The organism is Sinomonas humi (assembly GCF_000802235.1).
GTDB lineage: Bacteria > Actinomycetota > Actinomycetes > Actinomycetales > Micrococcaceae > Sinomonas > Sinomonas humi.
This window is the reverse complement of the sequence record NZ_JTDL01000033.1, coordinates 1-110,558: the sequence shown is the minus strand read 5'-3', so window position 1 is coordinate 110,558 and position 110,558 is coordinate 1. Positions and strand designations below refer to the sequence as shown.

101 protein-coding genes, 1 tRNA gene, 1 pseudogene and 1 riboswitch are annotated in these 110,558 nt (G+C 67.7%); of the genes and pseudogenes, 28 read left to right on the top strand and 75 right to left on the bottom strand.

The features are described 5' to 3' along the window. The 7 genes and pseudogenes from LK10_RS02165 to LK10_RS02140 all read right to left on the bottom strand — a co-directional run. On the bottom strand, positions 1-1,252 hold a 1,252-nt coding region (locus tag LK10_RS02165; protein ID WP_043119782.1), incomplete at its 3' end, for a cbb3-type cytochrome c oxidase subunit I. A 382-nt stretch (positions 1,253-1,634) separates the two neighbouring features. After that, a complete protein-coding gene (locus LK10_RS02160) occupies positions 1,635-2,357 on the bottom strand; it encodes a mycothiol-dependent nitroreductase Rv2466c family protein (protein ID WP_043119781.1) in 723 nt (240 codons plus the stop codon). Between the two features lie 810 nt (positions 2,358-3,167). After that, positions 3,168-3,362, bottom strand: a complete 195-nt coding sequence (locus tag LK10_RS02155; RefSeq protein ID WP_156143993.1) for a hypothetical protein — start codon at positions 3,360-3,362, stop codon at positions 3,168-3,170. A gap of 106 nt (positions 3,363-3,468) precedes the next feature. Beyond that, a pseudogene (locus LK10_RS02150) lies at positions 3,469-4,169 on the bottom strand (MIP/aquaporin family protein). A 491-nt stretch (positions 4,170-4,660) separates the two neighbouring features. After that, positions 4,661-4,828: a hypothetical protein gene (locus tag LK10_RS21650; RefSeq protein WP_156143992.1), complete on the bottom strand. Its 168-nt coding sequence runs from the start codon at positions 4,826-4,828 to the stop codon at positions 4,661-4,663. 53 nt (positions 4,829-4,881) lie between these two features. Further along, positions 4,882-6,447: a signal peptidase I gene (locus LK10_RS02145; protein ID WP_043119779.1), complete on the bottom strand. Its 1,566-nt coding sequence runs from the start codon at positions 6,445-6,447 to the stop codon at positions 4,882-4,884. A gap of 101 nt (positions 6,448-6,548) precedes the next feature. Then, positions 6,549-6,941: a hypothetical protein gene (locus LK10_RS02140; protein WP_043119778.1), complete on the bottom strand. Its 393-nt coding sequence runs from the start codon at positions 6,939-6,941 to the stop codon at positions 6,549-6,551. A gap of 532 nt (positions 6,942-7,473) precedes the next feature. Here LK10_RS02140 and LK10_RS02135 point away from each other — a divergent pair. Next, entirely contained in the window at positions 7,474-7,722 is a 249-nt protein-coding gene (locus LK10_RS02135; RefSeq protein ID WP_156143991.1) for a hypothetical protein, read from the top strand. A 322-nt stretch (positions 7,723-8,044) separates the two neighbouring features. Here the strand turns inward: LK10_RS02135 and LK10_RS02130 are convergent, their stop codons facing one another. From LK10_RS02130 to LK10_RS02120, 3 genes are read right to left on the bottom strand one after another with little or no spacing between them, the layout of a single operon-like run. Then, positions 8,045-8,938, bottom strand: coding sequence for a TrmH family RNA methyltransferase (locus LK10_RS02130; protein ID WP_043119776.1), 894 nt, complete (start codon positions 8,936-8,938; stop codon positions 8,045-8,047). Then, complete coding sequence (locus LK10_RS02125) at positions 8,935-9,729, bottom strand: sulfite exporter TauE/SafE family protein (RefSeq protein ID WP_043119775.1); 795 nt, start codon at positions 9,727-9,729, stop codon at positions 8,935-8,937. The genes LK10_RS02130 and LK10_RS02125 overlap by 4 nt, the downstream gene beginning before the upstream one ends. Before the next feature lie 2 nt (positions 9,730-9,731). After that, complete coding sequence (locus LK10_RS02120; RefSeq protein ID WP_043119774.1) at positions 9,732-10,535, bottom strand: ABC transporter ATP-binding protein; 804 nt, start codon at positions 10,533-10,535, stop codon at positions 9,732-9,734. A 67-nt stretch (positions 10,536-10,602) separates the two neighbouring features. Here LK10_RS02120 and serB point away from each other — a divergent pair, with 67 nt between their 5' ends. Beyond that, positions 10,603-11,481, top strand: coding sequence for a phosphoserine phosphatase SerB (gene serB / locus LK10_RS02115; protein ID WP_043119773.1), 879 nt, complete (start codon positions 10,603-10,605; stop codon positions 11,479-11,481). A 144-nt stretch (positions 11,482-11,625) separates the two neighbouring features. Here serB and LK10_RS02110 read toward each other — a convergent pair whose 3' ends face one another. Both LK10_RS02110 and fabG read right to left on the bottom strand, forming a co-directional pair. Next, positions 11,626-12,393, bottom strand: coding sequence for an SDR family oxidoreductase (locus tag LK10_RS02110; RefSeq protein ID WP_043119772.1), 768 nt, complete (start codon positions 12,391-12,393; stop codon positions 11,626-11,628). 37 nt (positions 12,394-12,430) lie between these two features. Next, positions 12,431-13,156, bottom strand: a complete 726-nt coding sequence (gene fabG / locus LK10_RS02105) for a 3-oxoacyl-ACP reductase FabG (protein WP_043119771.1) — start codon at positions 13,154-13,156, stop codon at positions 12,431-12,433. 203 nt (positions 13,157-13,359) lie between these two features. On the opposite strand from fabG, the gene LK10_RS02100 reads away from it, so the two are divergent. The 4 genes from LK10_RS02100 to LK10_RS02085 are packed head-to-tail and all read left to right on the top strand — an operon-like array spanning position 13,360 to position 15,485. After that, on the top strand, positions 13,360-13,836 hold the full coding sequence (locus tag LK10_RS02100) for a DUF3099 domain-containing protein (RefSeq protein ID WP_052206837.1): 477 nt from the start codon (positions 13,360-13,362) through the stop codon (positions 13,834-13,836). An 11-nt stretch (positions 13,837-13,847) separates the two neighbouring features. After that, the gene (locus tag LK10_RS02095) at positions 13,848-14,087 is read left to right on the top strand and encodes a hypothetical protein (RefSeq protein ID WP_052206844.1); all 240 of its coding nucleotides are present in this window, start codon (positions 13,848-13,850) and stop codon (positions 14,085-14,087) included. A 1-nt stretch (position 14,088) separates the two neighbouring features. After that, positions 14,089-15,003, top strand: a complete 915-nt coding sequence (locus LK10_RS02090; protein ID WP_043119770.1) for an SURF1 family cytochrome oxidase biogenesis protein — start codon at positions 14,089-14,091, stop codon at positions 15,001-15,003. Further along, entirely contained in the window at positions 15,000-15,485 is a 486-nt protein-coding gene (locus LK10_RS02085) for a YbaK/EbsC family protein (protein ID WP_043119769.1), read from the top strand. Before LK10_RS02090 ends, LK10_RS02085 begins: the two co-directional genes overlap by 4 nt. On the opposite strand, the gene LK10_RS02080 is transcribed toward LK10_RS02085, so the two are convergent. Next, positions 15,454-16,155 carry a pyridoxamine 5'-phosphate oxidase family protein gene (locus LK10_RS02080; RefSeq protein WP_043119768.1) on the bottom strand — a complete coding sequence of 234 codons (702 nt, stop codon included), beginning with the start codon at positions 16,153-16,155 and terminating at the stop codon, positions 15,454-15,456. The two genes, LK10_RS02085 and LK10_RS02080, sit on opposite strands and share 32 nt — an antisense overlap. 82 nt (positions 16,156-16,237) lie before the next feature. Here LK10_RS02080 and pdxR point away from each other — a divergent pair, with 82 nt between their 5' ends. After that, positions 16,238-17,575 (top strand): MocR-like pyridoxine biosynthesis transcription factor PdxR, encoded by a 1,338-nt coding sequence (pdxR, locus tag LK10_RS02075; RefSeq protein WP_043119766.1) that lies wholly within the window; start codon positions 16,238-16,240, stop codon positions 17,573-17,575. Here pdxR and LK10_RS02070 read toward each other — a convergent pair. The 6 genes from LK10_RS02070 to LK10_RS02045 form a co-directional block, all read right to left on the bottom strand. Then, positions 17,562-19,163, bottom strand: coding sequence for an ABC-F family ATP-binding cassette domain-containing protein (locus tag LK10_RS02070; RefSeq protein ID WP_043119763.1), 1,602 nt, complete (start codon positions 19,161-19,163; stop codon positions 17,562-17,564). The two genes, pdxR and LK10_RS02070, sit on opposite strands and share 14 nt — an antisense overlap. Before the next feature lie 109 nt (positions 19,164-19,272). After that, positions 19,273-20,301 carry an NrfD/PsrC family molybdoenzyme membrane anchor subunit gene (nrfD, locus tag LK10_RS02065; protein WP_081998209.1) on the bottom strand — a complete coding sequence of 343 codons (1,029 nt, stop codon included), beginning with the start codon at positions 20,299-20,301 and terminating at the stop codon, positions 19,273-19,275. Next, on the bottom strand, positions 20,298-21,116 hold the full coding sequence (locus tag LK10_RS02060; RefSeq protein WP_043119761.1) for a 4Fe-4S dicluster domain-containing protein: 819 nt from the start codon (positions 21,114-21,116) through the stop codon (positions 20,298-20,300). Before LK10_RS02060 ends, nrfD begins: the two co-directional genes overlap by 4 nt. Beyond that, the gene (gene fdh / locus LK10_RS02055; RefSeq protein WP_043119759.1) at positions 21,113-24,358 is read right to left on the bottom strand and encodes a formate dehydrogenase; all 3,246 of its coding nucleotides are present in this window, start codon (positions 24,356-24,358) and stop codon (positions 21,113-21,115) included. The genes LK10_RS02060 and fdh overlap by 4 nt, the downstream gene beginning before the upstream one ends. 132 nt (positions 24,359-24,490) lie before the next feature. Then, the gene (locus LK10_RS02050; RefSeq protein ID WP_043119758.1) at positions 24,491-26,170 is read right to left on the bottom strand and encodes a RecQ family ATP-dependent DNA helicase; all 1,680 of its coding nucleotides are present in this window, start codon (positions 26,168-26,170) and stop codon (positions 24,491-24,493) included. Positions 26,171-26,185: 15 nt separating this feature from the next. Beyond that, a complete protein-coding gene (locus LK10_RS02045) occupies positions 26,186-26,599 on the bottom strand; it encodes a CBS domain-containing protein (RefSeq protein ID WP_043119756.1) in 414 nt (137 codons plus the stop codon). 314 nt (positions 26,600-26,913) lie between these two features. Here LK10_RS02045 and LK10_RS02040 point away from each other — a divergent pair, with 314 nt between their 5' ends. Genes LK10_RS02040 through LK10_RS02030 form a run of 3 tightly spaced genes read left to right on the top strand, consistent with a single transcriptional unit; the run spans position 26,914 to position 28,900 of the window. Further along, positions 26,914-27,540, top strand: coding sequence for a biotin transporter BioY (locus LK10_RS02040; protein ID WP_043119753.1), 627 nt, complete (start codon positions 26,914-26,916; stop codon positions 27,538-27,540). Then, a complete protein-coding gene (locus tag LK10_RS02035) occupies positions 27,537-28,259 on the top strand; it encodes an energy-coupling factor ABC transporter ATP-binding protein (protein WP_052206836.1) in 723 nt (240 codons plus the stop codon). The genes LK10_RS02040 and LK10_RS02035 overlap by 4 nt, the downstream gene beginning before the upstream one ends. Further along, positions 28,259-28,900, top strand: coding sequence for an energy-coupling factor transporter transmembrane component T family protein (locus tag LK10_RS02030; RefSeq protein WP_043119751.1), 642 nt, complete (start codon positions 28,259-28,261; stop codon positions 28,898-28,900). The genes LK10_RS02035 and LK10_RS02030 overlap by 1 nt, the downstream gene beginning before the upstream one ends. Positions 28,901-28,984: 84 nt before the next feature. Here LK10_RS02030 and LK10_RS02025 read toward each other — a convergent pair whose 3' ends face one another. The 7 genes from LK10_RS02025 to LK10_RS01995 form a co-directional block, all read right to left on the bottom strand. Next, positions 28,985-30,190, bottom strand: a complete 1,206-nt coding sequence (locus tag LK10_RS02025) for a thiolase family protein (RefSeq protein ID WP_043119750.1) — start codon at positions 30,188-30,190, stop codon at positions 28,985-28,987. Then, entirely contained in the window at positions 30,171-31,571 is a 1,401-nt protein-coding gene (locus LK10_RS02020) for a class I adenylate-forming enzyme family protein (RefSeq protein ID WP_043119749.1), read from the bottom strand. Before LK10_RS02020 ends, LK10_RS02025 begins: the two co-directional genes overlap by 20 nt. 176 nt (positions 31,572-31,747) lie before the next feature. Continuing rightward, positions 31,748-32,092 carry a metal-sulfur cluster assembly factor gene (locus LK10_RS02015; protein WP_043119747.1) on the bottom strand — a complete coding sequence of 115 codons (345 nt, stop codon included), beginning with the start codon at positions 32,090-32,092 and terminating at the stop codon, positions 31,748-31,750. An 18-nt stretch (positions 32,093-32,110) separates the two neighbouring features. Beyond that, positions 32,111-32,884 carry a Fe-S cluster assembly ATPase SufC gene (gene sufC / locus LK10_RS02010; protein ID WP_043119746.1) on the bottom strand — a complete coding sequence of 258 codons (774 nt, stop codon included), beginning with the start codon at positions 32,882-32,884 and terminating at the stop codon, positions 32,111-32,113. 76 nt (positions 32,885-32,960) lie between these two features. Next, complete coding sequence (sufD, locus tag LK10_RS02005; protein ID WP_043119745.1) at positions 32,961-34,226, bottom strand: Fe-S cluster assembly protein SufD; 1,266 nt, start codon at positions 34,224-34,226, stop codon at positions 32,961-32,963. Further along, positions 34,226-35,695 carry a Fe-S cluster assembly protein SufB gene (gene sufB, locus LK10_RS02000; RefSeq protein WP_043119744.1) on the bottom strand — a complete coding sequence of 490 codons (1,470 nt, stop codon included), beginning with the start codon at positions 35,693-35,695 and terminating at the stop codon, positions 34,226-34,228. Before sufB ends, sufD begins: the two co-directional genes overlap by 1 nt. Next, positions 35,695-36,483 carry a helix-turn-helix transcriptional regulator gene (locus LK10_RS01995; RefSeq protein ID WP_231567554.1) on the bottom strand — a complete coding sequence of 263 codons (789 nt, stop codon included), beginning with the start codon at positions 36,481-36,483 and terminating at the stop codon, positions 35,695-35,697. The genes sufB and LK10_RS01995 overlap by 1 nt, the downstream gene beginning before the upstream one ends. Positions 36,484-36,689: 206 nt before the next feature. Between LK10_RS01995 and LK10_RS01990 the strand changes: the two genes are divergently transcribed. The 3 genes from LK10_RS01990 to LK10_RS01980 are packed head-to-tail and all read left to right on the top strand — an operon-like array spanning position 36,690 to position 39,426. Further along, positions 36,690-37,712, top strand: coding sequence for an ABC transporter ATP-binding protein (locus LK10_RS01990; protein WP_052206835.1), 1,023 nt, complete (start codon positions 36,690-36,692; stop codon positions 37,710-37,712). Then, positions 37,709-38,452: an ABC transporter permease gene (locus LK10_RS01985; RefSeq protein ID WP_043119741.1), complete on the top strand. Its 744-nt coding sequence runs from the start codon at positions 37,709-37,711 to the stop codon at positions 38,450-38,452. Before LK10_RS01990 ends, LK10_RS01985 begins: the two co-directional genes overlap by 4 nt. Positions 38,453-38,496: 44 nt before the next feature. Continuing rightward, a complete protein-coding gene (locus LK10_RS01980; RefSeq protein WP_043119739.1) occupies positions 38,497-39,426 on the top strand; it encodes a COX15/CtaA family protein in 930 nt (309 codons plus the stop codon). Between the two features lie 159 nt (positions 39,427-39,585). On the opposite strand, the gene LK10_RS01975 is transcribed toward LK10_RS01980, so the two are convergent. Then, positions 39,586-40,563, bottom strand: coding sequence for a heme o synthase (locus LK10_RS01975; RefSeq protein WP_043119801.1), 978 nt, complete (start codon positions 40,561-40,563; stop codon positions 39,586-39,588). Positions 40,564-40,842: 279 nt separating this feature from the next. Here LK10_RS01975 and tkt point away from each other — a divergent pair, with 279 nt between their 5' ends. From tkt to pgl, 6 genes are all read left to right on the top strand, one after another. Next, positions 40,843-42,954: a transketolase gene (gene tkt / locus LK10_RS01970; RefSeq protein WP_408021430.1), complete on the top strand. Its 2,112-nt coding sequence runs from the start codon at positions 40,843-40,845 to the stop codon at positions 42,952-42,954. 67 nt (positions 42,955-43,021) lie between these two features. Beyond that, positions 43,022-44,143, top strand: a complete 1,122-nt coding sequence (gene tal / locus LK10_RS01965) for a transaldolase (protein WP_043119737.1) — start codon at positions 43,022-43,024, stop codon at positions 44,141-44,143. Then, on the top strand, positions 44,140-45,750 hold the full coding sequence (locus LK10_RS01960; protein ID WP_043119735.1) for a glucose-6-phosphate isomerase: 1,611 nt from the start codon (positions 44,140-44,142) through the stop codon (positions 45,748-45,750). The genes tal and LK10_RS01960 overlap by 4 nt, the downstream gene beginning before the upstream one ends. A 94-nt stretch (positions 45,751-45,844) precedes the next feature. Beyond that, on the top strand, positions 45,845-47,404 hold the full coding sequence (gene zwf / locus LK10_RS01955) for a glucose-6-phosphate dehydrogenase (RefSeq protein ID WP_043119733.1): 1,560 nt from the start codon (positions 45,845-45,847) through the stop codon (positions 47,402-47,404). Further along, entirely contained in the window at positions 47,401-48,342 is a 942-nt protein-coding gene (locus LK10_RS01950) for a glucose-6-phosphate dehydrogenase assembly protein OpcA (protein ID WP_043119731.1), read from the top strand. Before zwf ends, LK10_RS01950 begins: the two co-directional genes overlap by 4 nt. After that, on the top strand, positions 48,332-49,150 hold the full coding sequence (gene pgl, locus LK10_RS01945) for a 6-phosphogluconolactonase (protein ID WP_043119729.1): 819 nt from the start codon (positions 48,332-48,334) through the stop codon (positions 49,148-49,150). Before LK10_RS01950 ends, pgl begins: the two co-directional genes overlap by 11 nt. Before the next feature lie 149 nt (positions 49,151-49,299). Here the strand turns inward: pgl and secG are convergent, their stop codons facing one another. The 13 genes from secG to LK10_RS01880 form a co-directional block, all read right to left on the bottom strand. Further along, on the bottom strand, positions 49,300-49,557 hold the full coding sequence (secG, locus tag LK10_RS01940; RefSeq protein WP_043119726.1) for a preprotein translocase subunit SecG: 258 nt from the start codon (positions 49,555-49,557) through the stop codon (positions 49,300-49,302). A 75-nt stretch (positions 49,558-49,632) separates the two neighbouring features. Next, positions 49,633-50,445 carry a triose-phosphate isomerase gene (gene tpiA / locus LK10_RS01935; protein ID WP_043119724.1) on the bottom strand — a complete coding sequence of 271 codons (813 nt, stop codon included), beginning with the start codon at positions 50,443-50,445 and terminating at the stop codon, positions 49,633-49,635. An 87-nt stretch (positions 50,446-50,532) separates the two neighbouring features. Beyond that, positions 50,533-51,768 (bottom strand): phosphoglycerate kinase, encoded by a 1,236-nt coding sequence (locus LK10_RS01930; RefSeq protein WP_043119723.1) that lies wholly within the window; start codon positions 51,766-51,768, stop codon positions 50,533-50,535. A 40-nt stretch (positions 51,769-51,808) separates the two neighbouring features. Further along, positions 51,809-52,816: a type I glyceraldehyde-3-phosphate dehydrogenase gene (gene gap / locus LK10_RS01925; protein WP_043119721.1), complete on the bottom strand. Its 1,008-nt coding sequence runs from the start codon at positions 52,814-52,816 to the stop codon at positions 51,809-51,811. Positions 52,817-53,106: 290 nt separating this feature from the next. Continuing rightward, positions 53,107-53,742: a superoxide dismutase gene (locus LK10_RS01920; protein ID WP_043119720.1), complete on the bottom strand. Its 636-nt coding sequence runs from the start codon at positions 53,740-53,742 to the stop codon at positions 53,107-53,109. Between the two features lie 117 nt (positions 53,743-53,859). Beyond that, positions 53,860-54,840: a DNA-binding protein WhiA gene (gene whiA / locus LK10_RS01915; RefSeq protein WP_043119719.1), complete on the bottom strand. Its 981-nt coding sequence runs from the start codon at positions 54,838-54,840 to the stop codon at positions 53,860-53,862. A gap of 73 nt (positions 54,841-54,913) precedes the next feature. Continuing rightward, on the bottom strand, positions 54,914-55,924 hold the full coding sequence (locus LK10_RS01910; protein ID WP_043119718.1) for a gluconeogenesis factor YvcK family protein: 1,011 nt from the start codon (positions 55,922-55,924) through the stop codon (positions 54,914-54,916). Beyond that, the gene (gene rapZ / locus LK10_RS01905; RefSeq protein WP_043119717.1) at positions 55,924-56,847 is read right to left on the bottom strand and encodes an RNase adapter RapZ; all 924 of its coding nucleotides are present in this window, start codon (positions 56,845-56,847) and stop codon (positions 55,924-55,926) included. The genes LK10_RS01910 and rapZ overlap by 1 nt, the downstream gene beginning before the upstream one ends. A gap of 14 nt (positions 56,848-56,861) precedes the next feature. Next, on the bottom strand, positions 56,862-58,802 hold the full coding sequence (gene uvrC, locus LK10_RS01900) for an excinuclease ABC subunit UvrC (RefSeq protein WP_043119716.1): 1,941 nt from the start codon (positions 58,800-58,802) through the stop codon (positions 56,862-56,864). A gap of 51 nt (positions 58,803-58,853) precedes the next feature. Continuing rightward, complete coding sequence (locus LK10_RS01895; protein WP_043119799.1) at positions 58,854-59,516, bottom strand: lysophospholipid acyltransferase family protein; 663 nt, start codon at positions 59,514-59,516, stop codon at positions 58,854-58,856. Then, entirely contained in the window at positions 59,516-60,256 is a 741-nt protein-coding gene (locus LK10_RS01890; protein WP_052206834.1) for an HAD hydrolase-like protein, read from the bottom strand. The genes LK10_RS01895 and LK10_RS01890 overlap by 1 nt, the downstream gene beginning before the upstream one ends. A gap of 121 nt (positions 60,257-60,377) precedes the next feature. After that, complete coding sequence (gene uvrA, locus LK10_RS01885) at positions 60,378-63,266, bottom strand: excinuclease ABC subunit UvrA (RefSeq protein WP_197061826.1); 2,889 nt, start codon at positions 63,264-63,266, stop codon at positions 60,378-60,380. A gap of 174 nt (positions 63,267-63,440) precedes the next feature. After that, positions 63,441-63,818: a GntR family transcriptional regulator gene (locus tag LK10_RS01880; protein ID WP_043119714.1), complete on the bottom strand. Its 378-nt coding sequence runs from the start codon at positions 63,816-63,818 to the stop codon at positions 63,441-63,443. Between the two features lie 64 nt (positions 63,819-63,882). On the opposite strand from LK10_RS01880, the gene LK10_RS01875 reads away from it, so the two are divergent. Further along, positions 63,883-64,533 (top strand): MBL fold metallo-hydrolase, encoded by a 651-nt coding sequence (locus LK10_RS01875; RefSeq protein WP_043119713.1) that lies wholly within the window; start codon positions 63,883-63,885, stop codon positions 64,531-64,533. Between the two features lie 17 nt (positions 64,534-64,550). Here LK10_RS01875 and LK10_RS01870 read toward each other — a convergent pair whose 3' ends face one another. Beyond that, positions 64,551-65,366: a trans-aconitate 2-methyltransferase gene (locus LK10_RS01870; RefSeq protein WP_043119711.1), complete on the bottom strand. Its 816-nt coding sequence runs from the start codon at positions 65,364-65,366 to the stop codon at positions 64,551-64,553. Positions 65,367-65,400: 34 nt separating this feature from the next. Here LK10_RS01870 and LK10_RS01865 point away from each other — a divergent pair, with 34 nt between their 5' ends. The 3 genes from LK10_RS01865 to LK10_RS01855 are packed head-to-tail and all read left to right on the top strand — an operon-like array spanning position 65,401 to position 69,807. Continuing rightward, on the top strand, positions 65,401-67,989 hold the full coding sequence (locus LK10_RS01865; RefSeq protein WP_043119709.1) for a DEAD/DEAH box helicase: 2,589 nt from the start codon (positions 65,401-65,403) through the stop codon (positions 67,987-67,989). Between the two features lie 10 nt (positions 67,990-67,999). Continuing rightward, positions 68,000-68,494 (top strand): GNAT family N-acetyltransferase, encoded by a 495-nt coding sequence (locus LK10_RS01860; RefSeq protein ID WP_408021429.1) that lies wholly within the window; start codon positions 68,000-68,002, stop codon positions 68,492-68,494. Beyond that, entirely contained in the window at positions 68,485-69,807 is a 1,323-nt protein-coding gene (locus tag LK10_RS01855) for an alpha/beta fold hydrolase (protein WP_043119796.1), read from the top strand. Before LK10_RS01860 ends, LK10_RS01855 begins: the two co-directional genes overlap by 10 nt. A 26-nt stretch (positions 69,808-69,833) precedes the next feature. Here the strand turns inward: LK10_RS01855 and uvrB are convergent, their stop codons facing one another. After that, entirely contained in the window at positions 69,834-71,942 is a 2,109-nt protein-coding gene (gene uvrB / locus LK10_RS01850; RefSeq protein ID WP_043119707.1) for an excinuclease ABC subunit UvrB, read from the bottom strand. 115 nt (positions 71,943-72,057) lie between these two features. Further along, a complete protein-coding gene (gene coaE, locus LK10_RS01845) occupies positions 72,058-72,678 on the bottom strand; it encodes a dephospho-CoA kinase (RefSeq protein ID WP_043119705.1) in 621 nt (206 codons plus the stop codon). Positions 72,679-72,706: 28 nt separating this feature from the next. Here coaE and LK10_RS01840 point away from each other — a divergent pair, with 28 nt between their 5' ends. Continuing rightward, entirely contained in the window at positions 72,707-73,402 is a 696-nt protein-coding gene (locus tag LK10_RS01840) for a YigZ family protein (RefSeq protein WP_231567549.1), read from the top strand. Between the two features lie 94 nt (positions 73,403-73,496). Here LK10_RS01840 and rpsA read toward each other — a convergent pair whose 3' ends face one another. The 4 genes from rpsA to polA all read right to left on the bottom strand — a co-directional run bounded on the left by rpsA (position 73,497) and on the right by polA (position 80,057). Further along, positions 73,497-74,960, bottom strand: coding sequence for a 30S ribosomal protein S1 (gene rpsA, locus LK10_RS01835; protein ID WP_043119703.1), 1,464 nt, complete (start codon positions 74,958-74,960; stop codon positions 73,497-73,499). A 199-nt stretch (positions 74,961-75,159) separates the two neighbouring features. Next, the gene (locus tag LK10_RS01830) at positions 75,160-76,086 is read right to left on the bottom strand and encodes a polysaccharide deacetylase family protein (protein ID WP_043119794.1); all 927 of its coding nucleotides are present in this window, start codon (positions 76,084-76,086) and stop codon (positions 75,160-75,162) included. A 42-nt stretch (positions 76,087-76,128) separates the two neighbouring features. Further along, positions 76,129-77,424 carry a GNAT family N-acetyltransferase gene (locus LK10_RS01825; RefSeq protein WP_156143990.1) on the bottom strand — a complete coding sequence of 432 codons (1,296 nt, stop codon included), beginning with the start codon at positions 77,422-77,424 and terminating at the stop codon, positions 76,129-76,131. Then, positions 77,424-80,057, bottom strand: a complete 2,634-nt coding sequence (gene polA / locus LK10_RS01820; RefSeq protein WP_043119792.1) for a DNA polymerase I — start codon at positions 80,055-80,057, stop codon at positions 77,424-77,426. The genes LK10_RS01825 and polA overlap by 1 nt, the downstream gene beginning before the upstream one ends. A gap of 103 nt (positions 80,058-80,160) precedes the next feature. Here polA and LK10_RS01815 point away from each other — a divergent pair, with 103 nt between their 5' ends. Further along, a complete protein-coding gene (locus LK10_RS01815; RefSeq protein WP_081998204.1) occupies positions 80,161-80,688 on the top strand; it encodes a hotdog fold thioesterase in 528 nt (175 codons plus the stop codon). On the opposite strand, the gene LK10_RS01810 is transcribed toward LK10_RS01815, so the two are convergent. The 4 genes from LK10_RS01810 to LK10_RS01795 all read right to left on the bottom strand — a co-directional run bounded on the left by LK10_RS01810 (position 80,673) and on the right by LK10_RS01795 (position 82,888). After that, positions 80,673-81,212: a dihydrofolate reductase family protein gene (locus LK10_RS01810; RefSeq protein ID WP_043119701.1), complete on the bottom strand. Its 540-nt coding sequence runs from the start codon at positions 81,210-81,212 to the stop codon at positions 80,673-80,675. The genes LK10_RS01815 and LK10_RS01810 overlap by 16 nt on opposite strands. Before the next feature lie 46 nt (positions 81,213-81,258). Further along, positions 81,259-81,480, bottom strand: coding sequence for a hypothetical protein (locus LK10_RS01805; RefSeq protein WP_043119699.1), 222 nt, complete (start codon positions 81,478-81,480; stop codon positions 81,259-81,261). After that, positions 81,477-82,667, bottom strand: a complete 1,191-nt coding sequence (locus LK10_RS01800; RefSeq protein WP_043119696.1) for an inorganic phosphate transporter — start codon at positions 82,665-82,667, stop codon at positions 81,477-81,479. Before LK10_RS01800 ends, LK10_RS01805 begins: the two co-directional genes overlap by 4 nt. Before the next feature lie 139 nt (positions 82,668-82,806). Next, a tRNA-Leu gene (locus tag LK10_RS01795) sits at positions 82,807-82,888 on the bottom strand. A gap of 202 nt (positions 82,889-83,090) precedes the next feature. Here LK10_RS01795 and LK10_RS01790 point away from each other — a divergent pair. After that, positions 83,091-83,738, top strand: coding sequence for an ANTAR domain-containing response regulator (locus tag LK10_RS01790; RefSeq protein WP_408021428.1), 648 nt, complete (start codon positions 83,091-83,093; stop codon positions 83,736-83,738). A gap of 123 nt (positions 83,739-83,861) precedes the next feature. On the opposite strand, the gene pyk is transcribed toward LK10_RS01790, so the two are convergent. The 11 genes from pyk to hisI form a co-directional block, all read right to left on the bottom strand. After that, entirely contained in the window at positions 83,862-85,346 is a 1,485-nt protein-coding gene (pyk, locus tag LK10_RS01785; RefSeq protein WP_043119694.1) for a pyruvate kinase, read from the bottom strand. An 83-nt stretch (positions 85,347-85,429) separates the two neighbouring features. Then, entirely contained in the window at positions 85,430-86,887 is a 1,458-nt protein-coding gene (locus tag LK10_RS01780) for a glutamate synthase subunit beta (RefSeq protein ID WP_043119693.1), read from the bottom strand. Continuing rightward, positions 86,880-91,490, bottom strand: a complete 4,611-nt coding sequence (gene gltB / locus LK10_RS01775) for a glutamate synthase large subunit (RefSeq protein ID WP_043119691.1) — start codon at positions 91,488-91,490, stop codon at positions 86,880-86,882. Before gltB ends, LK10_RS01780 begins: the two co-directional genes overlap by 8 nt. 132 nt (positions 91,491-91,622) lie before the next feature. Continuing rightward, on the bottom strand, positions 91,623-91,790 hold the full coding sequence (locus LK10_RS21645) for a hypothetical protein (RefSeq protein ID WP_156143989.1): 168 nt from the start codon (positions 91,788-91,790) through the stop codon (positions 91,623-91,625). 157 nt (positions 91,791-91,947) lie between these two features. Beyond that, the gene (gene trpA / locus LK10_RS01770) at positions 91,948-92,802 is read right to left on the bottom strand and encodes a tryptophan synthase subunit alpha (protein ID WP_081998203.1); all 855 of its coding nucleotides are present in this window, start codon (positions 92,800-92,802) and stop codon (positions 91,948-91,950) included. Continuing rightward, a complete protein-coding gene (trpB, locus tag LK10_RS01765; RefSeq protein ID WP_043119789.1) occupies positions 92,799-94,148 on the bottom strand; it encodes a tryptophan synthase subunit beta in 1,350 nt (449 codons plus the stop codon). The genes trpA and trpB overlap by 4 nt, the downstream gene beginning before the upstream one ends. 100 nt (positions 94,149-94,248) lie before the next feature. Next, a complete protein-coding gene (trpC, locus tag LK10_RS01760; RefSeq protein WP_043119689.1) occupies positions 94,249-95,079 on the bottom strand; it encodes an indole-3-glycerol phosphate synthase TrpC in 831 nt (276 codons plus the stop codon). Beyond that, positions 95,079-95,342, bottom strand: a complete 264-nt coding sequence (locus LK10_RS01755; protein WP_043119687.1) for an HGxxPAAW family protein — start codon at positions 95,340-95,342, stop codon at positions 95,079-95,081. Before LK10_RS01755 ends, trpC begins: the two co-directional genes overlap by 1 nt. Positions 95,343-95,427: 85 nt before the next feature. Next, positions 95,428-96,096, bottom strand: coding sequence for a Trp biosynthesis-associated membrane protein (locus tag LK10_RS01750; RefSeq protein WP_231567547.1), 669 nt, complete (start codon positions 96,094-96,096; stop codon positions 95,428-95,430). Between the two features lies 1 nt (position 96,097). Next, entirely contained in the window at positions 96,098-97,654 is a 1,557-nt protein-coding gene (locus tag LK10_RS01745; RefSeq protein WP_043119685.1) for an anthranilate synthase component I, read from the bottom strand. A 60-nt stretch (positions 97,655-97,714) separates the two neighbouring features. Then, entirely contained in the window at positions 97,715-98,143 is a 429-nt protein-coding gene (gene hisI / locus LK10_RS01740; RefSeq protein ID WP_043119683.1) for a phosphoribosyl-AMP cyclohydrolase, read from the bottom strand. A 78-nt stretch (positions 98,144-98,221) separates the two neighbouring features. Between hisI and LK10_RS01735 the strand changes: the two genes are divergently transcribed. Both LK10_RS01735 and LK10_RS01730 read left to right on the top strand, forming a co-directional pair. After that, entirely contained in the window at positions 98,222-98,866 is a 645-nt protein-coding gene (locus LK10_RS01735; RefSeq protein ID WP_043119787.1) for a TIGR03085 family metal-binding protein, read from the top strand. Positions 98,867-98,959: 93 nt separating this feature from the next. Further along, entirely contained in the window at positions 98,960-99,421 is a 462-nt protein-coding gene (locus LK10_RS01730) for a hypothetical protein (RefSeq protein ID WP_156143988.1), read from the top strand. Between the two features lie 28 nt (positions 99,422-99,449). Here LK10_RS01730 and hisF read toward each other — a convergent pair whose 3' ends face one another. The 13 genes from hisF to LK10_RS01665 all read right to left on the bottom strand — a co-directional run bounded on the left by hisF (position 99,450) and on the right by LK10_RS01665 (position 110,402). Further along, positions 99,450-100,223 (bottom strand): imidazole glycerol phosphate synthase subunit HisF, encoded by a 774-nt coding sequence (gene hisF, locus LK10_RS01725; RefSeq protein ID WP_043119679.1) that lies wholly within the window; start codon positions 100,221-100,223, stop codon positions 99,450-99,452. Positions 100,224-100,236: 13 nt separating this feature from the next. Next, positions 100,237-101,082, bottom strand: a complete 846-nt coding sequence (gene hisG, locus LK10_RS01720; RefSeq protein ID WP_043119677.1) for an ATP phosphoribosyltransferase — start codon at positions 101,080-101,082, stop codon at positions 100,237-100,239. A gap of 88 nt (positions 101,083-101,170) precedes the next feature. Then, positions 101,171-101,434, bottom strand: a complete 264-nt coding sequence (locus LK10_RS01715) for a phosphoribosyl-ATP diphosphatase (protein ID WP_043119786.1) — start codon at positions 101,432-101,434, stop codon at positions 101,171-101,173. A gap of 104 nt (positions 101,435-101,538) precedes the next feature. Beyond that, complete coding sequence (gene ribH, locus LK10_RS01710; protein WP_043119675.1) at positions 101,539-102,012, bottom strand: 6,7-dimethyl-8-ribityllumazine synthase; 474 nt, start codon at positions 102,010-102,012, stop codon at positions 101,539-101,541. A 57-nt stretch (positions 102,013-102,069) separates the two neighbouring features. Continuing rightward, positions 102,070-102,750, bottom strand: a complete 681-nt coding sequence (gene ribA, locus LK10_RS01705) for a GTP cyclohydrolase II (protein ID WP_043119674.1) — start codon at positions 102,748-102,750, stop codon at positions 102,070-102,072. A 1-nt stretch (position 102,751) separates the two neighbouring features. Further along, complete coding sequence (ribB, locus tag LK10_RS01700; protein ID WP_052206833.1) at positions 102,752-103,399, bottom strand: 3,4-dihydroxy-2-butanone-4-phosphate synthase; 648 nt, start codon at positions 103,397-103,399, stop codon at positions 102,752-102,754. Beyond that, the gene (locus LK10_RS01695) at positions 103,396-104,058 is read right to left on the bottom strand and encodes a riboflavin synthase (protein WP_043119672.1); all 663 of its coding nucleotides are present in this window, start codon (positions 104,056-104,058) and stop codon (positions 103,396-103,398) included. Before LK10_RS01695 ends, ribB begins: the two co-directional genes overlap by 4 nt. Beyond that, the gene (gene ribD / locus LK10_RS01690; RefSeq protein WP_043119670.1) at positions 104,058-105,173 is read right to left on the bottom strand and encodes a bifunctional diaminohydroxyphosphoribosylaminopyrimidine deaminase/5-amino-6-(5-phosphoribosylamino)uracil reductase RibD; all 1,116 of its coding nucleotides are present in this window, start codon (positions 105,171-105,173) and stop codon (positions 104,058-104,060) included. The genes LK10_RS01695 and ribD overlap by 1 nt, the downstream gene beginning before the upstream one ends. A gap of 149 nt (positions 105,174-105,322) precedes the next feature. Further along, a riboswitch (FMN riboswitch) is annotated at positions 105,323-105,463 on the bottom strand. A 134-nt stretch (positions 105,464-105,597) separates the two neighbouring features. Then, complete coding sequence (gene rpe / locus LK10_RS01685; protein WP_043119668.1) at positions 105,598-106,266, bottom strand: ribulose-phosphate 3-epimerase; 669 nt, start codon at positions 106,264-106,266, stop codon at positions 105,598-105,600. Further along, on the bottom strand, positions 106,267-107,859 hold the full coding sequence (locus tag LK10_RS01680; RefSeq protein WP_231567545.1) for an RsmB/NOP family class I SAM-dependent RNA methyltransferase: 1,593 nt from the start codon (positions 107,857-107,859) through the stop codon (positions 106,267-106,269). Positions 107,860-107,879: 20 nt separating this feature from the next. Next, complete coding sequence (fmt, locus tag LK10_RS01675; protein ID WP_043119667.1) at positions 107,880-108,818, bottom strand: methionyl-tRNA formyltransferase; 939 nt, start codon at positions 108,816-108,818, stop codon at positions 107,880-107,882. Beyond that, positions 108,815-109,429: a peptide deformylase gene (gene def / locus LK10_RS01670; protein WP_043119665.1), complete on the bottom strand. Its 615-nt coding sequence runs from the start codon at positions 109,427-109,429 to the stop codon at positions 108,815-108,817. Before def ends, fmt begins: the two co-directional genes overlap by 4 nt. Before the next feature lie 43 nt (positions 109,430-109,472). Beyond that, positions 109,473-110,402 (bottom strand): PD-(D/E)XK nuclease family protein, encoded by a 930-nt coding sequence (locus tag LK10_RS01665; protein ID WP_052206831.1) that lies wholly within the window; start codon positions 110,400-110,402, stop codon positions 109,473-109,475. Positions 110,403-110,558 lie beyond the last annotated feature (156 nt).

Here is a 110,558-nt window from a genome sequence, read left to right as displayed (position 1 = left end):
GCCACCAGAAGTAGAACCCGGCGAACATCGCGAACACGACGGTGCCGAAGACGACGTAGTGGAAGTGGGCGACCACGAAGTACGTGTCGGAGACGTGGAAGTCCAGCGGCGGCGAGGACAGGATGATGCCGGTGAGCCCACCGAAGAGGAACGTGATGAGGAAGCCCAGGCTCCACAGCATCGGCGTCTCGAACGTGAGCGAGCCTCGCCACATCGTGCCGATCCAGTTGAAGTACTTCACCCCTGTCGGGACCGCGATGAGCATCGTCATGAAGGAGAAGAACGGCAGCAGGACCGCCCCGGTGACATACATGTGGTGAGCCCACACGGTCACTGACAGCGCCGCAATGCTGATGGTCGCGAACACGAGGCCCTTGTAGCCGAAGACCGGCTTGCGGCTGAAGACCGGGAAGATCTCCGAGACGATGCCGAAGAACGGCAGGGCGATGATGTACACCTCTGGGTGGCCGAAGAACCAGAACAGGTGCTGCCACAGGATGGCTCCCCCGTTCTGTGGGTCGAAGATGTGGGCGCCGAAGCGGCGGTCGGCGCCGAGGCCGAAGAGCGCTGCGGCGAGCGGCGGGAACGCCATGAGCACCAGGATCGAGGTGATGAGGGCGTTCCACGTGAAGATCGGCATGCGCCACATGGTCATGCCCGGGGCACGCATGCAGATGATCGTCGTGATGAAGTTGACTCCGCCGAGGATCGTGCCAAAGCCGGCCAGTGCCAGCCCGAACACCCACATGTCCCCGCCCACCCCCGGGGTGAAGGTCGTGTTGTTCAGCGGGGCATAGGCGAACCAGCCGAAGGGGGCCGCGCCTTGGGGAGTCAGGAATCCGGCGACGACGATGACCGCTCCGAAGAGATAGAACCAGTAGGAGAGCGCATTGAGCCTGGGGAAGGCGACATCAGGGGCCCCGATCTGCAGTGGCATGACAACGTTCGTGAACCCCGCGAAGAGCGGAGTGGCGAACAGCAGGAGCATGACGGTTCCGTGGGCTGTGAAGAGCTGGTTGTACTGGTCCTTCGACTGGAGGATCTGCATACCCGGCTCGAAGAGCTCCGCCCGCATCAGGAGGGCCATCACCCCACCGAGGCAGAAGAAGATGAACGAGGTGATCAGGTACAGGTAGCCGATCGTCTTATGGTCTGTGGTGGTGAGCCACGAGACGACCACCCGGCCCATCGAGCGGGGCGCTTCCCCCACGCCCTGCGTTGCGGCCCCTGCTGTCGCTCGATCGATGGCCATGCAGCCCCCTTGAGAAGCAGAAGAGCCTTCCAGACAGCGTGCTGGAACGGCCTCCTTGAGGTTTTTGAGCCCGGCCCCCCGACCGTAACCCTCGAAAGCCGAAGCAACAACCCCTCGAGAGACAACCGATGAGCGCCGGAGGTTCTGGGAAGGAGCGGCCTCCCCTCGTCGAAGACCCCGCCCGCAGTCCGAATCTGGCCATGAGCATCAGGAGGAATCGCGATGAGCGATCAAGATCAGGACAAGCAGGACGAGAAGGAAGACCAGAACAATGACCCTCGAAGCCCGGTCGTCACGGCGGCGGGCAGGGCTACACCCCGGCGCCCGTGGGCGTGAAGCCTGAGGACTAGAAGAACGTAGTCAGCGACCCCGCCCACTGCTCTCACCCCTTGAGCCGCCGGCTACCGCCGTGCCAGTCCTCCTCCTGGCCCGCTTCCCCCGGCGCGACCCCGAAGCTGCGCAGCTGGGGCCGCTCCCGCAGGCTCCGCTTGAGCTCGGCGAAGCCCGGGAACGACGCGAGCCCGACGACGTGGTCCCACAGGGGCACCGCGTCCTCCTCCGTGGGTATGCGGCTGATCACGGGTCCGAAAAACGCGGTGCCCTCAGGCGGCCGGAAATGGACGATCGGGGTGCCGACATCCCTGCCCGTCAGGGAGAGCGCCCGATCGGTCTCGTCGCGCAGCTCCGCGTCCCAACCGGTGTCCTCCAGGGCCTCGGCCAGATGAGTCGGAAGGCCGGCTTCAGCCAGCAGCGGCTCAACGAAATCCCGGCTCCCACGTACCGCCGGGTCCAGATCGCCCGAGGAGTCGGCATCGAACACCTGGGCCCCGATGGCCTCGTACAGGGGCCCGACGACGGCGGGTCCGTGCTCGGCACGGGCCCGGGCGGCTACCCGCAGCAGGCGCAGGCCCGAGGTGTGGCCGGCCTCGTAGCCGGGCGGAAAATGCCGGTCGTAGTCGATGTGGGCATTGAGCATCCGCAGCGAGATGAACCGCCAGTTCACCCGGTAGCCGCGCTGCCGCGCTACGCTGCGCACCCATTTGCTCGTCAGCCAAGCGAATGGGCACACCGGGTCGAAGTAGTAGTCGATGTCCGATTCGATCATGCAGATTCCCCTCTGGTCTCCCGCCGCCATCCCCTGCCACTCGGCCCAAGGGCCCGCTGCTGGCCGCCGTCCGGCTGACGGTGCTCGCGCCCCTTGCGCCCTCGCACTAGAAATGCCCGCGAAGGCGGGAACGGAAACGACAGCTGCCGAGGGCGGCGAGGCACCACGCTCGAAGGCATAAATGGGGCATCGCAGCGTCCGCTCTGCCTTCGGCCGCTTCTTGGCCTGTGAAGGTGACCTACTCGGGGCTTGGAAGCCGGTGCATGCACCCGCCGCCCTCTCGCGTAGCGGGCATCGGAAGAGGGTAAGACCGGCATGTCGGGATGCACAGCAGACGCTGCGTGAGAACGGCTGAATCCACCAACACTGAAGGAGGACAAATGGCACTGCAGACGGGCGAGACATATCGCTGCCCTGATCAAGACTGCGGATGCGAGATCCAAGTCACCAAAGGAGCGAAGGACGGAGACGGGGGCGATCAGGCCCCCAAGTGCTGCTGCGGCCACAGTATGGAGAAGGTTTCCTGAGGGAAGCGACTCGGGCCGGCGCGCATTGGATCGCCGGCCCGGGTTCCTTCGGCGCCGCGTTCCAGCTGAAGGCTCCTGACGCCGCGCCTGGCCTGGGGACGGGGAGGTATGGGGCCGAGCTACTTGTTTCTCCCGTTTCCGGTCGCGTTCCTCTGTTGCCGCTCCCCGCTCCACGGACTTGCGCTCCGCTTCCTGGGCCAAGCTGGAGCTCGCTCTGCCCATGAGCCGGGCGTCCTGGAACTACACGATTCACCGACGTGGGAATTGGCTTCCCGAACCCCATTCAGGCCCTTTGCCGGGGACCGTCCACCCAGCCATGTCCGCGGATCCATCGGGATCGCACCACCCATGGCTCCGAGGGATCCGAGAGGACCACTTCCGGCGCAAGGCTGAACGGGCCGCCGAAGCGCTCGATGCTGCGCTCGGCCATGACTTTGGCGGCATCGAGGTTCTGCGCCACGAGGCTGACCTCCGGCATCCTGCACGGCTTGCCAGAAGATGAAAGGCACATCAGGCGATATTCCATGAGGGCTTCCCTCCGCCATCTTCGCTGCCCACGCTTGAGTCCCCGTCACGGGCCCCGGTCACGTGATGATCCCTTGGGCTGCCTTGGACGCAACTTTGCCGCCGCCGCGGCCCCGAAGCACGTAGGCGGCAAGGACTGCCGCAACAGCGCCGAGGCCAGGCCCTGCGAGGTAGATCCAGAAGTCGGCGAAGTTTCCCGCTACCAGCGCCGGTCCGAAGGAACGGGTCGGTTCATCGACGCGCCCGAGACGGGAGATCCCCACAGTCCGGCCAGGACTATGTAGCTTCCTGCTGCCAGCGCTGCCAGTGGACCGATGTTCTGCGCACCTGATGCCGCCCCCAGGACGACGCTGATGAGCCCGAACGTCAGCAGCGCTTCGACTGCGAACCCCTGCACTGGGGAGAAGTGGGGCCCGACGACGGTCAGCCCCAGGTCCGCCGAAGGACCGAAGACCATGCGGAGGACCGCAGGGGCGGCCACAGCACCGAGGACCTGGGCGACGACATATCCGGGCACCCTCTTCCAGTGGAAATCTCCCCTGAGCGAGAACGCGAGGGTGACCACCGGATTGAGGTGGGCCCCGGAGTTGGTCCCCATGAAGAGGATGATGGCGGCGACCATCAGACCGGGAGCGGTGACCTCTGCGGCGCGGCTGACCGAACCGCCGAAGCCCGCCACCGCTGGCGCCCCGCACGCTGTAAGGACCAGGAAGAAAGTCCCGAGGAACTCGCTGAACAGGCGCCTGAACTCGTGCGACATGTCCTCGAATTCATTTACCTGCTTCCGCTGGTACTCGGAGAGAACCAGATGGGAGGTGCCCTGCCGGGCTTGTTTCACTTGCTTCTTCTGTTCCGTCTGGTACTGCATCTTCTCGTCCTTCCGAACGGGACCGGGAGCGCTGGGGTGAGCCGGAGCAACGGGGACGGGCTGCCCCGCGTGCCGCTCCCAATCCGTGCCCCAATGCAAATGTTGCTATCAACCATGAATTGCCCCGGGCCGCTCCAGCCAAACCCCTTGGGTTCGACGTCCTGCGGCGGAGGAACCAACTCCGGTGCGAGGGCCTGCGGTCCGTGCTGCCAGCGTCTCGACCGCGCGCCCACAAGAGGCAGCGAGGAGGATCCGTCCTTCAATCGCCCTGGTTGGCCGCCTTTCCTGTGCGGAACGCTTGGGACCAACAGCCCTGCTCAATGGCGCAATCCATGGGCCGCCGTCTCCGCTGCCCTGAACCAGACGGGCCATCCTGATCTCTACTAGCTGGCCAAGAGCTCCGCTCCGTCGTCGCCGCGCAGAGAACCCAGGTGCTCGATGAGGGCACGCTCCGGCTGCTCCCGATGCTCCGAGATGAGGGCACGGAGGCGGTCCTTGCTCTCCTCGGGCAGTCCGTGGCCCTCAAGGGCTTCGCGAAGGATTCCGCACACCTGGTCCCGCAGCGTCTTCTCCTCAGGGTGCGGCGGAGGCGGCCACGGTCCATTCAGGCTCCCCCTAATGACCTGACCGACTCTTCCGCCTCGGTGGCTTCGGCCACGTCGGACGCCTGTGCCGTGGTGTTCCCGGTGCGGTAGCGGTAGGCGGTGCTCTCGTCGTTGACGAGGAAGGTCTCCACCCCGCTGCGGGACCAGTGCAGGACCAGCAGGCCGTAGCGTTCGGCGAGCCGGGCCAGGGTGGCGAAGTCGGCGACGTCGACCACGGCACGCCCAAGCGGGGTGGGCATGGGGTGCACGGGCACCAGCAGGCTCCCCCACCGGCCCCGGATCTCCTCCGCCTCGCCCACGGGTCCGCGGCGTCGGCCGGCGACGGCGAGGGCTGCCAAGGCCAGGAGCGCGGCGGCGAAGACCCCGCCCGAGAGCGGCCGGGCGGCAACCGCAGTCAGGGACCAGGCCCCGAGGGTCAGCTTCCGTTGGGACGCAGGCGAGGCAGCGGCAGCTGGCGCCTGGGACGTGAGCGATGCGGCGTCCGCGAGGCTGAGCTGGAGCGGGGTGAGGGTGAGCCTGAGCGCCGGGCTGTAGTCCGTGCCGGCTGCGTGCACGGTGGGGACGACTGCGACAGTCACCGGGGAAGCCTGGGTCCCGCTGGCCACGGCCGCCGCCTCGGCCCTTGCCTCAAGGACGGACAGGTCCAGCTGGACCGTGCCGGAGTGGGCGGTGCCGGCGAAGGGGGCAGGTGCGGTCAAGGGGATGGTGGTGTGCCAGCCTCCGGCGTTGGAGAGCTGGGCGTCGACTCCGATCGTGCCGGAGGGGCCGTGGTAGGTGTAGGCGACCGTGATGGCCCCGGCGAGGACGCGACGGAACACGGGGTCCGGCGAGGAGACTGTCGTGCCGTCGTAGGCGGGGCTCTGGTGGACGGGGGCGGTGTAGGAGAAGCTCATGCTCTGCCCCTGGGCCGTGGTGCCGGGCGCTGCGGGTCCTGCTGGGCCCGTCCAGGCCCAGGCGCCCAGCGCCGCGGAGAGCACGGCGGCTGCGGCTGCCGCCCCGGCCCATGGCCGGAAGGGCTGGCGCAGGAGGCCCGCGAGGGCGCGGGGGCGTTCAGGGGCGGCGGTGTCGAGGTGCCGGGACATGGCGGTCTTCCTTCGGGCGCGTCGGCGCCGGCGTCGGGTCAGGGCTCTGGTGCTCCCGCCGAGGAGGGCGAAGGCTGCCAGAGACAGCACGGGCGGGCTGGCGAGGGCCTTCAGGGCGGTCCCGGCCTGGGGGACGTGCAGGATGGCCTTGCCGATGATCTGAGCGGAGGTGGGGTGGTCGATGTCGGTGGACTGGTTGTTGTCGCCTTTGATGGTGAAACCGTCGGCGTTCCCGCCGATGATCCTGTGCAGGGCGACTACCGAGCCGCCGTGGACGTGGTAGGCGACGATGTCCCCCACCTTGTAGGTCTCGGCGCGGGCGACGACGACGAGGTCGCCTTGGTAGTAGACGGGGTTCATGCTCACGCCGTGCGTCACCACGACGCGGGCCTGTCCTGAGACCAGAAGCAGGCACAGGACGGCACCCACCACTGCCGCGACGGTGGCGCAGACTGGCAGGATGCGCATCAGCAGGTGCTTCACGTGCGCCTTTCAGGAGTTCGGCGAGGACAGGTGTGGCGTGGTGCGGCGCCTCGGTCGGCCGGCCCCCTAGCTGCTGGGGCAGGCCGACCGTGAGGTCAGGGTCAGCTGACGGTGACGGCGACGCTCTCGAGGCCCGTCTGGTAGGTGCCGGACGTGGCGGGCGTGCAGGTGGACTTGAAGTACGTGCCGTCGATGGCGGTGCAGGTGAACGCCGTGCCGGAGCCGTTGTTCAGCGAGATCGTCGGGGTCTTCGCGCCCGTGGCGTCGCCGAAGGTCAGGGTGATGGAGTTGACCTCGGTGTTCGCGGGTGCATCGGCGAAGCCGTAGGCCACCGAGGCGAGGGTTGCGCCGGTGACGGACTGGGAGACGGTACCGCCGAGGAACTGGGTGGCGCCGGCGTTGTCGGTCACACCCGTGCCGGTGAAAGCGGTGCCGCCGGCGAGGGCGGCCACGCCGAGGCCGGCGGCGAGCATGATCTTGTGGGACTTGCGCATGATGCTGGTTCTCTTTCGTCGTCCGGGCACAGGTATGCCCGGGATGGCAGCCAGGAATTCCTGGCTCGCGTCGGATTTCGAAGGTGGGCCTGCGGCTGCTGAGAGAGAAGAGGAGGTTCCCCGAACCTCGCGGCCGAGCCCGGCCGCCCTGCTGCTGGAGCGGATAGTGCGGCGGGAAGCGCCGACAACTTCACGCTAGGGGTCCACCGCGCCCGGCTTGGCCCTTCTTGGGCACTCTTGCGGCAACCCAATGCGAACCTTGCGATGCCCGTAGTTCCTTGAGATTCGGCTTCCCCTGGCCTTGCATTCGGCTTCTGAGCGGTGCGGGCCGGGGGTGAAGGCCCTTGCGGGGAGTACCGCGCCTAAGGGAATCACGAGATCAGTGAGCGCCGGCTCGGGCGTGCCACGCCAGTGCCAGCCGCTGAGCGCCTTGGCCATCCTCTTCCGCCTCTGCGCCCTCAAGCGCCGCTCCGCTGGCTCATGCTATATCCCATATATGGGCCGTTTGAGTGATCGATGGGTAGGGGTGTGCATGGAACGTGAACCTTCGAGGCCGGTGTATCGCCGGATCGTGGAGCAGGTCCAGCGCACAATGGACCAAGGCTCCCCGCCCCAGAAGATCGGAGCCGAGACGTGGGGGCCCGCGGTCGAGAAGCACCGCCCATCCGGAGAGGCCGTCGGGGACACCTGCGTACAGTGCGGTGAGCAGTGGCCGTGCCGGTTCCTCCGGGGGCTCCTTCGAAGCGGCATGCTCATGCCGCATGAGGGGCTGCCCTCCTAAGTGGCCAAGGGCTCCGCTTTGTATGCCTCGCGCAGGACCGGCAGGTGCTCGAGGAGAGCACGCTCCGGCTGCTCCGGGTCTCTGAGATGAGGCCGCGGCGACGGTGCTTGCGCTGCGCGTCCTGAGCCTCGTCCTCGGGTTTGGCCCTTGCGGCCGAACTTCACCCCGCGGACCCTGACGGCCGCAATGCCGACTTAGTGCCAGTCCTCCCCCGTTCGGCACGGAGCGATGCCACCAGTTCCATGAACTGCCGGTCCTCGGCAAGCCGTCGGAGCGCGAGCCGCACCGGTGGCAGCATCCGCTTGCTGTCGTCCGTCACCAGCTACCTCGCCGCGTAGAAGGCAACAGCAGACGCGGCAGCGACGTTGAGCGAGTCCACGCCGTTCATCATCGGAATGGTCACCCTCGCGTCGAGCAGCCGATCGGTCTCGGGCTTGAGCCCGTCTCCCTCGGTCCCGAAGACCAGCACCAGGTTCTGATGATCCTGGGCCACCAGCTCATCAAGAGTGATGGCCCCCGCCCCCAGGGACATGCCTGCCACGAAATAGCCCGCTTCCTTCAGCTGCTGGATCCCCTGCGGCCACGGGTCGATCCGCGTCCACGGCACTTGGAAGACTGTGCCCATCGAGACCCGGATGGAGCGGCGGTACAGCGGGTCGGCACACTGCGGCGTCACCAGCATGGCATCGACTCCGATCGCCGCAGCTGATCTGAAGACGGCCCCGACGTTTGTATGATCGGTCAAGTCCTCGAGCACTCCGATCCTCGAACGCCCCGGCCGGCGACGGCGATCAGGCTCTTGTACTTTGTGACCACCGACGTTCGTGTGGTCCACGGTGTCTTCGAGAACGGCGACGCTGTGGGCTTCGGCAAGCAGATCCTCGACCGGAACCGGCGGGGGACGGTGCATCGCTGCCATCGCACCCCGGTGGAGATGGAAGCCGGTGATCTCCTCCAGCAGTTCTGGCGGCCCCACGAAGGCCGGCACTTCCGGAAATGCATCCAGAACATCTGCGAGGCCGTCAAGCCACTTCGCAGCGAGAAAGAACGAACGCGGCTGGTGGCCAGCCGCCAATGCTCGCCGCAGCACGCGCGACGATTCAGCGATGTACAGGCCCTCGGCTGGCTCACGGACCTTCCGGAGGTGCACGTCGGTCAGGCTCGTGTAGTCGGCTACCCGCGGATCATCCGCGCCCTCAATGCGGACGACGCTCACGCCACAAGCTTCCCGAGGAGGTTGATGAGCGCGACAATGCCGAGGACCACGATGACAACACGGAGGACGTTCGGAGACATCCGACGCCCGATGCCGGCCCCAAGGAACCCGCCGAGAAGCGAGCCGACCGCAATCAGCAGCACGACAAGCCAGTTGATCCTGTCGAATGCCAGCAGCAGGTACGAAACCGCTGCGATGAGGTTCACGACGAGGCTCAGGATCACCTTCACTGCGTTCGCCTGCTGGAGAGTTCCGTGGAAGAAGATCCCGAGCACCGCCATCAGCAGGACTCCCTGGGCGGCCGTGAAGTACCCTCCGTACACGCCGATGATGAACACCAGCACGTACAGAATCAGCGGCAGCTTCTGGTGGTCGGCCTCTTCGGGCGTGACATTGGTGAGCGCCTGACGCCGCTTCGCCCACGCAGCAAGTCGCGGCTGGAAAATGACGAGCAGGATCGCAACGACAACCAGCACGGGCGCTACGAAGCCGAAGACGCTCTCCGGCAGATGGAGCAGGAGGATCGCGCCAAGAAGGCCGCCGACGAAGGAGACCGGCAGGAGCCGCAGCAGAGTCCGCCACGAGCTCGCGGCCTCGCGCCGGTAGCCCCAGGCGCCGGAGAAGCCGCCAGCCACGAGGCCCATCGCATTCGAGATGATCGCGTTGACGGGTGGGTAGCCCAGCGCGACAAGGACGGGGAACGTCACGAGTGAACCTGAGCCGACAATCGTGTTGATCGTTCCAGCCCAGAGACCAGCTACGAAGACGAGCAGGTCGCCCCAGATGTTCACGATCAGACGGCCGCGCCGGCGGTCGCCCGGCGGACAGCGGTGTAACGACCGGCGTTCGCCGCGACGTCAAGCGGCAACCCGAATGTCTCGCTCAGGTTCTTCTCGGTCAAGACGCCGTCGATCTCCCCTTCGGCAACTACGTGCCCGTCGCGGAGAAGCAAGGCGTGGGTGAACCCGGGCGGGACCTCTTCGAGGTGGTGGGTTACGAGCACTAGCGCGGGAGCGAACTCGTCCTGCGCAAGCTCACTGAGCTTGTACACAAGCTCCTCACGACCGCCGAGATCCAAACCCGCGCCGGGCTCGTCCAGTAAGAGCAGTTCGGGATCTGTCATGAGGGCCCGGGCGATCTGGACGCGCTTGCGCTCGCCCTCGCTCAAGGTGGAGAAGACTCTGCCCAGAAGGGGGCCCATGCCCCACTCGTTGAGGAGCCCGAAGGCCCGGCGCTCGTCGTCCTTCTCATACGCCTCCCGCCACCGGCCCGTCACGCCGTAGGCAGCAGTTACGACGACGTTGAGCACCTTCTCATGCTCGGGGATCTGGTTCGCAAGGGCGGCGGAGGCGAGGCCGATCCGCGGGCGCAGATCGAACACGTCCACCCTGCCGAGCGTCTCGTCGAGGATCTGGACCGTGCCCCGCGTGGGGTGCATACGTGCGGCAGCGAGCTGGAGAAGGGTCGTCTTGCCAGCACCGTTCGGCCCCAGAACTACCCAGCGCTCCCCCTCGCGGACCTTCCAGTCGACGCCGTCGAGAAGCGTTTTGGCGCCGCGGACCACGCTCACGCCGGATAGCCGGAGTACATCGTTCATGGAAGTAGACACTATTGCAGACTTCCGCCGTGGGCGAACCGCCGGGTCGGTCGATAGAATCTGGCCTATGCCATCCCGCTTCGCCTTGGTCCTGTCTGCCCGCACGCTGTTGCCGAAGGCGGGAGCCACGGCCGCCGAGCTCCTTGCCCCATTCGGGGCGTCAGTGGGGGAATTCGTGCCCTCGGGCGATAGCCGCTACGAGGTCCTGACCGCCGCCGTCGAGCTCGACGACGCCCGCCTCACCGAGGCGCGCGGCGCACTCGCCGCACTCGGCGAGGCGGAGGCTGCGCTCGTCCCGGCCCGAGTCCAGGAAGCCGCGAGCAAATTTCTCATCATGGACGTCGACTCCACCCTCATCCAGCAGGAAGTCATCGAGCTCCTCGCCGAACATGCGGGCAAGCGCGCCGAGGTGGCAGCCGTGACGGAGGCCGCGATGCGCGGCGAACTCGACTTCGCGCAGAGCCTGCACGCGCGGGTGCGAACGCTTGAGGGTCTTCCGGTCGAGGTCATCGATAGGGTCCGGGAGGCGGTCCTGCTGACGCCCGGCGCGGCCGAACTTGTTTCAGCCTTCCATTCCGCGGGGCATGCGGTGGCGGTCGTCTCCGGCGGCTTCAACCAGATCCTCGCTCCGCTCGCCGACCGGCTTTCACTCGACTTCTGGCGAGCGAACGAACTCGAGATCGTAGACGGCCGCCTCACGGGAAGGGTTGTCGGCGAGGTCGTGGACCGGGCCGTGAAGGAGCACAGCCTCCGTGCCTGGGCTGCCGAGCGCGGCGTGCCGCTCGAGGCGTGCATTGCCGTGGGCGACGGCGCGAACGACCTCGACATGCTCGGGGCTGCGGGCTTGGGGGTGGCATTCCACGCCAAGCCAGCTGTCCGCGCGGCGGCCGATGCCGCCGTCGACCTCCCCTACCTCGATGTGGTGAGGCACTTCGCCGGAGTGTGACGAGAAGTGGCCATGGATCGCGCGAGAAGTGGCCACGCGTCGGGAAAGAAGTGGCCACTCGTCGAGGAGGATTTGACTCCCTGACGAGTGGCCAGATCTCGGGCGACGAGTGGCCACTTCCGCACGCCGCCCAAGGGGCCGAAGTCAGCCGGTGAAGTGCTCCGCGCCGCCGACCAACTCCGTGTGACCGCTCGGGACCTCCGCTGTAACCATCTTGGCAACCTCGGCGGCAAACTCGTCGACGGAGTACAGCTTGCCCGCCGCCTCACGTCGGGACTCAATGGCACCGGGCGCCGCGCGCTCGAGGAGCGTGGCCGTGATGGTGCCCTCGATCATGTCGCCCGAGACCACGACGAACGTGATGCCCTTCTCCTCGAGCCACGGGAGAAGCTCCCGCAGCGCAAGTTCCCCTGCATGCTTTGAGCGTGCGACCGGCTCATAGGCGTCCATCGTGGGGACAGAGTCGATGAAGTGGGCCTGATGGCTCGTGACGAAGACCACGCGCGAACCGGGCTTCATGCGCTGCACGGCCGCTTTGAGCATCGCGACCTGCGCGTCGCGGTTGAGCCGCAGGGCGTAGTCCTCGCCAAGTCCGCTCTCCATGCCCCCGGACGCGTTCAGAACGAGGATGTCGAGCGATCCGAACCCGTCGATCGCAGCTTGGGCGAGCTTCTCGACGTCGTCCGCGTTGGTGAGATCCCCGCCCACGGCAACCGCGCGCCCCCCGGCGGCCTCGATCTCTGCGACGATCTTGTTCGCCCGGGGCGCCTTCTGCCGGTAGTTGATGACGACGGCGGCTCCCTCGCCGGCGAGGATCTTCGCCGTCGACGCGCCGATGCCCCGCGACGATCCGGTGACGATCGCCGTCTTGCCCGCGAGCGGCGCTGCCTGCGCCGTGCCCTGCTCTGTCATGTCGTTCCTTCCTTGGGTCAAGTTCTCAATCAGCTGATCAATGGCCCATGCCCAGGCCGCCGTCGACCGGGATCACGGCCCCCGAAATGTAGGCAGCCTCGCTGCTCGCGATCCAACGGACCACGTTTGCGACCTCGTCCGCGTCCGCGAACCTACCTGCGGGGACGCGCGAAAGGTATTCCTTCTGCGTCTCGTCTGGGAGCTCAGCCGTCATGTCGGTGTTGATGAAGCCGGGCGCCACGACGTTCGCCGTGATGCCCCGCGAGCCGAGCTCGCGCGTGAACGAGCGCGCTAGGCCCACAAGGCCAGCCTTCGAAGCCGAGTAGTTGATCTGTCCCGGGGCGCCGTACAGGCCGGAGACGGATGAGATGAGGATCACCCGACCGCGGCGCAGCCGGATCATGCCCTTCGAAGCCCGCTTGACGACCCGGAACGCGCCCGTGAGGTTGGTGTCGAGGACCGAGGTGAAATCGTCCTCGCTCATCCGCAGGAGAAGGGTGTCCTTCGTGATCCCGGCGTTCGCCACAAGCACCTCGACGGGTCCGTGCGCAGCCTCGACTTCGGTGAACGCCCTGTCTATCGATGCCTCATCCGTCACGTCGGCTTGGACGCCGAGGATGCCCTCGGGGAGTTCGGTCGGCGTACGGTAGGTGACCGCGACCTTGTCGCCGATTGCGGCGAACGCCTTCGCGATGGCGAGTCCGATGCCGCGGTTTCCTCCGGTGACGAGGACGCTGCGCGGGGTGTGGGCTTCCGTGCTCACAGTGCTCCTTCGAGGGGTCGGTGATCCGGCAGCGTGTGGGACGGGAGCGGCGGGCGCGCCGGCGTCCGACTGCCGTTGTCTGTCTAGGATCCTAGCCGCCACACGGCCGCCGCGCCGCTCGGCGAGCGCCAAACGGTGCGGCAGGCACGCGCGGATTAGCCCGCTCGGTTGCCCAGTGGGAGAATAGATCGACTGGGAGAGTGATGAAGCGATTGACTGACGGGACCGGTGACGGCCCCGAGGACGAGCGGTCCTCGGAGGATCCAGAGGTCCACAGCATCACGACGGCGGCCGAGGCCCACAGCGTTGACATGCATAAACGCATGGTCCGCTACGCCACCGCCATGGCTATCCGTGTGGTCTGCATCGTGGCGCTCTTCTTCCTCGACGGGTGGCTCAAGCTCATCGCGATTGCAGGCGCGGTCTTCCTCCCATGGGTCGCGGTCGTCATCGCGAACGCGCAGGACAAGGCGGAAACAACGAGCGATGGCCTCCTCGACGCCCCTCCCCCGGCCCAACTCGAAGGTGGCTACGGCAGGGTGGCCGAGGACGACGTCGTCCTCTCGGGCGAAGTGGTGAACGGAACGGACGACGACGCCCGAACGGACGGTGGCGGAAGGGCCGACGAGGCGCCGGGTGATCAGAACGAGAGCGTTCGCAAGGAGGAGAAGAACGGGTGAACCTGCTGGGAATGCTGCCAGACGGTGAGCAGGAATTCGCGGTCTGCTCGCGCAAGGGCTGCCGCGCGCCCGCCGGGTGGGAGCTGCTCTGGAACAATCCCCGCATCCACACCCCGGATCGGCGGAAGGTGTGGCTCGCGTGCGGCGAGCATCGGGACTGGCTCGAGGACTACCTGCAGACTCGATCGCTCTGGATTGAGACGGTGCCGCACTCGGAACCCACCGTGACGAGCCAGGACGGGGACCGCTGACGTGTACCGATTCCTCTTCTCCCGCCAGTGGCTCACCTATCTCGGCCTTGCAATCCTGTTCGCCGTCGCGTGCGTCTTCCTGAGCCGCTGGCAGATGTCGCGGCTCGCCGAGACGCAGGCCGTCATCGACCTCGTCAACCGGAACTACAACGCGTCACCGGTTCCGTTCGATCAGGTGGCGGACCAGTTCAAGCAGCTCTCCTCGGACCACGAATGGCAGCAGGTCAGCCTGCACGGCACATATGACGTCGCAGATACGCGAGTGGTCCGGAACAGGCCGCTCAACGGACAGCCAGGGTACGAGGTCGTCGTCCCGCTGCGCCTCGATTCAGGCCAGGCCGTCATCGTGGACCGGGGCTGGCTGCCGATCGGCAACAAGGAGCAGGGCAAGCCGGATTCAGTGCCTGCGCCGGCGTCAGGCGAGGTGACCGTCGTCGTACGCCTTCTGCCGAGCGAGGCGAGCCTCAACCGGGGAGCGCCCGCCGGCCAGCTCGCAGAGATCAACCTCCCGAACTACGCGGCGCAGCTCCACTACCCGATCCTGACGGGGGCGTACGGCCTCATGGCGAGTGAGTCGCCGGCGGCTGCTGTTACCCCGACCGCGCTCCCCATGCCCCAGCCCGACGACGGAACGCACCTCTCCTACGCACTCCAGTGGCTCGCTTTCGGCGTACTGATGTTCATCGGGTTTGGCTACGCCGCACGCCAGCACGCACGGAACAAGGCGATCGATGCTGCTGCCGAAGCCGCCGAGGCGGCTGCGACGGCGCGCGAGGAAGGCTTGGACCACGTCGAAGCCCAGCGCGCCGCGGACGCGGCCGCGGCGCGAGCAGCGCGCTTCACCCCGAGGAAGCGCAGGCGTCCCACCGCCGAGGAGGAAGAGGACGCGATCCTCGACGCCCAAGGCTACCGGTGACGCACGGGGATCAAGGCGACCCGGCCGCCGTCGAGCGCGTGCGCCGCGCTCTGCTGGCGGCGGGGCTCCCGGACAGCGTCCGGACGTTCGACGACGACGTCCCGACCGCCGCCGCGGCCGCCCAGGCCTTGGGATGCACCCTCGGAGCGATCGCCAACAGCCTTGTCTTCGAAGCCGATGGGCATCCCCTGCTCATCCTTGCGAGCGGAGCGGCGCGGGTCGACACGAAGCTCGTCGCACGGCGCCTCGGCGTCGGGAAGATCCGCCGAGCTTCGCCGCCCTTCGTGCTCGCCCACACGGGCCAGCGCGTGGGCGGCGTCGCGCCGATCGGGCATCCCCAGCACCTTCGGACGCTGATCGACGTGCATCTCAGCGGATATCCCGTCCTCTGGGCTGGTGCCGGCGACCACCGTTCGATGCTGTCGATCGCCTACGCCGACCTCTCAAGGATCACGGACGCTGAACCTCTAGAAGTCCGCTAGCCGAGCCTAGCGTTGCGGCCCGGTCCGCCACGTCCGCCGGCGCCTGGCCCACACAGTCGCCATCGGGCACGGGAGCGGCCGCTCGTCGGCTGAGCGGGATGTGCCCGCCCCACACACCGGCAGCGATGTCCTCGGGTTCGTCTACCGGCCCGCCAGACCGCTGCTTCATGGATGCTTCGGCCAGCGGAACTGCCAGCACAGCTGTCGCCGCGAGCTCCTTGCGCGTGCTCGGCCGCAGCGTGGCCCACCGGCCAGGGATCATGTGATCGACGATCGCGGCGAGGGCGCGCTCTCGTTCAACTGGATCATCAACGAGGCGGGCGGCCCCGATGACGACGGCGCTTCGGTAGTTCATGGAGTGGTGGAACGAGCTCCGGCCGGCGACGAGGCCGTCCAGTTCAGTGATCGTGACGCAGACATCACGGCCAAGGGCCTTGGCAAGCCAGCCGGCAGCGACCGATCCATGCAGATAGAGCGTTCCTCCGCTGTCGGGGCCATCGAAGTCAACACCGAAGGCCGTCGGAAGAACCACCGGGTGGTCGCCGGCGATGACGCCGAGATGGGCTAGCAGAGCCTCCTCGAGGAACGCGTGGAGGAGGGCCCTGTCCCCGACGGCTCGGTTGCGTCCCCGGCTGATGGCGGTTCGCGGGGTCGGTGAAAGTGAATCCATGGCTCTATCCTCGAACAACAGTGGCCTGAGAACACGGGCCACTTTCCCGGGATTCCGGCAGGCCATTTCGAGAGGATGCTTCATGCGGGCCCTACCCATCAGCCTCGACCGGGCAGCCCAGAGCCCTCTTCCCTCACAGATCGCCGGGCAGGTCCGCGCCCTCATCCTTGCCGGAACGCTCCAGCGGGGAGACCGGCTCCCCTCCACCCGATCGCTGGCCTCCGAGCTCGGCCTCTCCCGATCGGTGGCAGACAGAGCTTATGAGCAGCTCATGGCCGAAGGCTGGACCGAGACACGCCACGGAGCGGGCACCTTCGTTGCGGCTGCACGGCAGCAACCGTCGGAAGGCGGCAGGACGCGGCGACCGAGGCAGCCAGACGCCCCGCTCGTCCGGCTCGACGCCGGGACGCCGTGGGGCTTCCGACGACAGGACGCAGGGTGGCGCCGCGCGTGGCGTGAAGTATCCGCGACCGAGCCGCCGCGCGGCTATGACGATCCGCGAGGCCTCCTCGAATTGCGGGAAGCCCTCGCCGAGCGCCTTGGCCGCACGCGCGGACTGAGCGTAGGTCCCGACGAGATCATCGTGACCGCGGGCACGACGGACGCGCTACGCCAACTCCTTCCGGAACTCCCGCCCGGTTCGGTGGGGATCGAGGACCCCGGCTACCGCGCAGCCGTCGAGACCGTGCGTTCCTCGGGTCGAGACGTCCTGGACCTGCCCGCGTCGCGCCCGATCACGTCCCTGAACGGGGCTGTCGCCGCCTACGTGACGCCAGCCCACCAGCACCCGCTCGGCCACGTCATGCCCGCGACCGATCGGCTGATACTGCTCGGCACCGCGCGCCGAGAGGACGCCGTGATCGTCGAGGACGACTACGACTCCGAGTTCCGCTACGACGTCGCCCCCGTGCCGGCCCTTGCGAGTCTCGACAGGGAGCGCGTTGCCTACATCGGGACAGCAGCGAAATCAGTTGTCCCTACCCTGCGCATCGGATGGCTCGTTCCCCCGCCCGGCCTGATCGACGCCGTCGTACGACGGCGGGAGGTCACCCACAGCGGCGCGGCCTGGCCGTCCCAGCGGGCGCTGCTCACGCTCCTGCGGGACGGCTGGATCGACCGCACAGTCAGGGCTGCGCGGCGCGTCTACGCAGAGCGCGCGGCCCGAGTCGTCGCCGCGCTCTCACCCCACGCCGAACTCGCTGCCCCCATCGCCGGCATGTATTCGGCGTGGCTCCTGCCCGAGGCCCGGGCTGTGCAGGCCCGAGACGCGGCGCGAGCTGCCGCTTTCGAGATCAACCTGCTGAGCGCCTATGCAAGGACAAGCCAAGTGTCAGGACTCGTCATTGGGTTCGGCGGACCCACCGATTCCGAACTCGAGCGCGCACTCAATGTCCTTGGCGAATCGCTCAGGCGAGCGTGATGAGGTCGAGATAGTCCGCGTTCCAGAGGTCCTCCACGCCGTCGGGAAGGAGCACCACCCGCTCGGGATTGAGGGCCTCGACTGCCCCCTCATCGTGGCTGACCATCACGACGGCGCCCTTGTAGGTCTTGAGGGCACCGAGGATCTCGCGCCGGCTGGCCGGGTCGAGGTTGTTGGTGGGCTCGTCGAGGAGCAGGACGTTGGCACTCGAGGCGACGATCGTCGCGAGGGCGAGGCGGGTCTTCTCGCCGCCGGAGAGCACGCCAGCTGGCTTGTCGACGTCGTCGCCCGTGAAGAGGAATGAGCCGAGGATGCTGCGGACGTCGGCATCGCCGAGGTGGTCGGGGGCGGCGCGGCGCATGTTCTCGAGCACTGTGCGGTCCGGGTCCAGCGTCTCGTGCTCCTGGGCGTAGTACCCGACCTTGAGTCCGTGGCCCTCGCGGATTTCCCCCGTGTCCGGGGAGTCGACCCCCGCGAGCATCCGCAGGAGTGTGGTCTTTCCTGCCCCGTTCAGGCCGAGGATGACAACGCGCGAGCCGCGGTCCACCGCGAGGTCGACGTCTGTGAAGATCTCGAGGGAACCGTAGGACTTCGAGAGCCCCTCCGCCTGCAGCGGAGTCTTGCCGCACGGTGCCGGCTCGGGGAAGCGGAGCGCGGCCACGCGATCCGCGACGCGCTCCTCAGCGACCCCCGCGAGCAGGCGCTCGGCGCGCTTGGCCATGTTCTGGGCGGCGACGGCCTTCGTCGCCTTCGCGCGCATCTTGTTCGCCTGGTCGAGGAGCACCTGAGCCTTCTTTTCGGCGTTGGCCCGCTCGCGCCGTCGTGCGCGCTCATCGGTCTCGCGCTGGGTGAGGTACCGCTTCCAGCCCATGTTGTAGATGTCGATCGCGGCCCGGTTCGCGTCGAGGTGGAAGACCTTGTTGACCGTTGCCTCGAGCAGATCGACGTCGTGCGAGATTACGATGAGACCGCCCTGATGCGCCTTGAGGAAGTCCCGGAGCCATGCGATGGAGTCAGCGTCGAGGTGGTTGGTGGGCTCGTCGAGGAGCAGCGTGTCGGCCGCCGAGTACAGGATCCGCGCGAGTTCAACGCGCCGTCGCTGTCCACCCGAGAGCGTGCGGAGCGGCTGGTTCAGGATGCGGTCCGGCAGCGCCAGATTCGCCGAGATCGCTGCCGCCTCCGCCTCGGCCGCGTACCCGCCCCCGGCCAGGAACTCCGCCTCGAGCCTGTCATAGCGCGCCATCGCCTTCCGTTGGACCTCGGCGTCTCCGCTCGCCATCGCCGTCTGCGTCTCGCGGAGCTTGCGGACGACGACGTCGAGACCGCGCGCTGAGAGGATACGGTCGCGCGCGAGCTGCTCCATATCCGGGGTCCGTGGGTCCTGCGGGAGGTAGCCGATCTCACCGCTGCGCGTGACCGTGCCGGCCGCGGGGAGTCCATCGCCCGCAAGGACGCGCGTGAGCGTGGTCTTGCCCGCTCCGTTCCGCCCGACGAGGCCGATCTTGTCTCCCTTGTCGATCCGGAACGTCACTCCGTCCATGAGCAGGCGCGCGCCGGCGCGGAGTTCGAGGTCTTGGACAGTGATCACGTGGGAGAGGCCTTTCGCATGGTAGGCCCGAATTGAGCCACGTCCCATGCTAGTGATCCCGGGCGGCTGAGACACATCCGCCCGGGATCGTCGCTGTCATCGCCCCCGCTCAAGCTGGCTGGGAGTCACCCGCCGGGCTCGTCGCCGTCGTCGTTCCCGCCGTCCTGGCGTTTGCTGCCTCGACTGCGGCAGCCTCCTTGCCGGTTCCCGTCCCTGTCCGGTCACCCGCCGGCCGACCGGCGTCGAGCCGCTCGCGCTGCGGCACGACGACGTACTTCGGGTCCCTCGTCGATGCGCGCCCGGCCTCGAATACCCCGAAGCGAAGGAGCGCGGAGCCTGTCGCGACGGAGAGGCCGCTGAGCGTGCTCACGAGGCGGGAAGATCGGCCGCCCAGCGCGAGCCCAACCGCTCCCCCGACTGTGCACGCCTTCGAGAGCCGCAGGAGCTTCCCGGCCCGTCCTTGATGGAACGTCTCGGCCGAGAGGTGGCCGCTGCGCTCCATGGCCAGGCTCATGGCCGTCTCGACGGCGGCGCCGGCGACCGCCATGCGCCGTGCCGGCCCGCTCTCGGCGAGCGGAGCCAGGGCCGCCGCGACACCGCCTGCGGATGCGGCGGCCGAGCTCGCGAAGACGAACGGGAGCCGGCCGTGAGCGTCATGCCATGTCGGGACAGCTGTGTCCGCGATCAGGACTGCGGTGTACGTCGCGACCGCCGAACCGGTGATCCCTGCGCCGATTCCAGCGGCCTTGCCCGCGCGGGGGAAGATGCCGAGCACGTTGGCGGCCGCACTCGCCCCCGCGAGCGGACCGTATGCGGAAAGGATCCACGAACCCACGCTCATGGGGGACGTCGGCTTCGCGACGCGAAGCATGTTCACGAACCTCTCGGGGCGGCCCAAGTCATGGACGAGGGCGACGACCGAAGCAGAGATTGCGGCCAGCGACGTCAGCTTGGCAGTCCGCTCGAGTCCGGGACGCCCGCTGTGCTGGGCGCCGACCGCAAGGATCGACGAGGCGCCCGCGAGGCCGCCCGCGAAGATGTAGCCGGCGATGTCGAGCGCCTCCCACGTCGGCTCCTTGAGAATGGGCCTTCCGTAGTAGGAGGTGAACTCTTCCCGGCGTTCGCGCCGCGGGCTCACTTCTTGGCCCCCCAGAAGACGAGAGCCGCCCCGGCGAGGAGGCCCGCCGCGGCGCCAGCCGCACGCTTCCACATCGCAGGGAGGTCACGCGTGGTCACGACGGGGTCCGGCGGAAGCCCGTACGTCTCGGGCTCGTCCAGCAGGAGGAAGAAGGCGCCGTCGCCACCGACGCCGTTCTCGGGATCGCGCCCGTAGAGCTGCGCACCCTCCTCGCCGCGCTCATGGAGCTCCGCGAGCCGAGCATCAGCGCGCTCGCGGAGCTCGTCGAGCTCGCCGTACTGGATCGACTTCGTCGGGCAGGCTTTGGCGCAAGCGGGCTCCTCGCCGGCTTCGAGCCGGTCGTAGCACATTGTGCACTTGAAGGCCCGGCCATCGTCCTTGCGCTGGTCGATGACGCCGTAGGGGCAGGCCGAGACGCAGTAGCCACAGCCGTTGCAGATGTCCTGCTGGACCACAACCGTCCCATGCTCCGTGCGGAACAGGGCTCCCGTGGGGCAAACGTCGAGGCACGCCGCATTGGTGCAGTGCTTGCAGACATCCGAGGACATGAGCCACTTGACCCCGTCGTGGGCCGAGGGATCCTCCGCTGGAACCTTCTTCTCGATGAACGCCACGTGGCGCCACGTGCTGGCACCAAGGGCCGAGGTGTTGTCGAACGATTCGCCCGTCAGCTCGAGCGCAGTGTCGGCAGGAACCGAGTTCCACTCCTTGCACGCCACTTCGCAGGCTTTGCAGCCGATGCAGAGACTCGTGTCCGTGAAGAATCCCTTGCGCGGGACGCCCAGGCTGGGCATACCGAGTTGGGTGACGCTCATGCCTTGATTCCCTCCATGCCGGTGTGCTCGTCGATGCCGGCGCGCCGGCGGTACTCGTCAACGAAGGAGACGAGGTCTGCGCCCCTCGGCCGCCGCCCCGGGCGGATGTCGACCGTCAGCGCCTTGACCTCCTGGATGTGGACGTTCGGATCCATGGAAATCGATGAAAGCTCGTTCATCGCGTCTCCACGGCTGAGCCCGTTGGGACCCCAGTGGTAGGGCATGCCTATCTGGTGCACCGTGCGGCCGTGCGCGCTGAGCGGCTTCATCCGGTCCGTCACGATGACGCGCGCCTCAATGGCGCCGCGGGCTGAAACGAGCGTGGCCCATCCACGGTGCGTGAGGCCGCGTTCGGCAGCGAGCTGGGGTGAGATCTCGCAGAATGACTCCGGCTGGAGCTCCGCGAGGTACGGGAGCCAGCGGGTCATCGCTCCCGCGGTGAAGTGCTCAGTGAGGCGGTACGTCGTGAGGACGTAGGGGTAGACCTCGGCGCCGCGTTGCTTCCCGCTCGGGTGGTACCGGTTGCCCTTGCGCGGCAAGAGCTTCCGCATCGGATTCCGGTCCTGGCCATAGAGCGCATTCTCGAAAGGCGACTCCTGCGGCTCGTAGTGAGTGGGCATCGGGCCGTCGACGAGGCCCGCAGGAGCGTAGAGCCAGCCCTTCCCGTCGGCCTGCATGATGAAGGGATCGGTTCCGGAGATGGCGTCGGGACCCCTCGCGTCGTCGCCAGGGCGATACGACGGCGGCTTGGTCGGCTCGAAGTCCGGGACGTCGTCGCCCGTCCATTTGCCCTCCGCCTCGTCCCACCACACGAGCTTCTTGCGCTCGCTCCACGGCCGTCCTTCCGGGTCCGCCGACGCGCGGTTGTAGAGCGCGCGCCGATTGGCCGGCCATGCCCAGCCCCATTCGCGGCTGGAGACCGTCTGTTCCGTGTGGGGCTTGCGGCGAGCCGCCTGGTTTACGCCGTCAGCCCAGCATCCGCAGTAGATCCAGCATCCGCACGACGTCGACCCGTCATCCTTGAGTTGGGTGTACGCGGAGAGCGGAGAGCCATCGGCAGCCCTGCCGTTGATCTCTGCGAAGACCGACTCCGCGTCGGGTTCGTCCTGCCCCCCGATCGTGGGGTAATCCCAGGTCAGGTCGAGGACGGGCCTGTCGGCGAGATTCTGTGACTCGGCGAGCAGCTCGCGGATCCGGTTGCCAAGGTGCCAGATGAACCAGAGGTCGCTCCGGCGGTCGGCTTCTGGCTCCACCGCCTGATCGCGCCATTGGAGCAGTCGGTTGGTGTTGGTGAAGCTGCCGGCCTTCTCCGTGTGAGCGGCAGCCGGGAAGAAGAAGACCTCGGTGGCGATGTCCTCGGTGCGCATCTGGCCCGTCGCGATCTCGGGCCCGTCCTTCCACCACGTGGCACTCTCGATGAGTGAGAAGTCTCGGACGACGAGCCAGTCAAGGTTCGCCATCCCTGCACGCTGAAGGTGGGCGTTCGCAGAGCCGACGGCAGGGTTCTCCCCCATGAGGAAGTAGCCCTTGCACGTTCCCTCCAACTGCGCGTTCACCGTGTCGTAGGTACTGTGGCTGCCCGTGATGCGGGGAAGGTAGTCGAAGCAGAAGTCATTTTCCGCGGTCGCAGCGTCACCCCACCAGGCCTTGAGCAGGCTCACGGTGTAGGCCCGCATGTTGGCCCAGAATCCGCCCTGCGCAGAGTCGGCCTCGATGTAACCGTCAAGGTCCAGATGATGCTCGGCATGGGGGCTGGGAAGGTAGCCGGGGAGCAAATCGTAGAGCGTGGGGATGTCGCTCGAGCCTTGGATGCTTGCGTGCCCGCGTAGGGCCATGATCCCGCCGCCCGGCCGCCCGATATTGCCGAGCAGAAGCTGGAGCACCGAGGCCGCCCGGATGTACTGGGTGCCCGTGGTGTGCTGCGTCCAGCCGACCGCATAGGCGAACGCCGTGGTGCGCTCGCGGCCCGAGTTGGATGTGAGGGCGTCGGCGACCTCGGCGAACAGCTCCTGCGGGACTCCGCAGATCTGCTCGACCATCTCGGGCGTGTACCGGGCGTAATGGCGCTTCAGGACCTGGAACACGCAGCGAGGATTCTGCAGCGTCTCGTCTCGCTCCCACTGCCCATGGACGCCGGGGCCCCCAGAGCCGTGCGACTGAGCGTGGGACGAGCCGCCGAGCGTGCTTCCAGATTCTTGCAGGTGGGAGTCCCGCTCCCCCGACGAGGCCGCCGCGTACCCGCCTTCGTACTGCCATGTCTCGCTGTCGTACGCCTGCTGCTCCGGATCGAATCCCGAGAAGAGTCCGTCAAGGTCCTCGGTGTCCTGGAAGTCTTCTCGCAGGATGGTCGCTGCATTCGTGTACTTGACCACGTACTCCCGGAAGTACGCGTCGTGATTGATGACCCAGTTGATGAGGCCCCCGAGGAACGCGATGTCCGTCCCAGCGCGAATCGGCACGAAGGTGTCGGCGAGCGCGCTTGTGCGGGAGAAGCGGGGGTCGACGTGGATGATCTTCGCTCCGCGTTCCTTGGCCTCCATCACCCATTGGAAGCCAACCGGGTGGGCTTCGGCGAAGTTCGAGCCCTGGATGAGGATGCAGTCGGCGCGCTGGAGGTCCTGAAGATAGGTCGTGGAGCCGCCGCGGCCGAAGCTCGTGCCGAGGCCCGAGACGGTCGAACTGTGGCAAACGCGGGCCTGGTTCTCGACTTGGACTACGCCGAGTGCGGTGAAGAGCTTCTTGATGAGGTAGTTCTCTTCGTTGTCCAGAGTTGCACCGCCGAGGCTCGCGATGCCCAGCGTGCGGCGGGTGCGGATTCCCTCGACGTCCCATTCCCACGTGTCGCGGCGGGTGTCAACGACGCGACGGGCGACCATGTCCATCGCGGTTTCGAGGTCGAGTCGCTCCCACTCGGTGCCGTGCGGGCGGCGATAGAGGACGTACTTCTCGCGCGAGTCCCCCGTTGTGAGCTGGAGCGACGCCGATCCCTTGGGGCAGAGCCTTCCCCTGCTGATCGGCGAATCGGGATTGCCTTCGATCTGGACGACCTTCTCGTCCTTCACGTAGACCTTCTGCGCGCATCCCACCGCACAGAAGGGGCAGACCGAGTCAACTACTCGGTCTGCCGTTTCAGTGCGCGCTTTGTGTTCCTCCGTCGCGCGCGATTTCGCCGCGTGGTGTCGGCCTGACGGATCATGCTCGAGAAACTGCCGCAGAACCGGCCACTGCAGCGGACTTGCCATGGGACACTCCTTCCCGCCTCGGACCGCGACCGCGTGACATTCATCACACAGCGCACGGGAGCCATACTAGCCCTGCCGTCTTGGTGCCCCGCCAGCCCTGAAGTCAATCAGGCGGGCGCAACCCGGTCCCGTTCATTCAGACCCACTCTCCCTTACTAACAGTCCCTTGCTCTCGTCGATCACCGCGAGCGCGAGCTCCTTGTAGCCGACGGATTCGAAGAGGACCGTGATCCGGTCCGGCTCCACGGACATCACAAGTCCGGGCCCCCACTCCCTGTGGCGGACTGGCGTCTGTAGGGGCCATTCGTCCGTCGTCGCTGCCTCGCGCTCCTCGGCCTCCTCGGCGCTTCCCTCTTTGAGGCAGTTGTCGCAGTTGCCGCACCAGGCATCCGCCTCCTCGCCGAAGTAGTTCAGGAGCCAATGGCGCCGGCACGCATCTGTCTCTGCATAGCCTCGGGCCATTTCCACGCGGGACTCGTCGATTCGCTGGCGGGACTCGTCTTCGGCTTGGGCGAGTTCCACTGCATGCTCTGAAGACATGCCTGGCGCAGCGCGGTAGCCCCGGCTTCCCCCCAGAACTGCGCCGCTGTGTTCGAGGAGGTTGAGGGCACGGGATAGTGCCCGCGGACCCACCTCGGTCTCGCGTCTGAGCGCAGCAGCGCGAATCGGCCCCCTGTCGCGCACTGCCTCGAACACCGTTTCCGCATCCTCCTCGTTGAAGGAACGCCCTGCGAAGAAGCGCTGCAGCCCGAGGTCCTCGGACCGGTAGTGGAGGACGGCGAGCGCCTGTTCGCCGTCGCGGCCGGCCCGGCCAATCTCCTGATAGTAGCTGTCGAGCGAGTCGGGGATGTCTGCGTGGACGACGAAACGGACATCTGGCTTGTCGATGCCCATCCCGAACGCGGTCGTCGCGACGACGACGTCGAGTTGGTTGTCGAGAAAGCGTTCGTGCGTTGCCCTCCGGTCAGCCGTCCGGAGGCCTGCGTGATAGGCCTCGGCGCGCAGGCCCCGCTGGGAGAGTTCGTCCGCGTACTCCTCTGCGACTCGGCGCGTCGCGACATACAGGAGGCCTGGGCCCGGCAGCTCGGCAACTTCGTCGAGGACCGCCTTTCGCTTGTCGAGGTCGCCCGAATGCCGGGTCACCCGCAGTTCGATGTTGGGCCGATCGAAGCTCTGGACGAGCTCAAGGGGATCCCTCAGCCGGAGTCGTTCGACGATCTCGGTGCGTGTGTGCGGCGAGGCTGTTGCGGTGAGCGCGATCACGGGCGGGGCACCGAGGCGCTGGGCGACGTCCCCGAGGAGGAGGTAGTCGGGGCGGAAATCGTGGCCCCACGAGGAAATGCAGTGTGCCTCGTCCACGACGAAGAGCGCGATGTCGAGCGCCGCGAGGCGCTCGATGGTCTCCTCACGCGCCAGCTGCTCGGGGGCCAAGAACACGAAGCGCGCGTGGCCGTCGTCGAGCGCGGCCCATGCCTGCCGGACCGCACGTGCGCCGACGACGGAATTGAGGACGACGGCGCGGCCCTCGCCAAGGCGCTCGTTGATCGCCTCGGCCTGGTCTCGTTGGAGAGCGATGAGGGGGCTCACGACCAAGGTCACACCAGAGAGCGCTGCGCCCGGGATCTGGTAGATCAGGGACTTCCCGTGACCGGTGGGCATGACGGCGAGAACGTCGCGTCCCTCCGCAGCTGCGACCAACGCCTCGAACTGGCCTTCACGCCACGCGTCGATCCCGAACTGCTCAGTGGCTATGCGTCCAAGTGTCTCTGCCCACCGAGAATTGACCTGCTTATGCTGCCGAGTAGTTGTCATCCAGGAAAGCCGGTCTCAGAAGGAGATCAGCTTGACGAGTTCGCCGACCTGGTCCTCGGGCAGACTTCTGGCGATGTCGGCCTGAGCGACCATACCCACGAGGTCATGGCCGTCGACCACGGGGAGGCGGCGGACCTTGTGTGCCTGCATGGTCTGAATCGCTTCCTCCACGCTGTCGTCGGCGCCGATCGTCACAGGCTTGCCCTCAGCGAGGCTTCCGGCCTTCGTGTTCCGCGGGTCGCCTCCTTCTGCGAGGCATTTGACCACGATGTCGCGGTCGGTGATGACACCCTTGAGCCGGTTGTCGTCCCCGCAGATGGGGAGCACGCCCACGTCAAGGTCCCGCATCTTCTGGGCTGCGACCTCGAGGGTTTCGTTCTCGCCGACGCATTCGGCTCCTGGAGTCATAATTTCGCGCGCGGTAGTCATCCGATTCCTCCTATGGATTGATGGGCCGCCATACCGCGGCCCGGGCCGTTTCAACTGCGGTGGCGCACTCCAATGTCGGCGCAGTTCAATGGCGGTGGTGAAGTCCCGATCCTTTTGGTCAGGGCCAACCTCGGATTACCCGCGCCGCGCGGCAGAAAACGCAGCGACAGGAGCGAAGAGCGCCTCCCTTGTAGCCCACCGCCAAGGGTGGGCCGGAGGGCATAGTGGGCTTCTCACAAAATGGGGCCTGACTGCGGTGCGTAGCCTTCTGAATCAGAGTTCCGGCGAGGTGCCGGCCCGCCCAAGGAGGATCCATGAGCCAGAAGACCGAGCCCACGGCGCCGGGAACACGCCGGGAACGTCGGACTTGGGACGCACAGTCCCTCGCTCTCGTCGCGGTATTCGCGGCTCTGGTCGCGGCATCGGCGCTGGCCCCCGCGATCCCGGTGGGGAGCTTCGGCGTCCCGATCACGGTCCAGACGCTCGCGGTGGCGCTCACCGCGCTCGTCCTCGGGGCGTCCAGGGCCGCGGCCGCCGTCGGACTCTACCTACTGCTCGGTTTCGCCGGGCTGCCGATCTTCTCAGGCGGCCGCGCGGGCCTGCAGATTCTCGCCGGAGGTTCGGCCGGGTACATCGTCGCGTTCTTCGTCGGGGCTTTCGTTCTGGGGGCGCTCGCGCAGCTCATCGTGCAGCGGGCCAGTGCACGTCGGCGCACCCTCTGGTTCTTCTTGGCCGCAACGGGCGTGTCGATCGTCGTCGTCCATGGGCTGGGCGTGCTCGGCATGATGGTCAACCTCAAACTCTCGTGGCCGGCCGCCTTCGCCGCTGACCTCGTCTACTACCCAGGCGACATCCTCAAGAACGTGATCGCCGCGGTCGCTGCGGCAGCCGTCCACCGAGCCTTCCCCGACGTGCTGGTCCGCAGGGTCCGGCGCTCGTGAGCCGTATCGAGCTCGCGGGAGCCCGCGTCACGGTCCCCGTGGAGGCGGACTCCGGCCCACGCGAGAAAGTGGTGCTCGACGGCGTCGACGTGGTGCTCACTGAGAGCCGTGTCGCCGTCATCGGCGCCAATGGTTCGGGGAAGTCGACGCTCCTCCGGCTCCTCAACGGCCTGGTCGAACCAAGCTCGGGGACCGTACGCATCGACGGCCTGGACACCTCGCGGGAGACGCGTGCAGTCCGCCAGCGCGTCGGATTCGTCTTCACGGACCCCTTATCCCAACTCGTCATGCCGACCGGGCGAGAGGACGTCGAGCTCTCCCTGCGGCGACGCCATCCGAATCGAGGGGAAAGAGCGGCAGCCGCGCAGGAGGTCCTGGGTCGCTTCGGGCTTCAACGGCTCGCCGACCAGAGCGTCTACGAGCTCTCGGGCGGTGAACGGCAGCTCATGGCGCTCGCAGCTGTGCTCGCGGTCGACCCCTCGATCCTTGTCCTCGACGAGCCGTCAACCCTGCTCGACCTCCGCAACCGAGAGCTCCTGCGACGGACCCTCGCGACCCTCCCCCAACAGGTGATCTTCTCGACGCACGATCTCGAACTCGCCCTCGACGCCGAACGCGTGCTCGTCGTCGAGGCTGGCCGCATTGCGTTCGACGGCGACCCCACGGAGGCAGTTCGGTTCTATCGCGACCTGTGCGGCGCAGGGTTGGGGCCGCTCTGATGTCCGGAGGGAGGCCCGGGGGGATTCTCGGCGGCTACGTGCCGGGCAATTCGTGGCTGCATCGGACACCTCTGTGGGTGAAGTTCCTCGCCGTCCTGATCGCGGGCGCGGCGAGCTTCCTCCTGCTTGACTGGCGAGTCTCCGCCGTCTCCCTCGCGGCCGTGCTCCTTGCATGGCTCTCGGCCGGGCTTGGCCTTCGGCGGCTCGCAGGCTCCACACGCGTCGTCGTGCCGCTCCTGGCTGTCCTCTTCGCTTTCCAGTGGTGGCAGCAGGGGCCAGCCACAGCAGCGCGAATCGTCCTGAACCTGCTGCTGTGCTTCGTCGCCGCAGGCGTGCTCACCGCGACAGTCCCTTTGCAGGACCTGCTCGACGCCGTGGCGCGCCTCGCCTCGCCGTTCCGGCGATTCGGCGCCGATCCCGAGCGCTTCGCACTCGCGATCGCGATCATGGTCCGCAGCGTCCCCGTCCTTGCGGGTGCCTTCTATGAGGTCGGAGACGCAGCGCGAGCGCGAGGCCTTGAGCGCAGTGTCCGGGCGCGCACGCTGCCAGTGGTGCTCTCGACAGTCGCCTACGCCCGGCGGACCGGCGATGCCCTAGCAGCCCGAGGCCTCGGCGACCCCGACGAGGACTCCTCCCTCTGACCCCGACCCGCGGCCACCTCCCACCCGAGCCGTGGGCACTTATTCGCATCTTCCCGCTCCCTTGGCGAGAAGTGCCCACACGTCTCAGGGGAGGCGACGGCTTTCGAACAGCGCGGCTGTGCCGAGGCCGCCAGCCGAGCTGATCATCGCGAGGCACATGGAGCCCTCGGGCAACGACTGTGCCCGGGCAAGGAGGCGCACCACCGAGACGGCTCCGGAAGCCGCGTAGGCGTGGCCGAGGGCAAGCGAGCCGCCCTCGGTGTTCAGGATCCGATCGAGGTGTCCGTCATCGAGACCAAGCCTGTCCATGCACGCGAGCACCTGGCCCGCGAAGGCCTCGTTGAACTCGATGGCCGCGATCTCGGTCGGAGCTAGGCCGTGGCGCTCGAGCAGGATTTCGACGGCGGCGGCCCCGCCGAGTCCCAGCCTTCGAGGATCGACGCCGGCCGTTGCTGCATCGACGAACGCGAGCGCTGTTGCCCTCGACTGATCGAGCGCGCCAGCGTGTCCGGGGGCGACGACGAGGACCGCCGCCGCGCCGTCGGCGTCGCCGCAGGAGTTCCCGGCCGTCACCGCTCCCCCGGGCACGAACGCCGCGGGGAAGCGCGCAAGCAGCGGCGCGTCAAGGCGCGGCCGCGGCCCATTGTCGGCAATCACGGACGTTGCGCCTGCCCGCACTGGTACCAGCTCAGCGTCGTACGAGCCTGCCGAGGCCGCGGCGAGTGCACGGCGGTGGCTCCGAAGGGCGAACCAGTCCTGCCGATCCCGCGAGACGCCGGCTTCGCGGGCCACCGCCTCGGCCGCGACTCCCATCTCCGGGTCCCCATCGCCGCCCTCCCCGCGCGGAGCATGCTGGGCCCGCGAGAAGAACTCGATCGCGCCGTCGGCCTTGCGGCGCCCCCGCACAGGAGCGGTGCTGATCGACTCGGCGCCGCCAGCCAGAAGCACTTGACCCGCGCCGGCCTGGGCGAGCCGGCACGCGAGGACGATCGCATCGAGACCCGAACCGCACTGGCGATCGACCGTGAGCCCCGGTACCGACTCGGGCAGGCCCGCCTCTAGCGCGGCGAGGCGCGCGAGGTTTCCCCCGCCGCCGGCGGCGTTGCCGACGACGACCTCATCGATAGCCCCTGCCGAAACCCCCGTCCGCTCGACGAGCCCCCGCAGGACCGGTGCAAGCAGGTGCTGGACCTCGACCTCCGCGAGCGAGGTGCCGGCGCGGGCAAGCGGAGTCCGCAAGCCCGCGACGACGAGGGGCGCGTTGCCTCGCTCAGACGAGTTGGCGGGCACGGCTATCGCCTTCGAGGATCCACCGCTGGAACTCCGCGCGGCTGAGCTTTCCACGCTCGGTAACGGGGAGCTCGTCGAGTTCGAGGTACTGGAGCGGCCTCTTGGCCGGGGGAAGCCGCCCCTCGAGCCCCGCCCTCAGTTGCAGCTGGCAGAGTCCGGCGTGGGCCGGGACGATCCCGGCCACCACGCGCTGCCCGCGGATGTCGTCGGCCACGCCGGCGACGACGACCTCCGCGACGCCGGGAAGCATCGCCAGCGCGGCCTCCACCTCGTGCGGGTACACGTTGTGCCCGCCGGTGTTGATCATGTCCTGTGTGCGTCCCAGCACGTGCAGCTCGCCGTCGCGCAGGAACCCCTGATCGCGCACCGTGCACCACTCGCCCAATCGAGTGAAGGCGCGCCCGTCGTCGCCCCAGACATATCCGTCGCTCACCATGGCGCTTCGAACTGCGATATTTCCAGTCTCCTCGGGCGCGACAGGCACTCCCTCGTCATCGAGGATCCCGAGTTCGACGCCGGGGAACGCACGCCCGACGGCGGTCCCCACCTCCGCGGGCGCCTCCCCTGGGCGATGAGCCGTGGCGGCCACGAAGCTCAGTTCCGAGGCACCGTAGTACTCCCAGACGACCGCCTGTGGCGCCCATCGCCGGGTCGCCTCCAGCGTGCGCCGGTCAAGCTTCTGGCCTGAGCACACCACGCCGGTGATCCCGCTTGCGTCGACGTCTCCCGCGAGCCCGCGCTCGGCGATCACGCGCAGCATCGTCGGTACCAGGACCAACCTCGTGATCCCACGGGCCAGGATTTCCGCGTGCGAGTCCGCAACATCGAAGTGCGGGAGGGTGTGGAAGGTCGCGCCCGCGTAGAGGCACTCGGAGAGCGTGTAGAGGTTGAGGCTGGCCGATAGGGGGCCTGGGGCGAGAACGTGATCTTCAGGAGTCAGCCCGAACAGACGAACCGACGCGTCGAACGACTGCCGCCACGAGGACCTGGTCCGTGAGAAGGCCTTCGGCACCGACGTCGTGCCGGAGGTCAGTCCCACGAGGAAGCTCGCGCCGTCGTCGCCGTCCTCGAGTGGTGCCGGTTCGACGGCCTGGCTGCCCCAGCGCGTGTCGAGCAGCCCGCCGACTCGCTCTGTGAGGGCGGCGGGCCACGCAGGGTCGAGCACGGCGCACTCTCGCTCCGCGGCCACCCCCGCCGCCCACCGGACTGCGAAGCCCACGCCGTTAGGTGCCTGGAGAACCCGTGCGTCCTCACCGGAGCCGGCCAGGCGGCCCGCTTGAGCCGCGAGCTCGGCCCACGAAAGGTGCTCGCGCCCGCAGACGACGGCGGGCTCGTCCGGCTTCTCGGCCGCCCACGCGGCGAGACGGTCGAGGAAGGGCATCTCACGATTTTATCCGGGCCCGCGCCCGACGGGCCGCTCGATGACGGCGGTTGACGACGGCGGACACTCCGCCGCCCCCGCCGAGCCAAGCACGACGACGGCCGGCGGCCTCTGGGAAGAGGGACCGCCGGCCGGCGTACTAGGACCCGCGCGAGGACGGACAGCAGATGCTGTTCTCAGATGTTGAAGCCGAGGGCTCTCATCTGGTCGCGACCGTCCTCGGTGATGCGTTCGGGACCCCACGGAGGCATCCACACCCAGTTGAGGCGCCACTCGTCGACGACGCCGTCGAGGACCTGGCCCACCTGCTCCTCGAGCATGTCGGTGAGCGGGCAGGCTGCGGTGGTCAGGGTCATGCTGATGAGCAGGGTCCCGTCCTCACCGTATTCGAGCCCGTAGACCAGTCCCAGATCCACGACGTTGACCCCCAGTTCGGGGTCGATCACGTCCTTAAGCCGCTCCTCGACGTCCTCGAGGGCGGTCTGTGCTGGCTGGAGCCCAGCAGCTTGGGGATCAGACATGGCTCTCCTTTGTTCGGACTAGGCCTGCACCGCGGTGCCAGCGCCGGCGAGGTAGCGGTCGTAGCCCTCTTCCTCGAGGCGGTCGGCGAGCTCGGGGCCGCCTTGCTCCGCGATCTTGCCGTCCACGAAGACGTGGACGAACTCGGGCTTGATGTAGCGCAGGATCCGCGTGTAGTGCGTGATGAGCAGCGTGCCCATGTTGCCGGCCGCGTGGGCGCGGTTCACGCCCTCGGAGACAACCTTGAGCGCATCGACGTCGAGGCCCGAGTCCGTCTCGTCGAGGATGGCGAACTTCGGCTTGAAAAGCTCGAGCTGGAGGATCTCCACGCGCTTCTTCTCGCCGCCTGAGAAGCCTTCGTTGACGTTGCGCTGGGCGAAGTCGGCATCGATCCGCAGCTGGGCCATCGCCTCCTTGACTTCCTTGGTCCACGAACGGATCGCCGGGGCGTTGCCGTCGATCGCGGTCTTGGCAGTGCGGAGGAAGTTCGTCATCGTGACGCCCGGCACCTCGACGGGGTACTGCATTGCGAGGAACAGGCCAGCGCGGGCGCGCTCGTCCACGCTCATCGCGAGGACGTCCTCGCCGTCGAGCGTGATGGAGCCCGAGGTGACGGTGTAACGCGGGTGGCCCGCGATCGTCGAGGCGAGCGTGGACTTGCCCGAGCCGTTGGGGCCCATGATGGCGTGCGTCTCGCCCGTCTTGACGGTGAGCGTGACGCCCTTGAGGATCTCCTTGACACCCTGCTCGGTCTCGATCGAGACGTGCAGGTCCTTGATCTCCAGAGTCGACATGTAGTTTCTCCTTGCACCCGGGAACACCGGGCTGTGCTCTAACGGTCCCCGGCGCCGCCGGGACCAATCCTGTGGGTCAGTTGTCTCCGGCTTCGAGCTCGCGCTCGACGGCCTCGGTGAGGTGCTCTTCGATGGAAGGCACGCCGATCTTCTGGATGATCTCGTGCAGGAAGCCGCGCACTACGAGACGCCGCGCGACATCCTCGGGAATCCCCCGGGCCATGAGGTAGAACAGGTGCTCGTCGTCGAAGCGCCCGGTTGCGCTCGCGTGCCCGGCGCCCTTGATCAGGCCAGTCTCGATCTCGAGGTTCGGCACCGAGTCAGCGCGACCACCGTCGGTGAGCACAAGGTTCTGGTTCTTCTCATAGCTGTCCGTGCCCTCGGCCTGCTTCTGGATCAGCACATCGCCGACCCACACAGTGTGCGCGTCCTTGCCCTGGAGCGCCCCCTTGTAGAGGACGTTGGAGACGCAGTTGGGCTGGGCATGGTCTACGAACGTCCGGTGCTCGAGGTGCTGGCCCGCGTCAGCGAAGTACAGACCGAAGAGCTCTGCCTCGCCGCCCGGCTGCGCGAAGCGCACCGTCGGGGTGAGGCGCACAAGCGAACCGCCGAGCGAGACCGCCACGTGCTTCACCTTGGCGTCCTGGCCCACCTTGACCTGCTGCGACGACGCGTGGACCGAGTCGTCCTGCCATTCCTGGAGCGAGACCAGGGTGAGCTCGGCGCGGTCGCCGACGACGACCTCCACGTTCTCGGCGACGATCGCCTGGCCGTTGTGGTTCAGCACGACGACGGCGCGCGCGCCTTCCTCTGCGACGATCACTATGTGCTGGGCGGCTGCCGCCAAGCCAGCACCGGTGAGCGTGACGAGGACGCGGTCCTCGAGCTGGACGCCGGAGGGGACGGTGATGATGGTGGCCTCGGAGAAGTGCTCCCAGGCGTTCGCGGACACGCGGTCCTCGGGGACGCCGGCGGAGCCGATACGCGGATCCTCGCGGCCAACGGTCTCGACGCGCACCTGCTCGGGTGCCTCAACCGCAACGGCCGGCGCAGCGCCGTCGAGCGCGTCCTTGTGAAGTCCGCCGAGGCGACGCAGCGGGGTGAACCGCCACTCCTCTTCGGTTCCCTTGAGCTCAGGGAAGTCCGCGAGGCGATAGGAAGTGAGCCGGCCGGCGCGCGAGCTGTCCGGGATGCCGTAGCCGCCTCCGTGGGAGTGGCTCTTGGCTGCGTCTCCACCGAGGGGACCGGTGGCCACTGGAGTCGGCGAGAGGCTCTCGCCCTCCTCTGTGAAACCGGCGATCGAAGGCGCCCCGATGCGCGCTTTCTCAGTTGTTTCAGTCATTAACCGACGGACCCTTCCATCTGCAGTTCAATGAGGCGGTTCAGCTCGAGGGCGTACTCCATGGGAAGTTCGCGCGCAATCGGCTCGATGAAGCCGCGCACAATCATCGCCATGGCCTCGTCCTCGGGGAGGCCGCGGGACATGAGGTAGAAAAGCTGCTCCTCGCTCACGCGCGACACGGTGGCCTCGTGGCCGAGCACCACGTCGTCTTCACGGATGTCGATGTACGGATACGTGTCGGAGCGGGAGATCGTGTCCACGAGGAGGGCGTCGCAGCGAACGGTGTTTGCCGAGTGCTTTGCGCCTTCACGCACCTGGACGAGGCCTCGGTAGGCAGCGCGACCGCCGCCCCGCGCGACCGACTTCGAGACGATCGAAGACTTCGTGTTCGGCGCGATGTGGACCATCTTCGAGCCCGTGTCCTGATGCTGGCCCTCGCCCGCGAACGCGATCGAGAGGGTCTCGCCCTTGGCGTGCTCGCCCACGAGGTACACCGCTGGATACTTCATGGTGACCTTCGAGCCGATGTTGCCGTCGATCCACTCCATCGTGCCGCCCTCGTGGCAGATCGCACGCTTGGTCACGAGGTTGTACACGTTGTTCGACCAGTTCTGGATGGTCGTGTAGCGGACGCGCGCGCCCTTCTTCACGACGATCTCGACAACTGCCGAGTGCAGCGAGTCCGAGGTGTAGATCGGGGCCGTGCAGCCCTCGATGTAGTGGACGTAGGAATCCTCGTCCGCGATGATGAGCGTCCGCTCGAACTGGCCCATGTTCTCCGTGTTGATACGGAAGTAGGCCTGAAGCGGGATCTCGACGTGGACGCCCTTGGGGACATAGACGAACGAGCCGCCGGACCACACTGCGGTGTTGAGGGACGCGAACTTGTTGTCGCCGACCGGGATGACCGTGCCGAAGTACTCCTTGAAGAACTCCGGGTGCTCCTTGAGCGCCGTATCCGTGTCGAGGAAGACCACGCCCTGCTTCTCGAGGTCCTCGCGGATCTGGTGGTAGACCACCTCGGACTCGTACTGGGCGGCGACACCGGCGACGAGTCGGCTGCGCTCGGCCTCCGGGATGCCGAGCTTCTCGTACGTGTTCCGGATGTCCTCGGGGAGGTCCTCCCAGGACGCCGCCTGCTTCTCGGTCGAGCGCACGAAGTACTTGATGTTGTCGAAGTCGATGCCGGAGAGGTCTGCGCCCCACAGCGGCATGGGCTTGCGGTCGAAGTACTTGAGGCCCTTGAGCCGCAGGTCGAGCATCCACTCGGGCTCGCCCTTCTTCGCGGAGATGTCGCGGACGACGTCCTCGTTGAGTCCGCGGCGAGCGTTGGCGCCTGCAACGTCCGTGTCGGCCCAGCCGTACTCGTACGTGCCGATCCCGTGGAGCTCAGGGTTCTTCTCCAGAATCTCCGAGATCACGGTGGGCTCGACGTCCACGTTGTGCTTCTCGGCCAATTGATCCGTCATCACGGCCTCTCGTTGGTAGGGACGGGGATTACGTCAGCGTGGGGGCTCCGGGAACCAGAGTCGGTCAGTCTGGCTCCCCGCCCTGTAGGGATGTGCGTCGTGCAGACGTGGCCGCCGGAGGCGAGCGTCGAGAGACGGCGTACATCGACTCCGAGCAGCCGCGAGAACACGGCGGTCTCCGTGTCGCAGAAGACCGGGAACTCGGCGGCAAGCTCCTGCACTGGGCAGTGGCCCTGGCAGAGCTGGACACTCGCGAGGTGATCGGGGATCCGCTTTCCTGCGCGGCTCGCTACTTCCGCGGCCGAAGCCACGAATCCGTCGTCCGTAAGGGCTTCGGCGAGGGCACGCGAACGCGCAGCAACATCATCGCCGGCCGCGTCGACGAGCGGCTGATACCGCTGTTCCATCGCTGCGAAGCGCTCCTCGGCGAAGTCTTCGACGGCGCCGGGACCGGCAACGTCGGAGAGCCTGTGGAGAGCTGTTCGGGCGATGTCGAGGTAGTCGTCCCCTATGGACGACTGGCCCCGTGAGGTCAGGACGTAGCGGCGGGCGGGACGACCGGCGCCGGTGCCGGAGGTAGCGACTCGCTTGACCTCCACAACGCCTGACTTGGTGAGGGCGTCAAGGTGGCGGCGGACCGCTGCCGGCGTGACATTGAGCAGCTCGCCGAGCTCGGCGGCGCTCACGGGGCCATGCTCGAGCACGGCGCTGAGGACGCGATCACGGGTGCGGTCCTCGACGTCGCGGGGCACTCCCCGGCCGCGCGGCTGTGCCGGCGCAGGTGTCATCGTCATGGAATACACAACACAATCTTCACCTAATCTCTTCCCCACCTCCAGTAAGGAGGGGCTTAGTTAGGCGATAGGTGCGTCACATCCACCGTTCCTCCGGCTCGCGCGGGTACCGTCGAGACCCAGTTCGGGCACGTCGCGACCACTGTTGCCCCGGCCGCCCAGCACTCGTCCGGCGCCGCTACTACGTTGCGTAGAATGGAATGGTGCTCAGAACCGGTTCCCCCTGCCTCGAGATCGAGGGGCTGATCCACGACGTCGGGCCCATCGCCGCCGAGGGCGGTCGTATGAAGCGGGTGCTCGCCGGCGTCGACCTCACAGCCTATGCCGGGCAGGTCACCGTACTTCTCGGCGTCAACGGCGCGGGCAAGACGACGACGCTCGAATGCGCTCAGGGCCTCCGGCGCCGCACAGGCGGCGTCATACGCCTCCTCGGCGACGACCCCCAGACCGCGGGCGCCGACCTGCGGGCGCGCGTCGGCGTCATGCTTCAGGACGGCGGCCTCCCGCCGTCCGCGCGGCCCATCGCGCTGCTCAAGCACGTGGCGGGCATGTACCGGAACCCGCTCCCGGTGGACGAACTCGCCGAGCGCCTCGGGCTCAATCAGTTCGCCGGCACGAATATCCGCCGACTCTCCGGTGGACAGAAGCAGCGCGTTGCCCTCGCCGCGGCCCTCGTCGGGCGCCCTGAAGTCGTCTTCCTCGACGAGCCGAGCGCCGGCCTCGATCCGCAGTCCCGGCAGGTCGTCTTCGACCTCATCCATGAGCTGCGGACCCAAGGGCTCGGCATCATCCTCACGACCCACCTCCTCGACGACGCGGAACGGCTCGCAGATTGGGTCGCGATCCTTGACCGAGGGCACATCGTCGCGGAGGGCACCGTCGCTGAACTCCTCGGAGGCGCCGCCCAAGCCGCCCGCCGCATGACAGTCCGAGCGCCCTCGGGCCTCGACCTCGCGGCGGCCTTCGCCGCGACCGCCCCCGGGATCGACGTCCGCGAATCCCCCGCCGGGCACTACACGATCGAGGGCGAGTTGGCCACGACGCACCTCGCCGCCCTGGCCCAATGGCTCGATGCCAGAGGAATCATGCCAAGTTCCCTCGAGCTGGGAAGCCGGAGTCTCGAGGACGTGTTCCTTGGCATCGCCGAGGCCTCGGCCGCGCAGGACTCCCTGGCAGCCACCAGAGCGCATGAGGCCGAAGGCCGGAAAGTCGAGACAGCATGAGCACCGCCACCTCCCTGTCGGGACGCGTCTGGCAGCAGGGCCGCTACGAGACGCTCACTATGCTGCGCAACGGCGAACAGCTCGTCCTGATGGTCGTCCTGCCCCTCATGGCCCTCATCGGCCTCACAGTCACGCCGTTCCTCGACGGGCTCGGCCCGAACCGGGTCGACGTAGCCGCCCCCGGGGTCCTGGCTCTCTGCACGATGTCGACCGGGTTTACCGGCCAAGGGATCGCGACAGGCTTCGACCGACGCTACGGCGTGCTTCGCTTCCTCTCGACGACCCCGCTCGGCCGGGCCGGACTCATCGCCGGGAAGACTGTCGCCGTGCTCGTCGTCCTCGCGATCCAGGTCGTCGTGATCGGCGGCGTCGCATGGCTCCTCGGATGGCGCCCAGCGTTCCCGGGGGTCATCCTGGGTCTCGTGCTGCTCGCCGTCGGCGCTGCCGTCTTCACCGCGCTCGGGCTCCTCGTCGCAGGAACCGCGCGGCCCGAGGCGACGCTCGCCGTGACGAACCTCGTCTGGATCCTGTTCGGAGTCTTCGGCGGAATCGTGATGCCAAGCAGCAAGCTGCCGTCCCAGATTTCGGGCATTGTCGGCTTCCTGCCTTCAGGCGCCCTCGGTGACGCCTCGCGCGCGGCGTTCCTGCACGGCGCGCTCGACATTCAAGCGGCAATCGTTCTGATCGTCTGGGGCGCCGCGGCTGGCCTCGCCGCCATCCGCTGGTTCAAGTGGAACTAACGGCCGTCCCTCAGCCCACCCCCGATCCCGGAGAGAAAAAGACCATGTCCCAGACCGCCGTCCGCCGCTTCGTCGGCTGGCTGCCCACCGCCGTCGACGTGCGCGTTCGCGTGCTCGCCGTCGCTTCGCTCGTCGGGCAGATTGTTCTCATCGTGACAGGCGGCGCCGTACGCCTCTCATCCTCCGGGCTCGGCTGCCCGACGTGGCCCCGCTGTACCGCGAGCTCACTCACCACGACGCCGGAAATGGGTTACCACGGGGTCATCGAATTCGGGAACCGGCTGCTCACGTTTGCGCTCAGCGCCGTCGCGGTCGCGATGCTCGTCGCGGTGTGGAACCTCCGCAAGGAGCGGAAGGACCTCTTCTGGCTCTCCGTCGCCCTTCTGGCCAGCATCCCAGCACAGGCCGTCATCGGCGGCATCTCCGTGCTGACCGAGCTGAACCCGTGGGTCGTCGCCCTGCACTTCCTGGTGTCGATGGCGCTCGTCGTCTTCGCGACGCTCCTCGTGAACCGTGCGTACGGGCGTTCCGGCAGGTTCATGTCCCGTTCGCTGCCTGCACTCCCCAGCTCGATGCGCCCGGTTACGGCCGCAACAGCGGGCGCGGTAGCCCTCGCCGTCCTCCTCGGCGTCGTCGTGACGGGCGCAGGGCCCCACGCGGGCGATGCCAACGCTCCCCGCAATGGCCTCGACTGGGACTTCGTCGCGCATCTCCACGCCGTCCCGGCCTATCTCGTCACGTTCGGCGCCCTGTTCGCCGTCGTCATCGTGCTGGCCCGACGCGTTGGGGGCCCGTTCCGCCCGGCCGTCCTCGGCCTCCTCGGCCTCACGGTGCTGCAGGCCGCTATCGGCATCACCCAGTACTACACGGGTATCCCCGCCCTGCTCGTCGGGCTCCACATGCTTGTGGGAGCACTGCTCATGGCGGAGGCAACCAATGCTGCGGACCTCGCCCGCTGGAGCCCGCGCGCGTGACTGGCCCCGTAACTCAGTCGGGAACCTAGTCGGGCGAGGCAGAACCTAGCCGGGCAAAGAGGAGCCCGTTAACGAGAAGGGCGGCGGCGTCGTGAATCACCACGACACCGCCGCCCTCTTTTCAGTTCGCTTCCGGAAGCGCTATTCCTGGCAGCGCATTCAGCGCACGAGCGGCAACCCGACGAACGGATCTACCGCGAGGGCGAGGAAGAGGATCGTCAGGTAGCTGATGGACCCGTGGAAGACCTTCATGGCCTTCTTGTCCTCGATCTCTTCGCGCTGGGCTCGGGAGTACAGGGCGTGTGATTCCCAGAGGAACCAGCCCCCCGCGGCGACGGCTGCGAGGGTGTAGACCCAACCGGCGTGGCCGAGCGGGACGAGCAGCAGCGAGCAGATCACCATGGCCCACGCGTAGAGGACGACCTGCACCGACACGACCTTCGCCCCCGCGACCGCGCCGAGCATCGGCACGTGCGCGTTGCGGTAGTCCTCGCCGTAGCGCATGGAGAGCGGCCAATAGTGGGGCGGCGTCCAGAGGAAGATCACCATGAAGAGGACGACGGCGGGCCAGCTCACCGTGCCGGTCACGGCCGCCCAAGCGATGAGGACGGGGAAGCAGCCAGCGGCGCCGCCCCACACGATGTTCTGCGCGGTGCGCCGCTTGAGAACGAGCGTGTAGACGACGACATAGAAGAAGATGGCGCCGGCGCCCAGCACGGAAGAGAGCGGGTTCGCACCGAACCACAGGATCGCGAGCGAAGCGATGCCGAGGATCCACGCAAATGCGAGCGCTTCGCGCGGCGTCACCTCGCCGGTGACGAGGGGGCGGTTGACCGTGCGCCGCATGAGACGGTCGATGTCCCTGTCTATGTAGCAGTTGAAGGCACCCGCGCTGCCCGCAGCAAACGCACCGCCGATGAGGGTCGCGGCGATGAGGCCGATCGACGGGAATCCGCGCTGGGCGTACATCATCGTCGGGAGCGTGCTGACCAGGAGCAGTTCGATGACGCGAGGCTTCGTGAGGGCAACGTAGGCCTTGAGCTTGCGGGCTACCCTCGAGCCTTGGGGGCGTGCGGGTGCATGGGCATCGGTACTCACGGGTGCGCGACTCTTTTCTTCTTCTCTCGGAACCTCCATCATACCCGCGCGCGTATCACCGGCATTTCGGTCGGATCACCGCCGGGACGTCACCTGCGTGATTCACAATCCGCGCAATTTGGGGCAAACCGCTGACCACCGAGGAGCCGCGTGCGTAGTATGTGAGCTGGTTGTCCCGATACCGCAATGTGCGGAATGCATGCCGGGATAGACGAAAAGACGTTTCAATGGTGAACGGCCGGCTGGCTGCCGAGGGCCCACCATGACGGGTTTCTGAGGCAGCGGTCCGCCGTCAGCGATCGAGAGGGGCTCGTTTACGTGCCTGCTGTGGATGTTGAAGAACTGACGTGGACTGACGTTGACCGCAAAGCGGTGGACACGATCCGTGTGCTGGCGGCCGATGCGGTGCAGAAGGTCGGCAACGGACACCCGGGCACGGCGATGAGCCTGGCTCCCGCAGCGTACCTGCTGTTCCAGAAGCTCATGCGCCACGATCCGGCTGACCCGCAGTGGATCGGCCGCGACCGGTTCATCCTTTCGCCGGGCCACTCCTCCCTCACCCTCTACATCCAGCTGTTCCTGGCCGGGTACGGGCTCGAGCTGAAGGATCTCGAGGCGCTGCGCACGTGGGGCTCGCTGACCCCGGGGCACCCGGAGTACGGGCACACGAAGGGTGTCGAAATCACGACGGGGCCGCTCGGCCAGGGCCTGGCCTCCTCGGTCGGCTTCGCCTACTCCCAGCGCCGGGAGCGGGGCCTGTACGATCCCAAGGCACCCGAGGGCGAGTCGCCGTTCGACCACACCGTGTGGGTCATCGCCTCCGACGGCGACATGCAGGAGGGCGTGACCTCGGAGGCGTCCTCGCTCGCGGGCCACCAGGAACTGGGCAACCTCGTGGTGATCTACGACGAGAACCACATCTCGATCGAGGACGACACGGACGTCGCCTTCACCGAGGACGTCCTCAAGCGCTACGAGGCGTACGGCTGGCACACCCAGCGCGTGGACTGGACCGCCGGCGGCGAGTACGCCGAGGACGTCCAGGGCCTCTACCGGGCACTGCTGGCCGCGAAGGCCGAGACTGGGCGCCCGTCGATCATCTCGCTGCGGACCATCATCGGCTGGCCCGCCCCGACCAAGCAGAACACGGGCAAGATCCACGGCTCGGCCCTCGGCGCCGACGAGGTCGCGGCCCTCAAGCAGGTCCTGGGCTTCGACCCGGAGAAGTCGTTCGACGTCGACCCGGAGGTCCTCGAGCACACCCGGGGCGCGCTCGAGCGCGGCCGCGAGGAGCATGCCGCGTGGCAGGAGTCCTTCGACGCATGGGCCGCGGCGAACCCCGAGGCCGCGAAGCTGCACGAGCGCATCGAGGCCCGCCGCCTGCCTGAAGGCTGGGAGGAATCCCTCCCCGAGTTCCCCGCGGGCAAGGACGTCTCGACCCGGGCCGCCTCGGGCAAGGTCCTCAACGCGATCGGCCCGGTCCTGCCGGAGCTGTGGGGCGGTTCGGCGGACCTCGCGGAGTCGAACAACACCACGATCGAGGGCTCGCCGTCGTTCATCCCTGCCTCGCGCTCGACCGCCGCCTGGAAGGGCAATCCCTACGGCCGGGTGCTGCACTTCGGCATCCGCGAGCACGCCGCAGCCTCGATCGTCAACGGCATCACCCTGGGCGGGAAGACCCGCGCGTTCTCGGGCACGTTCCTGATCTTCTCCGACTACCAGCGCCCGGCCATCCGTCTCTCCGCGCTCATGGGGATCCCCTCGACGTACGTCTGGACGCACGACTCGATCGGCCTCGGGGAGGACGGCCCGACCCACCAGCCCGTCGAGCAGCTCGCCTCTCTGCGCGCGATCCCGAACCTCGACGTCGTCCGCCCGGCCGACGCGAACGAGGTCGCCGTGGCCTGGAAGACCATCCTCGAGCGGACCTCGAACCCCGCGGGCATCGTGCTGACCCGGCAGAACCTGCCGACCTGGGATCGCGGCGAGGGCGGCTTCGGCTCCGCCTCTGGCGTGGCGAAGGGCGGCTACATCCTCGCCGAGGCCCAGCGCGACGGCCAGGACGTGACCCCGGACGTGATCCTCATCGGCACCGGCTCCGAGGTCCAGCTCGCCGTCGCCGCACGGGAGGCCCTTGCCGCCGAGGGAATCGCGGCACGCGTCGTCTCGATGCCCTGCGTGGAGTGGTTCAGGGCCCAGGACCCCGAGTACCGCGACTCCGTCCTGCCCGCGTCGGTGAAGGCGCGAGTCTCAGTCGAGGCCGGCCTCGCGCTCGGCTGGGCCGAGTTCGTCGGGGACGCCGGCCGCAGCATCAGCCTCGAGCACTACGGCGCCTCGGCCGACTACAAGACCCTCTTCACCGAGTTCGGCATCACCTCCGAGGCAGTGACCCTCGCCGCCAAGGATTCAATCGCAGCCGCTCAGCGTTAACAAAAGAGAGAGTGCGGCTACCCCGCCATTCGGGGCACTGACCATCCCCTCAAGAGGAGGAACCGAAATGACTACCCCCACTCAAGCCCTCTCCGACGCAGGCGTGTCGATCTGGCTCGACGACCTCTCCCGCCAGCGCCTCCAGGACGGCTCCCTCAAGGCGCTGATCGACGAGAAGAACGTCGTCGGCGTGACCACGAACCCGACGATCTTCCAGGGCGCGATCACGAAGGGCCACGGCTACGACGCGCAGCTGCGCGAGCTCGTCGCGGACGGCGCGGACGTCGAGCGCACGGTGTTCGAGCTCACGACGCGCGATGTCGCCGACGCGTGCGACCTCTTCGCCCCGGTCGCCGAGGCGACCAAGGGCGTGGACGGTCGCGTCTCGATCGAGGTCGACCCGCGCCTCGCATGGGACACCGCGGGCACGATCGCCGAGGCCAAGAAACTGCGGGACAAGGTCAACAAGGGCAACGTCTACATCAAGATTCCTGCCACGCTCGAAGGTCTCGAGGCGATCGCCGAGACCCTCGCGAACGGGATCAGCGTCAACGTGACCCTGATCTTCTCCCTCGAGCGCTACCGCGCAGTGATCAACGCGTTCCTGACCGGGCTCGAGAAGGCCAAGGAGAACGGCCACGACCTCTCGAAGATCCACTCGGTCGCCTCGTTCTTCGTCTCCCGCGTGGACAGCGAGGTCGACAAGCGCCTCGAGGCCATCGGCACCGACGAGGCCAAAGCCCTCAAGGGCAAGGCCGGCCTGGCCAACGCCCGCCTGGCCTACCAGGTGTTCGAGGAAGAGTTCACGACCGAGCGTTGGAAGCTGCTCGCGGATGCCGGCGCCCTGCCGCAGCGCCCGCTCTGGGCCTCGACCGGTGTCAAGGACCCCAACCTTCCGGACACGCTCTACGTGACCGGGCTTGTTGCCCCTGGCGTAGTGAACACGATGCCCGAGAAGACCCTCGAGGCCACCTTCGACCACGCCGAGGTCGTCGGCGACACAATCCACGGCAGCTACGAGGAGTCCAACGCCCATCTGGATGCGCTCGAGAAGATCGGGGTCTCCTACAACGACGTCGTCGCCGTCCTCGAATCCGAAGGCCTGGACAAGTTCGTCGCATCGTGGAACGACCTCCTCGCCGACGTCGAGCGCACTCTCTCGGAGACGGCCCAGGGGGCCCGCGCGTGAGCGCCCTGACGTTCGACGCGACCGGCGCCGCACGCGAGGCTGTCGAGTCTCGCGTGCCGGAGCTTGCTGCTGACAGCGTCGCGAGCCGCATCTTCGCCAAGGACCACACGCTGTGGGGCAAGGATGCTGAAGAGGAATCGGCCAAGCGTCTCGGCTGGATCGAAGCATCCAGTGTCTCGCAGCCGCTCGTGGCGGACATCGTCAGGCTGCGAGACGAGCTCCGAGCAGAGGGCGTCGACCGCATCGTGCTGTGCGGCATGGGCGGTTCCTCGCTGGCCCCGGAGGTCATCACCGCAACCGCGGGCGTCCCGCTCGTCGTCCTTGACTCGACCGATCCCGAGCAGGTCTCCGCAGCGCTCTCCGAGCGCCTCGAGGCCACCGCGATCGTCGTCTCGTCCAAGTCCGGTTCGACCGTCGAGACCGACTCGCAGCGGCGGGCGTTCGAGGGTGCCTTCGAAGCGGCTGGCATTGACGCGAAGCGGCGCATCGTCGTCGTCACCGACCCGGGCTCGCCGCTTGAAGCCGCCAGTCGAGAGGCCGGATACCGAGCAGTGTTCAACGCGGACCCGAATGTGGGCGGGCGCTACTCGGCGCTCACGGCCTTCGGGCTCGTGCCCTCGGGCCTCGCGGGCGTTGACATCCAGGCCCTGCTCGACGAGGCCGAGGAAGCAGCCGAACTTCTGCGCGACGACTCGGAAGACAACATCGGCCTCCAGCTCGGCGCGGCTCTCGGCGGCACGTCCCCGCTGCGCGACAAGATCGTGATCGTCGAGGACGGTTCGGGCATCAACGGCTTCGCCGATTGGGCCGAGCAGCTCATCGCTGAATCGACCGGCAAAATCGGCAAGGGGATCCTCCCCGTCGTCGCGTCGGTCACCTCGCCTGAGGTGACGGAGGACGCCGACGACGTCCTGGTCGTCCGGCTTGTCTCGGCTGACGCCGAGCCCGTCCTCGGGCCGAACCAAGCCGCGGTGGGCGGCACCCTCGCAACGCAGATGCTCGTGTGGGAGTTCGCGACCGCCGTCGCCGGGCGCCTTCTGGGCATCAACCCGTTCGACCAGCCCGACGTGGAGGCCGCCAAGGCCGCCGCTCGCGGCCTGCTCGATGCCCGTCCCGAGCCGACTCCGGCCAACTTCACAGAAGGCGCAATCGAGGTTCGCGGGGGCGATTGGCTGGGGGGTGCGTCCACTGTCGAGGAGGCCGTCAAGGCACTGCTTGCCCAGCTGAGCCCCAAGGGCTACCTGAGCGTCCAGGCGTACCTCGATCGGCTGGCCTACCCGCAGCTTGAGGGCGTCCGCGACCTCTTTGCGAAGGCAACGGGGCGCCCGACGACGTTCGGCTGGGGACCCCGATTCCTCCACTCGACCGGGCAGTACCACAAGGGCGGTCCGGCTGTTGGGGTCTTCCTCCAAGTGACGGCGTCGGCATCGAACGACGTAGAGATTCCCGGCCGGCCCTTCACGTTCGCTCAGCTCATCGAGGCCCAGGCTGCTGGAGACGCCCAAGTGCTCGCCGAGCACGGCCGGCCGGTACTCCGGCTGCACCTCACGGACCGCGACGCCGGTGTTCAGCAACTGACCGACCTGGTCTCTGGTCTGGCGCGCTGAGGCTGCGAGCCGCCGGCCCGGCCTTCCCGGCCGGGCCGGCGGCTTTTGCTCGGTTCCGCTTTGCCGGACCGCATGGAAGGAATAGAAAGGCATCATGCCAGAGAACGACAACGGCGCGGCCGGGTCGAAGCGGCGCGGGAATCCGCTCCGTGACCCGAGAGACCGGCGCTTGAACCGGATCGCAGGGCCGTCGTCGCTCGTGCTCTTCGGAGTCACGGGTGACCTCGCTCGCAAGAAGCTCATGCCGGCCGTGTACGACCTCGCGAACCGAGGCCTTCTGCCGCCCAGCTTCGCGCTCGTCGGGTTCGCCCGCCGCGAGTGGGAGAAGGAGGACTTCGCCGAAGAGGTCAAGGCCTCTGTCAAGAAGTACGCGCGTACCCCCTTCGACGAGGCGGTGTGGGCTCAGCTCAACGAGGGCGTGCGCTTCGTCCAAGGCTCGTTCGACGACGACGAGGCGTTCGAACGCCTCAAGGCGACGCTCGAGGAACTGGACGAGCAGCGAGGTACGCGGGGCAACCACGCGTTCTACCTCTCGATCCCGCCGAAGGCCTTCGAGCAGGTCTGCCGCCAGCTCTCTGCCCATGGGCTCGCTCAAGCGGAAGAAGGCAAGTGGCGCCGTGTGGTCATCGAGAAGCCGTTCGGCCACAATCTCGAATCCGCACGCCAGCTCAACGACATCGTCGAGTCCGTCTTCCCGCCCGATGCCGTGTTCCGGATCGACCACTATCTCGGCAAGGAGACGGTTCAGAACATCCTGGCCCTCCGCTTCGCCAATCAGCTCTTCGAACCCATCTGGAACGGCAACTACGTCGACCACGTCCAGATCACGATGGCCGAGGACATCGGAACAGGCGGCCGCGCCGGCTATTACGACGGCGTGGGCGCAGCGCGTGACGTCATCCAGAACCACCTGCTCCAGCTCCTTGCCCTCACCGCGATGGAGGAGCCCATCTCCTTCGACGCCGAGGATCTGCGTGCCGAGAAGGAGAAGGTTCTCGCCGCCGTGCGGCTTCCCGAGGACCTTTCGCAGCACTCTGCCCGCGGGCAGTTCACGGGTGGCTGGCAGGGTGGCGAGCTCGTCAAGGGCTACCTCGAGGAAGAAGGCATCCCGGCCGATTCGACGACGGAGACCTACGCCGCGATCCGGGTGGACATCAACACGCGCCGCTGGGCAAGCGTGCCGTTCTACCTCCGCGCCGGAAAGCGCCTCGGGCGCCGGGTGACGGAGATCGCCGTCGTCTTCAAGAAGGCCCCCAACCTCCTCTTCCGCGACCAGGGCACCGCCGAGTTCGGCCAGAACGCGGTCGTGATCCGCGTGCAGCCGGACGAGGGTGCCACCATCCGGTTCGGCTCCAAGGTGCCGGGTACGCAGATGGAAGTGCGCGACGTGAGCATGGACTTCGGCTACGGGAACTCCTTCACAGAGTCCTCTCCCGAGGCCTACGAACGGCTCATCCTCGATGTCCTGCTCGGGGAGCCGCCGCTCTTCCCTCGGCACGAGGAAGTCGAGCTCTCGTGGAAGATCCTCGACCCATTCGAAGAGTACTGGGCAAACACGGGAGACAAGCCCGAGCCCTACGCACCCGGCAGCTGGGGGCCCGCGTCGGCTGACGCGCTCATGGCCCGCGACGGACGCTCTTGGAGGCGGCCTTGATCATCGATCTACCCCACACGACGACTTCGAAGATCTCCAAGGAGCTCATGAACCTCCGCCATCAGGGCGGAGTCGTAGCCCTCGGCCGAGTCCTGACGCTCGTCGTCATTACGAAGCACGGCTTCGAGGAGGAGGCCATCGAGGCAGCCAATCAGGCGAGCCGCGAGCACCCCTGCCGGATCATCGTGCTCGTCGATTCAGGCCGCGATGCGGCCGACAGGATTGACGGCCAGATCCGCGTCGGCGGAGACGCCGGTGCCTCGGAGGTCGTCGTCCTTCGCGGCTATGGCCGCCTCGCGGAGGAGAGCGAGTCACTCGTCGCGGCGCTGCTCCTCCCTGATGCCCCCATCGTTGCGTGGTGGCCGCACGGTGCTCCGACCGACGCCGCCGCGACCTCCGTCGGCTGCATCGCCCATCGACGGATCACCGACTCCGGCAACGAGCCGGACCCGACCGAGGCGCTCTATCGGATCCGTGATACCTACCGCGCAGGCGATACGGACCTCGCGTGGACCCGCGTGACGAACTGGCGGATCCAGCTCGCGGCGGCCCTCGATCAGGCCGACGACTCCCCCATCACAGGAGTGACCGTCGAAGGTGCCTCGGACTCGCCCAGCACCGTCCTGCTTGCCGCGTGGCTCACGCTCGAGCTCGATGTGCCAGTGACCATCGTCGCGGACCCGGCAGGTACCGGCATCCGGCGGGTCCGGCTGAACCGCCCCTCGGGCGACATCCAGCTCTACCGGCCGGGCCTCACCGTCGCCGAGCTGACCCAGCCGGGCCAGCCGTCGCAGCGCATCGCCCTCCCACGCCGCACTCTCGAGGACTGCCTCGCGGAGGAGCTCCGAAGGCTCGATCCCGACCAGGTGTTCGGCGAGGTCCTCGCCGAGGGCCTCCCCCGGACCAACCTGAGGAGTGTGACGCCCAGTGAGCGCTGATCCACGCGTCAGCATCCATCCCGATTCGTCAGTGCTGCTGGCGGCCATAGCGGCGCGCCTCATCACGAAGCTCGTTGACACGCAGGACCGCTACGGGGACGCCACCATCGTCCTCACGGGCGGCACGATGGGGATCGGGACGCTCCGAGCAGTCGCGGAGTCCCCGGCCTGCCGCGCCGTTGACTGGTCGAAGGTCAACGTGTGGTGGGGCGACGAGCGCTTCGTGGCGGCCGACTCACCGGACCGGAACGTGGTCCAGGCGCGCGCAGCGCTCTTGGACCAGCTCCCGCTCGACCCTGCCCGTGTGCACGTCCCCGGCGACTCAGACAAGTTCAAGAGCCCGGACGACGCCGCGGCGGACTACGCGCAGCAGCTTCAGGAAGCTGCGGCGCGGGAACACGAGGCCGACTTTTCGGATAGTCGGCCCGACGAGCCGGGCCCTCTCCCCCGCTTCGACGTCCTCCTGCTTGGCGTGGGCCCAGACGCGCACGTGGCGTCGCTCTTCCCCGAGATGGCGGGGATCCGCGAGACGAAGCCGACCGTCGTCGGCGTCACGAACTCACCGAAGCCGCCTCCGGAGCGGATCTCCCTCACGCTCCCCGCGCTCAAGTCGGCCGACGAGGTCTGGATGCTCGTGGCGGGTGAAGACAAGGCCGGCGCAGTCGGTCTCGCCCTTGCGGGAGCTGGGCCCGTGCAGGTTCCTGCGGCCGGAGCGCGAGGGCGCAACCGCACCCTGTGGCTCATCGACGCCGACGCCGCCGCGCAGGTGCCCGAGAACCTCCTCCGCAAGGAGCCGGCTTCCGCCTGAGCGGAGGACTTCCGCCTGAGCGGAGGACAAGCGGAAAAGGGAGCCCAGACACTTCAAGGGTCAGGTCCCGCGGGTGGAACACCCGCGGGACCTGACCCTTGAAGGTTGAGACCCTTGAAAGGTTATTGGGGCTTCAGCCCCCTCTCCTCTCAGGAACTGCTGGTTCCGGAGAAACGCATGATGAGGCCGAGAGCGACGATCACCACGCCCCACGTGATGCCGAGGATGATCGTGAAGCGGTTGAGGTTCCGCTCCGCGACGCCGGAAGACGCAAGGCCAGAGGACATTCCGCCGCCGAACATGTCCGAGAGGCCCCCGCCACGACCCTTGTGCATGAGGATGAGCAGGGTCAGCAGCAGGCTCGTGATGCCGAGCAGGATCTGCAGGATGATCTGGAGTACTTGCACGCTGGTGCCTCGTGGCCTTCCTCGAGTGGTAATGCGGGTCGAACAGTACGACGGGTCGAGCGATGACGGAGAACGCTACGCGCCGGCGTGGCTCTCGAACCTGACAATGCTAGCAAACTCGGCTGGGTCCAAGCTCGCGCCGCCGACGAGCACGCCGTCGACATCAGGCTGGCTGAGGATCGCCGCCGCGTTCGCCGCCTTGACGGAGCCGCCGTACAGGAGCCGGGTGCCGCGTGCGGCCTCGTCGCCGAAGATCGAGGAGAGCTCCGCCCGGATGGCTGCGCACATCTCCTGCGCGTCCTCAGGGCCAGCAACCTCGCCGGTTCCGATGGCCCACACGGGCTCGTACGCCACGACGAGGGATGAAGCCTGCTCAGGGGTGAGCCCGTCCACGTCGGCGCGGAGCTGCGCAAGAGTATGCTCGACGTGCTTGCCCGCTTGACGGACTTCGAGGCCCTCGCCAACGCAGAGGACGGGTACGAGCCCGTGCTTGTACGCCGCCTTCGTCTTGGCGTTGAGCTCCTCGTCAGACTCGCCGTGCACTGTGCGCCGCTCGCTGTGGCCAACGAGGGCGTAGGTGCACCCGAGCTTCGCGAGGAACGCCCCGCTGATATCCCCGGTGTACGCGCCCGAATCGAAGGGCGAGAGGTCTTGGCCCCCGTAGACGATCTTGAGGTCGTCGCCTTGCACGAGGGTCTGCACCCCACGGAGGTCGGTGAACGGCGGGAAGATGGCCACCTCGACCCGGCCGAAGTCGTGGCGCTTGTCCTCGAGGGTCCAGGCCAGCTTCTGGAGGAGGGTGATGGCCTGGACGTGGTCCATGTTCATCTTCCAGTTGCCGGCGATGAGCGGGATGCGGTCGAACGAGCCGTTCGAGGAAGTGGTCACGCTGTCTCCTGTGGGATGTTCCTGCAAGCGAAGAGAACGCCAGGTGCGCTCCCTCGAGGGTGAGCGCACCCGGCGTCATTGAGAAGGCTAGGCGCCGAGGGCGGTCAAGCCCGGCAGCTCCTTGCCCTCGAGATATTCGAGGCTCGCCCCGCCCCCAGTCGAGATATGCCCGAACTGGGAATCGGCGAAGCCGAGCGTCCGCACGGCCGCGGCCGAATCGCCGCCGCCGACGACCGTGAGGGCACCCGCCGCGGTCGCGTCGGCGAGGGCTTGGGCGACGGCCTTCGTGCCCGCCGCGAAGGCAGGGAACTCGAAGACGCCCATCGGCCCGTTCCAGAACACGGTCTTGGCACCTTCGATCTCGTTCGCGAAGGCCTTCGCCGTGTCAGGGCCGATGTCGAGGCCGATCCCCGCCTCGCCGAAGGTGGTCTCCTCGATGGCGTCGGCCGCCGCGACCTCGTGGTCAGCGTCGGCAGCGAACTTCGAGGCGACCACGACGTCGGTGGGCAGCACGAACTCGGTGCCCGCCGCCGTCGCCCGCTCGAGGTACGCCTGGACCGTTGGGATCTGGTCCCGCTCGAGGAGGCTCGATCCGACCTTGTGCCCCTGCGCGGCGAGGAACGTGAACAGCATCCCACCGCCGACCAGAAGCCTGTCGGCCTTTCCGATGAGGTTGTCGATCACCGCGAGCTTGTCGGAGACCTTCGAGCCGCCGAGGACCACGACGTACGGGCGCTCGGCGCCCTCGGTGAGGCGCTTGAGCACCTCGACCTCGGCTCGGACAAGCTCGCCCAGGTAGGCGGGCAGAACCGAGGCGATGTCGTAGACGCTCGCATGCTTGCGGTGAACCGCACCGAAAGCGTCGTCGACGTAGGCCCCGTTTTCACCGGTGAGCGCCGCAAGCTCGCGCGCAAACTCCTCGCGTTCGGCGTCGATCTTGCTCGTCTCGTGCGCGTCGAAGCGAACGTTCTCCAGCACGAGGACTTCGCCGTCGCCGAGGCCAGCAGCGAGCTCCTGGGCGCTCGGGCCGACCACGTCCCCGGCGAGGCGCACGGGGAACGAGGCAAGCTCGGCGAGACGGTCAGCTGCGGGCCGCAGCGAGTACTTCTCTTCCGGCATCCCCTTGGGGCGGCCGAGGTGGGCCAAGACGATGACCCGGGCGCCGGCCTCAGCCAGCTTCGAGATGACGGGAAGGGACGCGCGGACCCGGCCGTCGTCGGTCACGGTGGAACCGTCGAGCGGCACGTTCAGGTCCGACCGGACCAGAACGTGCCGCCCACGGACACCATCGGCGAGCAGCTCGTCGAGAGTGTGTGCAGTCATGGACTCAGGCTATCCGAGTTCCGAGAACGTTACGGCGTTCTCAGAGCTTGGACGCGACGAGCTCCGTGAGGTCGACGAGGCGGTTCGAGTAGCCCCACTCGTTGTCGTACCAGGAGACCACCTTGACCTGGTTCCCGATGACCTTGGTGAGGCCCGCGTCGAAGATCGACGAGGCGGGATCCGTCACGATGTCAGAGGACACGATCGGGTCCTCTGTGTAGGAGAGGTAGCCGGCGAGCGGGCCCGACTCGGACGCAGCCTTGACCGCGGCGTTGACCTCGTCCTTCGTGACCTCGCGGGACAGCGTGACCGTGAGGTCAGTGGCCGAGCCGGTCGGGACGGGGACGCGGATCGCGTAGCCATCAAGCTTGCCCTTGAGCTCGGGGAGCACGAGGCCGATCGCCTTCGCCGCGCCCGTCGAGGTGGGGACCATGTTGATCGCAGCGGCGCGTGCACGCCGGAGGTCGCGGTGGGGGCCGTCCTGCAGGTTCTGGTCAGCGGTGTAGGCGTGGATCGTCGTCATGAGCCCGCGCTCGATCCCGAACGCGTCGTTGATCGCCTTGGCCAGCGGGCCGAGGCAGTTCGTGGTGCACGACGCGTTGGAGATGATGTTGTCCTTCTCCGGGTCGTAGACCTCGTCGTTGACGCCCATGACGATCGTGACGTCCTCATCGGTCGCCGGGGCCGAGATGATGACCTTGCGGGCGCCGGCAGCGAGGTGCTTCTTGGCGTCCGCGGCCTTCGTGAAGAAGCCCGTGGACTCGATGACGATATCCACCCCGAGATCGCTCCACGGGAGGTTCGCGGGGTCGCGCTCCGCGAGGACCTTGATCTCCTTGCCGCCGACGACGATGTTGCCGTCTCGGGCCTCGACCTTCTCGGCGAGGCGGCCCGTGATCGAGTCGTACTTAAGCAGGTGGGCCAGAGTCTCTGGGCTCGTGAGGTCATTGACGGCGACGATCTCGAGATCGGCTCCCTGGGCGAGTGCCGCGCGGAAGAAGTTGCGGCCGATCCGGCCGAAGCCGTTGATGCCAATGCGGGTAGTCACTCTGGTTGCTCTCCTTGATGCTCAGCCGAGCACCCCACCTAGGTGACTGCTCGGACTGTCTGAACGGTCTCGCACATCGTTGGGCAGAGAATTTGCACAAGGAAAGGCCTGCAGCCCGAGTCTCCATTGTCATGGCTGAAAGGCTGGTGGCCTTTCCGCACCCCATCCTACGGAAAAAGGGCCCGTCCGTGAACAGACGAGCCCTCTTTCCGGGGATGACGGGTGAATTCTCCGCAATGTGACAGAAATCTCAGCTCACTGAGTCCTCTGCGCACACAGTTGCTTCACTGTCAGACGGGCGTGACGAGGCCCTTGGCGCCAGAGCGGGCCGCCTCGAAGCGCTGCGCCACATCGGCCCAGTTGACGATGTTCCAGAACGCCTTGACGTAGTCCGCCTTCACGTTCACGTAGTCGAGGTAGAACGCGTGCTCCCACATGTCCAGCATGAGCAGCGGGATGGTCCCAACCGGGATGTTGCCCTGCTGATCGTAGAGCTGCTCGATGACGAGATTCCCACCGAGGGGCTCGTACGCGAGGATCGCCCAGCCTGAGCCCTGGAGGCTCGTCGCTGCGGCGCTGAAGTGCGCGACGAACTTGTCGAAGGAACCGAACGCCTCATCGATCGCAGCCGCGAGCTCGCCCTCAGGCTTGCCGCCACCTTCGGGAGAGAGGTTCTTCCAGAAGATCGAGTGGTTGGTGTGGCCGCCGAGGTGGAACGCCAGATCCTTGCTGAGGCGCGGGATGTCCGTGAAGTTTCCGGCCTCGCGGGCCTCGGCGAGCTTCTCGAGCGCGGTGTTCGCGCCGGCCACGTAGCTCGCGTGGTGCTTGTCGTGGTGGAGCTCCATGATCCGTGCCGAGATATGTGGCTCGAGGGCCGCGTAGTCGTACGGAAGATCAGGCAGTACGTAGGTCACAACATCCTCCATCTGTCGGTTTCCCGCCGCGCCGTGTGGCGCGTGACGGGCTGGTGACGGCTCCATCCTATGCAGATGGCCCGATCGTCTGCAGATCGCCGGCTCACATTGCGGAACGTCCTCCGGCAGTCAGCCGTCGAGCATGTCCGGCGTAACGTTAGCCTCTGTACCCGGAATCCCGGTTTCCACCGCTTTCTTGTCCGCCATGGCGAGGAGGCGGCGGATTCGGCCTGCGATCGCATCCTTCGTCAGGGGCGGGTCGGCCAGCCGTCCGAGCTCATCGAGGCTGGCCTGCTTGTGGGCCACTCGAAGCTCGCCCGCGTAGCGGAGATGCTCGGGGACGTCCTCGCCGAGGATCTCCAGTGCTCGTTCGACACGGGCGCCCGCCGCGACCGCGGCCTGTGCCGACCGGCGAAGGTTGGCATCGTCGAAGTTGGCGAGTCGGTTCGCAGTGGCGCGGACCTCCTTCCGCATCCGCCGCTCCTCCCACGCCATGAGCGCATCGTGCGCGCCCATCCGGGTCAGAAGAGCAGCGATCGTATCGCCGTCGCGGACGACGACGCGATCAACGCCGCGCACTTCGCGCGCCTTTGCCGCGATCCCCAGACGGCGGGCCGCGCCGACAAGCGCGAGAGCGGCCTCAGGGCCGGGGCACGTGACCTCGAGCGATGAGGACCTGCCGGGCTCGGTCAGCGATCCGTGGGCAAGGAATGCACCGCGCCAGACCGCCTCCGCGTCCGCGGCCGAGCCGTTGACGACGGCGGAGGGCAGCCCGCGTACAGGGCGGCCGCGGTTGTCGAGCAGGCCTGTCTGCCTCGCGAGAGCCTCGCCCTCGCGGACGACGCGGATCACGTAGCGGCTCCCCCGCCGCAGACCGCCGCCAGAGACGACGATGATCTCTGCGGCGTGACCGTAGACCTCGGCAATCGCGGTCTTCAAACGGCGGGCCGTCGAAGCGAGATCCACCTCAGCCTCGATCACGATGCGCCCGGAGATGATGTGCAGGCCTCCGGCGAACCGGAGCATCGCCGAGACCTCGGCCTTGCGCTCCGATGACTTCTTCACAGCCAGGTGCGAGAGCTCTTCCTTGACGCTCTGGGTCAGAGCCATGCCGCCGCCTTCCCGCGCCGCCCCGCCGCAGATTGCGATGCCATCGCCACACTCCTCGTTTCGCCTCCGCGCGTCATGCCGTGCCGCCGGAGAACACCTCGTGATAGGCCGCCGCAAGTCGGAGCGGATCATGCACCGCCCGGTGGCCCGAAGCACCCACTCTACCGAAGTGGACCTCTGCACCCAGCTCCGCGGCAGCCCTTTCGAACTCTGCTGCGTCACCGACCGATCCCGCCTGCGCGATGACGGCATCGATGGTGAACTCCGGGGCGGCGCGCTGGATGACGCGCAGATGGTCTGCCCCGGACATTCCGCTCGTCTCCTTCGTGTCTGTTGTGAGGTTCATTGCGAGGCATCGCCGTGCGGGCGTATCCGAGAGAGCCTGCCGTAGCTCCGGCAGCAGGAGGTGCGGCAGCACCGAGGTGTACCACGAACCTGGCCCCAGAACCACCCAGTCGGCGAATTCGATCGCGCTCAGCGCCTCGGGGCAGGCGGGGGCGTCCTCGGGCAGCAGCCGAACGCCCTCGAGCCGGCCGGCGATAGCGCACGCGGCCTGACCGCGGATGAGCTCGCCGGGGCTGCCGTCGGATGAGGCGAGCGTCCCCTCGATCATGAGCGGCACCTGCGACATGGGCAGGACCTGGCCACGCGCGCCGAGAAGCGCCCCAGCCCAGCGGAGGCCGTCCACGACGTCGCCGAGCAGCTCGCAGAGCGTCATGATGAGCAGATTTCCCATCGCGTGGTTCTCGAGTCCGCTTGTGCCCGCCGGCGACTGGAAGCGGTGCTGCATGACGTCTCGCCACGTGCGACCCCAGTCTGTGTCGTCGCAGAGCGCCGCAAGGGCCATCCGCAGGTCGCCCGGGGGGATGACGCCGAAGTCGCGGCGCAGACGGCCGGAGGAGCCGCCGTCGTCCGCAACGGTGACGACGGCGGTGAGGTCCGCTGTGAGGAGGCGCAGCGCGGACAGCGAAGCCGAGAGGCCGTGCCCACCGCCCAGGGCGACGACGGAGGGCCCCTTGGGGACGCCGCCCGACGTGCCAGATCCGGGCGGGATGAGGGGAAGCTGGCCGGTGAACATGCTCATTACTCGCGCCCGAGGTCGCGGTGCGAGGTCGTCACCGTGACGCGCGGCTGCTGCGAGAGACGCTTGGCGAGCTCCTCGACGATCGCGACCGACCGGTGCTTTCCCCCTGTGCAGCCCACGGCGATGGTCGCGTAGTGCTTGTTCTCCTTGCGGTATCCCCTCAGGACGGGCTCGAGCGCGTGGACGTACCGCGTGACGAACTCCTCTGCGCCGTTGGCGACGAGGACATAGTCCCGGACATCCGGGTCGAGCCCGGTGTGCGGGCGCAGCTGCGGGATCCAGTGCGGATTCGGAAGGAACCGGACGTCGGCAACGTAGTTCGCATCGGCCGGGAGGCCGTATTTGAAGCCGAAGCTCATGACGTTGATCCGCAGCGTGACCGGCCCCTTCTCCGAGAACAGCTCGGTGATCGCCGTGGCGAGCCCGTGCACGTTGTACTCGGAAGTGTCCAGCACAAGGGTGGACTGCTCGCGCAGCTCAGCGAGGATCTGGCGCTCAGCTGTGATGCCGTCGAGGATACGGCCGCCGCCTTGGAGCGGGTGGGGGCGCCTGCCCTGCTCGAAGCGTCGGATCAGGACGTCATCGGTCGCGTCGAGGAAGAGCACTCGATACTCGACCCCTCGGGAATCGAGGGCATGCAGTGCTTCGCGAATGTCCGCGAACAGGGCCTTGCTGCGGACGTCCATCACAACGGCGAGCTTCGGGATGCGGTCCGACGCATGCGCGACGAGTTCCGACAAGGTCCCGAGCAGCTGGGGCGGAAGGTTCTCCACGACGTACCAGCCGTGGTCCTCCAGCGCATTCGCGGCCGTGCTGCGGCCGGCACCCGACATACCGGTCACGATGAGCAGCTCGGCACCTTGAGGCTTCACGGGGGTCAGCTCAGTGGGCTCATGCGGGTCCGCCGCGCTGGTCTGGGTCATGAGGCCCAGCCTAGCTAAGACTCCAGGATTTCGCCGGTCGCGTAGTTCACAGCGGGAGCGGGCTGTTCCGCGCCAGATCCGTGGAACGCCGCGTATACCGACGCCGCGAGCGACGGACCGACACCGGCCACGCCCGCGAGCTCTTCGGGCGTCGCGGCCCGAAGCTTCTTGACCGATCCGAAGTGGGCCAGGAGTGCCTTCCTGCGCGCTGGGCCGAGGCCGGGAACGTCGTCGAGCAGCGACGCCGTCATCGCCTTGCCGCGCTTCTGCCGATGGAAGGTGATCGCGAAACGGTGCGCCTCGTCCCGGATCCGCTGCAGGAGGTACAGGCCCTGTGAGGCGCGCGGCAGGATCACCGGGAAGTCCCCTTCGGGGAGCCACACCTCCTCAAGCCGCTTGGCCAGGCCGACGACGCGGATCTCGTGCTCGCCGATCCCGAGCTCGGCGAGCGCCTTCATGGCCGCAGCGACCTGCGGCTGGCCGCCGTCCACCACGACGAGGTTGGGCGGATAGGCGAACTTGCTGTGCTGGTCTCGCTCGGCAACCGGCAGTTCCTTGTCGGCAAGATAGCTCCGGAAGCGCCGCGTGAGCACATCGTGCATCGCTGTCGTGTCGTCCCGGGCCGCATCGCCCGTGACTGAGAACTTGCGGTATTCGGACTTCTTGACGAGGCCATCCTCGACGACAACCATCGAGCCGACCACGTTCGTACCCTGGACGTGCGAGATGTCGAAGCTCTCGATCCGCAGCGGTGGCTCGGGGAGCTCGAGGGCCTCTTGCAGCTCTTGGAGGGCAAGGGAGCGGGTCGTGATGTCGCCCGCCCGGCGGACCTTGTGGAGCTTGAGCGCCTGCACCGCGTTCTCGTGCACGGTCTTGGCAAGCGCGGCCTTGTCTCCGCGCCGGGGCACACGGAGATCCACCTTGGCTCCGCGGAGGCCGGTGAGCCAGACGGTGAGCTGCTCGGCGTCGTCGGGCAGGACGGGCACGAGCACCTCCCGCGGAATCCTCGTGTCGGTCTCCGCCTGGGCGCCGTACACCTGCTGCAGGAGATGCTCGATGAGGGCTGCCCCGGTCGTCTCCTCGACCTTCTCCACGACCCAGCCCCGCTGGCCGCGGATTCGGCCCCCGCGCACGTGGAAGACCTGGACCGCCGCCTCAAGCTCGTCCTCCTCGACGGCGAAGACGTCCGCGTCGGTATCTTCCGAGAGCACGACGGCGTTGCGCTCGAACACCTTCCGCATCGCGATGATGTCGTCCCGGAGCGACGCCGCGGTCTCGTAGTCGAGCTCCTCCACGGCAGCCGCCATCCTCTTCTCCAGCTGGGAGATGAATCGCTTGGCTTCCCCGCCCATGAAGGCGCAGAAGTCTTCCGCGAGCGCCCGATGCTCCTCGACGCTCACCCTGCCCACGCACGGGGCCGAGCACTTGTCGATATAGCCGAGGAGGCAGGGACGGCCGCTCTGCTCGGCGCGCTTGAAGACGCCGGCGCTGCAGCTCCGGACAGGGAAGACCTTGAGCAGGGTGTCCATGGTCTCCCGGATCGCGCCCGCCGTGTACGGCCCGAAGTAGCGGGTGCCTTTCCGGCGATCGCCTCGCATGACTTGGACACGGGGGAACTTCTCCCCCAGCGTCACGGCAAGGTAGGGATACGTCTTGTCGTCGCGGAACGCCAGGTTGTAGCGCGGAGCGAATTCCTTGATCCACGTGTACTCGAGCTGGAGCGCCTCGAGCTCGCTTCCGACGACCGTCCACTCGACGCTTGCCGCCGCGTGGACCATCGCATACGTCTTGGGCAGGAGGGTTGCGGGGTTCGCGAAATACGAGGTCAGGCGCTGGCGGAGATTCTTTGCCTTCCCGACGTAGATGACCCTGCCGTGGGGATCGCGGAAGCGGTAGACGCCCGGATCGTTCGGGATCTCACCTGTCTTCGGCCTGTAGCTCGCTGGATCTGCCACTGCTCCAGTCTAGTGAGGGTGCACGGGTGGTTCCGGGACCAGGAGCGGGCGCTACTCCTGGGTGGGCGGCTTGTTGTAGCCGCTTGCCCGCCCTTGGCCGCTCAACGCGGCGATGGCATCCATGATGCGGTCGGTCGCCTCGCGCCGAACCGGGAGTGAGTGGTCCGGTCCGAGCTTGTCGAAATAGAGCGGTTCGCCGACTCGCATGCTGAAATGCTGTGGCCGAACGGCACTCGTTCCGGCAGGCTGGAGCCGGTCTGTATCGGCCAAGCCGACCGGGACTACGGGGGCCCCCGTAGTAAGGGTGAGCCAGCCGACACCGGTGCGGCCTCGGTAGAGGAGGCCATCGCGGGAGCGGGTCCCCTCAGGGTAGATCCCGACCCCTTCACCCCGTTCGAGGACATCGAGGAGCGTCTTGAGCGCCGCGACGCTCGCGGCCTGCTCCCCCCGCTCCACCGGAATGGAACCGACACCCTCGAAGAACGACTTCATGATCTTGCCCTTGACGCCTCGGCCCGTGAAGTACTCCGCCTTCGCGAAGAAGCCGACCCTCCGAGGCATGAGGGCCTGGATGATGACCGAATCCAAGAACGAAAGATGGTTCGAGGCCACGATGAACGGCCCGTCGACCGGCACGTTCTCGAATCCCGTCAGGGTGGGCCTGCAAAGGGTAGCGATGAGGCCGCGGATGCTCGTGCGCGTAGCCTGATACATCAGCGGCACCGGCTGGCCTCCGCTTCGGTCGATTCGATACGGGCGGAGGGCGCGGTTTGCGCGCGGAGCGGGACGAGGCGTTCGACGGCGTCGCCCGCCTCGAGTGCGTTGGATGCGTAGGCGGCAAGGTTCTGCGCCTCGAGTTCGCCCGGCTCGGCAAAGCCCCACGTCACGCCGATGCAGGCAATGCCGTTGGCCGCGGCACCGACGGCGTCATGCCGACGGTCGCCGATCATCACCGCTCGGCTTCGGGACGCGTGGTTGACCTCGAGCGCCGCCGCCACGATGCTCACCTTGCCGTCAGGGAGCGGCGGAAGAGTCTCGTCGTCCGGTGCCCCGTGGATGCTGTGGAAGTAGGCGTCGAGGCCTTGAAGCCTCAGAAGCTTCTTTGCGAGGCCCTCTGGCTTCTGCGTCGCGACCGCGAGGTGGTATCCGCTCGAACGGAGTCGGCTCAGCAGCTCGGGTATTCCGGGATAGGGGCGGCTGTTCGCCATGCCCTCCGAGATGTATCGCTCTCGATACGACTGGACGACCAACGTCATGGCCCCCTCGGGGACGGAGGCGAAGCGGCGCAGCGACTCAATGAGCGGCGGCCCGACCATCGCATCGAGCGAAGACTGATCCGGAACCGGCAGGCCATGAACCTCGAGCGCAGCAGCGATGCCGCCCGTGATGCTCCCGGCAGGGTCTACGAGGGTTCCGTCCAGATCGAAGATCACGAGGGCCGGGCTGACTGTCACCGGGACAGTCTCCCATACGGGGGTCAGTAGCCGAAACTCGTATGCACCTAACGGAATACGAGCTTGCCGGTGCGTCTGCTACCCCTATTCCGAGAGGTTCATGGCCGCGCTCGTTCCCGGATCAGGCGGGTCTCCGGTCGAAGATCTCTGCAAGGAACTGCCCGGTGTGGCTCCGCTCGGCCTTTGCCACGTCCTCCGGAGTTCCCGTTGCGATCACCTGGCCGCCCCCCGAGCCGCCGTCGGGTCCGAGATCGATGATCCAGTCCGCGCTCTTGATGACGTCGAGATTGTGCTCGATCGTGATCACCGTGTTCCCCTTCTCGACGAGGCCCTGAAGCACGAGCAGAAGCTTTCGGATGTCTTCGAAGTGGAGTCCGGTGGTCGGCTCGTCGAGCACGTAGACGCTGCGCCCGTTGGACCTGCGCTGCAACTCGGAGGCGAGCTTGACCCTCTGCGCCTCGCCGCCCGAAAGCGTCGTGGCAGGCTGGCCCAAGCGCACATAGCCGAGGCCGACATCGACGAGCGTGTTCAGGTGGCGCGCGATCGGGGCGAACGCCGAGAAGAACTCTGCGGCCTCGTCAATCGGCATATCGAGAACGTCCGCGATCGTCTTTCCCTTGTAGTGCACTTCGAGGGTCTCTCGGTTGTACCGAGCTCCGTGGCACACTTCGCAGGGGACGTAGACGTCCGGGAGGAAGTTCATTTCGATCTTGATCGTGCCGTCGCCCGAGCAGGCTTCACAACGGCCGCCCTTGACGTTGAACGAGAACCTCCCGGGCTGATAGCCCCGCACCTTCGCCTCAGTCGTCTCGGCGAAGAGCCTGCGGATGTGGTCGAAGACGCCCGTGTAGGTGGCTGGGTTCGATCGAGGGGTCCGCCCGATGGGGCTCTGATCCACGTGAATGACCTTGTCGAGGTGTTCGAGTCCCTCGATGCGCGTGTGCCGCCCGGCCACCTGTTTGGCACCGTTCAGGCGATTGGCGAGCACCTTGTAGAGGATCTCGTTGACGAGCGTCGACTTCCCAGAGCCGCTCACCCCCGTCACGGCAGTGAGAACCCCGAGCGGGAACGTCACGTCCACGTTCTGGAGGTTGTGCTCCCGCGCACCGATGACCTTGAGCTGGCGCTTCCGGTCAATGGGGCGGCGCTTCTTGGGCACCTCGATGGCCCGGCGCCCCGACAGGTAGTCGCCCGTGAGCGACTCGTGGTTCTCGAGGAGGCCCGCAAGCGGGCCGGAGTGGACCACGTTACCGCCGTGCTCGCCTGCCCCGGGCCCGATGTCGACGATCCAATCGGCCTCATGGATGGTGTCCTCGTCATGCTCGACGACGATGAGCGTGTTCCCGAGGTCGCGCAGACGGGTGAGCGTTTCGATGAGCCGGCGGTTGTCCCGCTGGTGAAGACCGATGCTCGGCTCATCGAGGACATAGAGCACCCCCACGAGACCCGAGCCGATCTGGGTCGCGAGGCGGATACGCTGCGCCTCGCCCCCGGACAGCGTTCCCGCGGCGCGCTCGAGGTTGAGATATTCGAGGCCCACGTCGAGGAGGAACGTCAGGCGCGCGTCGATCTCCTTGAGGACCTGGTGCGCAATCTGGCGTTCGCGATTGCTCAGCTCGAGCCCGCCGAGGAACTCGCTGGCCTCCCGGAGCGGCAAGGCACACACAGCCGCGATCGACTTGCCGCCCACGAGGACGGACAGGGACGCCGGATTGAGCCGCGCTCCGCCACATTCCGGGCACGGGATCTCCCGCATGTACTCGGCATACCTGTCGCGGGCAGAATCGGACTCCGTCTCGGCGTGCTTGCGCTGGATGTACGAGACCGCGCCCTCGAAGCCCGTGCTGTACTTGCGCTCCCGGCCGAAACGGTTTCGGTACTGCACGACGACCTTGTGGTCCTTGCCATGCAGCACCGCATCGCGAGCGTACTGGGGAAGGCTGTGCCATGGGGTGCTCATCGAGAAGCCCAGCTCATCCGAGAGGCCCTCGAGCAGGCGCGTCCAATACTCCTGCGTGGCCTGGCCCAGTGACCAGGGCGCAATCGCGCCCTCCGAAAGGCTCAGCTCGGGGTCGGGGACCACGAGGTCCTCGTCAACTTCGAGTTTGGTGCCGATCCCTGTGCACGCGGGGCACGCGCCGAAGGGGTTGTTGAACGAGAATGATCGCGGCTCGATCTCATCGATCGCGAGCGGATGCTCGTTGGGGCATGCGAGGTGTTCGGAGAAGGCGCGGACCCGGTGATCGTCGTCGGGCGCCAGGTCGACGAAGTCGGCGAGGACTCTTCCTTCAGCAAGCCCGAGCGCTGTCTCGACGGAGTCGGCGAGGCGCTGCCGGATGCCTTCCTTGACAACGAGGCGGTCGACGACGACCTCGATCGTGTGCTTGAACTGCTTGCCGAGCTTGGGGGCCTCGGCGAGCTGGATGAGCTCGTCGTCGACGCGAGCACGCGCGTAGCCCTTCGCCGCGAGATCCTTGAAGAGGTCCACGAACTCGCCCTTGCGCCCGCGGACGACTGGCGCGAGCACTTGGAACCGCGTGCCCTCGGCAAGGTCGAGAAGCTGGTCGACGATCTGCTGGGGAGTCTGGCGCGTGACGGGCTCGTGGCAGATCGGACAGTGTGGACGGCCGACGCGTGCCCAGAGAAGGCGCATGTAGTCGTAGATCTCGGTGATCGTGCCGACGGTCGACCGGGGGTTCTTGCTCGTCGACTTCTGGTCAATCGACACAGCAGGCGAGAGGCCCTCGATGAAGTCGACGTCGGGCTTGTCCACTTGGCCGAGGAACTGGCGGGCGTAGGCCGAGAGCGACTCGACATAACGCCGCTGCCCCTCGGCAAAGATCGTGTCGAACGCGAGCGACGACTTTCCCGAACCGGAGAGGCCGGTGAAGACGATCATCGCGTCGCGGGGAAGGTCGAGGTCGATGTTGCGCAGGTTGTGCTCCCGCGCCCCCTTCACCACGAGACGCGACAGGTCAGCTCGGAGCGAGCTGATGGGGGTGTCAGTCACGTCCTCGGGAGCGCCGTGAGACAGCGCGGCCGAGACGTCCTCCGAAACCGGGGACAAAGAAGGGGGAGTTTGCACCCGATCATGGTAGTCGAAGACGTCTTCGAACTTCCAACTGCTCCGCTCAGGGCTGACAGCCTCGCCAAGAGCGCTCGCCTCCCGCCCCCAAAGGCACCCTCAGAGCCGCGAGTAGGCCTGCTCGAGCAGCCTGACGGCCTCTTCGAAGGTGCAGCCCCGGATGCTCGCGGCAGACGCGAAGGCCGCCGCCGCCGTCGTGAGTTCCTCCTCACGTTCGTCCCGGGGCGCGACGACGGTGCCCGCACGCCCGCGGGTCACGACAACCTTGGCCTCCTCGAGCTCGCGATAGGCCCGTGCAACCGTGTGAGGGGCGAGGCCCAGATCGGCGGCGAGGGAGCGGACGGGAGGAAGGCGGCGCCCCGCGGGCAGCGAACCCTCCGCGACGAGGTCGGCGACCCGGCGCCGGAGCTGTTCGAAGAGGGGTGTCGCATGGTCCTGATCCGGGCGCCACGCCCCCGGGAAGTCCGCTTCTTCCATGACCACCAGAGTAAGGCGCAACACGCCCCGTCCACACGATCCCGAGCGCGCCTAGACTGGCGCCATGACGAGCCTCATCCATGACCTTGACCACGTCACCGTCCGGCGCGTCTCAGTCGGCGACATGGACAACAATGTGTACCTCATCACGGCCAAGAAATCGGGGCAGCAGGTGCTCATCGACGCCGCCGACGATCTCCCCGCGATCCGGCGCCTCCTCGACGAGGGGGCGCGGGACGCTGCACAGCCCGCTCACCTTGAGCTCGTCGCGACGACCCATCAGCACTGGGACCACGTGCGGGCGCTCGAAGGACTTATCGCGGAGACCGGCGCCCGGACCGCAGCGGGCCGGCAAGACGTTTCCGGCATCCCCGTGCCCGTCGACGTCGTCCTAGATCACGGCGACGTCGGCAACTTCGACGGCTTCGACCTGATGGCCGTGCATCTCCGGGGCCACACGCCCGGCTCCATCGCGTACGTCCTCAAGGACGGTGATGCCCCGCACCTCATCTTCTCGGGCGACTCCTTGTTCCCGGGTGGCGTGGGGAACACCCAGAAGGACCCGGATCGCTTCGCCCTCCTGTTCGCCGATGTCGTCGAGCGGCTCTTCGAGACCTACCCGGACGACGCGATCGTGCTTCCCGGCCACGGGCGCCCGACGACGCTTGGAACCGAACGCCCGCAGCTCGGCGAGTGGCGGGCGCGGGGCTGGTAGCGGCTGGAAGCTCGCAGCTAGAAGACGTCCGTCCCATTGGCCGGAGCCGGCTTCCGGCCTACGCAGAAGAGCCGCCGGAACGGGAAGACGGTGCCGTACTCGCGTGCCGGGTAGGCGTCGAGGAGAAGCTGGTTGTACTGCTCCTCGAACTGCGCGCTCTCCTCCGGGCTCAGTGCATCGACGACTGGGCGCAGGGCCGTGCCCCGGACCCAGTTGAGCACGGGATCCTCCCCCGTGAGGACCTGGCAGTATGTCGTCTCCCACACATCCGCCTCCCAGCCCGCGGACCGCATGAGGTCCAGGTAGTCGGCTGGTTCCCCGACGGCGTCAGTGTGGCGGAGGACGCCACGGAGCCGGCGCTCCCACTGGGACGATTCGGCGAGTTCGCGCAGGAGCGTATGCGATGGCGCTCCGAAGTTCCCGGGGACCTGGACCGCAAGCCAGGCATCCGGAGCGAGCTGTTCGAGCCATCGTCCTATGAGCGCCTGATGCCCCGGCACCCACTGGAGGACGGCGTTCGAGACGACGACGTCGACGTCGTCCTCGGGGGCCCAAGCGACGAGGTCCCCGAGCCGGAAGCTCAAGCCGGGCCTCCCCGGCGTAGTCCGCTGCGCGGCGTCGATCATCTCGGGCGAGCTGTCGATCCCCTCGACGACGGCGTCCGGCCAGCGGTCGGCGAGCGCCGCTGTCAATGTGCCGGCGCCGCAGCCGAGATCGACGACGTGCCGCGGCGCCTCCGCGCCGATGCGTGAGGTCAGGTCGAAGAACGGCCGGCCGCGGTGGTCGCCGAAACGGACATAGAGGGCCGGATCCCACGTGGGCGAAGCACTCATGGCTCCACGCTAGTGCGGATAGGCTGGAGGCGCCATGAGACTTGACAAGCTCCTCCCAGACGCCGGCCTCCCCGGTGAAGCCGCCATTGTCCACGACGGCTTGGCCGATGCCGTGTACGAGCGATTTGTCGAGTGGGCGGAGGGCCGGGGCCTCTCCCTGTATCCGGCGCAGGACGAGGCCGTCATGGAGCTCGTCCAAGGGAACAATGTGATCCTCGCGACCCCAACTGGGTCCGGCAAGTCGCTTGTTGCGATCGCAGCGCACTTCTACGGCCTCGCCACCGGCCAGCGCAGCTACTACACGGCCCCGATCAAGGCGCTCGTCTCCGAGAAGTTCTTCGCCCTGTGCGAGATCTTCGGCGCTGAGAATGTCGGGATGGTGACAGGCGACTCGTCGGTCAACGGCCAGGCGCCGATCATCTGCTGCACGGCGGAGATCCTCGCGAACCACGCGCTGCGTGAGGGCGCGGCTGCGGAGCTCGGGCCAGTCGTCATGGACGAGTTCCACTTCTACTCGGACCCACAGCGCGGCTGGGCTTGGCAGGTTCCCCTCCTCGAACTCCCCCAGGCGCAGTTCCTCCTCATGAGCGCGACCCTCGGCGATGTGAGCCGCTTCGAGCGCGAGCTCACCGAGCGGACGGGGCGGACGACGACGACGGTCGCCGGGGCGGAACGCCCCATCCCCCTGCACTACTACTACGAGGAGAAGCCCGTCCACGAGACGCTTGAGGAGCTGCTCGCGACGAAGCAGGCACCCGTCTACGTCGTGCACTTCAGCCAGCTCGAGGCCATCGAACGCGCGCAGCAGCTCATGAGCGTCAACGTCTGCACGCGCGAGGAGAAGGAGCGCATCGCCGAGCTCATCGCGCGGTTCCGCTTCGCCGCAGGGTTCGGGAAGACCCTCAACCGGCTGGTGCGGCACGGCATCGGAGTCCATCACGCCGGCATGCTGCCGAAGTACCGTCGCTTGGTCGAGCAGCTCGCGCAAGCCGGTCTGCTCAAGGTGATCTGCGGGACCGACACGCTCGGGGTCGGGATCAACGTCCCGATCCGCACGGTGCTGCTCACTGCGCTCAGCAAGTTCGACGGTCAGCGCACGCGCCACCTCAACGCGCGTGAATTCCACCAGATCGCGGGACGCGCGGGCCGGGCCGGATTCGACACGGCCGGGACCGTCGTCGTCCAAGCCCCCGAGCACGTTGTCGAGAACAACCGGGCCCTCGAGAAGGCGCGCGCCAAGTTCGGCGACGATGCGCGCAAGCTGCGCCAAGTCGTCAAGAAGAAGCCACCGGAAGGCTTCGTCTCGTGGGGACGGCCCACCTACGAGCGGCTGGTCGAGGCCTCCCCCGATCCTCTCAGCTCGAGCTTCACGGTGACGCATGCGATGCTCCTCAACCTGGTTGCGCGCCCCGGAAATCCCGTGGCCGCGGCACGCCGCCTCCTCGAGGAGAATCACGAACCGCGGGCGGTCCAGCTCCGGCTCATGCGGCGTGCCCTCGGAATCCTCCGCGAGCTCCTCGCGGCCGGCGTCGTCGAGCGGATACCAGAAGACGAGCTGAGCGCCGATGATCTCGCGACGGGACGCACCCTGCGCCTCACCGTCGATCTCCAGGAGAACTTCGCCCTCAACCAGCCGCTCTCCCCGTTCGCCCTCGCCGCGCTCGACCTCCTCGACCCGGAGTCGCCGTCGTACGCCCTTGACGTCGTCTCCGTCATCGAGGCGACGCTCGAGAAGCCGCGGCAGATCCTCTCGGCGCAGCTCAAGCGGGCCCGCGCGGACGCCGTGGCCGCGATGAAGGCCGAAGGGCTCGAGTACAGCGAGCGCATGGCCATCCTCGACACGGTCACCTACGCCGAACCGCTCAAGGAGCTCCTCGAGGCTGCGTTCGAGGAGTACCGGAAGCACGCTCCCTGGGTCGGCGATTTCGAACTCGCGCCGAAGTCCGTCGTGCGCGACATGTACGAGCGGGCGATGGACTTCGGCGAATTCGTGCAGTTCTATTCGCTCGCCCGAAGTGAGGGCATCGTCCTCCGGTACCTGACGGATGCCTACAAGGCACTCAACCAGACGGTGCCACAGGATTCCCTTCGGGACGACCTCGAGGATCTCATTGAGTGGCTTGGCGAGCTCGTGCGGCAGGTGGACTCGAGCCTGCTCGACGAATGGGAGGAACTCACGAGCGGGCATGAGCTGCACCCGCACGATGCCCCGCCGCCCCCGCCGCCTGCGCTGACCTCGAACCGGCGAGCCTTCCGGGTCATGGTCCGGAATGAGCTCTTCCGCAGAGTCGAGCTCTTCGCCGATGAGGACTCGGCGGGGCTCGCTGAACTGGACAGGAGCTCGGCCGCCGATGCGGGAACCGGCTTCGGCATCGACGCGTGGGAGGACGCGCTCGACGCCTACTTCGACGAACACGAGGACATCGGAACCGGGCCCGACGCCCGCGGTCCGCAGCTCCTCGTCATCGACGAGCAGCCTCGCGTGTGGCACGTCCGGCAGATCTTCGATGATCCGGCTGGGAACCACGACTGGGGCTTCTCGGCAGACGTCGACCTTGCGGCGAGCGACGAGGCGGGTTCCGCTGTCATCCACGTGACGCAGATCGGGCGCCTCGGCGGATAGGTTAAAGGGCATGAGTCTTTCCCCCGTGACCACCTTGAGGCGCGCTACCCCCGACGATGTCCCTGCGATTCTCGGGCTGATTCGCGACCTTGCCGTGTACGAGCGCGAGCCGGACGCCGTGAAGAACACCGTGGCGGTGCTGACCGAGCAGCTCTTCGGGGAGAGCCCCGCCATCTTCGCGCACGTGGTCGACGAGGGCGGTGAGGTGCTGGGCTTTGCGCTCTGGTTCCTCAACTATTCGACGTGGGAAGGCACTCACGGGATCTATCTGGAGGACCTGTACGTGCGGCCCGAGGCACGCGGGCGCGGCTACGGGAAGGCTTTGCTCCGCGAGCTGGCCCGCACAGCGGTCGAGCGGGGCTACGCACGAGTCGAGTGGAGCGTCCTCAAGTGGAACGAACCCTCGATCGGGTTCTATCGAAGCATCGGCGCGCGGCCGATGGACGAATGGGACACGTTCAGGCTGACCGGCTCCAGCCTCGCCGCCTTCGGGTCATCCCAGTGACCCGAGAGGGCACCGCACGGCATAGGGTCCTCGGGAGGCATGCGTTCCGAGGCCTGCGGACGACCGAGCACGCCTTCGACGTGCCGCTCGACCACGGCGATCCCGACGGCGAGCACATCGAGGTCTTCGCCCGCGAATACGTCTCGGCGGCGCATCCCACGGAATCGATCGACGGCCTCCCGTGGCTCGTGTTCCTCCAGGGTGGCCCCGGGGGACGCGGGGTCCGTGTCACGTCGCTGTCCGGCTGGATGAAGGAGGCGGCGAAGGACTTCCGCATCCTCATGCTCGACCAGCGCGGGACGGGCCTCTCGACCCCAGCGGATCGGCTCACGCTCCCCCGGCGCGGCAAGCCGAGAGAGCAGGCTGAATACCTGGCTCATTTCCGTGCAGACTCAATCGTCTTGGACTGCGAGTCGATCCGGCGTGCCTTGGGTTCGGGTCCCTGGACCGTCTACGGCCAGAGCTACGGCGGGTTCTGCACCCTCACCTACCTCTCGATTGCTCCCCAGGGGATCCGTGAGGCCCTTGTCACGGGCGGCCTAGCGCCCTTGGACGGCCCAGCCGAGCGGATCTACCGCGCCACGTACGCCCGTCTTGCCGAGCGGAACGCCGAGTACTTCTCGTGGTATCCAGCTGACCGCCAGCGCGTGGCAGAGATCGCTGAGCACCTGCGCCGCGTGGGCGAGCGACTCCCCGACGGCAGCCGCCTCACTCCCGAACGCTTTCAGCTCGTGGGCAACCTTCTCGGCGGGAATACGCGCGTCGATACGCTCCACTACCTTCTTGAAGACGCCTTCACACAGTCCATGGACGGCCGACGTCTGGCCGACGCGTTCCTCCACCAGGTTCACGCCCTCGTGACGCGCGCACCCAACCCGCTCTACGCCGTGATGCACGAATCGATCTACGCGCAAGGCGAGCCCACCGACTGGGCGGCGTGGCGCGTCCAGTCCGAGTATCCCGAGTTCCAGCCGGACCGGGACGAGCCTCTCCTCCTCGGGGAAATGGTCTGCCCTTGGCTCTTCGAGCAGGATCCCGCCCTCGTCCCGCTCGCCGAGACGGCCGCCCTCCTCGCCGAGAAGTCGGACTGGGGTGCCCTCTATGACGCGTCCCGGCTCGCCGAGAACGAGGTCCCGGTTGCAGCCGCCGTCTACCGCGACGACATCTACGTGGATCGTTCGCTGTCCCTCGAGACGGCCCGCAGAATCCGAGGTCTCAGGGTCTGGGAGACGGCCGACTTCCATCACGACGGCATCGCGGACGACGGCGAAGGCATCTTCGCACGGCTCCTCGGCCTCGTTCGGGAAGGCTGATCTGGCCTAGCCCGCGCACAGCGGGCCTACGCATGCCCGGCCGCTTGCATCTGCCGGAGCTCCTTCTTGAGATCGGCGACCTCGTCTCGGAGCCGCGCCGCCAGCTCGAACTGCAGCTCGGCGGCGGCACCGTGCATCTGCTCGGTGAGCTGCTCGATGAGCCCCACAAGATCCTCCGCCGGCGCCGCAGCCACGCCGTCGCGCCGCAACTCCGCCTCGGCCTTCTCCGCGACAGCGGGCGTCCCCTTTCGCTTGCCGCCCTTACCTGTGCGCTGGCTCTCCAGCAGGGCCCGCGTGTCCTGGTCCTCGCGGAGGAGCTGGTCCGTGATGTCTGCAATCCGCTTGCGCAGGGGCTGGGGGTCGATCCCGTGGTCGCGATTGAATGCGAGCTGGATATCACGCCGCCGATTCGTCTCGTCGATGGCCTGAGCCATAGAGTCGGTGATCTTGTCCGCGTACATGTGAACCTGCCCCGACACGTTGCGGGCCGCGCGCCCGATCGTCTGGATGAGGGACGTGGACGAGCGGAGGAAGCCCTCCTTGTCCGCGTCGAGGATGCTCACGAGCGAGACCTCAGGAAGGTCGAGGCCCTCGCGCAGGAGGTTGATGCCGACGAGGACGTCGAAGACGCCGAGGCGCAGCTCGCGCAGCAGTTCGACGCGGCGCAGCGTGTCGACGTCGGAGTGCAGGTACTGGACCTTGACGCCATGACCCATGAGGTAGTCCGTGAGGTCCTCCGCCATGCGCTTCGTGAGGGTCGTGACGAGAACACGCTCGTCGCGCTCCACGCGGTCCCGGATCTCGCCCAGGAGATCGTCGATCTGTCCCTTGGTCGGCTTGACGATCACCTCGGGGTCGACGAGGCCAGTCGGGCGGATGATCTGCTGCACCACGCCGTCGGACTTGCCGAGCTCGTACTTGCCCGGAGTTGCCGAGAGGTAGACAGTCTGGCCGATGCGCTCGAGGAACTCGTCCCACTTGAGGGGCCGGTTGTCCATGGCCGAGGGCAGCCGGAAGCCGTGGTCCACGAGAGTCCGCTTCCGCGACATGTCCCCTTCGTACATCGAGCCGATCTGCGGCACTGTCACGTGGGACTCGTCGATCACCAACAGGAAGTCTTCGGGGAAGTAATCGAGGAGGCAGTGCGGGGCCGAGCCCGCCTCGCGCCCGTCGATGTGGCGTGAGTAGTTCTCGATTCCCGAACAGAAGCCCATCTGCTGCATCATCTCGAGGTCATACGTCGTCCGCATCCGGAGTCGCTGCGCCTCTACGAGCTTGTTCTGCGACTCGAGTGTCTTGAGACGCTCTGCGAGCTCGTCCTCTATCGCGGTGACGGCCCGGTTCATTCGCTCTGGGCCAGCCACATAGTGCGAGGCGGGGAAGACGTACATCTCCTGTTCCTCGCGGATCACCTCGCCCGTGACGGGGTGGAGCGTGTGGATGCTCTCGACCTCGTCGCCGAAGAACTCGATGCGGAGAGCGAGTTCCTCGTACATCGGGATGATCTCCACGGTGTCCCCCCGAACCCGGAACGTGCCCCGATGGAAATCGATGTCATTGCGCACGTACTGCATCGAGACGAACTTCCGCAGCAGCGCGTCGCGGTCGAGTTCCATGCCCTGCCGCAGGGTCACCATCCCCGCCACGTACTCTTCGGGCGTGCCGAGGCCGTAGATGCAGGAGACCGTCGCGACCACGATGACGTCGCGCCGGGTGAGCAGCGAATTCGTCGCCGAGTGCCGAAGTCGCTCAACCTCTTCGTTGACCGAGGAATCCTTCTCGATGTACGTGTCAGTCTGGGGGACGTACGCCTCGGGCTGGTAGTAGTCGTAGTACGAGACGAAATACTCGACGGCGTTGTTCGGCAGGAGCTCACGGAACTCGTTGGCCAGCTGAGCAGCCAGAGTCTTGTTCTGCACCATCACGAGAGCTGGGCGCTGGAGCTTCTCGATCACCCAGGCCGTCGTGGCGCTCTTGCCCGTACCTGTTGCGCCGAGCAGAACGACGTCCTTCTCGCCGTTCTGAATCCGTTCGGCGATCTCGGCGATTGCAGTCGGCTGGTCACCCGCTGGCTGGTATTCGCTGACGACCTCGAAGGGCGCGACGACCCGGTTGATCTCCTGGGCAAGGCTCATGCATCAAATCTACGCCGGGCTGAGGACAGGGAATGTCCGCATTCGCCGCGGGCTGACGGGCTGGCCCAGGCGTCAGGCGGCTCAGCCTGCAGGCCGGCTCAGCCTGCAGGCCGTCTCAGTTCGCAGGCACAGTTCCGCTACCGGCGGCAGGGACAAGGACCTCGTGCCACAGCCGGTCCACGGCAGCACGAAGCTCCGCGAGGGATCCCGTGTTCTCGATGACATAGTCAGCAGCAGCAAGGCGCTCCGCCCTCGAGGCCTGCGCCGACATGCGTGCGCGCGACTGCTCTTCGGTGAGCCCGTTGCGCTCACCGAGCCTACGGATTCGCACCTCGTCGGGTGCGTCGACGACTATGACGGTATCGAAATTCGCCGCCTGCCCCGTCTCCACGAGCAGGGGGATGTCCTGGACGACGACGGCGTCCGTGGGCGCCTGAGCGACGATCTCCGCCGCTCGGGCCCGGACCCGGGGGTGCACGATCGAATTGAGGCGCTCGCGCCGCGCAGGGTCCGCGAAGACCAAGGCCCCGAGCGCCGCCCGGTCCAGTGCGCCGTCGTCCGTCAGCATCTCCGGGCCGAACGCCTCCACGATCTCCGCGAGGCCGTCACTACCCGGCTCGACGACCTCTCGCGCGAGCAGGTCCGCATCGACGAGGACGGCGCCCAACTCGACAAGGCGCCGCGCGGCCTCCGACTTCCCCGAGGCGATCCCGCCCGTCAACCCTACTCTCAGCACCCGACAAGCCTAGCCCTACACTTGTGCGGTGACTTCGAGCGAGAGGCTGACTTCGAGCGAGCGCCAGGCTCACCGCTACAGCACGGTCGACGGCGAGCATCGCCACGAGCTCGAAATCAAGCGCTCGCGGTTCATCACGGTCTTGCGCAGAGCCGAGACCGAAGAAGAGGCACGATCCCTTGTCGCCGAGCTGCGCCGCGAGTTCCACGACGCGCGGCACCACTGCAGCGCCTTCGTCCTGGGTCCCGAGCGCATGGCCCAACGGAGCAACGACGACGGAGAGCCGTCGGGGACGGCGGGCGTGCCGATGCTCGAAGCCCTTCTCAAAGGCAGCGCGGTCGACGGCGAAGCGGACCTGAGCGATGTCGCCGCCGTCGTCGTGAGGTACTTCGGCGGGATCCTGCTCGGTGCCGGCGGCCTCGTCCGGGCCTACTCCGAGTCGGTCTCGCGGGCCCTGGCCCGCGCGCCGCTCGTCCGGCGCGAGCGGCTGCGGCTCATGTCGGTCGAGGCCCCGCACGGCTCTGCCGGGCGTCTGGAAAATGATCTCCGAAGCTTCGGGGTCTCCGTCCTGGGGACCGACTATGGCCCGACGGCAGCGACCCTCCGACTCGCGGTCGAGGACACCGAAAGGGCAGGTGCAGACTTCAAGGAGCGTCTCGCTACGCTCACGGGCGGCTCCTGCGCCGCCGTCGAACTCGGAACGTCCTGGGTGGACCTCGCCTGACGGCCTGACCTGACGGCAAAGGGCGGGCCCTGCGTGTGCAGAGCCCGCCCTTCGTGCGGAGCCTTTCCGAGCGGCTGGATTCAGCCGCGACGGATCAGTTTCCGGTCAGCTTCTCGCGGAGCGCGGCAAGAGCCTCGTCCGAGGCGAGCGTGCCGCTCTCCGGGGCCGGAGCCTCGGAGGAGTAGCTCGTCGGGATCGACTCGCGGCCGGATGCCGCGGCAGCGTCGTCGGCGAGGTGCTGAGCGACCTGCTTCTTGTGGGCCTCCCAGCGGGCCTGAGCGTCGGCGTACTGCTGCTCCCACGCGGCGCGCTGCGTCTCGTAGCCCTCGAGCCACTCGTTCGAGATCGGGTCGAAGCCCTCGGGGTACTTGTAGTTGCCCTCTTCGTCGTACTCTGCGGCCATGCCGTAGAGCGCCGGGTCGAACTCGGTCGAGTCCGGGTCCACGCCCTCGTTGGCCTGCTTGAGTGAGAGCGAGATGCGGCGACGCTCGAGGTCGATGTCGATGACCTTGACGAAGATCTCGTCGCCCACCGAGACAACCTGCTCGGCAAGGTCGACGTGACGCTCGGCGAGCTCGGAGATGTGGACGAGGCCCTCGATGCCGTCCTCGACGCGGACGAACGCGCCGAACGGAACGAGCTTCGTGACCTTGCCCGGAACGACCTGGCCGAGCGCGTGGGTCCGCGCGAAGGTCTGCCACGGGTCTTCCTGCGTCGCCTTGAGGGAGAGCGAAACGCGCTCGCGCTCGAGGTCCACCTCGAGAACCTCGACCGTGACCTCCTGGCCGACCTCGACAACCTCGGACGGGTGGTCGATGTGCTTCCACGAGAGCTCAGAGACGTGCACAAGGCCGTCGACGCCGCCGAGGTCCACGAACGCACCGAAGTTGACGATCGAGGAGACGACGCCCGTGCGGACCTGGCCCTTCTCGAGCTTGTTGAGGAACGTCGAGCGAACCTCGGACTGGGTCTGCTCGAGCCACGCGCGGCGGGAAAGGACCACGTTGTTGCGGTTCTTGTCGAGCTCGATGATCTTCGCCTCGAGCTTCTGGCCGATGTACGGCGCGAGGTCGCGCACGCGGCGCATCTCGACGAGCGAGGCCGGCAGGAAGCCGCGAAGGCCGATGTCGAGGATGAGGCCGCCCTTGACCACCTCGATGACGGTGCCGGTGACGACGCCGTCCTCTTCCTTGATCTTCTCGATGTCGCCCCACGCGCGCTCGTACTGCGCACGCTTCTTCGACAGGATCAGGCGGCCTTCCTTGTCCTCCTTCGTGAGGACGAGGGCCTCCACCTGATCGCCGACCGCCACGACCTCACCGGGGTCGACGTCGTGCTTGATGGAAAGCTCACGGGAGGGAATGACACCCTCGGTCTTGTACCCGATGTCGAGGAGGACCTCGTCACGGTCGACCTTGACGACAGTGCCCTCGACGAGGTCGCCGTCGTTGAAGTACTTGATGGTGGCATCGACGGCGGCGAGGAAGTCATCGGCAGAGCCAATGTCGTTGATCGCGACCTGCGGGGTGCCGGACTTCTCGGTGGAGGTGATGGTCATGTAGTAGGGGCTCCGATGTGGATCGTTAGTCGGTCAGGCAGTCAGGTCCCGTGCCACACAGCACAGGCAGACATCCTGAAAATTGGAATGGAACAGCTGCGCACTACGCGCCCGTCCAGTTTAGTCGCCGCTCGCAAGCCGGGTCAAAGCGAGAGGAAGGCGAGCAGGCAACATTCCAGCACCTGCGCGCAGCATCCCGCTACACCCCGTGGCCGGGCACTGCAAGGCCCGATTGGGAAAGCGTCGTGAAGCGGATTCCTCGGCCGAGAAGGGCCGGGAGACCCCCGGCATACCCCGCCGCGGTGCCCGACCCGGGCTGGTTCATATGGCTGATCACGATGTCGCCGGGCCGGACCGTCCGCAACTGCGCCTCCACCTTCCAAGCTGGGAAGGTGGCGCCCGCGTCGGCGTTCACGGAGAAGTTGAGCGGAACGAGCCCTGCGGCGGAGGTCGCGGCCGCGGTGACGTCGTCGTAGAAGGCAGTCCCGGGGCGGAACCAGGGAACAGCAGCCCCCGCCAAGGCGGAAACGCGTCCCTCGTTGCCCAGGACCTCGTCGAGAGCCGCTGCGAGCGACGCCGTACCGGGTATCCCGTAGGCGCTCCGCCCGGACACCGAGAGCGGGACGTGGGCTGTTCCGTGGTTGCCGATCTCGAACAGGGGGTCTGCCGCCAGCTCCGTGCTGAGCGTTGGGTTCGCCTCGATCCAACGCGCGTTGAGGAAGAGGGTCGCGGGGACCTTCAAACGTCGGAGCGTCTGAATGAGGGCTGCGTCGTACCGCGAGCCGCCGGGGCCGCCGCACGCATCGAACGTGAGCGCGACCGCCGTCGTCGCCGTGCGCGTGACGACGCCGGAGACCGCGAGTCCCCATTGCGTCGGCCTTCGTCCACGGAACCGTTCCTCGATCGCGAGCCGTTCGGCCCCGCTGAGCACGTGCGGCCGCGGCGGGGCCGAGACCGGCGAAGTCGCCGGAGCCGATGGTGGCGCTTCCGATGCACTGGGCGTTGCCCGTGCCGGCTCGGTCATCGTCGTCGCCGCGGATTGAGAAGCCCCGCACGCCGTCAGGAGCACGCCGACTGACGCCGAGCCCAGAGTGGACAGCAGAGTGCGCCGCGAGGCGTGCGGCATCGAGGAGAGCATAGGCGCTCCAAGGTCCGGTGAGCGGTCGGCTCAGAAATGGGTGAGACAGTGCGCAGGACGTTCGACGGCGAACAGCCGCTCCGCCGCGAGGGCGGCCCCGGGATTCTCCTCGCTGATGCGCCCTGCCTCCCTCAGAATAGTCGCCCTGACGCCGCCTACGTACAACGACGCGAGCTCCGCGGCGTCGAGCACGAGGTCGGGAAGCTCGCCGTCCGCACGCGAGACCTTCGCGGTTCCGCCGTCGACCGCGAGGCGGTACCGGCCGGCCGCCATGCCGAGTCCGTCGACGACTTCGAGAACGAGCGACCCGTCCACACCGTAGCGTCGCGCCTCAAGGGCAGCTGGCACATCGAGTATGCGAAGCCACAGCATGTCCTGCGCCGCCTCCGCGCGAATGGCCCGGGAGTCGTCGAGCGCCCAGGCGAGGGGATCGTCGGCTGGCGCCTCGCTCCAGACGATCCGGCGCACGAGGTCGAGCGAGCCCAGGAAGTCCCACAGTGCGAGGTACGCCTCCGGTGTGGCAGCGACGAGGTCCCGTACCTCCATCGTGTGCGGTTCGTGTTCCCAGCCCTGGAATGCGTATGTGACATAGCCGTCCGGCACGCCGTCCACGTCGAAGTGCAGCGCGGCCCTGAGAGCACGGTCCTCCCCACCGCCGTCTCGGTCCCATTGCCCCGCGGCAGCGTGGCGGTAGCGCTCTTGGCGCTCGATCGATCCCGGTGTGGCTCGGTGCGCGCGCTCGAACACGGCCGGCGCGAGCTCCATGAGGACGCTGGGGTCCGCGGCCTCGACCCGGCCGTCGGTGGGAACGGAGAGCCTGAAGCGCGGTCCTGTCGCAAGTGCGACCCGACGTTCTGTCGTGGCGACCCCGAAGCCGAAGCGACGGTAGATGGAGGCCTCGGATGCCGTAAGGGCGGCGATGGGGACGCCGTCGGCCTTGGCGCGGGCGAGATCCTCTGTCATGAGCCGCCGCAGGATTCCCCGTCGCCGATGGCTCGTACGGACGGTCACCGCTGTGACGAGGTGCGCTGGAACGAGCGCCCCGTAGCCGGCATTGAGTGTCTTGCGGAAAGTCGCGAAGGTTGCGACGGGCACCTCGGGGCCAAACGTCCCGGTGGGCACCGGACCCGGCTGGTAGACGCCGGTCAGCTCTCGTCCGTCGGCGACAAACGCAGCTGCGGTCTTGGCAATCAAGTCCTCGGAACGGCGCTTGTCGTAGAAGCCCGCTCCGACCGCCTTGATCCATTCGCGGGTCCGCTCGTAGCCTTCCTCGCCGACGCGGGACGGTCGGAACCGCCTCAGCTCGTAGTCCCCTGCGATCGCCATCAGTGGCCGGCTTCGTTCCATGTCCGGCCCACGCCGACCTGCACGTCGAGCGGAACGGACAGCTCTGCCGCCGAACCCATGCGTTCCACCACCACATCGCGGACAGCGGCCTCTTCACCCGGCGCGACCTCAACCACGAGCTCGTCATGGATCTGGAGCAGCAGCCGCGATGCCAGCCCGCGCGCCTCGAGCTCGTGCTCGACGCCCAGCATGGCGAGTTTGATGATGTCGGCCGCCGAGCCCTGGATCGGCGAGTTGAGCGCTACCCGCTCGGCAACCTCGCGACGCGCCCGGTCGGTGCTGTTGAGGTCCGGGAGGTACCGGCGACGGCCGAAGATCGTCGACGTGTAGCCGTCCTTGCGGGCCTGCTCGACGACGCCCCGGAGGTAGTCGCGCACCCCACCGAACCGGTCGAAGTAGTCCTTCATGAGCGTTCGAGCCTCGTCGACCGAGATGTCGAGCTGCTTCGAGAGCCCGAACGAGGTGAGCCCGTAGGCGAGGCCGTAGGACATCGCCTTGACCTTCGCGCGCATCTCGGGCGTGACGTCCGCCGGTGCGACGTGGAAGATCCTCGAACCCACGAAGCGGTGGAGGTCCTCGCCTTCCCGGTAGGCCTGGATGAGGCCCGCATCGTTCGACAGATGCGCCATGATGCGCATCTCGATCTGCGAGTAGTCGGCCGAGAGGAGCGACTCGTAGCCCTCGCCGACGACGAACACGTCGCGGACCCGCCGGCCCTCCTCAGACCGGATCGGGATGTTCTGGAGATTGGGGTTGTTCGAGGACAACCGGCCAGTCGCGGCGATGTTCTGTGCGTAGGTCGTGTGGATGCGGGCATCCGAGGTGACCGACTTCTTGAGCGTCTCGACCATCTGCCGGAGCTTGCTCGACTCACGGTGCGCCATGAGCCCCTCGAGGAACGGGTGCCCTGTCTTGTCGAGCAGATCTTTGAGCGAGGCCGCGTCCGTCGTGTAGCCGGTCTTGATCTTCTTCGTCTTCGGCAGCTCGAGCTCGTCGAACAGGACCGTCTGGAGCTGCTTGGGCGAACCGAGGTTCACCTCGTGGCCGATCGCCGCGTACGCGCGCTCGGCCGCCTCTTCGCTCGCCCGTCCGAGATCGTCCATGAGCGCGTCGATCTGCTCCTTCGAGACGGCGATGCCAGCCCATTCCATGTCGAGCAGCACACGCGCGAGCGGGAGCTCCATTTCCGCGAGGAGCGAGGCCGCGCCCACCTCTGCGAGCAGCGGCGCGAAGTCCGCACTGAGGGCACGCACGACGGCGGCCTCGCGCACGAGGGCGGCCGCTATCTCGTCGTCGCCTCCGAGGGACAGCGCGAGCTGGCCGCTCGCAGGAGCCGGACCCAGCTGGATGTCGAGGTGGTGCTGGGCGAGATCGCCGAGGGCGTAGCTCCGCCGGTCGGGTTCAATGAGGTACCCCGAGATCGAGACGTCGTCGACGACCCCCTCGAGCTCGACCCCGAGCGCGCGGAGCGCCTTCGCCGACTCCTTGTACTCATGGATCGCCTTCGGCACCTCGGCGTCGGCGAGCCATTCGGCAAGCGGTGCCGGGAACACGCCGTCGACCGCCACGAAGACGGCGACGCCGTGCGAGGCGAGGGCGACGCCGGTCGCCTCCTGCCGCTCCCCCGCCTGCTCCGCACGGATCGCGACGGCGACGGGCACCTCGCCTGCCGCGCTCGCAAGTCGCGCGAGTGCCGCCGGAAGCTCCGCTTCGTCCGGCCGCGTGTACTCCGGCACCTCGAAGACCTCGGTGCCGGTTGCCTCGGGCTCGGTCGCGAAGATCTCGTACACGCGGGCCCGAAGGTTCTTGAACTCGAGCTCGTCGAAGAGCGACTCGATCGCAGCGGTGTCAGGCTCGGGCGAGGCCAGCTCGTCGAGCGCCAGGGGAAGTTCGAGGTCCGTGATGAGCCGATTGAGGCGACGATTCCGCTCGACGGCCTCGACGTTCTCGCGCAGGCTCTCCCCCGCCTTGCCCTTGATCTCGCTCGCGTGCGCAAGAACCCCCTCGAGACCGTCGTATTGGGCGATCCACTTCGCGGCAGTCTTGGGCCCGACTCCTGGCACACCCGGCAGGTTGTCCGCGGACTCGCCGACGAGCGCCGCGAGGTCGGGGTAGCGTGCGGGCGGGACGAGGTACTTCTCCTCGATCGCGGCAGCGTCCATGCACGGAATGTCGCTCACGCCCTTGCGCGGGTAGAGCACCGAGACGTGGTCGTTGACCAGCTGGAACGTGTCCCGGTCACCGGAAACGAGGTAGACGTCCATGCCTGCGTCCGCGCCTTGGGACGCAAGAGTCGCGAGGATGTCGTCTGCCTCGTAGCCGGGAAGTTCGAGCGTCCGGATACCGAGCGCCTGCATGACGCGCTTGATGAGGTCGATCTGCCCTCGGAACTCCGACGGCGTCTCGTTCCGGCCGCCCTTGTACTCGCTGTATTCCGCCTTGCGGTGAGTCGTCTCGTCACTCACGTCGAACGCGACCGCAACGTGGGTCGGCTTCTGGTCGCGCATGAGGTTGATGAGCATCGAGGTGAAGCCGTGGACGGCGTTCGTGTGCTGCCCTTCGGAGTTCCGGAAGCTCTCGGCGGGCAGGGCGAAGAAGGCACGGAAGGCCATGGAATGCCCGTCGACGACGAGAAGCCGGCGAGGCTCCCCCTGAGGATCGAGGACGACGGTCTCGGCTTTGCTCGTTTGACTCACGGGTGCCAGCCTAGTGGGCATGCAGACGAAAGACACTCGTGGCGGCTCGCCCCTGACGGGCGCCCAGAACGGCGGACTCCCGGCCAGCCACGAGCAGGAGCTGGCGAACTCCCACCTCCCAGAGCACGTCCGCTCCTGGCTCGCCGAAAGCGGGGTGGGAGCCCTCGTTGTGAAGCTCGGCATCGTGTTCGAAGAACTCGGCGCCGAGCGCTCGGTCGCGACCATGCCTGTAGAGGGGAACACCCAGATCGCCGGCATCCTGCACGGTGGAGCAAGTGCGGCCCTCGCGGAAACCCTCGGTTCGTTCTCCGCGACCCTGCACGCCGGTCCCGGGAGAATCGCGATGGGGGTCGACCTCAACGCGACGCATCACCGGCCCGCCTCCAGCGGTTGGGTGCGGGGCGTCTGCACCGCAGTCCACCTGGGCCGCACAACCACCTCGCACGAGATTGTCATCGAGGACGAATCTGGCCGCAGGATCTGCACGGCGCGGATCACGAACCTCCTCCGAGACCTGCCGCGGGAGGGCGTTCAGGCGGCGCGATAGTCCAGCTCGACAGTTCCGTCCCGTTGGGTGATTCCTTCGAGCCGGAAATCCTTCGGGGTGGCAAGCGCACGCGAACCGAAGAGCGGCACGCCGCCGCCGAGCGCCACCGGAACAAGCGTCACAACGACGCGATCCACGAGCCCAGCCGCCAGGAACTGCCCTGCGAGGTTTCCACCGCCGACGATGTACACGGCCTTCTCCCCCGCGTCCCGGGCGAGCTCGCTTGCGAACTCCGTCACGGCCCCCCGCACGACGACGACGTCCGCGCCGTCGTCCGCTGTGTGCTCGTGATGGCTGAACACCCAGCAGGGGGCCTTGTAGGACCACTCGCCCGGGTGATGCTCACGGATCCACTCGTAGGTCTCGCCGCCCATGACGATGCAGCCCACGCCGCGCTCGAAGGTGCGGTAGGACTCGCCTAGCCCCTCGACGTCGTCGAACTTCTCAAGCCACGCCAGCCCTCCGCCGTCCTGCGCAATGTAGCCGTCCAGGCTGGCCCCCACGTAGTACACGAACTCCGCCATGCGCCTCAGCGTAAACCGACGGGGCCCCCAGCAGGAGGTCGGCCCCTCAGTGGAAGTACGGCACGATGAGGTACACGCCGAAGAGGACCGCGGCCCCGGAGAGCACGTAGCACGCGCGGCTCGCTGCCGCGAGAACGCCGCGCCCAGACCGCCGTGGGTCCTCGCTCTCGGCTCCTAGGCGGATCCCGAGCGCGAAGAACAGCACGATGCACCCAGCGCCGAGCACGGTGGCGATGGCGACGACGACGAACGCTGCCCAGTCGATCAACTGATGCCCCCCTTCCGGGTCCGCTTGCGGGGCGGGAAGCTGACCGCCTCGCCTGCCTCTTCCACCTCGACGACGTCGTTGTGGCCCACGCGCTGGCGCCTGCTGATCGCGAACATCCACACGATGGACGCGGCACCGACGACCGCGATGATGATCACTCCCAGCGGCCCGGTGCCGACCACGAGGGCCGCGATGGCGCCGACCAGTGCAGCAGCCGGCAGCGTGAGGACCCAGCCCAGCGCGATCCGGCCGGCAGTCCCCCAGCGGATCGACGTGCCTCGGCGCCCCAGCCCTGAGCCGATCACCGAGCCGCTCGTCACCTGGGTCGTCGAGAGCGCGAAGCCGAGGTGCGACGAGGCGAGGATGGCCGCTGCCGTGCTCGACTCGGACGAGAAGCCCTGAGCCGGGCGGACTTCGGTGAGTCCGGTTCCGACGGTGCGGATGATCCGCCAACCGCCCGCGTAGGTTCCCAGGCCGATGGCGGTCGCGCAGGCGAGGATGACCCACCACTGCGGCGAGCTTCCGGGTGCCTGGGCTCCCGCCGCGATGAGAACGAGGGTGATGACGCCCATGGTCTTCTGGGCGTCGTTCGTGCCGTGGGACAGCGCGACGAGGCTCGAGGTGAAGATCTGCCCAATCCGGAATCCTGCGCGGCCCTGATGAAGCTTCTCGCCGGAAGCCGGGTCGCGCCGAGCCGTCACGAGGTAGGCGATGCGGGTGCAGACCCACGCCGAGAGCCCCGCGATGATCGGCGCAGCGATGGCCGGGATGATGACCTTCGAGACGATGCTCGGGAAGTTCACCGACGTGACTCCGATGCCGACGATCGCTGCCCCGATCAGTCCGCCGAACAGGGCGTGGGATGAGCTCGAGGGCAGGCCCCGGAGCCAGGTGAACATGTTCCACACGATGGCGCCGATGAGGCCCGCGAAGATGATTGCGGGAGTGATGTGCACTCCCGGGGCGCCTTCGCGGATGATGCCGCTCGAGATGGTCTTGGCCACCTCCGTCGAGAGGAACGCGCCGACAAGGTTGAGCACCGCGGCGAGGGCGACGGCGGTCCGAGGCTTGATCGCGCCCGTCGCGATGGGCGTGGCCATCGCGTTGGCTGTGTCGTGGAAGCCGTTCGTGAAGTCGAAGAAGAGCGCCAGCGCGATGACGAGCGCGATCATGGCGGTGATATCCACCCAGGTTCCCATCGGAGATCGACGTTGTTGGAGCGCTGTACTCCCCGCCCCAAGCGTTCACCCAGAGTTCACTACCCGGATGCCGCGGGTTTACCCTGCGCCGAGCAACCATCCTAGCCGAGGAATGATTCCATGCCGGTGCCCGAGGAGGGACTCGAACCCTCACACCTTTCGATACCGCATTTTGAGCGCGGCGCGTCTGCCGATTCCGCCACTCGGGCCTGCCGCGCGGCCTGACTGAGCCAACCGCGCGGGACTACTCTACAGGGCAACATCCACAGGCCCAACAGCCGCCACGTCGTCCTCGACCCGACCTCACCGGCCAACAAGTACGCGTGCAGGTGCACCAGCAACTGCGCGGAGGCAATGCGCCCCGGTAGGATCGTGGTAAGTCCACCCCTGAATCTGCAGCAAGGAGCCCGAGTGTCCGAGAAGACGTCGGAGAAGACAGCCAAGCCCACGCCGTCGCCGAAGAGCGCCGCGCCGTCGGACAAGGCACGTGCCGCGCGTCGCGTGGTAGTCGCGGAGGACGAAACGCTCATCCGCCTCGACATCATCGAGATCCTGCGGGGCGAAGGCTTCGACGTGGTCGGCGAGGCCGACAACGGTGAGAAGGCCGTCGAACTGGCAGAGGAACTGCGCCCCGACCTCGTGCTCATGGACGTCAAGATGCCGATCATGGACGGCATCACGGCTGCCGAGAAGATCGTGAAGGCGCGTATCGCGCCCGTGGTCCTCCTCACTGCCTTCAGCCAGAAGGAGCTCGTCGAGCGCGCACGCGACGCGGGTGCCATGGCCTACGTCGTCAAGCCGTTCACCCCGAACGACCTGGTCCCGGCCATTGAGATCGCGCTCTCGCGTCATGAGGAGATCCGCGCTCTCGAGGCCGAAGTGACCGATCTCCAGGAGCAGTTCGCCACGCGCAAGCTCGTCGAGCGCGCGAAGAGCCTGCTCATGACCAAGATGGGACTCAGCGAGCCAGAGGCGTTCCGCTGGATCCAGAAGACGTCGATGGATCGGCGCCTGAGCATGCGCGAAGTCGCCGAGACGATCATCAGCCAAGTGAGCTGAGAATCCTTCCGCGTCCCAGCGGGTGCGCGGGCCGAAGCAAAGCACGACGACGAGGGGCGGCACCCAGCGGGTGCCGCCCCTCGTTGCTCAGCCGACTTGTTCAGTCGGCCGGCTATCAGAGGATCAGACCTCGGGCCACGGCCCCACGTGCTCGCGAGCAGGCTTCACTGCGCCATCGAGCAGCTGGCCGGCATCGGCGAGGTCGCCGACCTTGTGCACGCGCAGAGCGTTCGTCGACCCCGCGACGCCCGGGGGCGAGCCTGCAGCCACGACCACGAGGTCATTTGGCTGAGCCATGCCGGCGCGGAGGAGGTACTCGTCCACCTGGGCGATCATCTGGTCCGTGTGCTCGGCGAACTCCACCATCCGGGGCTGGATGCCCCAGCACAGGCTCAGGATGTTCAGCGTCGAGGTGAGGGGTGTGAACGCGAAGATCGGCTTCTGGGGGCGGAGGCGGCTGAGGCGGCGTGCCGAATCGCCCGACTGGGTGAACGTGCAGATGTACTTCGCGTCGAGCTGGTCAGCGATGGTCACGGCAGCGCGGGTAATCGCACCGCCACGAGTCTTTGGCTGAGACCCGAGCGGGGGAACCCGCTCGAGCCCGTGATCCTCAGTGGACTCGATGATCTTGGCCATCGTCTTGACCGTCTCGATCGGGTACGCCCCCACGCTCGTCTCGCCCGAGAGCATGACCGCGTCCGCGCCGTCGAGCACCGCATTCGCGCAGTCGGAGGCCTCGGCGCGGGTCGGGCGGGGGTTCTCGATCATCGACTCGAGCACCTGAGTGGCGACGATGACAGGCTTCGCCCACCGGCGCGCCAGCTCGATTGCCCGCTTCTGAACGAGCGGAACCTCTTCAAGCGGAAGCTCGACGCCGAGGTCACCACGGGCGACCATAATCGCGTCGAAGGCGTCGATGATCTCGTGGAGCTGATCGACTGCCTGCGGCTTCTCGATCTTCGCGATGACCGGGACGCGCCGCCCCTCCTCGTCCATGATCGCGTGGACTCGCTCGACGTCCTTCGCATCGCGGACGAACGAGAGCGCCACGAAGTCCACCCCACGCTTGAGCGCCCAGCGGAGGTCACTCTCATCCTTGCCGCTCAGAGCGGGAACATTCACGGCAACACCGGGAAGGTTGATGCCCTTGTTGTTCGACACCATTCCGCCCACGACGACCTCAGCCACGACCTTGACGTCGTCGACGGCGGTCGCACGCAGCGCCACCTTGCCGTCGTCGATCAGCAGGGTGTCGCCCACAGCGACATCCTCGGTCAGGCTCTTCAAGGTCGTTGAGCAGATCTCCTTCGTGCCCGGAACGTCCTCGGTCGTGATGGTGAAGACATCGCCGGGGGCCAGCTCGTACGGGCCGTCGACGAAGCGGCCGAGGCGGATCTTCGGGCCCTGGAGATCGGCCATGATGCCGACGGCCTTGTGGAGTTCCGCCGATGCCTTCCGCACGTTCTCGTAGGTCGCGTCATGCACCGAGTAGTCGCCATGGCTCATGTTGAGCCGGGCCACGTCGACGCCGGCCTCGATCACTGCGAGGGTCTTCTCGTAGCTCGAGATGGCCGGCCCAAACGTGGCAACGATTTTCGCTCGTCTCATATACCTCACCCTAGGGGTTGTGTGGTGAACGTGGATGTCTGGGGGATGAACTTCACGGAATTCCGCGGAGCGCGGGGCAAGTGTCAGAGGACAGAGATCGCGCGGTCGGTCGGTGCCACCGGCGCCGGCAGGATCGTGCTGCCCATGAGGAACTTGTCGACCTCCGCGGCGCAGGCCCGCCCCTCGGCGATCGCCCACACGATGAGCGACTGTCCGCGGCCCGCGTCGCCGGCCACGAAGACGCCCGGCGTCGCCGTCATGTACTCGCCGTCGCGCGCGACGTTCCCGCGCTCTTCGAACGGGGCGTTGATCTGCTCGGGAAGCCCTGATTCCTCGGCCCCCGTGAAGCCGAGGGACAGGAGGACGAGGTCGGCAGGAATGACCCGCTCCGTCCCCGCCTTGGGGAGCCGCTTGCCGTCCACGTATTCCGTCTCGGCGACCTTGAGCCCGGTGACCTTGCCGTTCTCGCCGATGTACTCCACCGTCGAGGCCAGATAGGTGCGCTCGCCGCCTTCCTCGTGCGCGCTCGCGACCTCGAAGAGCGTCGGGAACATCGGCCACGGCTGGTGGCCGGGACGCTCGGACGGGGGCTGCTTGCCGATCGCGAGGGTCGTGACTGACGCGGCCTGCTGGCGGTGGGCGGTGCCGAGGCAGTCCGCGCCGGTGTCGCCGCCGCCGAGGATCACGACGTGCTTGCCGCGGGCGTCGATCTGGTTCTCGACCACATCGCCGGCAACAGCGTGGTTGGACTGGACGAGGTATTCCATGGCGAAGTGGACGCCGTCGAGCTCCCGGCCCGGGATCCTGAGGTCCCGCGGGACGGTGGCGCCGGTTGCGACGACAACGGCGTCATACCGGCGGCGCAGCTGGTCCCAGCTCACGTCTCGGCCGACCTCGACGCCAGCGCGGAAGCGCGTCCCCTCGGCCTTCATCTGCTCGAGGCGACGGTCCAGGACCTCCTTCTCCATCTTGAAGTCGGGGATTCCGTAGCGCAGCAGGCCGCCGATGCGGTCGTCGCGCTCGTACACCGCGACTGTGTGGCCCACCCGTGTGAGCTGCTGCGCGGCGGCGAGCCCCGCCGGGCCGGAGCCGACCACAGCTACCGTCTTGCCCGTGAGGCGGGCCGGCGGCAGGGGCTCGACGAAGCCGCCTTCGAAGGCCTGCTCCGCGATCGAGACCTCGATCTGCTTGATCGTGACCGCTGGCTGGTTGATGCCCAGCACGCACGCGGACTCGCACGGGGCGGGGCAGAGGCGGCCGGTGAACTCCGGGAAGTTGTTCGTCGCATGCAGGCGCTCGCTCGCGTCCTGCTCCTTGCCGCGCCACGTGAGGTCGTTCCACTCGGGGATGAGGTTCCCGAGCGGGCAGCCGTGGTGGCAGAACGGGACGCCGCAGTCCATGCAGCGCCCGGCCTGGCGCTTGAGGACGCCGTTCTCCTGGGCCTCGTAGACCTCCTTCCAGTCCATGATGCGGACAGGAACGGGACGGCGCGGCTGCGTCTCACGCTGCCGGACCTTCAGGAATCCGCGTGGATCAGCCACCGGTCACCTCCAGGATGCGAGACCAAACTTCTTCCCCGTCCGGGTCGAGCCCTTCCTCAAGGGCACCCAACCGGGTCTGCTGCACCGCCGCGTAGTCGCGGGGCAGCACCTTCGTCATGCGGGCCGCTGTGTCGTCGAAGTTCTCCAGCAGGCGCTGGCCGAGCTGCGAGCCCGTCTCCTCCACATGCTTCGCGATGAGGTTCCGCACGATGTCGCGATCCTCGTCGTCGAGCTCGAGGAGCGTGAGCTCCCCCGAGTCGAGGGCCTGCGTATTGACCTTCGTCACCTCGAGGTCGAGGACGAACGCTGTGCCCCCGGACATGCCGGCCCCGAAGTTCCGGCCGGTCCGGCCGAGGATCACGGCCTGGCCGCCCGTCATGTACTCGCAGCCGTGGTCGCCGATGCCTTCCACGACAGCGGTCGCACCAGAGTTGCGCACGAGGAACCGTTCGCCCACCATGCCGCGGAGGAAGATCTCGCCGCTCGTGGCGCCGTACCCGATGACGTTGCCGGCGATGACATTGTCCTCCGCAGGGAAGACATTGGTGCGATCCGGGCGGACGATCACGCGGCCGCCCGAGAGCCCCTTGGCGACGTAGTCGTTCGAGTCCCCGAACAGGCGCAGCGTGATGCCGGCCGGCAGGAACGCCGCGAGCGACTGCCCGGCGGTGCCCGTGAGGGTCACGTCGATCGTGTCGGTCGCGAGCGCGTCGGTCCCGAACGTGCGCGTCACCTCGTGCCCGAGCATCGTGCCCACCGAGCGGTCGGTGTTGACGACGGGGAGGCTGATCTTGACCGGGCTGCGGTCCTTGAGCGCTTCCTGCGCCATCTCGATCAGCTGGACGTCGAAGTGCTTGTCGAGCTCGTGGTTCTGGCCGGTCGTGTTGCGCAGCGGGGCGTCCTCGTCGAAGTCCATTCCGGCGAGGATCGGCGAGAGGTCAAGCCCCTCGGCCTTCCAGTGGTCGATCGCGTCCTTCGTGTCGAGGAACTCCGAGCGTCCGATCGCCTCTTCGAGCGAGCGGAAGCCGAGCTGCGCGAGGATCTCGCGGATCTCCTCGGCGATGAATTCGAAGAAGTTCACGACGAACTCCGGCTTCCCGCTGAACCTGGCACGGAGCTCGGGGTTCTGGGTCGCGACCCCCACCGGGCACGTGTCAAGGTGGCACACGCGCATCATGATGCAGCCGGAGACCACGAGCGGAGCGGTCGCGAAGCCGTACTCCTCGGCCCCGAGAAGCGCCGCGATAACCACATCACGTCCCGTCTTGAGCTGGCCGTCGACCTGAACCACCACGCGGTCGCGCAGGCCGTTGAGCATGAGCGTCTGCTGGGTCTCGGCGAGCCCGAGCTCCCACGGGACACCTGCGTGCTTGAGCGAGTTCAGCGGGGAGGCGCCGGTTCCGCCGTCGTGCCCCGACACGAGGACGACGTCGGCCTTCGCCTTGGTCACGCCGGCGGCGACCGTGCCGATGCCCACCTCGGAGACGAGCTTGACGTGGACGCGTGCGCTCGGGTTGGACCGCTTGCAGTCGTAGATCAGCTGCGCGAGGTCCTCGATCGAGTAGATGTCATGGTGCGGGGGCGGCGAGATCAGCGTGACGCCCGGCGTCGAGTGACGCGTCCGGGCGACCCACGGGTAGACCTTCTGGGCCATGAGCTGACCGCCCTCGCCGGGCTTGGCCCCCTGCGCCATCTTGATCTGGATGTCCGTGGCGTTGGTCAGGTACAGGCTGGTCACGCCGAAGCGCCCCGAGGCGACCTGCTTGATGGCCGAGCGACGCTCGGGGTCGAGCAGGCGGTCGGTGTCCTCTCCGCCCTCGCCCGTGTTCGAGCGGGCGCCCAAGCGGTTCATCGCGATCGCGAGCGTCTCGTGCGCTTCCTTGGAGATGGACCCGTAGCTCATCGCGCCCGTGGAGAACCGCTTGACGATGCTCGCGACCGACTCGACCTCCTCGATCGGGATCGCGGGGCGAAGGCCCTCGCGGAACGCCAGCAGGCCACGCAGCGTCATGAGGTTCTTCGACTGGTCGTCCACGCCCGTCGTGTACGCCTTGAACACGTCATACCGGCGCTCCCGCGTCGCGTGCTGGAGGCGGAAAACCGTCTCGGGGTTGAACAGGTGCGGCTCGCCGTCGCGACGCCACTGGTACTCCCCGCCGTTCATCAGCGCCCGATGCGGCTGCTCGATGCCGGAGGCGGGGTATGCCATCTCGTGGCGCGCTGCGACCTCGGCTGCGACGACGTCGAGCCCGACACCGCCGAGCTGGCTGTGGGTGCCCGCGAAGAACTCGTCGACAAGGTCCTGCGACAGGCCGAGCGCCTCGAACGTCTGCGCCCCGCAGTACGACGCGACGGTCGAGATGCCCATCTTGGACATGATCTTCAGCACGCCCTTGCCGAGGCCTTTGATGAGGTTGTAAACCCCGTCCTCCGGCGTGACCCCGGGCAGGTCGCCCGAACGGATGAGCTCCTCCACGGACTCCATCGCAAGGTACGGGTTCACCGCGGACGCACCGTAGCCGATGAGCACCGCAACATGATGGACCTCGCGCACGTCGCCGGCCTCGACGACGAGCGCAGTCTTGGTGCGGTTCGCGCTGCGCAGGAGGTGATGGTGGACCGCCGAGACCAGCAGCAGCGACGGGATCGGCGCCCATTGCGCGTTCGAGTCGCGGTCGGACAGCACAACGTACTGCACGCCCCGGTTGATGGCGCCAGAGACCTGCTCGCAGATCTCGGTCAGCCGTGCCCGCAGAGCCGCCTCGCCGCCCTCGGGGCGGTAGAGCCCGCGGACCTTGATCGCGATCCGGTCGCCGTCCTGATTTTCGATGTTCGCGATCTTCGCCAACTGGTCGTTGTTGACCACGGGGAACGGCAGGATGACCTGCTTCTCCTTGACCTGCCCCATGCTCAGCAGGTTCCCGTTGGGCCCGATCGCGCCGTTGAGGCTCGTGACGAGCTCCTCGCGGATCGCATCCAGCGGCGGGTTCGTCACCTGGGCGAAGGACTGGACGAAGTAGTCGAAGAGCAGCCGCGGCCGCTTCGAGAGGACCGCGACCGGGGTGTCGGACCCCATCGCCCCGATCGGCTCGGCACCCGTGCGCGCCATCGGCCCGACGAGGATCCGCAGCTCCTCCTGGGTGTAGCCGAACGTGCGCTGACGCACGTTCACGGACTGGGGCGTGTGGATGACGTGCTCACGCTCGGGCAGCTCGGCGAGGCGGATGACGTTCTGGTCCACCCACTCCTGCCAAGGGTTCGCCCCAGCGACCTCGGCCTTGACCTCGGCGTCCTCGATGATGCGACCGGCCTCGGTGTCGACGACGAACATCTTGCCCGGCGCGACGCGGCCCTTCTTGACCACCTTCGACGGCTCGACGTCCACGACGCCGACCTCGGAGGCGAAGACGACGAGCCCGTCCTCGGTGACCCAGTAGCGGCAAGGGCGGAGGCCGTTGCGGTCCAACGTGGCGCCGACGAGCGAGCCGTCCGTGAACGAGACGGCAGCCGGGCCGTCCCACGGCTCCATGAGGAGGGAGTGGTACTCGTAGAACGCCCGACGCGCGGGATCCATGGTGGCGTGGTTCTCCCACGCCTCCGGGATCATCATCATGATCGCGTGAGTGATCGGCCGTCCGGAAAGCCAGAGGAGCTCGGCAACCTCGTCGAACGAGGCGGAATCGGAGGCGCCAGGGGTGCAGATCGGGAAGAGCTCCTCGGGGACCTCACCCAGGAGGGGGCTCGAGAGCTGAGACTGACGTGCCCTCATCCAGTTGCGGTTGCCCTTGACCGTGTTGATCTCGCCGTTGTGCGCGATCGTGCGGAACGGCTGGGCAAGCGGCCACGAGGGGAAGGTGTTCGTCGAGAAGCGCGAGTGGACGATCGCAAGCTTCGTCGTGAACCGATCGTCGGAGAGATCCGGGTAGAACGGTTCGAGCTGCGCCGTCGTGAGCATCCCCTTGTAGACGATCGTCCGCGAGGAGAGCGATGGGAAGTAGACGCCATGCTTGTTCTGCGCCCGCTTGCGGATCCGCCAGACTCGTGCGTCGAGATCATTGCGCTCGAGCGCCTCACCTGTGAGCGAGGCGAAGAACGGCTGGGCGAAGCGTGGCATGCACGCCCGCGCCATGGCCCCGACGAGCTCCGCAACCACGGGAACCTCACGCCAGCCGAGGACCCTGAGTCCCTCGGCCTCCGCGAGTGCCTCGATGCCAGCGCGCGCCGCGGCATCCTCGCGGTCCTCAGCGGGGAGGAACGCGATGCCTACGGCGTACTGGCCGAGCGCCGGCAGCTCGAAGTCGACGGTGGCCCGGAAGAACTCGTCCGGGAGCTGGAGGAGAATGCCAGCACCGTCACCCGTCCCCTCGTCGGCTCCGACGGCGCCACGGTGCTCGAGCGCGCGGAGGGCGTGGAGCGCGGCGTCGACGATGTCATGCCCGCCCTCGCCGCGGAGCGTTGCGACGATTGCGAGACCGCACGCGTCCTTCTCCTGGTCCGCGCGGTAGAGCCCAGTGGATGCCGGAAGGGCCGAGAACCGCTCGAACGGCGAGACTGCCTCTCGGGGCTGGTGCTCGACGGCGGAGCCGTGTGTCGGGTGAGTCATGACGAAACGTCCTTCCTCCTGATCGATTCGCGACAGGGGACAACGTTGGCCCCGCGTAGCTGGCCACGAGGGGACCCAGCACGGCGCTGATTACTGGAAATTGTAGGGGCGGCTCCACGCCGCCGAACAGCGTCAGGTGCCTCCTACGTCGGCCCGGCGGAAGTGCTCCCGCGGCCGGTGGTCCACGTCCTTGTGGAGTGAGCATCGCTTGCGGGCGGTGGCCCGGAGCGTGGCGAGCGGGGCGAAGACCCATTCGCGGTCGTGCTCCGCTGAAGGGATCGCGTCCTGAGTGCGGGACACGACTCGTTGGAGACGGCTCGGTGTGTCGCAAGATTACCACGGTCGCCGTATAGCGAGACGGTGAGGTCCGCACGCTGGATGGGCATGGCCTTTCCCGCGCATTGTGTTACGCCCTTCGGCTTTCGCACCTCCGAAAGGGAAGAGGCGAAAGCCGCCGTCATGCGGAGGCGGAGCGTTTGAGACCGCCGCTCAGCTCTGCCGCCAGCTGGCCGACGGCGTCGGGGCCGCCGTCACGGAGGGCACCGACGATGGCTGTTCCGACAATCACTCCATCCGCGTAGGCACCTATCTCGCGTACGTGCTCGGCGTTCGAGACGCCGAGGCCCACGCACACCCGTTCAGCGCCAGCTGCGCGGGCTTCGGCAACAACCCGCTGGGCGCTCTCGTCCACGGCCGCGCGCGCGCCAGTCACGCCCATGAGCGAAACCGCGTACGTGAAACCCCTCGTCGCGGCGACGGTCATGGCCATGCGTTCAGCGGTGGTGGACGGGGCGACAAGGAAGACCCGGTCAAGCCCGTACTTGTCCGAAGCCTCGAACCACTCGGCAGCCTCGTCGGGGATGAGGTCCGGCGTGATGAGGCCCGCTCCCCCGGCCTCCGCCAGACGGCGCGCGAACTCGTCGACGCCCATGCGCATGACGGGGTTCCAGTAGGTCATCACGAGCACGGCGGCGTCGGTGGCATCCGTCACTGCCTTGACGACCTCGAAGACGCTCGCGACGTGGAAGCCGTTCGCGAGTGCCTCGGTCGTGGCGGCCTGGATGACGCTGCCGTCCATGACGGGGTCAGAGTAGGGAATGCCGATCTCGATCACGTCGGCACCGTTGCGAGCAAGCGCGATGGCGGCGTCGATGCTCTCCTGGACGGTCGGGAACCCAGCAGGCAGATACCCCACGAGGGCGGCTCGACCCTCCGCCTTCGCGCGGTCGATCGCGGCCGCTGCCTTGCTCGTCGTCGTACCTCCCACGCCCTTGGCTCCTGCCTCCTGCGCCTGCTGCTCGATTGCGCTCATGCCAACTCCTCCACCGCGCCCGTGCCCTCGCCCGGCACGAAGCCCTTTGGCCGGCGCGTCGAGAGCGTCGTGCCCTTCACCTGGCCGTTCTCATCGAGCATGCCGAACCACTCGGCTGCCGTCTGGACGTCCTTGTCACCGCGCCCCGAAAGGTTCACGATCACGATTCGCTCGGCCGGATTGCCCCCTTCAGCCGCTAGGCGCCGACCAACCTTGATCCCTCCTGCCAGCGCATGCGCGGACTCGATGGCAGGGATGATGCCCTCGGTCCTGCACAGGAGGCTGAAAGCCTCCATCGCCTCGGTGTCGGTGATCGGCTCGTAGGTGACGCGACCGATGTCGTGGAGGTATGAGTGCTCGGGCCCGACGCCGGGGTAGTCGAGCCCCGCCGAGATGGAGTGCGACTCGATCGTCTGCCCGTCGTTGTCCTGCATAAGGTACGAGCGGGCGCCGTGGAGGACCCCGGGTCGACCCAGCGTGATGGTCGCAGCGTGATGCCCGGTCTCGACTCCCTCGCCGCCGGCCTCGAAGCCATAGAGCCGCACGGAGGGGTCGTCCAAGAAGCCGTGGAAGATGCCGATCGCGTTCGAGCCGCCTCCAATACAGGCACAGACCGCATCAGGAAGCGTGCCCGCCTGGGCCAGGATCTGCTCGCGGGCCTCTTCGCCGATGACCTCATGGAAGAACCGGACCATCGCTGGGAAGGGGTGGGCTCCCGCGGCGGTGCCGAGAAGGTAGTGCGTCGTCCGAACATTCGCGACCCAGTCGCGGAGGGCGTCGTTGATCGCGTCCTTGAGCGTCTGCGAGCCGTTCGTGACCGGAACAACCGTCGCGCCGAGCAGCTGCATGCGCGCCACGTTGAGGGCCTGGCGGCGGCAGTCCTCGGCTCCCATGTACACGACGCACTCAAGCCCGAGCAGCGCGGCTGCGGTCGCGCTCGCGACGCCGTGCTGGCCGGCGCCCGTCTCCGCGATGACCCGGGTCTTCCCCATCCGCTTAGCGAGGAGCGCCTGCCCCAGCACATTGTTGATCTTGTGCGAGCCCGTGTGGTTGAGATCCTCGCGCTTGAGGAACACGCGGACCCCCCCGGCGTGCTGGGAGAACCGCTTGGCCTCGGTCAGGAGCGAGGGACGCCCCGAGTAGTTCCGGTTGAGCTCGGCGATCTCGGCGAGGAAGTCCGGATCCTGCTTCGCCTTCTCGAACGTCTCCTCAAGCTCGTCGAGGGCGGCGATGAGCGATTCCGGCATCCAGCGGCCGCCGTAGGCCCCGAAGTAGGGGCCGGGCGCGTGTCGCAGACTGCCCGAGAGGAAGGCGTCGGCCGGGTGGGCCTCGCGCTCCTTGATCACAGCGTCAGAGGCTGCTTCTGGTGAGTTCTGGGCCACCAGTCTCTCCGTCCTTGTTGAAGTCCGCCGGAGAAGGGCGTCCGCGACAGGGCGCCCTTCCGGCTCAGTTCGCGCCGAGTCGCTCGGCGATCGCCTCCGCGCCGCTGCGCTGGAATGCCGCGATCCGCTCCCGCGGGGAGCCGTGGGTCACGAGGGCCTCGCCGACGAGCACAGCGTTTGCGCCGAGAGCGGCGTACTCCGCGACGTCCTCGGGGCTCCGCACGCCCGACTCCGCCACGACAACGGGTCCCGCCGGGATCCGGTCGGCGAGGCGGCCGAACACGGCGCGGTCGACGTCGAGCGTCTTGAGGTTCCGCACATTGACGCCGAGGATGCGAGCACCGGCCGCGATGCCCCGGTCGATCTCCTCTTCCGTGTGCGTCTCCACGAGGGCATTCATGCCCAATTCGTGCGTGAGGTCGAGGAAGCCTTTGAGCTCGGCATCGTCGAGTGCCGCGACGATGAGCAGCACGAGGTCGGCGCCGTGGGCGCGTGCCTCATGGATCTGGTACTCGTCGACCGTGAAATCCTTGCGGAGCAGCGGAGTGCCTACGGCCGAGCGAACAGCATCGAAGTCATCGAGGCTGCCACTGAAGCGGCGCTGCTCGGTCAGCACACTGATGACGGCAGCCCCGCCGTCTGCGTACTGCTGCGCCAGGGCGGCTGGATCCACGATGTCTGCGAGTTCGCCTTTGGAAGGGCTGCGTCGCTTGACCTCGGCAATGACCTTTAGCTCGCGACGCGGCTCCTCGTTGCCCCCGAGGGCGCCGAACGCGTCGAGGGCGGCCGGCCTGGCAGCCGCCGCCTCACGGACGGCAGCGAGCGGGAACGCGCTCCGGCGTGCCTCGAGATCCTCGCGGACGCCGGCGATGATGTCGTCGAGGACAGTCGCCATCAGTGGGTGTTGTTGAGCTTGCTGCCGCCCACTCCATAGCCCGCGCGGCGCATGACCCAGCCGACGATCAGGCCGATCGCGATGATCACGATGCCGGCCCAGAAGATCGGGGAGTTGGCAATGACGAACGCAATGCAGGAGACGAGCGCGCCGATGAGCATGATGAAGACGCAGGTCCATGCGGCCGGGCTGTTCCCGTGGCCAAGATCCTCGCCGTGAAGGACCGCCTTGGTGCTGTCCTGGGAACCGCTCGCGTTGCTCATGTCGTTTTCTCCTCGATTGGGGGTCTTAGGCCATTCTGCCATCTTCGACGCCGGGCTCGGCGCCTTCCGAATGCGGTCCGCCGCTTCAGTCGGTCGGGTCCTCGCCCCGGGTCAGGCGGTCCCATCCGTCGATCTCGTCAACTTGGGCGGCTTGCGCGTCTCCGCCCTCTTCGGCCGTCTCACCATCCGAGCCGGTCGCCCTGCGGCGGCCGCCCGCGGCAGCGTCATACTTCGTTCGCGTGGGCCAGCGCCGCGAGGCGACCATCGCGAGGATGCCGCACAGCGCTAGCAGCGCTCCCGCCACTGCGGCGGCTATGGGGAACCAGGTGAGCACCGTCGTCGCCGGCCCGCCTGACACGCCTGTGGCCTTCGCGATCGAGCTGTCCGCCGCGGCCCGCGGATTCAGCACAACGGCGATGCAGGACGCGGCGACACCAAAGCCCGCGAGGACGACGACGGCGCTCGCCACCAAGCGCCCGACGCGGCCCGCGACTGCGGCCGCGAGGACCCCGGCAAGGCCGACGAGCGCGAGGGCGGTCACCGCCGTCGCCGCATTGCTGCCTTGGACCATCACGTGCGCGGTCCGCACGGAGGCGCTCTGGACGTCCGCATCGATCCAAGTCTGGGTGGTCGAAGCGAAAGCGAGGATCGCCACGAGGACGCTGAGTGCGACGACGGTCGACTTCCGAGCCCAAGCGGGCAGGCGCGGCGGCTCGTGCCCCGCGGCCGGAACGATTTCGGAGGATCCGCCCACGCTAGATCACCTCCCCGACGCCCGGGAGGGTCGCTGCAGATCTCAAGGCGGACGCGGTGTGCACCGCGCGCAGCGGAGCAGCCGCCTTGTTGACCGACTCGAGGGCCTCAGCCACCGGGTCCGAGTCGGCGACAATCCCGCCCCCGGACTGGACGTAGGCGCGGCCCTCACGGAGCAGCGCGGTGCGGATCGCGATCGCCATATCCATGTCGCCCGCGAAATCGAAGTATCCGACAACGCCGCCGTACACGCCGCGGCGCCTCGGCTCGACTTCATCGAGGAGCCGCAAGGCACGCGGCTTCGGCGCGCCTGAGAGCGTTCCCGCCGGGAAGGTTGCGGCGAGGACGTCGTAGGCAGTCGCGTCCGGCCGAAGGCGGCCGTCCACCGTGGAGACAAGATGCATGATGTGGCTGAACCGCTCAACCGCCATGAACTCGCTGACCTCGACCGTCCCGGGGCGGCACACCTTCGAGAGGTCGTTGCGGGCGAGGTCGACGAGCATGAGGTGCTCCGCACGCTCCTTCTCGTCTGCGAGGAGTTCCTCGGCGAAGGCCCTGTCCGCCTCGACCGTCGCGCCGCGTGGGCGTGAGCCGGCGATGGGATGGGTGACGACCTGGTCTCCCGTCACTGTAACCAAGGCCTCGGGAGACGACCCAACGATCGAGTACTCGCGCCCATCAGCGTCCTCGAGGCTCAGGAGGTACATGTAGGGGCTCGGGTTCATGGCCCGGAGGATCCGGTAGACGTCGAGCGGCGGGGCGTCGAAATCGAGCTCGAAACGGCGCGAGATGACGACCTGGAAGACCTCGCCGTCGACAATCGCCTCTTTCCCGCGGGCGATCGCGGCAAGGTAGCCGGACTCCTCCCAGTTCTCGATCACCTTGTCCCGGTAGTCGACCACGGGGCCGAGGACGGAAACCGCCGCCGCCGAAGGCTTGAGCACTCGCTCAACCATCCGGGTAAGGCGCTCCACAGCGTCCCGCCATGCCTCGTCGACGCGCTCGTTGCTGTTGTCGAAGTTGATCGCATTCGCAACGAGTGTCACCGTGCCGTCCACGTTGTCGTGCACCGCGAGGTCCGTGACGAGGTTCATAGCGAGCTCAGGAAGGTCGAGGTCATCCTCGGGCGGTGACAGGAGCTTCTCCCAGCGCCGGACCGCTTCCCAGCCGACGAAGCCGACCATGCCGGAGGTGAGCGGGGGCAGGGAGTCGAAGCGCTCGGTCCGCAGGGCGGTGACGGTGTCGCGAAGCGCCTCGAGCGGGTTCCCGCCCGTGGGGACCCCGACCGGGGGCTCGCCGGTCCAGTGTGCCTCGCCGTTGTTGCTCGTGAGCGTCGCTCGGGACTCGGCCCCGATGAAGGAATAGCGCGACCACGAGCCGCCCACGGCTGCGGATTCGAACAGGAACGTCCCGGGGTGTCCGTCAGCGAGCTTGCGGTACAGGCTGATGGGGGTTTCGGCGTCGGCCAGCAGCTTCACGCGGACTGGGATGACGCGTCGGTCCGCGGCGAGCTTGCGGAACTCCCCGAGCGTGGGTTCGATGACTCCTAGGTCAAGCATGGTGTGGGTGGCGGGCCTTCCGTAGGCGAGTGGGCGAGGGGCGGGAGTGAGCGGGCCTGTTCAGGCTTCGCCGACGACGGCGGGAATGCCTCTGCCGTCGAAGCAGGTCCGGGTCCCGGTGTGGCAGGCTGCGCCGACTTGGTCCACTTGGACGAGCAGCGCGTCGCCGTCGCAGTCGAGGGACACGGACTTGACCCACTGGACATGGCCCGATGTGTCGCCCTTGCGCCAGTACTCCCGCCTCGAACGCGACCAGAATGTTACGCGGCCGCTCGTGAGCGTCCGTCGCAGTGCCTCGTCGTCCATCCACCCCACCATGAGCACCTCGAGGCTGTCGTACTGCTGCACGACGGCGGCCACCAGTCCGGCGGGATCCCGCTTGAGACGCTCGGCGACATCGGCGGCGAGAGCTGGGTAGCCGGCGTCGGCCACCGCGGCTTTCGGGGCGGCCTGGGGTGGCTCGGAGGAGGGTTCATTCTGCTCGGACATCCCCTCAAGTCTAGTGGCCGTGAAGTCGCGGGCTGACCGTGCGCGCGGGCACGCCCGCGCGTGCTAGTTTCGCTAGTGATGCACTTCGTTCCGCCGTCCCGGGAAGTCCTGGCCGAGACCCTGCTCGCGGCCGGCCCCAACGCGCCCACCTTGTGTGAGGGGTGGGCAACCAAAGAGCTCGCGGCTCATCTCTACCTTCGCGAGCGGAACGCCCGCGTCGGCTTCGGCCTCGCCGTCCGACGCCTCCGCAGCGTCTCCGATTCCGCCACAGCACGGCTCGCTGCCAAGACAGCAACGCCCGCGGCTTATGCGCAGCTCGTGGCATCATTCCGGGCAGGGCCCCCGAAGGCCTCGCCACTGCGAATCCCCCGTCTCGACGAAGCCGCGAACCTCGCAGAGTTCTTCGTCCACACCGAGGACGTGCGGCGAGCAACCGAGCGCTGGGCCCCGCGCGCCCTCGACGAAGGGTATGCGGACGCGCTCTGGGAGCACCTTGTGCGGCAGGCCGCGATTCTCTACCGGGGCGTGGACCTCGGTGTGGTGCTCGTCAGCCCTCAGGGGCCACGGCATGTAGCCAAACGGGCAGCCGTCTCGGTGGCGATTGTCGGCGAGCCAGGCGAGCTCCTCCTGCACGCGACGGGCCGCGGCTCGCACGCGCTTGTGACATTCGAGGGCCAACCCGACGCGGTGGCTCTCCTGAAGACGGCCGACGTCGGCCCCTGAGGCCGCGCCCGGAGGAAGCAGCGCTTGGGCTGGCGCTCCCTGCCAGGCGTCCTCGCATCTCTCGTCGGCTTCTTGAAGTGGCAGGATGGGGGCATGCCCGCACTCGACGAAATCTGGAATTCCATCGGCCCGCTCTGGGCGGCTGTCAATGAATCGGAGTGGGCCGAATCCGGCCCCGCCCCGTCGGTCGACGGCGGCGAGGCTACCGTCTTCGCGGCCAGGACCGCCGACGTCGAGCAGCCCCCGCAGCTGCCGGAGGGCGGCGACGTCGTCGGAGCACCACTCGGACCGTACGACGCTGTCGAGGTGACATTGTTCGGGCGAGCCGCGGCGAGAGGACGCATCGCGTTCGGCGACAGCGTCGCCGTCGTAGGCCACTTCGATTTCGAGAAGGGAACGGATCCCGACGTATTGGGCCCGGCCCTGGTCTCGGCGCTGGCCGAGGAAGCCTTCCTCGAGGGGGCTGAAGTCATCTACACCGTTGTCGAGGCATCCCAGGCACCGTCTTATCTCGGAACCGGGTGGACCGAGGCCGGGCGCCTCACCCGCTCGTAGGTGCCCGCCCTGTCCGGAGCCAGCTCTCTCAGCGGACTTCGTGGCCTGCGGCTCGGATAGCCTCTTTCACCTGACGGATCATGTCGTCAGGGCCGAAGTGGAACATCGATGCGGCGAGCACAGCGTCCGCTCCGGCCTCGATCGCAGGCGGGAAGTGCTCGGGCGCACCCGCGCCTCCCGAGGCGATGAGCGGGACCGCGACGGCTGCACGGATCAGCCGGATCAGCTCAAGGTCGAATCCTTCTTTTGTGCCGTCTGCGTCTATGGAATTCAGGAGGATTTCACCGACGCCACGGTCGGCAGCCTCCTTCGCCCACTGGACCGCGTCGATGCCGGTCCCCCGGCGCCCGCCGTGCGTCGTCACTTCGAATCCTGAAGGCGTGCTCACCTCGCCCTGGACCCGGCGCGCGTCGACGGAGAGGACCAACACCTGCGAACCGAAGTGCCGCGTGATCTCGTCGATCACGTCCGGCCTGGCGATCGCTGCGGTGTTGATCGATGCCTTGTCCGCACCCTCCCGCAGCAGGCGGTCAACTTCCGCAACGCCGCGCACTCCTCCTCCCACGGTGAGGGGGATGAAGACCTCCTCGGCCGTGCGGCGGACGACGTCGAACGTCGTCTCCCGCTCGGACGAAGACGCCGTGACGTCGAGAAAGGTGAGCTCATCCGCGCCGGCCCGGTCGTAGCGGTGGGCCAGTTCGACTGGATCTCCCGCATCTCGGAGGCCCTTGAAATTGACGCCCTTGACGACGCGCCCCGCGTCGACATCGAGGCACGGGATGACGCGGACTGCAACGCCCATGGTTCGCCCCTCCCTAGATCCGGCAGGCGTGGATGCTGCTGACGAGGATCGCTCGCGCACCTAGGTCGTACAGCTCATCCATGACCCGGTTGGTCTCTCGTTTCGGCACCATCGAACGAACCGCGACCCATTCGGAGTCCCGCAGCGGGGAGACCGTGGGCGATTCAAGGCCCGGTGTGAGGGCCGAGGCCTGCTCGACGAGTTCCTTGCGGACGTCGTAGTCCATGAGCACGTACTTGCGCGCGACCAGCACGCCCGTGAGGCGGCGGATGAGGACCTCGATCGCGGGCATGACATGCCCCTTGCGGCCGATGAGCACGGCCTCCGACTGCAGGATCGGATCCCCGAAGACTTCCATCCCCGCGGCTTTGAGCGTGTTGCCCGTCTCCACGACATCCGCGATTGCGTCTGCCACTCCGAGCCGGACGGAGGACTCGACCGCGCCGTCGAGGCGCACGATCCGGGCGGGCTTCACCCCTTGGTCGGCGAGGTACGTGCGGACCAGCCCGTCGTAGCTCGTCGCGACCCGACGGCCCTCGAGCTGATCCACCGAAGCGAACTCGCCGGCGGGGCCGGCGAAGCGGAACGTCGAGGCCGCGAAGCCGAGCGGCAGGAGCTCTTCGGCCTCCACCTCGGCATCGATGAGGAGGTCGCGCCCGGTGATGCCGACATCGAGGGTGCCTTGGCCTACGTACACCGCGATGTCGCGGGGCCGCAGGAAGAAGAACTCGACGTCATTCTCAGGATCGAGCATGACGAGCTCGCGGCCTTCGCGGCGTTGGCGGTAGCCGGCCTCGGAAAGCATCGAGGAGGCGGCCTCGGAAAGGGAGCCCTTGTTGGGGACTGCTACACGGAGCATGGTGGTCTTTCTGGTTTCGAAGGGAGATGTCTCGGCTTCTCGCCACGGGGCGCCCCTCCCGGCTGCGGGATGGGAGCGCGCGCCGTGGCTAGAGATGCGTGTACACGTCCTTGAGCGTGAGACCCTTCGCGATCATGAGCACCTGGACGTGGTAGAGAAGCTGGGAGATCTCCTCGGCCGCCGCCTCGTCCGACTCGTATTCAGCCGCCATCCAGACTTCGGCGGCCTCCTCCACGATCTTCTTCCCGATGCCGTGGACCCCCGAGTCCAGTTCGACGACGGTGCGCGACCCCTCCGGGCGTCGCGTGGCCTTCTCGCTGAGCTCGGCGAACAGCGACTCGAAATCTTTCACGGAGTCAAGACTATCCGAGCTCATCGGGCGTCCTGAGACGGTAGCCCGCGTGTGACTTGGCCGGTGTGACGAAGCCAACAAATCGCCGAACCCGGCGGACCGGCTCACAAAGCCCGGAGAGTCGCGGCCGTGAGGAGCGCCGCCGTCGTCGCCTCGTAGCCCTTGTCCTCCCGCGAGCCGGGAAGCCCCGCTCGGTCGAGGCCCTGCTGCTCGTCGTCGCACGTGAGGACACCGAAGCCCACGGGAATTCCCGAGCGAACGCTCACGTCCGTCAGCCCGACCGTTGCCGCCTCGCACACGTACTCAAAATGCGGCGTGCCGCCGCGGATCACGACGCCGAGGGCCACCACGGCGTCGTGCGTTTCGGCGAGTTTCGCTGCAGCGACCGGAAGTTCGAAGCTTCCGGGGACCCGGACGACGGTAGGGCTGTCGATGCCCGCTTCCTTTGCCGCGCGGAGGGCGCCGTCGAGCAGCCCGTCCATGATCTGGGTGTGCCAGCTTGCCGCGACAATGGCGAGGCGAAGTTCGGCCAGCTGTGGGTCGTCAAGGGCAAGGGCAGGGGCGCCGTGTCCGCTCACGAGGGGAGATCCTGTTCTGTTGGTGGGCGCGCTATCCGCGCGTCCTCAAGTGCTTGGTCAGTCGTTGTCGGGGTGCGTCGTAGGCAGCGCGGCCTCGACATCGAGAGTCAGAAGGTGCGCCATGCGCTCCTTCTTGGTCTGCAGGTAGCGGAGGTTCTCGGCCCGTGAGGGAACCTCGGTGCGCACCATCTCGACCACGTGAACGCCCGCTTGGGCGAGCCGATTCTGCTTGTCCGGGTTGTTGCTCAGGAGCCGGATGTGGGTGAGGCCCATCTCCGAGAGGATCTGCGCGGCCGCGTGATAGGAACGGGCGTCGACCGGGAGGCCCAGCTGCTCGTTCGCCTCGACCGTGTCGAAACCGGCCTCCTGAAGCGAATAGGCCCGAATCTTGTTCGCGAGGCCGATCCCGCGCCCCTCGTGGCCCCGCAGGTAGAGGAGAGTTCCGCCCTGCTCGCGGATCAGCCCCAGGGCGTACGCGAGCTGTTCGCCGCAATCACAGCGGTAGGAGCCGAATACGTCGCCAGTCAGGCATTCCGAGTGGAGGCGCACCAGCGGTGCTACTCCCGGCTCTGGCGCCTCCGGGGAACTAACCGCAAGATGCTCGGCCCCGGTTTCCTCGTCGATCCAGGCCTGCGCGACAAACTCGCCGAACGCTGTGGGCAGCTTCACCACCGGACCGCTCGTCACGGGGTGGCCGGGCCGTCTGGCCCCGTTGGCCGGGGCCGTACTGGTCGTCATATCATTCCTCCCCGGCGCCCCGGCGGGCCGCCACGAACTCGGCAAGGTCCTCGATGGAGATGAGCGGACATCCATGCTCGTCGGCGAACTCGCGCAGAGCGGCGAGCCGCATCATCTCTCCATCGTCGTGGACCACTTCTGCGATCACTCCTACTGGAGCCAAGCCTGCCAGACGGCACAGGTCAACTGCCGCCTCGGTGTGTCCCCTGCGCGCCAGCACACCACCGTCAACCGCCCGCAACGGGAAAATATGCCCCGGACGGGTGAATTCTGCGGCCGTCGAACGGGCGTCGGCGAGAGCCACAACCGTGTTTGAGCGATCCGTCGCGCTGATCCCCGTCGAGATGCCACTGCGCAGATCGCACGACACCGTGTAGGCGGTGCCCTTGGCGTCCTGGTTGTCGACCACCATCGGCGGGAGCGCGAGCCGGTCTGCGATCTCACCGGAGAGCGGAGCGCAGACGACGCCGGACGTGTGCCGGATCGTCCACCCCATGAGGGCGGGAGTCGAGAATTGGGCTGCGAAGATGATGTCGCCCTCGTTCTCCCGGTTTTCATCGTCGACGACGACGATGGCGCGGCCCTCCCGGAGCGCGTCGACTGCCGCCTGGACCGGCTCGAGCCGGACGACCTTAACCTGCGCGCTCATGCGGACGCTCCCTTCCCCGCGAGCTCGGCCTGGTCCCCCAGCCCGTGGCCGCGCGTCTCGAACGAGAGCAGCCTTGCTGTGTACTTCGCGAGGACGTCGACCTCGAGGTTGACCGCGGCGCCGACGGGCTTCGACCCGAGGCCGGTTTCCGCGAGGGTCGCGGGGATGAGCCCGACCTCGAACCATTGGCCGTCCTCCTCTGCCAGGCTCACGCCCGTCACCGTGAGGGAGACGCCGTCGACCGCGATCGAGCCCTTCTCCGCGATGTAGGGCGCGAGCGCGTCCGGTACGGAGAAGCGCAGGCGGTGCCAGTTCTCGAGGGGCTCGCGTTCTGCAAGGACGCCCACGCCGTCCACGTGGCCTTGGACCACATGCCCATCGAGCCGCCCCCCTGCGGGGACGCACCGTTCGAGGTTGACGGTGTCCCCCGCCTCAAGCCCACCGATGGTCGTGCGCGCAAGCGACTCGCCCATGACGTCCACTGTGAACGTGTGCCCGTCGTTGCGCGTCGCTGTGAGGCAGCAGCCGTCGACGGCGATCGAGCCTCCGAGGGGCAGATCCGCGGCGAGGGTGGGGGCCGAGAGGGTGATGACGGCGCTCTCGCCCGTCGAGTCGACAGCGACGACGGTGCCGCGTTCGGCGATGATCCCGGTGAACATCAGTTGCTTCCTTCGGATATGGGACGGGTCAGGTCAAGGGGGCGTGCGGGTCCCGAGGCGCTGGCTGGGCGGAGGTGGAGCCGGAGGTCGGTGCCAAGGCGGCGAACCGCTCCCCCGCCGCTCTCATCCCAGTCCCAGTGCTGCGCGTCGGCAAGCGTCCGGATGCCCAGATCTGCCACCGACGTCTTTCCGGACCCAAGGAGGATCGGGGCTTGGTAGACGATGAGCTCATCGACAAGGCCTGCCGAGAGGAAAGCGGCGATGATCCGCGATCCGCCCTCGACCATCACGTGACGTGCCCCGAGGTCGAAAAGCAGAGCGAGCGCCTCGGCGGGGTCCTGCGTGCGGAGGTGGTGGAATCGGCCATCGTCGCCACGGACGGCGGCGGCTCCAGGCACCTCCCGCAGCCCCATCACGGCCCGCAGCGGCTGGTGTTCGAGAAGGCCGCCGTCCTCTCCGCGGGCGGTGAGTCGCGGATCGTCGACGGCGACGGTCTGGCTCCCGACGAGGATCGCGTCGATCCGCGCGCGGAGTGCATGGTTGTCCGTCAGGGATGAAGGGCATGTGATCCACTGGCTCGTACCGTCTTCGGCAGCGATGCGCGCGTCGAGCGTCTGGGCGATGTGCAGGGTCACGAAGGGGCGCCTGTCCCGCACGGCAACCAGCCAGCGCTCGTTCAGGCGCTTCGCTTCAGCCCCGAGGAGACCGGACTCGACTGCGATCCCTGCGTCGCGGAGGGTCCGAGCGCCGCCCGAGGCGACATCGTGGGGATCGTCGATCGCGTACACGACGCGCCCGACTCCCGCATGGATCAGCGCCTGAGCGCAGGGACCTGTCCGCCCCGTGTGATTGCAGGGTTCGAGCGTGACGTACATGGTTGCCCCGGCAAGGTCGGTGCCTTCGCGCTCGGCGTTCCGAATCGCGTCCGCTTCCGCATGGGCGGTTCCGGCGCCACGGTGGAATCCGGTGGCGAGGACCTTGCCGTCTGGTCCGACGGCGATCGCGCCTACGAGGGGGTTGGCGCCGCGTACCCCCTGACTGGCAAGTTGGAGGGCCTCGCCCATGCGCCGGGTATCCTCGGCCGTCCAAGCCGGTGTCGACACGGGGGCGCTCATCCGGCAGCCTCCAGGCGCCCTGAGGGCAGCACCGAGGGCCGACACGCGAAGAGCCACTGCTGGATGTCCATCGCAACCTTCCTTTCCGGACCGCAGCGGCTCCGGGGTTGCGACAGAAGCGGCGCGCCAGCGTGGCACACCGCAGACTGCACGTGCTTCTCCCATCCAGACTCTGACTGTCGGTACCGGAATTCCACCGGTTCAACCGAGGGCCCACTCACGCTGGAGCGGGCCATCGGGTCGCGGACTGTCACCGCCGGTTCGGACTTTCACCGACCCCGGAGCACGTTCATTACTGTGGCCGAGCGCCTTCCTGACTATGTGCCAGATCGGCTAGCGGCCATTGACATTGTGGCACATCACGCAGGTACATCAGTGACGGGCGCGTCATCTGCGTAGTGTTCACTTGAAGCGAACGGCGGGATCAGGCGCGGACGCTGGCCTCGGCCGCTGCCCTGAGCGCCTCGACGGCCGCGGCAGGGTCCTCAGCCCCGTACACGGCGGACCCTGCGACGAAGACATCCGCGCCCGCCTCGGCTGCGCGCTCAATCGTGGACGAGGAGATTCCACCGTCAACCTGGATTGCGACCTTGGCCCCGCTGCCGTCGACGGCCGCCCTGGCCTTCCGAATCTTCGGGAGCGTCACGTCGAGGAATGCTTGACCGCCGAAGCCCGGCTCGACCGTCATAACGAGCAGCATGTCGATCTCACCCAACATCTCGAGATAAGGCTCGACGGCGGTCGTGGGGCGGAGCGCCATTCCTGCCTTTGACCCGCGGGCCCGGAGCTCCCGCGCCAGCTTGATCGGCGCGATGGCCGCTTCGGCGTGAAAGGTCACCGATGCGAGGCCGAGGTCGGCGTACAGCGGGGCCCACCGGTCGGCGTCGGCGATCATGAGGTGCGCGTCGAGGGGAAGCGGACTGACGGCTTGGAGCCGCTCGACGACAGGCAGCCCCAACGTGAGGTTCGGCACGAAGTGGTTGTCCATGACGTCGACGTGAACTGCGTCCGCGCTGCCGATGCGCGAAAGCTCTGCCTGAAGGTTGGCGAAGTCGGCGGAGAGGATACTCGGGTGGATGCTGCAGCGGCTCACTCAGGACTCCTTGCTGGGTGCGTCGTTCGGTCCGCTAGGGGCGGAGCGCTTGCGGAAGAGGGCTAGGAACATCGCGTCGGTGCCATGGACGTGGGGCCAGAGCTGCGCGGTGCGGTCGTGGCCCGCTCCGAGCGGACGGAGGGCGACGGCGTCGATGGCCTCGCCAGCGTCGAGCTCCTCGATGTCGCCTCGACGCCGCAAGGCATCTTGGACGACCGCAATGGTCTCGGCCGCATGCGGGGAGCACGTTACGTACCCGACGACGCCCCCCGGTGCAGCGGCGTCGATCGCGGCGTCGAGGAGCTCCCGCTGAAGGGGTGCAAGTTCCGCGACGTCCTCCGGACTTCTCCGCCAACGGGATTCGGGACGACGGCGTAGCGCACCGAGTCCGGTGCACGGCACGTCCGCGATGACCCGGGAGAAGGTCTCCTTGAGCTCGGGGGCGAGGGTGCGGCCGTCGCCCGTCCGGACCGACCAGGACTCCGCCGGAACCGGGCGGAGCGCCTGCCGCACGAGGTCCGCGCGGTGCTCGGCTGGCTCGTTCGCAAGGAGAAAGGCCCCACGCTCCGCCGCTAGGGCGCCGAGCAGCGCTGCCTTTCCACCCGGGCCGGCGCACAGATCCAACCAGCGCTCGCCTGCGCTCCCAGCAACGGCCTCTGGGGCCAAGGGCGCGGCCGCAACAGCACGGGCAACCAATTGCGAACCCACGTCCTGCACTCGGAGGGTGCCGCTCTGTATGGAGGACCATCGGCCCAAGTCCCCTCCTGACGAGAGCGCCGAACCCTCGACGAGTTCCCCGAGCGTCGAACCCTGCTCAAGTGCCTCGTCGAGACTCCCTATGCCAGGGAGCGCGACTAGGTTGACCACAGGCGCCGCGTTGTCGGCCTCGAGCAACGCCTCGATCTCGGAGGCCGAGCGCCCGTGGGCGACGAGCGACTGGCGCAGGGCCCGGACGATCCAGGGCGGGTGGGCGTGGCGGATCGCAGCCGCCTCGGTCTCGTCCGCGGTCGCCGTCAGCTCATCGAGCCATTCCTCGAGGCTGCGCCCGCTTGCGCGGCGCAGCACGGCGTTGACGAGGGACCCGGGCCCGGCGCCGACGACGGCGCGGGCGAGGGCGACCGTCTGGTTGAGTGCCGCATGCGGAGGGACACGCATCGCGAGGAGTTGGTGGGCGCCCAGACGCAGGACGTCGAGCACCGCGGGATCCAAGCGGTCGAGGGGTCGGTCTACACAGCGGGCGAGAATCGCGTCGTACATCCCCTGCCCGCGGAGCGCCCCGTACGCGAGCTCGGTAGCGAACCCCGCGTCTCGGCGATCGAGACGGTGCTGGCGGATCCGGGCAGGCAGCACGAGGTTCGCGTACGCGTCATCCCGGGAGACTGCGCGCAGAACCTCGAACGCCACGAGACGGCTCGGATCGGCCGTCCGGGAACGCTCGCTCGGGGCCTGCTGGCTGAAGCGACGGGGAGCGGAGCCTCCCCGGTTCCTCTCGCGGCCCTGCTCGTTCCGGCGTTGGCCGTGCTCTCGATCCCCGCGGCCTTGACCGCCGCGGCCCTGGCGGCCGCCACGCTGGCCGCCGTCGCGTCCGCTCATCGGACCAGGACCCCCCGCGGTCATCCGAACCTCAATCCGTCGGTGTTCCAAGCCCCGCGCGCCCAGTCGGCCGCGGCCATCATCTTCTTCCCGGCTGGCTGCACACGGACAAGCTCGAGAGCGTGGGTCGCGGTCCCGACGAGCAGTACTCTGCCGTCCCACGAGAGGACCCCCTGCTCGAGGCCCTCGACATCTGGGCGGAGTTTGGGCGGCTCTAGCTTGAAGCGCTGCCCGTCGAGCACGGTCCAGGCCCCCGGCTCGGGCGTCACGGCGCGTGCCCTGCGATCGAGGGCGCGAGCCGGCTGGCTCCAGTCGAGCCGCCCGTCGTCGAGGGAAAGCTTGGGGGCATAAGTAGGCTCGCCCTCTTGCGGCCGTGGCACGAGGCTCCCATCCGCGATCCCCTCGAGCGTCCGCGCGAGGAGGCCGGCACCGCTCTCGGCAAGCTCGGCGAGCAGGTCACCTGCGGTCGCGTCCGGGCGAGGGGTCACAGCCATCGTCCCGTAGACGGGGCCGGTGTCGAGGCCCTCCTCGAGCCGGAAGGTCGAAGCTCCGACGACATCGTCGCCGTGCAGGACCGAGTACTGCACTGGCGCGGCACCGCGCCAGGCGGGGAGCAGGGAAAAATGCAGATTCACCCAGCCGTGACGCGGCACCTCGAGAGCCGCAGGAGGAACGAGGCCACCGTAGGCAACGATCGCGGCGACGTCTGGTGCGAGCGCGGCGAGGTCCGAGGTGACTTCTGCCGTGATCCTCGCGGCTTTGATGACAGGCAGACCGAGCTCCACAGCCCGGGCGGCCACCGGCGACGGCGTGAGCACTCGCTTGCGGCCCAGCCGAGCGTCGGGGCGAGTCAGGACTCCGACGAGTTCGAGGCCGTCGGCTCCCGCCGCCTCTGCCTGGGCGAGACGGTTGAGTGAGGGGACCGCGACGGCCGGCGTCCCCGCGAACAGGACTCTCACGCGGGTGCCCCCGCGCCCGGCGACGCGGGACCTCCGAAGGAGCCGCCGCCGAAGGACGCACCCGTGCCGAACGCGGAGCCCACGTGTCCAGCACGCTTCGTGGCTGTTGCGCTCGCGACGCTCGAGTAGTCCAGCCTACGGATGACCCGCTGAGCCGCCCGCCGGTCGTCTCCCTCGAGCCGATCGACAAATAGGACTCCGTCAAGGTGATCTGTCTCGTGCTGGAACGCGCGGGCCAGCATCCCCTCGGCCTCGATCTCCACCGGGTTGCCGTGCACATCGTAGCCGCGGGCCTGAACGGCACGGCGACGGCGAAGAGGGTACGCCACGCCCGGGATGCTCAGGCATCCCTCGACGACGTCGTCCTGAAAGTCGTCCGAGAGAGTGAGAACGGGGTTGACAAGGTGCCCCCGCTGACCGTCGATCTGATACGTGAAGACCCTCTGGCCCACCCCCACCTGAGGCGCAGCGAGACCCGCCCCGTCGACGTCCTCCATCGTTTCCATCATGTCCGCGACGAGGCGCTCGAGCTCAGGCCCGAATTCGGTCACCGGGTCCGCAGGCGTGCGCAGCACGGGGTCTCCGATGATCCGGATGGGCAGGATGGCCATGGCAGAAGCAGCCTTTCGACGCGGGTGGAGGACTGGAGAAAGTCTAATCGCCCGCGCCGTTCGTACCGGCGGCATTGACAGACGGCTGCGCTAGCGAGGGCACTGGCTCCGAGGGCAACTGAACCCGCTGGGGCGGGGGCGGCAACGGCAGGAGCGTGCGGCCCGCTCCGGCAACCTCCACTCGCGCCTCCCACACGCGCTGCAGCCCACAGAAGGTGACCCAGTGGTGACGGCGAACCTCGGGGTTGACGCGGACGGCCGCAAACTCCGTCTCGCCCACCGCGACCGCGATGAGCAACGGGTCCTCGCCGTACTTCCACGGCTCCCACTCGCCCGCGGCCGGGTCGAGGACGCTCTCCTCGGCCTTCATGCCAGCGACGAGCTGCATGGCGACCTTCTCGTCCGGCGGCTTCACGCGGCCATCCCTGGTCGTGCCCTTCGTCTTGTAATCCACGAGGCAGATCCTGCCGTTGATCCGGGCCACGAGATCCAAGGTTCCTGCGTAGCCGAGCGACGTGTTCCAGACCGTCTGCTCGGCGGCGATCGGCTCGACGCCGAAGCCCTCCCACCATCGCTCGACACTGACCGCGAAGCCCTCCTCCCCGTGCGATCGAAGGAGTTCGCGTGCCTCAGCGAGCTGGTGCGGGCGGCCGAGCCTCCGGAGTGCCAACTGCTCGGCGAACGCGTGCACGCGGTCCCCGCGCTGGGCAGCAGCACGCGCGTACTCCTCCGAGGCGTCGACGGCAGTGCGCACTAGCTGCCGAATCCGGGCAGGGCTGTCAAGCGCCGTGCGTAGCTCGGGGTGGTCGGCAAGATGACGCGCTGCCATGTAGCTGCGCCATCCGTCCAGGTCCAGCGGCTGCTGGGCGATGACGGTCGTGATGGAGGGAACGCTCGGAGCGGCTGAAAGGGAGCGTCGGTACATCCTGCCGAGGCCGTTGGGAGATTCTGCGGCAAGGCCGGGAACTGTCATAGGGGCACCTTTTCACACCGGTCCGACATTAGAGATCCGCACTGAAGATCCACCGTCAAACAAGCCACCAAACACAAGGACCCCCGGACAGCGTCCAGGGGTCCATACGTGGGCGATACTGGGTTCGAACCAGTGACCTCTTCCGTGTCAGGGAAG

Coding starts and splice junctions, on each gene's coding strand:
- sufD (WP_043119745.1), bottom strand. CDS start 34,226: ATGACTGAAACAACTGAGAAAGCGCGCATCGGGGCGCCTTCGATCGCC.
- LK10_RS01830 (WP_043119794.1), bottom strand. CDS start 76,086: ATGCCGCACGCCTCGCGGCGCACTCTGCTGTCCACTCTGGGCTCGGCG.
- ribA (WP_043119674.1), bottom strand. CDS start 102,750: ATGACGACCAGTACGGCCCCGGCCAACGGGGCCAGACGGCCCGGCCAC.
- def (WP_043119665.1), bottom strand. CDS start 109,429: ATGGCCATCCTGCCCATCCGGATCATCGGAGACCCCGTGCTGCGCACG.
- LK10_RS01745 (WP_043119685.1), bottom strand. CDS start 97,654: ATGCTTGACCTAGGAGTCATCGAACCCACGCTCGGGGAGTTCCGCAAG.
- hisG (WP_043119677.1), bottom strand. CDS start 101,082: ATGCTCCGTGTAGCAGTCCCCAACAAGGGCTCCCTTTCCGAGGCCGCC.
- LK10_RS01865 (WP_043119709.1), top strand. CDS start 65,401: ATGAGACTTGACAAGCTCCTCCCAGACGCCGGCCTCCCCGGTGAAGCC.
- LK10_RS01815 (WP_081998204.1), top strand. CDS start 80,161: ATGCAGACGAAAGACACTCGTGGCGGCTCGCCCCTGACGGGCGCCCAG.
- LK10_RS01930 (WP_043119723.1), bottom strand. CDS start 51,768: ATGACTGCACACACTCTCGACGAGCTGCTCGCCGATGGTGTCCGTGGG.
- LK10_RS02040 (WP_043119753.1), top strand. CDS start 26,914: ATGAGCCAGAAGACCGAGCCCACGGCGCCGGGAACACGCCGGGAACGT.
- zwf (WP_043119733.1), top strand. CDS start 45,845: ATGCCAGAGAACGACAACGGCGCGGCCGGGTCGAAGCGGCGCGGGAAT.
- LK10_RS01860 (WP_408021429.1), top strand. CDS start 68,000: ATGAGTCTTTCCCCCGTGACCACCTTGAGGCGCGCTACCCCCGACGAT.
- LK10_RS02050 (WP_043119758.1), bottom strand. CDS start 26,170: ATGACAACTACTCGGCAGCATAAGCAGGTCAATTCTCGGTGGGCAGAG.
- whiA (WP_043119719.1), bottom strand. CDS start 54,840: ATGGCTCTGACCCAGAGCGTCAAGGAAGAGCTCTCGCACCTGGCTGTG.
- LK10_RS02110 (WP_043119772.1), bottom strand. CDS start 12,393: ATGACAGAGCAGGGCACGGCGCAGGCAGCGCCGCTCGCGGGCAAGACG.
- pyk (WP_043119694.1), bottom strand. CDS start 85,346: ATGAGACGAGCGAAAATCGTTGCCACGTTTGGGCCGGCCATCTCGAGC.
- LK10_RS02015 (WP_043119747.1), bottom strand. CDS start 32,092: ATGTCTGATCCCCAAGCTGCTGGGCTCCAGCCAGCACAGACCGCCCTC.
- LK10_RS01880 (WP_043119714.1), bottom strand. CDS start 63,818: ATGGAAGAAGCGGACTTCCCGGGGGCGTGGCGCCCGGATCAGGACCAT.
- sufB (WP_043119744.1), bottom strand. CDS start 35,695: ATGACGGATCAATTGGCCGAGAAGCACAACGTGGACGTCGAGCCCACC.
- ribD (WP_043119670.1), bottom strand. CDS start 105,173: ATGAGCGCCCCCGTGTCGACACCGGCTTGGACGGCCGAGGATACCCGG.
- LK10_RS01870 (WP_043119711.1), bottom strand. CDS start 65,366: ATGAGTGCTTCGCCCACGTGGGATCCGGCCCTCTATGTCCGTTTCGGC.
- LK10_RS02135 (WP_156143991.1), top strand. CDS start 7,474: ATGGAACGTGAACCTTCGAGGCCGGTGTATCGCCGGATCGTGGAGCAG.
- LK10_RS02060 (WP_043119761.1), bottom strand. CDS start 21,116: ATGAGCGTCACCCAACTCGGTATGCCCAGCCTGGGCGTCCCGCGCAAG.
- LK10_RS02120 (WP_043119774.1), bottom strand. CDS start 10,535: ATGAACGATGTACTCCGGCTATCCGGCGTGAGCGTGGTCCGCGGCGCC.
- rpsA (WP_043119703.1), bottom strand. CDS start 74,960: ATGACCATCACCTCCACCGAGAAGTCCGGCACCCCGCAGGTCGCGATC.
- LK10_RS01920 (WP_043119720.1), bottom strand. CDS start 53,742: ATGGAGGATGTTGTGACCTACGTACTGCCTGATCTTCCGTACGACTAC.
- hisF (WP_043119679.1), bottom strand. CDS start 100,223: ATGGGCGTTGCAGTCCGCGTCATCCCGTGCCTCGATGTCGACGCGGGG.
- LK10_RS01755 (WP_043119687.1), bottom strand. CDS start 95,342: ATGAGCAACGCGAGCGGTTCCCAGGACAGCACCAAGGCGGTCCTTCAC.
- LK10_RS01895 (WP_043119799.1), bottom strand. CDS start 59,516: ATGTATCAGGCTACGCGCACGAGCATCCGCGGCCTCATCGCTACCCTT.
- LK10_RS01985 (WP_043119741.1), top strand. CDS start 37,709: ATGAGCACCGCCACCTCCCTGTCGGGACGCGTCTGGCAGCAGGGCCGC.
- LK10_RS01875 (WP_043119713.1), top strand. CDS start 63,883: ATGACGAGCCTCATCCATGACCTTGACCACGTCACCGTCCGGCGCGTC.
- gltB (WP_043119691.1), bottom strand. CDS start 91,490: ATGACTCACCCGACACACGGCTCCGCCGTCGAGCACCAGCCCCGAGAG.
- LK10_RS02045 (WP_043119756.1), bottom strand. CDS start 26,599: ATGACTACCGCGCGCGAAATTATGACTCCAGGAGCCGAATGCGTCGGC.
- LK10_RS02095 (WP_052206844.1), top strand. CDS start 13,848: ATGCTGCCAGACGGTGAGCAGGAATTCGCGGTCTGCTCGCGCAAGGGC.
- LK10_RS02100 (WP_052206837.1), top strand. CDS start 13,360: ATGAAGCGATTGACTGACGGGACCGGTGACGGCCCCGAGGACGAGCGG.
- LK10_RS01810 (WP_043119701.1), bottom strand. CDS start 81,212: ATGGCGGAGTTCGTGTACTACGTGGGGGCCAGCCTGGACGGCTACATT.
- LK10_RS02080 (WP_043119768.1), bottom strand. CDS start 16,155: ATGGATTCACTTTCACCGACCCCGCGAACCGCCATCAGCCGGGGACGC.
- LK10_RS02020 (WP_043119749.1), bottom strand. CDS start 31,571: ATGCCCTTCCTCGACCGTCTCGCCGCGTGGGCGGCCGAGAAGCCGGAC.
- serB (WP_043119773.1), top strand. CDS start 10,603: ATGCCATCCCGCTTCGCCTTGGTCCTGTCTGCCCGCACGCTGTTGCCG.
- LK10_RS01825 (WP_156143990.1), bottom strand. CDS start 77,424: ATGGCGATCGCAGGGGACTACGAGCTGAGGCGGTTCCGACCGTCCCGC.
- LK10_RS02030 (WP_043119751.1), top strand. CDS start 28,259: ATGTCCGGAGGGAGGCCCGGGGGGATTCTCGGCGGCTACGTGCCGGGC.
- LK10_RS02140 (WP_043119778.1), bottom strand. CDS start 6,941: ATGCGCAAGTCCCACAAGATCATGCTCGCCGCCGGCCTCGGCGTGGCC.
- LK10_RS02160 (WP_043119781.1), bottom strand. CDS start 2,357: ATGATCGAATCGGACATCGACTACTACTTCGACCCGGTGTGCCCATTC.
- LK10_RS01680 (WP_231567545.1), bottom strand. CDS start 107,859: ATGAGCGGACGCGACGGCGGCCAGCGTGGCGGCCGCCAGGGCCGCGGC.
- LK10_RS01990 (WP_052206835.1), top strand. CDS start 36,690: ATGGTGCTCAGAACCGGTTCCCCCTGCCTCGAGATCGAGGGGCTGATC.
- hisI (WP_043119683.1), bottom strand. CDS start 98,143: ATGTCCGAGCAGAATGAACCCTCCTCCGAGCCACCCCAGGCCGCCCCG.
- LK10_RS01910 (WP_043119718.1), bottom strand. CDS start 55,924: ATGAGCATGTTCACCGGCCAGCTTCCCCTCATCCCGCCCGGATCTGGC.
- LK10_RS01665 (WP_052206831.1), bottom strand. CDS start 110,402: ATGACAGTTCCCGGCCTTGCCGCAGAATCTCCCAACGGCCTCGGCAGG.
- LK10_RS01995 (WP_231567554.1), bottom strand. CDS start 36,483: ATGACACCTGCGCCGGCACAGCCGCGCGGCCGGGGAGTGCCCCGCGAC.
- rapZ (WP_043119717.1), bottom strand. CDS start 56,847: ATGACCCAGACCAGCGCGGCGGACCCGCATGAGCCCACTGAGCTGACC.
- trpC (WP_043119689.1), bottom strand. CDS start 95,079: ATGGCGACTGTCCTCGACGACATCATCGCCGGCGTCCGCGAGGATCTC.
- sufC (WP_043119746.1), bottom strand. CDS start 32,884: ATGTCGACTCTGGAGATCAAGGACCTGCACGTCTCGATCGAGACCGAG.
- trpA (WP_081998203.1), bottom strand. CDS start 92,802: ATGAGCGCAATCGAGCAGCAGGCGCAGGAGGCAGGAGCCAAGGGCGTG.
- pdxR (WP_043119766.1), top strand. CDS start 16,238: ATGCGGGCCCTACCCATCAGCCTCGACCGGGCAGCCCAGAGCCCTCTT.
- LK10_RS01975 (WP_043119801.1), bottom strand. CDS start 40,563: ATGGAGGTTCCGAGAGAAGAAGAAAAGAGTCGCGCACCCGTGAGTACC.
- LK10_RS01735 (WP_043119787.1), top strand. CDS start 98,222: ATGCACTTCGTTCCGCCGTCCCGGGAAGTCCTGGCCGAGACCCTGCTC.
- LK10_RS02155 (WP_156143993.1), bottom strand. CDS start 3,362: ATGCCGGAGGTCAGCCTCGTGGCGCAGAACCTCGATGCCGCCAAAGTC.
- fdh (WP_043119759.1), bottom strand. CDS start 24,358: ATGGCAAGTCCGCTGCAGTGGCCGGTTCTGCGGCAGTTTCTCGAGCAT.
- LK10_RS01695 (WP_043119672.1), bottom strand. CDS start 104,058: ATGTTCACCGGGATCATCGCCGAACGCGGCACCGTCGTCGCTGTCGAC.
- polA (WP_043119792.1), bottom strand. CDS start 80,057: ATGGCCTTCCGTGCCTTCTTCGCCCTGCCCGCCGAGAGCTTCCGGAAC.
- ribB (WP_052206833.1), bottom strand. CDS start 103,399: ATGAGCGCGCAGGTTAAGGTCGTCCGGCTCGAGCCGGTCCAGGCGGCA.
- LK10_RS01730 (WP_156143988.1), top strand. CDS start 98,960: ATGCCCGCACTCGACGAAATCTGGAATTCCATCGGCCCGCTCTGGGCG.
- uvrB (WP_043119707.1), bottom strand. CDS start 71,942: ATGAGCCTTGCCCAGGAGATCAACCGGGTCGTCGCGCCCTTCGAGGTC.
- tal (WP_043119737.1), top strand. CDS start 43,022: ATGACTACCCCCACTCAAGCCCTCTCCGACGCAGGCGTGTCGATCTGG.
- LK10_RS01980 (WP_043119739.1), top strand. CDS start 38,497: ATGTCCCAGACCGCCGTCCGCCGCTTCGTCGGCTGGCTGCCCACCGCC.